The 115,343-nt window shown below is 45.4% G+C and carries 106 protein-coding genes, 1 other RNA gene, 3 pseudogenes and 1 riboswitch (1 of these 111 running past the window's edge); of the genes and pseudogenes, 55 read left to right on the plus strand and 55 right to left on the minus strand.

The features are described 5' to 3' along the window. Positions 1-203: 203 nt before the first annotated feature. Together KFE26_RS03560 and KFE26_RS03565 are read left to right on the plus strand one after the other, a co-directional pair. The gene (locus KFE26_RS03560; protein WP_105250220.1) at positions 204-953 is read left to right on the plus strand and encodes a ferredoxin--NADP reductase; all 750 of its coding nucleotides are present in this window, start codon (positions 204-206) and stop codon (positions 951-953) included. Between the two features lie 92 nt (positions 954-1,045). Next, positions 1,046-1,642, plus strand: a complete 597-nt coding sequence (locus KFE26_RS03565) for a glutathione S-transferase N-terminal domain-containing protein (RefSeq protein ID WP_131525196.1) — start codon at positions 1,046-1,048, stop codon at positions 1,640-1,642. 14 nt (positions 1,643-1,656) lie between these two features. On the opposite strand, the gene KFE26_RS03570 is transcribed toward KFE26_RS03565, so the two are convergent. After that, positions 1,657-2,058, minus strand: a complete 402-nt coding sequence (locus KFE26_RS03570; protein ID WP_212599677.1) for a hypothetical protein — start codon at positions 2,056-2,058, stop codon at positions 1,657-1,659. 220 nt (positions 2,059-2,278) lie between these two features. Here KFE26_RS03570 and KFE26_RS03575 point away from each other — a divergent pair, with 220 nt between their 5' ends. The 5 genes from KFE26_RS03575 (at position 2,279) to KFE26_RS03595 (ending at position 9,115) form a co-directional block, all read left to right on the plus strand. Further along, positions 2,279-3,286, plus strand: a complete 1,008-nt coding sequence (locus KFE26_RS03575; RefSeq protein WP_113939101.1) for a Fe(3+) ABC transporter substrate-binding protein — start codon at positions 2,279-2,281, stop codon at positions 3,284-3,286. Between the two features lie 76 nt (positions 3,287-3,362). Beyond that, complete coding sequence (locus KFE26_RS03580; protein ID WP_212599678.1) at positions 3,363-4,994, plus strand: iron ABC transporter permease; 1,632 nt, start codon at positions 3,363-3,365, stop codon at positions 4,992-4,994. Next, a complete protein-coding gene (locus tag KFE26_RS03585; RefSeq protein WP_212599679.1) occupies positions 4,994-6,073 on the plus strand; it encodes an ABC transporter ATP-binding protein in 1,080 nt (359 codons plus the stop codon). Before KFE26_RS03580 ends, KFE26_RS03585 begins: the two co-directional genes overlap by 1 nt. 145 nt (positions 6,074-6,218) lie before the next feature. After that, positions 6,219-7,931: a gamma-glutamyltransferase gene (ggt, locus tag KFE26_RS03590; protein WP_212599680.1), complete on the plus strand. Its 1,713-nt coding sequence runs from the start codon at positions 6,219-6,221 to the stop codon at positions 7,929-7,931. 248 nt (positions 7,932-8,179) lie between these two features. Then, positions 8,180-9,115, plus strand: a complete 936-nt coding sequence (locus KFE26_RS03595) for a Dyp-type peroxidase (RefSeq protein ID WP_131525202.1) — start codon at positions 8,180-8,182, stop codon at positions 9,113-9,115. Positions 9,116-9,188: 73 nt separating this feature from the next. Here KFE26_RS03595 and KFE26_RS03600 read toward each other — a convergent pair whose 3' ends face one another. Then, positions 9,189-10,091 carry a LysR family transcriptional regulator gene (locus tag KFE26_RS03600; RefSeq protein WP_212599681.1) on the minus strand — a complete coding sequence of 301 codons (903 nt, stop codon included), beginning with the start codon at positions 10,089-10,091 and terminating at the stop codon, positions 9,189-9,191. A 106-nt stretch (positions 10,092-10,197) separates the two neighbouring features. Between KFE26_RS03600 and KFE26_RS03605 the strand changes: the two genes are divergently transcribed. Next, a complete protein-coding gene (locus KFE26_RS03605; protein WP_212599682.1) occupies positions 10,198-10,830 on the plus strand; it encodes an NAD(P)-dependent oxidoreductase in 633 nt (210 codons plus the stop codon). 147 nt (positions 10,831-10,977) lie between these two features. On the opposite strand, the gene argR is transcribed toward KFE26_RS03605, so the two are convergent. Further along, entirely contained in the window at positions 10,978-11,448 is a 471-nt protein-coding gene (argR, locus tag KFE26_RS03610; protein WP_006080175.1) for a transcriptional regulator ArgR, read from the minus strand. 294 nt (positions 11,449-11,742) lie between these two features. Here argR and mdh point away from each other — a divergent pair, with 294 nt between their 5' ends. Then, positions 11,743-12,678, plus strand: a complete 936-nt coding sequence (mdh, locus tag KFE26_RS03615) for a malate dehydrogenase (RefSeq protein ID WP_105250210.1) — start codon at positions 11,743-11,745, stop codon at positions 12,676-12,678. Positions 12,679-12,774: 96 nt separating this feature from the next. Here mdh and KFE26_RS03620 read toward each other — a convergent pair whose 3' ends face one another. Further along, positions 12,775-13,173 (minus strand): thiol-disulfide oxidoreductase DCC family protein, encoded by a 399-nt coding sequence (locus KFE26_RS03620; RefSeq protein WP_212599683.1) that lies wholly within the window; start codon positions 13,171-13,173, stop codon positions 12,775-12,777. A 265-nt stretch (positions 13,174-13,438) separates the two neighbouring features. On the opposite strand from KFE26_RS03620, the gene folM reads away from it, so the two are divergent. Beyond that, complete coding sequence (gene folM / locus KFE26_RS03625) at positions 13,439-14,185, plus strand: dihydromonapterin reductase (protein WP_212599684.1); 747 nt, start codon at positions 13,439-13,441, stop codon at positions 14,183-14,185. Between the two features lie 210 nt (positions 14,186-14,395). Here the strand turns inward: folM and KFE26_RS03630 are convergent, their stop codons facing one another. The 3 genes from KFE26_RS03630 to KFE26_RS03640 all read right to left on the minus strand — a co-directional run bounded on the left by KFE26_RS03630 (position 14,396) and on the right by KFE26_RS03640 (position 15,704). After that, positions 14,396-15,094: a 5-formyltetrahydrofolate cyclo-ligase gene (locus KFE26_RS03630; RefSeq protein WP_212599685.1), complete on the minus strand. Its 699-nt coding sequence runs from the start codon at positions 15,092-15,094 to the stop codon at positions 14,396-14,398. A gap of 9 nt (positions 15,095-15,103) precedes the next feature. Further along, positions 15,104-15,284: non-coding RNA, 6S RNA (gene ssrS, locus KFE26_RS03635), on the minus strand. 117 nt (positions 15,285-15,401) lie between these two features. Next, on the minus strand, positions 15,402-15,704 hold the full coding sequence (locus tag KFE26_RS03640; RefSeq protein WP_105250206.1) for a cell division protein ZapA: 303 nt from the start codon (positions 15,702-15,704) through the stop codon (positions 15,402-15,404). A 235-nt stretch (positions 15,705-15,939) separates the two neighbouring features. Here KFE26_RS03640 and KFE26_RS03645 point away from each other — a divergent pair, with 235 nt between their 5' ends. The 6 genes from KFE26_RS03645 (at position 15,940) to gcvP (ending at position 23,976) form a co-directional block, all read left to right on the plus strand. Next, positions 15,940-16,515: a UPF0149 family protein gene (locus KFE26_RS03645; protein ID WP_105252998.1), complete on the plus strand. Its 576-nt coding sequence runs from the start codon at positions 15,940-15,942 to the stop codon at positions 16,513-16,515. 179 nt (positions 16,516-16,694) lie between these two features. Next, a complete protein-coding gene (ubiH, locus tag KFE26_RS03650) occupies positions 16,695-17,936 on the plus strand; it encodes a 2-octaprenyl-6-methoxyphenyl hydroxylase (RefSeq protein WP_212599686.1) in 1,242 nt (413 codons plus the stop codon). Positions 17,937-17,978: 42 nt separating this feature from the next. Further along, on the plus strand, positions 17,979-19,202 hold the full coding sequence (locus tag KFE26_RS03655; RefSeq protein WP_212599687.1) for an FAD-dependent monooxygenase: 1,224 nt from the start codon (positions 17,979-17,981) through the stop codon (positions 19,200-19,202). Between the two features lie 253 nt (positions 19,203-19,455). Further along, entirely contained in the window at positions 19,456-20,550 is a 1,095-nt protein-coding gene (gcvT, locus tag KFE26_RS03660) for a glycine cleavage system aminomethyltransferase GcvT (protein WP_212599688.1), read from the plus strand. A gap of 25 nt (positions 20,551-20,575) precedes the next feature. Continuing rightward, the gene (gene gcvH / locus KFE26_RS03665; protein WP_011845766.1) at positions 20,576-20,965 is read left to right on the plus strand and encodes a glycine cleavage system protein GcvH; all 390 of its coding nucleotides are present in this window, start codon (positions 20,576-20,578) and stop codon (positions 20,963-20,965) included. Positions 20,966-21,087: 122 nt separating this feature from the next. Continuing rightward, the gene (gene gcvP / locus KFE26_RS03670; RefSeq protein ID WP_212599689.1) at positions 21,088-23,976 is read left to right on the plus strand and encodes an aminomethyl-transferring glycine dehydrogenase; all 2,889 of its coding nucleotides are present in this window, start codon (positions 21,088-21,090) and stop codon (positions 23,974-23,976) included. Positions 23,977-24,391: 415 nt separating this feature from the next. On the opposite strand, the gene KFE26_RS23950 is transcribed toward gcvP, so the two are convergent. The 5 genes from KFE26_RS23950 to KFE26_RS03695 all read right to left on the minus strand — a co-directional run bounded on the left by KFE26_RS23950 (position 24,392) and on the right by KFE26_RS03695 (position 28,721). Beyond that, positions 24,392-24,622 carry an Imm26 family immunity protein gene (locus tag KFE26_RS23950; RefSeq protein ID WP_249195579.1) on the minus strand — a complete coding sequence of 77 codons (231 nt, stop codon included), beginning with the start codon at positions 24,620-24,622 and terminating at the stop codon, positions 24,392-24,394. Positions 24,623-24,972: 350 nt separating this feature from the next. Then, positions 24,973-26,295 carry a hypothetical protein gene (locus KFE26_RS03680; RefSeq protein ID WP_212599690.1) on the minus strand — a complete coding sequence of 441 codons (1,323 nt, stop codon included), beginning with the start codon at positions 26,293-26,295 and terminating at the stop codon, positions 24,973-24,975. Further along, positions 26,292-27,407, minus strand: coding sequence for a nucleoid-associated protein (locus KFE26_RS03685; RefSeq protein ID WP_212599691.1), 1,116 nt, complete (start codon positions 27,405-27,407; stop codon positions 26,292-26,294). Before KFE26_RS03685 ends, KFE26_RS03680 begins: the two co-directional genes overlap by 4 nt. Before the next feature lie 95 nt (positions 27,408-27,502). Then, on the minus strand, positions 27,503-27,733 hold the full coding sequence (locus KFE26_RS03690) for a hypothetical protein (protein ID WP_212599692.1): 231 nt from the start codon (positions 27,731-27,733) through the stop codon (positions 27,503-27,505). Positions 27,734-27,806: 73 nt separating this feature from the next. Continuing rightward, entirely contained in the window at positions 27,807-28,721 is a 915-nt protein-coding gene (locus tag KFE26_RS03695) for a nuclease-related domain-containing protein (RefSeq protein ID WP_212599693.1), read from the minus strand. Positions 28,722-29,349: 628 nt separating this feature from the next. On the opposite strand from KFE26_RS03695, the gene KFE26_RS03700 reads away from it, so the two are divergent. Next, the gene (locus KFE26_RS03700) at positions 29,350-30,669 is read left to right on the plus strand and encodes an SGNH/GDSL hydrolase family protein (protein WP_212599694.1); all 1,320 of its coding nucleotides are present in this window, start codon (positions 29,350-29,352) and stop codon (positions 30,667-30,669) included. A 494-nt stretch (positions 30,670-31,163) separates the two neighbouring features. Here the strand turns inward: KFE26_RS03700 and KFE26_RS03705 are convergent, their stop codons facing one another. After that, complete coding sequence (locus tag KFE26_RS03705; protein ID WP_212599695.1) at positions 31,164-31,724, minus strand: DUF2726 domain-containing protein; 561 nt, start codon at positions 31,722-31,724, stop codon at positions 31,164-31,166. Between the two features lie 326 nt (positions 31,725-32,050). Here KFE26_RS03705 and KFE26_RS23955 point away from each other — a divergent pair, with 326 nt between their 5' ends. Both KFE26_RS23955 and KFE26_RS23960 read left to right on the plus strand, forming a co-directional pair. Further along, complete coding sequence (locus KFE26_RS23955) at positions 32,051-32,458, plus strand: hypothetical protein (protein ID WP_249195580.1); 408 nt, start codon at positions 32,051-32,053, stop codon at positions 32,456-32,458. After that, positions 32,446-32,871, plus strand: a complete 426-nt coding sequence (locus tag KFE26_RS23960; RefSeq protein WP_409437974.1) for a substrate-binding periplasmic protein — start codon at positions 32,446-32,448, stop codon at positions 32,869-32,871. Before KFE26_RS23955 ends, KFE26_RS23960 begins: the two co-directional genes overlap by 13 nt. A 61-nt stretch (positions 32,872-32,932) precedes the next feature. Here KFE26_RS23960 and KFE26_RS03715 read toward each other — a convergent pair. Further along, positions 32,933-33,001 (minus strand): annotated as a pseudogene (locus tag KFE26_RS03715) (DUF3297 domain-containing protein); the annotation flags it as partial. 266 nt (positions 33,002-33,267) lie between these two features. On the opposite strand from KFE26_RS03715, the gene thrS reads away from it, so the two are divergent. Beyond that, positions 33,268-34,467 (plus strand): threonine--tRNA ligase, encoded by a 1,200-nt coding sequence (gene thrS / locus KFE26_RS03720; RefSeq protein WP_283090345.1) that lies wholly within the window; start codon positions 33,268-33,270, stop codon positions 34,465-34,467. A 92-nt stretch (positions 34,468-34,559) separates the two neighbouring features. Here the strand turns inward: thrS and KFE26_RS03725 are convergent. The 4 genes and pseudogenes from KFE26_RS03725 to KFE26_RS03740 all read right to left on the minus strand — a co-directional run. Then, positions 34,560-34,640 (minus strand): annotated as a pseudogene (locus KFE26_RS03725) (DUF3297 domain-containing protein); the annotation flags it as partial. 17 nt (positions 34,641-34,657) lie between these two features. Beyond that, entirely contained in the window at positions 34,658-35,188 is a 531-nt protein-coding gene (locus KFE26_RS03730; RefSeq protein WP_212599697.1) for an SMI1/KNR4 family protein, read from the minus strand. Positions 35,189-35,569: 381 nt separating this feature from the next. Further along, complete coding sequence (locus tag KFE26_RS03735) at positions 35,570-35,815, minus strand: DUF3297 family protein (protein ID WP_006080205.1); 246 nt, start codon at positions 35,813-35,815, stop codon at positions 35,570-35,572. Between the two features lie 193 nt (positions 35,816-36,008). Further along, positions 36,009-36,632 carry a short chain dehydrogenase gene (locus tag KFE26_RS03740; protein ID WP_212599698.1) on the minus strand — a complete coding sequence of 208 codons (624 nt, stop codon included), beginning with the start codon at positions 36,630-36,632 and terminating at the stop codon, positions 36,009-36,011. Positions 36,633-36,731: 99 nt separating this feature from the next. On the opposite strand from KFE26_RS03740, the gene KFE26_RS03745 reads away from it, so the two are divergent. Further along, positions 36,732-37,619, plus strand: coding sequence for a LysR family transcriptional regulator (locus KFE26_RS03745; RefSeq protein WP_212599699.1), 888 nt, complete (start codon positions 36,732-36,734; stop codon positions 37,617-37,619). A gap of 166 nt (positions 37,620-37,785) precedes the next feature. Continuing rightward, positions 37,786-38,202: a ribosome recycling factor family protein gene (locus tag KFE26_RS03750; RefSeq protein ID WP_212599700.1), complete on the plus strand. Its 417-nt coding sequence runs from the start codon at positions 37,786-37,788 to the stop codon at positions 38,200-38,202. A 31-nt stretch (positions 38,203-38,233) separates the two neighbouring features. On the opposite strand, the gene KFE26_RS03755 is transcribed toward KFE26_RS03750, so the two are convergent. Beyond that, positions 38,234-38,413 carry a DUF6435 family protein gene (locus tag KFE26_RS03755; RefSeq protein WP_028759324.1) on the minus strand — a complete coding sequence of 60 codons (180 nt, stop codon included), beginning with the start codon at positions 38,411-38,413 and terminating at the stop codon, positions 38,234-38,236. Between the two features lie 218 nt (positions 38,414-38,631). After that, positions 38,632-40,296 (minus strand): methyl-accepting chemotaxis protein, encoded by a 1,665-nt coding sequence (locus tag KFE26_RS03760; RefSeq protein ID WP_212599701.1) that lies wholly within the window; start codon positions 40,294-40,296, stop codon positions 38,632-38,634. Between the two features lie 285 nt (positions 40,297-40,581). Here KFE26_RS03760 and KFE26_RS03765 point away from each other — a divergent pair, with 285 nt between their 5' ends. Together KFE26_RS03765 and KFE26_RS03770 are read left to right on the plus strand one after the other, a co-directional pair. Continuing rightward, positions 40,582-40,812, plus strand: coding sequence for a hypothetical protein (locus KFE26_RS03765; protein ID WP_113939077.1), 231 nt, complete (start codon positions 40,582-40,584; stop codon positions 40,810-40,812). A gap of 258 nt (positions 40,813-41,070) precedes the next feature. Beyond that, the gene (locus tag KFE26_RS03770; protein WP_212599702.1) at positions 41,071-43,260 is read left to right on the plus strand and encodes an OsmC domain/YcaO domain-containing protein; all 2,190 of its coding nucleotides are present in this window, start codon (positions 41,071-41,073) and stop codon (positions 43,258-43,260) included. Between the two features lie 160 nt (positions 43,261-43,420). Here KFE26_RS03770 and KFE26_RS03775 read toward each other — a convergent pair whose 3' ends face one another. Continuing rightward, positions 43,421-44,329, minus strand: coding sequence for a GGDEF domain-containing protein (locus KFE26_RS03775; protein WP_131523762.1), 909 nt, complete (start codon positions 44,327-44,329; stop codon positions 43,421-43,423). 398 nt (positions 44,330-44,727) lie between these two features. On the opposite strand from KFE26_RS03775, the gene KFE26_RS03780 reads away from it, so the two are divergent. Together KFE26_RS03780 and lgt are read left to right on the plus strand one after the other, a co-directional pair. Continuing rightward, positions 44,728-45,198, plus strand: a complete 471-nt coding sequence (locus tag KFE26_RS03780) for a cupin domain-containing protein (protein WP_173242850.1) — start codon at positions 44,728-44,730, stop codon at positions 45,196-45,198. Positions 45,199-45,414: 216 nt separating this feature from the next. After that, positions 45,415-46,194 carry a prolipoprotein diacylglyceryl transferase gene (gene lgt, locus KFE26_RS03785; RefSeq protein WP_212599703.1) on the plus strand — a complete coding sequence of 260 codons (780 nt, stop codon included), beginning with the start codon at positions 45,415-45,417 and terminating at the stop codon, positions 46,192-46,194. A 78-nt stretch (positions 46,195-46,272) separates the two neighbouring features. Here the strand turns inward: lgt and KFE26_RS03790 are convergent, their stop codons facing one another. Continuing rightward, a complete protein-coding gene (locus tag KFE26_RS03790) occupies positions 46,273-47,190 on the minus strand; it encodes an alpha/beta hydrolase (RefSeq protein ID WP_212599704.1) in 918 nt (305 codons plus the stop codon). 412 nt (positions 47,191-47,602) lie between these two features. On the opposite strand from KFE26_RS03790, the gene KFE26_RS03795 reads away from it, so the two are divergent. Then, on the plus strand, positions 47,603-48,964 hold the full coding sequence (locus KFE26_RS03795; protein WP_212599705.1) for an MATE family efflux transporter: 1,362 nt from the start codon (positions 47,603-47,605) through the stop codon (positions 48,962-48,964). Positions 48,965-48,991: 27 nt separating this feature from the next. Here KFE26_RS03795 and KFE26_RS03800 read toward each other — a convergent pair whose 3' ends face one another. Together KFE26_RS03800 and KFE26_RS03805 are read right to left on the minus strand one after the other, a co-directional pair. Then, a complete protein-coding gene (locus KFE26_RS03800; protein WP_212599706.1) occupies positions 48,992-49,597 on the minus strand; it encodes a DUF4274 domain-containing protein in 606 nt (201 codons plus the stop codon). Between the two features lie 98 nt (positions 49,598-49,695). Then, a complete protein-coding gene (locus KFE26_RS03805) occupies positions 49,696-50,121 on the minus strand; it encodes an HPP family protein (protein WP_212599707.1) in 426 nt (141 codons plus the stop codon). 255 nt (positions 50,122-50,376) lie between these two features. Here KFE26_RS03805 and KFE26_RS03810 point away from each other — a divergent pair, with 255 nt between their 5' ends. After that, positions 50,377-52,143, plus strand: coding sequence for an alkaline phosphatase (locus tag KFE26_RS03810; protein ID WP_212599708.1), 1,767 nt, complete (start codon positions 50,377-50,379; stop codon positions 52,141-52,143). A 290-nt stretch (positions 52,144-52,433) separates the two neighbouring features. Continuing rightward, positions 52,434-53,000, plus strand: coding sequence for a phosphoribosyltransferase (locus KFE26_RS03815; protein WP_028759331.1), 567 nt, complete (start codon positions 52,434-52,436; stop codon positions 52,998-53,000). A gap of 88 nt (positions 53,001-53,088) precedes the next feature. Here KFE26_RS03815 and KFE26_RS03820 read toward each other — a convergent pair whose 3' ends face one another. Continuing rightward, the gene (locus KFE26_RS03820) at positions 53,089-54,366 is read right to left on the minus strand and encodes a glycerophosphodiester phosphodiesterase family protein (RefSeq protein ID WP_212599709.1); all 1,278 of its coding nucleotides are present in this window, start codon (positions 54,364-54,366) and stop codon (positions 53,089-53,091) included. Between the two features lie 380 nt (positions 54,367-54,746). Here KFE26_RS03820 and KFE26_RS03825 point away from each other — a divergent pair, with 380 nt between their 5' ends. Both KFE26_RS03825 and KFE26_RS03830 read left to right on the plus strand, forming a co-directional pair. Beyond that, positions 54,747-55,049 (plus strand): DUF3622 domain-containing protein, encoded by a 303-nt coding sequence (locus KFE26_RS03825; protein ID WP_105250177.1) that lies wholly within the window; start codon positions 54,747-54,749, stop codon positions 55,047-55,049. A gap of 380 nt (positions 55,050-55,429) precedes the next feature. Beyond that, positions 55,430-56,614, plus strand: coding sequence for a DUF3103 domain-containing protein (locus tag KFE26_RS03830; protein ID WP_212599710.1), 1,185 nt, complete (start codon positions 55,430-55,432; stop codon positions 56,612-56,614). An 87-nt stretch (positions 56,615-56,701) separates the two neighbouring features. On the opposite strand, the gene azu is transcribed toward KFE26_RS03830, so the two are convergent. The 3 genes from azu to rihA form a co-directional block, all read right to left on the minus strand. Next, a complete protein-coding gene (gene azu, locus KFE26_RS03835; protein ID WP_028759449.1) occupies positions 56,702-57,178 on the minus strand; it encodes an azurin in 477 nt (158 codons plus the stop codon). A 293-nt stretch (positions 57,179-57,471) separates the two neighbouring features. Beyond that, complete coding sequence (gene rbsK, locus KFE26_RS03840; protein ID WP_071940046.1) at positions 57,472-58,383, minus strand: ribokinase; 912 nt, start codon at positions 58,381-58,383, stop codon at positions 57,472-57,474. 19 nt (positions 58,384-58,402) lie between these two features. Continuing rightward, positions 58,403-59,359 (minus strand): pyrimidine-specific ribonucleoside hydrolase RihA, encoded by a 957-nt coding sequence (gene rihA, locus KFE26_RS03845; RefSeq protein WP_212599711.1) that lies wholly within the window; start codon positions 59,357-59,359, stop codon positions 58,403-58,405. A 234-nt stretch (positions 59,360-59,593) separates the two neighbouring features. Here rihA and KFE26_RS03850 point away from each other — a divergent pair, with 234 nt between their 5' ends. From KFE26_RS03850 to KFE26_RS03860, 3 genes are all read left to right on the plus strand, one after another. Continuing rightward, on the plus strand, positions 59,594-61,036 hold the full coding sequence (locus tag KFE26_RS03850; RefSeq protein ID WP_212599712.1) for a hypothetical protein: 1,443 nt from the start codon (positions 59,594-59,596) through the stop codon (positions 61,034-61,036). Positions 61,037-61,170: 134 nt separating this feature from the next. Further along, positions 61,171-61,406, plus strand: a riboswitch (cobalamin riboswitch). A 108-nt stretch (positions 61,407-61,514) separates the two neighbouring features. Continuing rightward, positions 61,515-63,476, plus strand: coding sequence for a TonB-dependent receptor (locus KFE26_RS03855; protein ID WP_212599713.1), 1,962 nt, complete (start codon positions 61,515-61,517; stop codon positions 63,474-63,476). A 279-nt stretch (positions 63,477-63,755) separates the two neighbouring features. After that, a complete protein-coding gene (locus tag KFE26_RS03860) occupies positions 63,756-64,484 on the plus strand; it encodes an HDOD domain-containing protein (protein WP_105250172.1) in 729 nt (242 codons plus the stop codon). Between the two features lie 80 nt (positions 64,485-64,564). On the opposite strand, the gene KFE26_RS03865 is transcribed toward KFE26_RS03860, so the two are convergent. Further along, positions 64,565-65,470, minus strand: a complete 906-nt coding sequence (locus KFE26_RS03865; protein ID WP_028761667.1) for a LysR family transcriptional regulator — start codon at positions 65,468-65,470, stop codon at positions 64,565-64,567. A gap of 200 nt (positions 65,471-65,670) precedes the next feature. Here KFE26_RS03865 and metE point away from each other — a divergent pair, with 200 nt between their 5' ends. Next, complete coding sequence (gene metE / locus KFE26_RS03870; protein WP_212599714.1) at positions 65,671-67,941, plus strand: 5-methyltetrahydropteroyltriglutamate--homocysteine S-methyltransferase; 2,271 nt, start codon at positions 65,671-65,673, stop codon at positions 67,939-67,941. Positions 67,942-68,037: 96 nt separating this feature from the next. Here the strand turns inward: metE and queG are convergent, their stop codons facing one another. Further along, a complete protein-coding gene (gene queG / locus KFE26_RS03875) occupies positions 68,038-69,240 on the minus strand; it encodes a tRNA epoxyqueuosine(34) reductase QueG (protein ID WP_173242868.1) in 1,203 nt (400 codons plus the stop codon). A 174-nt stretch (positions 69,241-69,414) separates the two neighbouring features. Here queG and KFE26_RS03880 point away from each other — a divergent pair, with 174 nt between their 5' ends. Next, complete coding sequence (locus tag KFE26_RS03880) at positions 69,415-70,212, plus strand: ABC transporter substrate-binding protein (protein ID WP_173242870.1); 798 nt, start codon at positions 69,415-69,417, stop codon at positions 70,210-70,212. On the opposite strand, the gene KFE26_RS03885 is transcribed toward KFE26_RS03880, so the two are convergent. Continuing rightward, positions 70,209-72,065 (minus strand): GGDEF domain-containing protein, encoded by a 1,857-nt coding sequence (locus tag KFE26_RS03885; protein ID WP_173913147.1) that lies wholly within the window; start codon positions 72,063-72,065, stop codon positions 70,209-70,211. The two genes, KFE26_RS03880 and KFE26_RS03885, sit on opposite strands and share 4 nt — an antisense overlap. Before the next feature lie 220 nt (positions 72,066-72,285). Here KFE26_RS03885 and KFE26_RS03890 point away from each other — a divergent pair, with 220 nt between their 5' ends. Then, complete coding sequence (locus tag KFE26_RS03890) at positions 72,286-72,810, plus strand: phosphatase PAP2 family protein (protein ID WP_212599716.1); 525 nt, start codon at positions 72,286-72,288, stop codon at positions 72,808-72,810. Positions 72,811-72,841: 31 nt separating this feature from the next. Continuing rightward, positions 72,842-73,276 (plus strand): DUF3069 domain-containing protein, encoded by a 435-nt coding sequence (locus KFE26_RS03895; RefSeq protein WP_105250165.1) that lies wholly within the window; start codon positions 72,842-72,844, stop codon positions 73,274-73,276. Between the two features lie 113 nt (positions 73,277-73,389). Here KFE26_RS03895 and KFE26_RS03900 read toward each other — a convergent pair whose 3' ends face one another. The 4 genes and pseudogenes from KFE26_RS03900 to KFE26_RS03915 all read right to left on the minus strand — a co-directional run bounded on the left by KFE26_RS03900 (position 73,390) and on the right by KFE26_RS03915 (position 77,900). Beyond that, on the minus strand, positions 73,390-75,078 hold the full coding sequence (locus KFE26_RS03900; protein WP_105250164.1) for an NAD-dependent malic enzyme: 1,689 nt from the start codon (positions 75,076-75,078) through the stop codon (positions 73,390-73,392). Positions 75,079-75,347: 269 nt separating this feature from the next. Then, on the minus strand, positions 75,348-75,812 hold the full coding sequence (locus tag KFE26_RS03905; protein ID WP_168824742.1) for a DUF1456 family protein: 465 nt from the start codon (positions 75,810-75,812) through the stop codon (positions 75,348-75,350). Positions 75,813-75,952: 140 nt separating this feature from the next. Then, positions 75,953-77,226, minus strand: a pseudogene (locus tag KFE26_RS03910) (Nramp family divalent metal transporter). A 134-nt stretch (positions 77,227-77,360) separates the two neighbouring features. Further along, entirely contained in the window at positions 77,361-77,900 is a 540-nt protein-coding gene (locus tag KFE26_RS03915) for a PH domain-containing protein (RefSeq protein WP_212599717.1), read from the minus strand. A gap of 242 nt (positions 77,901-78,142) precedes the next feature. Between KFE26_RS03915 and KFE26_RS03920 the strand changes: the two genes are divergently transcribed. Both KFE26_RS03920 and KFE26_RS03925 read left to right on the plus strand, forming a co-directional pair. Next, a complete protein-coding gene (locus KFE26_RS03920) occupies positions 78,143-80,701 on the plus strand; it encodes a TonB-dependent receptor (protein ID WP_212599718.1) in 2,559 nt (852 codons plus the stop codon). 159 nt (positions 80,702-80,860) lie between these two features. Then, on the plus strand, positions 80,861-81,493 hold the full coding sequence (locus tag KFE26_RS03925) for a glutathione S-transferase family protein (RefSeq protein WP_212599719.1): 633 nt from the start codon (positions 80,861-80,863) through the stop codon (positions 81,491-81,493). Positions 81,494-81,602: 109 nt separating this feature from the next. Here the strand turns inward: KFE26_RS03925 and KFE26_RS03930 are convergent, their stop codons facing one another. From KFE26_RS03930 to KFE26_RS03950, 5 genes are all read right to left on the minus strand, one after another. After that, entirely contained in the window at positions 81,603-82,103 is a 501-nt protein-coding gene (locus KFE26_RS03930; RefSeq protein WP_212599720.1) for a DUF4447 family protein, read from the minus strand. 30 nt (positions 82,104-82,133) lie between these two features. Continuing rightward, entirely contained in the window at positions 82,134-82,541 is a 408-nt protein-coding gene (locus KFE26_RS03935; protein WP_113939053.1) for an SMI1/KNR4 family protein, read from the minus strand. 170 nt (positions 82,542-82,711) lie between these two features. Further along, on the minus strand, positions 82,712-83,497 hold the full coding sequence (locus KFE26_RS03940) for a RelA/SpoT domain-containing protein (RefSeq protein WP_212599721.1): 786 nt from the start codon (positions 83,495-83,497) through the stop codon (positions 82,712-82,714). 205 nt (positions 83,498-83,702) lie between these two features. Then, positions 83,703-85,787 carry a M13 family metallopeptidase gene (locus tag KFE26_RS03945; protein ID WP_212599722.1) on the minus strand — a complete coding sequence of 695 codons (2,085 nt, stop codon included), beginning with the start codon at positions 85,785-85,787 and terminating at the stop codon, positions 83,703-83,705. A gap of 262 nt (positions 85,788-86,049) precedes the next feature. Further along, a complete protein-coding gene (locus KFE26_RS03950; RefSeq protein ID WP_212599723.1) occupies positions 86,050-86,604 on the minus strand; it encodes a sugar O-acetyltransferase in 555 nt (184 codons plus the stop codon). Between the two features lie 77 nt (positions 86,605-86,681). On the opposite strand from KFE26_RS03950, the gene rsuA reads away from it, so the two are divergent. Continuing rightward, on the plus strand, positions 86,682-87,434 hold the full coding sequence (gene rsuA / locus KFE26_RS03955; protein ID WP_212599724.1) for a 16S rRNA pseudouridine(516) synthase RsuA: 753 nt from the start codon (positions 86,682-86,684) through the stop codon (positions 87,432-87,434). Positions 87,435-87,505: 71 nt separating this feature from the next. Here rsuA and KFE26_RS03960 read toward each other — a convergent pair whose 3' ends face one another. Genes KFE26_RS03960 through KFE26_RS03970 form a run of 3 tightly spaced genes read right to left on the minus strand, consistent with a single transcriptional unit; the run spans position 87,506 to position 89,576 of the window. Beyond that, positions 87,506-88,462, minus strand: a complete 957-nt coding sequence (locus KFE26_RS03960; RefSeq protein ID WP_168824756.1) for a DUF4097 family beta strand repeat-containing protein — start codon at positions 88,460-88,462, stop codon at positions 87,506-87,508. Further along, positions 88,459-89,043, minus strand: coding sequence for an anti-sigma factor (locus KFE26_RS03965; protein ID WP_113939048.1), 585 nt, complete (start codon positions 89,041-89,043; stop codon positions 88,459-88,461). The genes KFE26_RS03960 and KFE26_RS03965 overlap by 4 nt, the downstream gene beginning before the upstream one ends. Continuing rightward, on the minus strand, positions 89,043-89,576 hold the full coding sequence (locus KFE26_RS03970) for an RNA polymerase sigma factor (protein WP_113939254.1): 534 nt from the start codon (positions 89,574-89,576) through the stop codon (positions 89,043-89,045). The genes KFE26_RS03965 and KFE26_RS03970 overlap by 1 nt, the downstream gene beginning before the upstream one ends. A gap of 439 nt (positions 89,577-90,015) precedes the next feature. Between KFE26_RS03970 and KFE26_RS03975 the strand changes: the two genes are divergently transcribed. Continuing rightward, entirely contained in the window at positions 90,016-91,878 is a 1,863-nt protein-coding gene (locus tag KFE26_RS03975; RefSeq protein ID WP_173496755.1) for a methyl-accepting chemotaxis protein, read from the plus strand. Between the two features lie 215 nt (positions 91,879-92,093). Here the strand turns inward: KFE26_RS03975 and KFE26_RS03980 are convergent, their stop codons facing one another. From KFE26_RS03980 to lolB, 3 genes are all read right to left on the minus strand, one after another. Then, positions 92,094-93,041 carry a ribose-phosphate pyrophosphokinase gene (locus tag KFE26_RS03980; protein WP_006080255.1) on the minus strand — a complete coding sequence of 316 codons (948 nt, stop codon included), beginning with the start codon at positions 93,039-93,041 and terminating at the stop codon, positions 92,094-92,096. A 112-nt stretch (positions 93,042-93,153) separates the two neighbouring features. Beyond that, positions 93,154-94,008: a 4-(cytidine 5'-diphospho)-2-C-methyl-D-erythritol kinase gene (gene ispE, locus KFE26_RS03985; RefSeq protein ID WP_212599725.1), complete on the minus strand. Its 855-nt coding sequence runs from the start codon at positions 94,006-94,008 to the stop codon at positions 93,154-93,156. Between the two features lies 1 nt (position 94,009). Beyond that, on the minus strand, positions 94,010-94,654 hold the full coding sequence (gene lolB, locus KFE26_RS03990) for a lipoprotein insertase outer membrane protein LolB (protein ID WP_173242897.1): 645 nt from the start codon (positions 94,652-94,654) through the stop codon (positions 94,010-94,012). A 253-nt stretch (positions 94,655-94,907) separates the two neighbouring features. Between lolB and hemA the strand changes: the two genes are divergently transcribed. Genes hemA through prmC form a run of 3 tightly spaced genes read left to right on the plus strand, consistent with a single transcriptional unit; the run spans position 94,908 to position 98,115 of the window. Next, positions 94,908-96,158, plus strand: coding sequence for a glutamyl-tRNA reductase (hemA, locus tag KFE26_RS03995; RefSeq protein WP_028761678.1), 1,251 nt, complete (start codon positions 94,908-94,910; stop codon positions 96,156-96,158). A 14-nt stretch (positions 96,159-96,172) separates the two neighbouring features. Next, a complete protein-coding gene (gene prfA, locus KFE26_RS04000) occupies positions 96,173-97,264 on the plus strand; it encodes a peptide chain release factor 1 (protein WP_131523734.1) in 1,092 nt (363 codons plus the stop codon). A gap of 2 nt (positions 97,265-97,266) precedes the next feature. Beyond that, positions 97,267-98,115 (plus strand): peptide chain release factor N(5)-glutamine methyltransferase, encoded by an 849-nt coding sequence (gene prmC, locus KFE26_RS04005; RefSeq protein ID WP_212599726.1) that lies wholly within the window; start codon positions 97,267-97,269, stop codon positions 98,113-98,115. Positions 98,116-98,250: 135 nt separating this feature from the next. Here the strand turns inward: prmC and KFE26_RS04010 are convergent, their stop codons facing one another. Beyond that, positions 98,251-98,664, minus strand: a complete 414-nt coding sequence (locus KFE26_RS04010) for a GNAT family N-acetyltransferase (protein WP_212599727.1) — start codon at positions 98,662-98,664, stop codon at positions 98,251-98,253. A gap of 119 nt (positions 98,665-98,783) precedes the next feature. Between KFE26_RS04010 and KFE26_RS04015 the strand changes: the two genes are divergently transcribed. From KFE26_RS04015 to KFE26_RS04040, 6 genes are all read left to right on the plus strand, one after another. Further along, entirely contained in the window at positions 98,784-99,179 is a 396-nt protein-coding gene (locus KFE26_RS04015; RefSeq protein ID WP_212599728.1) for a SirB2 family protein, read from the plus strand. Next, positions 99,179-99,967: a SirB1 family protein gene (locus KFE26_RS04020; protein WP_105250146.1), complete on the plus strand. Its 789-nt coding sequence runs from the start codon at positions 99,179-99,181 to the stop codon at positions 99,965-99,967. The genes KFE26_RS04015 and KFE26_RS04020 overlap by 1 nt, the downstream gene beginning before the upstream one ends. A 156-nt stretch (positions 99,968-100,123) precedes the next feature. Beyond that, positions 100,124-101,371 carry a DUF819 domain-containing protein gene (locus KFE26_RS04025; RefSeq protein WP_105250145.1) on the plus strand — a complete coding sequence of 416 codons (1,248 nt, stop codon included), beginning with the start codon at positions 100,124-100,126 and terminating at the stop codon, positions 101,369-101,371. 58 nt (positions 101,372-101,429) lie between these two features. Next, positions 101,430-102,278: a 3-deoxy-8-phosphooctulonate synthase gene (gene kdsA / locus KFE26_RS04030; protein ID WP_105250144.1), complete on the plus strand. Its 849-nt coding sequence runs from the start codon at positions 101,430-101,432 to the stop codon at positions 102,276-102,278. 188 nt (positions 102,279-102,466) lie between these two features. Next, positions 102,467-103,339 (plus strand): DMT family transporter, encoded by an 873-nt coding sequence (locus tag KFE26_RS04035; protein WP_212599729.1) that lies wholly within the window; start codon positions 102,467-102,469, stop codon positions 103,337-103,339. A gap of 160 nt (positions 103,340-103,499) precedes the next feature. Continuing rightward, the gene (locus KFE26_RS04040; RefSeq protein ID WP_212599730.1) at positions 103,500-105,020 is read left to right on the plus strand and encodes an EAL domain-containing protein; all 1,521 of its coding nucleotides are present in this window, start codon (positions 103,500-103,502) and stop codon (positions 105,018-105,020) included. 89 nt (positions 105,021-105,109) lie between these two features. On the opposite strand, the gene KFE26_RS04045 is transcribed toward KFE26_RS04040, so the two are convergent. The 4 genes from KFE26_RS04045 to KFE26_RS04060 form a co-directional block, all read right to left on the minus strand. Next, a complete protein-coding gene (locus KFE26_RS04045; protein ID WP_212599731.1) occupies positions 105,110-106,423 on the minus strand; it encodes an ammonium transporter in 1,314 nt (437 codons plus the stop codon). After that, complete coding sequence (locus KFE26_RS04050) at positions 106,420-106,758, minus strand: P-II family nitrogen regulator (RefSeq protein WP_105250140.1); 339 nt, start codon at positions 106,756-106,758, stop codon at positions 106,420-106,422. Before KFE26_RS04050 ends, KFE26_RS04045 begins: the two co-directional genes overlap by 4 nt. Positions 106,759-107,129: 371 nt before the next feature. Further along, complete coding sequence (locus KFE26_RS04055) at positions 107,130-108,086, minus strand: ketopantoate reductase family protein (protein ID WP_212599732.1); 957 nt, start codon at positions 108,084-108,086, stop codon at positions 107,130-107,132. Positions 108,087-108,136: 50 nt separating this feature from the next. Further along, positions 108,137-108,499 carry a VanZ family protein gene (locus tag KFE26_RS04060; protein ID WP_105250138.1) on the minus strand — a complete coding sequence of 121 codons (363 nt, stop codon included), beginning with the start codon at positions 108,497-108,499 and terminating at the stop codon, positions 108,137-108,139. Between the two features lie 155 nt (positions 108,500-108,654). On the opposite strand from KFE26_RS04060, the gene KFE26_RS04065 reads away from it, so the two are divergent. Beyond that, positions 108,655-109,140 (plus strand): YajQ family cyclic di-GMP-binding protein, encoded by a 486-nt coding sequence (locus KFE26_RS04065; protein WP_006080274.1) that lies wholly within the window; start codon positions 108,655-108,657, stop codon positions 109,138-109,140. A 121-nt stretch (positions 109,141-109,261) separates the two neighbouring features. Here the strand turns inward: KFE26_RS04065 and KFE26_RS04070 are convergent, their stop codons facing one another. The 4 genes from KFE26_RS04070 to KFE26_RS04085 all read right to left on the minus strand — a co-directional run bounded on the left by KFE26_RS04070 (position 109,262) and on the right by KFE26_RS04085 (position 112,535). Then, the gene (locus KFE26_RS04070) at positions 109,262-110,677 is read right to left on the minus strand and encodes an AmpG family muropeptide MFS transporter (protein WP_105250137.1); all 1,416 of its coding nucleotides are present in this window, start codon (positions 110,675-110,677) and stop codon (positions 109,262-109,264) included. A 283-nt stretch (positions 110,678-110,960) separates the two neighbouring features. After that, on the minus strand, positions 110,961-111,281 hold the full coding sequence (locus tag KFE26_RS04075) for a hypothetical protein (protein WP_028761869.1): 321 nt from the start codon (positions 111,279-111,281) through the stop codon (positions 110,961-110,963). A gap of 73 nt (positions 111,282-111,354) precedes the next feature. Then, a complete protein-coding gene (locus tag KFE26_RS04080) occupies positions 111,355-111,939 on the minus strand; it encodes a peptidylprolyl isomerase (RefSeq protein WP_028761870.1) in 585 nt (194 codons plus the stop codon). A gap of 29 nt (positions 111,940-111,968) precedes the next feature. Then, complete coding sequence (locus KFE26_RS04085; protein WP_105250136.1) at positions 111,969-112,535, minus strand: YajG family lipoprotein; 567 nt, start codon at positions 112,533-112,535, stop codon at positions 111,969-111,971. Between the two features lie 227 nt (positions 112,536-112,762). On the opposite strand from KFE26_RS04085, the gene KFE26_RS04090 reads away from it, so the two are divergent. The 3 genes from KFE26_RS04090 to KFE26_RS04100 all read left to right on the plus strand — a co-directional run. Continuing rightward, complete coding sequence (locus KFE26_RS04090) at positions 112,763-113,287, plus strand: porin family protein (protein ID WP_409437975.1); 525 nt, start codon at positions 112,763-112,765, stop codon at positions 113,285-113,287. Positions 113,288-113,502: 215 nt separating this feature from the next. After that, positions 113,503-114,534, plus strand: a complete 1,032-nt coding sequence (locus tag KFE26_RS04095; RefSeq protein WP_212599733.1) for a DUF2804 domain-containing protein — start codon at positions 113,503-113,505, stop codon at positions 114,532-114,534. A gap of 131 nt (positions 114,535-114,665) precedes the next feature. Further along, positions 114,666-115,343 carry the 5' portion of a sterol desaturase family protein gene (locus tag KFE26_RS04100; protein WP_212599734.1) on the plus strand. Its footprint extends 189 nt past the window's final position, so 678 of the gene's 867 nt are visible here — the first part of the coding sequence; its start codon is at positions 114,666-114,668; its stop codon lies beyond the right edge, outside the window.

The raw sequence follows: 115,343 nt of genomic DNA on the forward strand, positions 1-115,343 counted from the left end.
GTGATGGTTCACTTAAAAACATGGCATGTGGTATCTGAAACAAAAGGTCAGGATCAGATCAGGGTAATTGAAAATGGTTCAAAAAAATCCCCCGGGGCAAACTGAGGGATTTGTGTAGAAGAGACAGTTATATAAGGGGTTTTTGTTGTGCAGAAAAAAGTCTATGCTGGAAGCCTATTTAACGTTTCGCTTGAGGGCAAGTTATGTGGATTAGGGGACAAGTGATAGAACGTATTGATTGGAGTGATAAGTTATTCTCATTGCGCATTGCTGCCGAGTTAGCTCCATTTATTCCTGGTCAGTTTATCAAGTTAAGTCAAATGCAAGATGATAAGCGTGTGGCTAGAGCCTACTCCTTAGTAAATTCTCCCGATAAACCCTATGCCGAGGTGCTCGCCGTTGCGGTAGAGGATGGCCTGTTATCGCCTCAATTACACAACCTTGCAATAGGCGATGAAATTGAAATTACCTCAACCGCGACCGGTTTTATGACCTTAGCTGAAATTCCTAAGGGTGAACTCCAAGGGAAGCATTTGTGGTTTTTAGCCACAGGAACAGCAGTAGGGCCATTTTTGTCTATGCTCGACACCGATGAACCTTGGGAGCGTTTTGAAAAAGTCGTGCTTGTGTATGGCGTGCGCGAAGCACAGGATTTGGCATATCTTGATAAGCTGCGTAATTTAGAACGTAAATACCCTGAACAATTTACATTAGTCTTGAGTGTTACCCGTAAACCCTTTGCCGATGCTTTGCAGTGCCGCATTCCCGAGGGAATAGTCTCGGGTGAAATCGAAAAAAAGGCAGGATTAACCTTAAACGCAGCTGACTCTCAAGTTATGATCTGCGGCAATCCGGGTATGATTAATGGTGCGCAAGCCGCTTTACTCGATAAAGGGTTAGTGAAGAATTTACGCCGTGCTCCTGGGCAAATTACCGTTGAAAAATACTGGTAATCTCAATTTTACATAGAAGGCGAGAGTAAACTTGTTTCCGTTCTTGCCCCTAAAAAGCCATAGCGTTTAATGCAAACAAAAGGAAATTTTTGATGAAGTTGTTAAGTTCTCAAGCTTCGCCCTATGCCCGTTGTGTAAGAGCCTTAATCCAGTATCTAGGGATTAACAATATTGAAGAGCAGTTAGTTAATCCCTTTGAAAACAGCGCAGAATTACTCGATGCTAACCCGTTAGGACAGATCCCGTGTCTTATTACCAACGATGGTGTAGCACTATTCGATAGTGAAGTGATCATGCGTTACCTAGATGCAGAGCTTGGCGATCGTAAGATGTTTGGGATCTCAAATAATAACTGGGTGCTGGAGTGTCAGTATTCTTTAGTTAAAGGCTTAATCGATAGCGCGGTGAAATTACGCCAAGAGCAAATGCGTGAAGAAGAAGGCGTGAGATCAGTATTTTGGACTGCACGTTTTGAACAAGCACTGCTGCGCGGCCTTATGCAGATTGAGCTTCAAACTGTGATCACCCAAACCACGATTCAAGCACCGCAATTAGCCTTGATTTGCTTACTCGATTATGTGGATTTTAGACATCCAGAGCTAGATTGGCGTAAGGTTGCACCTGCGACAGCACTTTGGTTCAGTGAAATGCGTGATTTACCTGCATTTATTCAAACTCGTCCCCAATAATCCGCAGAGGATGCTCAACCGTCGGTTGCGCGTCTTCCTCTTGGCCTATCACGGCGATTTTGTTCACCAAAAGCGCCGAATAACTCACGAGTAACCCCATATTCTACTCTGCGATCATTGCCTAGTTGGCGCCTGTCTTCATGGTGTTGATAGCGGCATTGGCAGTTTGCCATAGTGCATTCTTCCATCGGAATTTCGGGCGCATCTTTCGATAAAAATCGTTTTCCAGAAAGCGCTTCAATCTGCTCACAGCAACTGCCGTTATTCACTATGCTCACACTGTGAAAACTGTGAGTTTTATTAATACTGGGATCTGCAGCTTGAGAAGAGTGTTTATGTCTTTTGGGACTAGTATTGAGTTTGAATAAGCCAAATAGCGCAATTGCGGCTACGCCTAGCAGCAAAACAGTTAACATAACGCCTCCTGAAAGCATTTTTATCAAATTAAGGTTCAGTTTAGTTTGATTTGAGATAATCTCAAATTTTCAGATTAATACCATTAAAAACATAAAGTTAATTAGCTGCTTGCTCTCAAGTTCTGTATCTATTACTCTTGCGAAACTGATAAGCATTATCATTAATGCGTTAGTGTTCAAATTTTGCAGAACACGTCATCACTTTGGGGAGAATTCGGTAATGAAATGGGTAACTTGCGCGGCTGTTTTTGGGTTAATGTCGGTTGGGCATTCAGCGAATGCAGATGATAAATTAACCGTTTATTCTTATCGCCAAGCTTTCTTGGTGGAGCCTATCCTGACGCGTTTCACCGAAGAAACTGGCATAGGTGTGAATTTGGTATTTGCTAAAGACGGTATTGCCGAGCGTCTCGTCCGTGAAGGCCGTTTATCCCCAGCGGATCTTGTGCTGACGTCTGATTTTTCACGTTTAGTTGAATTAGTGGATAAAGATCTAACCTCTCCAGTCAAAAATCCCCTGCTAGAGAGCAATATTCCTGCGCAGTATCGCGATCCCGATGGCCAGTGGTATGCCCTGACTATGCGGGTGCGAAATCTCTATACAGCCAAGGATCGTTTAGGCCAGCAGCAATTGACCTATGAAGAATTAGCCGATCCCAAATATAAAGGAAAGATTTGTACTCGCAGTGGTAAGCATCCATACAACATAGCGTTAGTCGCATCTATGATTGCTCATCACGGTGAAGCTGAGGCAAAAACTTGGTTACAAGGCGTGAAAACTAATTTAGCCCGCAAACCTCAGGGGAACGACAGGGGGCAAATTGCCGCAGTAAAAGAAGGTGTGTGTGAGATCGCCATTGGTAATAGCTACTATTACGGCAATATGTTGCAGGATCCTGAGCAAAAGGCGATTGCCGAAGCTGTGACGCTCAACTTCCCGAACCAAGCTGACCGCGGTGCCCATGTGAATGTGTCTGGCATGGTATTAACTCGCCATGCGCCTAATAAAGCCAATGCGATCAAATTGATGGAGTTCTTATCCGCCGATGTGGCTCAGAAGGCCTATGCCGATGTGAATATGGAATATCCAGTGAAAGCCGATGTGGCACCTTCATCTTTAGTGGCCTCATGGGGTAAGTTTAAGTCAGATCAGTTACCCATTTTTAAGTTGGCAGAATATCACCAAGCGGCGGTTAAGCTATTAGATGAAGTGCAGTTTGATCTCTAGCTCCAGTACTAGCGACAAAATGCAGATTTAGGTTATCAGCGCCAGTGATTGGCGCTGTGACTTTTTAAGGATTGACATGATTTTAGGATTAGCCAGAAGCTGGTCGCTTGCTGGTTATGCTGTGGCCGCCTTGCTGGTATTGCCACTATTTGCGTTGATATTTCAAGCTTTTCAGCCTGACGAAGCCGTGTTTGGGCACTTGATGGCAACGGTTCTGCCGACATATATCATTAATAGTTTATTGCTGATTTTCTGGGTGAGTCTGGGTGCGTTATTACTCGCGTTACCCTGCGCTTGGTTGATGGCTCGTTGTGACTTTGTAGGCAGGCGATATTTGCAATGGGCGCTATTATTGCCCCTCGCTATGCCTGCGTATATTGTTGCCTACGTCTATACCGATTTACTCGATTATGCGGGGCCAGTGCAGCGCGGTCTTCGTTCGATATTTGGTTGGAACTCACCGCAGGATTATTTCTTCCCCGATATTCGTACCTTAGGCGGCGCGGCGTGTATGTTGTCGCTGGTATTGTTTCCCTATATTTATCTCTTGGCGCGTACCGCTTTTATGGAGCAATTCTTAAGTTTGGCGCATGCTTCGCGCATTATGGGCTGTTCACCGTGGCAAAGTTTTTGGCGTTTATCTTTGCCTATGGCAAGGCCTGCGCTCGCCGTTGGGGTGGCTTTAGTGGCGATGGAGACTGCCGCTGATTTTGCAACGGTTAACTATTTTGCTGTGCCTACTTTAACGACAGCCGTGTACGACACTTGGTTGGGTTATGGCAATTTGACCGCCGCCGCTAAGTTATCGGCGATTATCTTGCTGGTGGTATTTAGTCTGATTGGATTTGAGCGTTTTGCCCGTCGTAAACAGCAGTTATTCCAAAAACAATCACGTATACAAGTCACTGACTTGTATCGACTCTCGATGACTCAAACCTTGGTCGCACTCAGCTTTTGCGGCATGCTATTGCTATTAGCCTTTCTGTTACCTTTCGGGATTTTATTATCCTATGCGATTGGTTACTTTGAACAAAGCTGGGATAAGAGTTTTTGGCAATTGAGTCTTAACAGCCTCAGTCTTGCGCTGATCACCAGTTTACTCTGTTGCTTAATCGCCTTACTGCTTATGTTCGTTCGCCGGATAAGCCCAAGACAGAGTGATGCTTTGCCCTCACGGTTAGCTTCGACGGGCTATGCCTTACCAGGCACTGTGCTGGCTATTGGGGTATTAGTGCCTTTAACTATGTTAGATTTTGCGATTAACGATCTGGCGGATCTTGTCGGCATAGCAGGCCCAGGCCTTATCCTAACAGGCAGTGTGATGGCATTGATTTTTGCTTTTTGTGTGCGTTTCGTGGCAATTGCGATTGGCAGTGTTGAAAGCAGTTATAAACGCATCTCGCCATCGCTGGATATGGTGAGCCTGACCATGGGGCAAACTCCTAGGCAACTTTTGCGGCGGGTGCATTTGCCTTTACTTGCTAAGGGATTATTTGCGGGCGCTTTATTGGTGTTTATCGAAAGCATGAAGGAACTGCCCGCTGCGTTATTGCTGCGGCCTATCGGCTTTGAGAATCTTGCAACTTATGTATTCCAGTTTGCGTCCGATGAAAAACTCGAGCACGGCGCATTAGCTGCTATTGTGATTGTACTGGTGGGTTTAGTGCCGCTTATTTATTTAAACCGTTCATTGGAGCATCACAGCTGATGACAAGTACGCTCAAGCTTAAGCAAATTCATAGCGATTATCAGGGCCAGCAAGTACTTAAAGGTTTGAGTTTAACGCTCGCCCAAGGGGAAATCCTGGCGTTGTTAGGCCCAAGCGGTTGTGGCAAGACGACCTTATTACGTGCGGTTGCTGGATTACAGGCCATAAGCCAAGGTGAAATCCAGATTAATGGCCGCATAGTGAGTGGCGATAGCCAGTTTGTACCTAGCGAGCAGCGCGGCATCGGCATGATTTTTCAAGACTATGCGCTTTTCCCTCATTTGACTGTGGCGGAAAATATCCTCTTTGGGGTGGCTAGATTGTCGGGCGCAGAACGTCAGGCACGTTTGGATGAAATGCTAGCCTTGGTCAAACTTGAAGGGTTGGCACAGCGTTATTCCCATGAATTATCTGGCGGTCAGCAGCAGCGAGTTTCGATTGCGCGGGCACTTGCCTATGAGCCGCAATTATTGCTGCTCGATGAGCCTTTTTCCAATATTGATGCCCAAGTGCGCTACGAGATGATGGCGGAAATTCGCAGCATCTTAAAACAGCGTAATGTCAGCGCGGTGTTTGTTACTCATAGCAAGGATGAAGCCTTTGTATTTGCAGATACTTTAGCCATCTTTAATCAAGGCATCATAGTGCAGCATGGTAGTGCCGAAGCCTTATATGCCTCCCCAAACAGCCGCTATGTGGCGGACTTTTTAGGTAGCGGTAATTACTTACCTGCAGCAGTGCTTGATGGGCACAGTGTTGTCACTCCTATAGGTCATTTAACCAGCCTCACGCCATTAAATTTGCCGAACGAGTTCAGTGGAACAGTATTCTTGCGACCACAGCAATTGACGCTTAGCGCCGATGAACAGGGCGTTGGTACTATCACTGAGCGACGTTTCTTAGGCGCCTTTTGTCATTATTGGGTCAAAATTGAAGCCGCTTCCCATGCTTATTATGTGGAGGTGCGTAGCCAAATGATGCAGCTAAGTATCGGTCAAAAGGTTGGGGTAACGACTGAGCCGCATTCGCTCGTGTTGTTTGAATCTTCAGCATATTCAAACTGTGGGGACCCAATCTAAGCGATGAGTATTTATTTAATGCAGATATGACATAGCCAACTAAAGTACGACATTTTTGCTTACGTTAAACTTGGGTCTATGCGGTATTGGTTGGTGATATTTTCGACCATCCTTGCTACTTTTATCCTCCGGTTTTGGAGGAATTATGATAAAAACAATAAATTCAATTTGCACCCTCGTTATTGTAGCAACGGCAATATCGTCTTCAGGAGTGATGGCCATGGATAGGATCACAGGTAAAGCCTTCGCAACGCGATCAGAAGTGTATGCAACCCAAGGGATGGCGGCGACCAGTCAGCCTTTAGCCACGCAAGTCGCTATTGATATACTCAAACAGGGCGGCAGTGCGGTCGATGCAGCGATTGCCGCTAACGCTATGTTAGGATTAGTCGAGCCAACGGGCTCGGGTGTCGGCGGGGACTTATTTGCTATCGTTTGGAGCGCAAAAGATAAACGCCTCTATGGTCTAAATGCATCGGGGCGCAGTCCCAAATCCTTAAGTTTAGAAAAGCTTAAATCCCTCGGATTAGACTATTTACCGCCGCTTGGACCTTTGCCGGTTTCTGTACCGGGCACTGTGGACGGTTGGTATGAGCTGCATAATAAGTTTGGTAAATTAGCTATGGCTGATAACCTCGCGCCTGCCATTCATTACGCCCGTGATGGTTTCCCTGTGTCAGAGTTGATTGCCTATTACCTTGATGCTAGTGGTAAAAAACTGGCTAAATTCCCCGGTTTTAAAGAAACCTATATGCCTAATGGTAAGATGCCTACCGTAGGGGAAATCTTTAAAAATCCCGCGCTTGCTAACACCTATGAGAAAATTGCCAAGGGCGGCCGCGATGCTTTCTATAAAGGTGATATTGCCAAAAGTATTGATAAGTACATGAAATCCCAAGGTGGTTATTTAAGTTATGATGACTTAGCGAGCCATACTAGCGACTGGATAGATCCCGTTTCGGTGAACTACCGTGGTTACGATGTGTGGGAACTGCCACCTAATGGTCAAGGCATTGCGGCGCTACAAATCTTAAAAACTATGGAGCCCTTTAATGTGGCTGCCATGGGCTTTAATAGTCCTGAATATGTTCATTTATTTGTCGAATCAAAGAAACTCGCCTTTGCCGACAGAGCTAAGTTTTATGCCGACATGGCCTTTAATAAAGTGCCCGTTACTGAGCTTATCTCACAGAAATATAACTATGATCGCGCTAAGTTGATTGACCCTACAAAAGCCGCCAAAAGTGTCGATGCGGGTAATCCAGCGTTGCAACATGGCGATACTGTGTACCTGACTACTGCCGACAAAGATGGCAACATGGTGTCACTCATTCAGAGTAATTACCGTGGTATGGGGTCAGGGATGACACCGCCGGATCTCGGCTTTGTGCTGCAAGACCGCGGGCAAATGTTTGATTTAACGGAAGGGCGTTTTAATACCTACGCACCGGGCAAGCGTCCATTCCATACCATTATTCCGGCTTTTGTGACCAAAGACGGTAAACCTTGGCTGAGCTTTGGGGTGATGGGCGGCGCGACTCAGCCACAAATGCACGCGCAGATTGTAATGAATCTGATTGATTTTAAAATGAACTTGCAAGAAGCGGGCGATGCCCCCAGAATTTTGCATATGGGTTCAACCGAGCCCACAGGCGAAGTGATGAAGGATGGCGGCTACGTCAGTTTGGAATCAGGTTTTCCGGTAGAAACCCGTCGTGAGTTGATTAAGAAAGGCCATGTACTGCGTGATGGACTTGGGGAGTTTGGTGGCTATCAAGCCATTGGATTTAATGCCGAAACCGGCGTATATCGTGCGGCCTCTGAGAGTCGCAAGGATGGTCACGCCGCAGGCTATTAACACTAAGATAAATGCTAAGGTAAACTCAACACTGAGTGAACCTGACGTCATGGATTCGATTTAACTGATTGGCGAGACTTTAATGGTCTCGTCAATTTTTATGTTTAAGGGTCTGGGGTGGGATAATGCTCCGCTATTGGCATTATCATAAACAGATCAGAGCAAACTGTGCGTTAGTTAATGTCATTTTTAGGTAAAGTTGCGGATAATATTGCCGAAAATGAATTTAGAAAAAGGGTGATAACCAAATGGATATTCAAAATATGCCGCGTGAACAGTTGGGTGTGTGTGCAGAGGGGAACTTACACAGTGTCTATTTGATGTTTAATGCCAATGACAATGTCGAGTCGCAATTACGTCCCTGTCTTGCCAACGTTGCGCAGTATATTTATGAGCTGACAGATCAATATTCCGACAGTGCATTCAATGGTTTTGTTGGTATTGGTGCTAATTATTGGGATAGCCTCTATCCTACTGCTCGCCCAGAACTGCTTAAACCTTTCCCTGCGATGCAAGTGGGCAGTCGTGAAGCACCTGCAATTGAATATGATTTATTCGTGCATATTCGCAGTGATCGTTACGATATTCTGCATTTAGTGGCTAATGAAATCAGCCAAATGTTTGAAGATTTAGTGGAGTTAGTTGAAGAAGAGCGTGGCTTTAGATTTATGGATAGCCGTGATTTGACTGGTTTTGTCGATGGTACCGAAAACCCTAAGGGGCGTCACCGCCAGGAAGTGGCACTTGTGGGTGATGAGGATACTGAGTTTAAGGGGGGCAGCTATATCCATGTGCAAAAATATGCCCATAACTTAAGTAAGTGGCATAGGTTACCAGTTAAAAAACAAGAAGATATTATCGGCCGTACTAAGCAAGATAATATAGAGTATGAATCTGAAGATAAGCCACTGACCAGCCATATCAAACGCGTTAATCTTAAAGATGCCGATGGTAAGTCAATGGAGATCCTGCGTCAGAGTATGCCCTATGGTTCGCTGAAGGAGCAGGGATTAATGTTTATCTCTAACTGCCGCACGCCAGAACATTTTGAAAAGATGCTGCATAGCATGATGTTTGGTGATGGTGAAGGCAATCATGATCACTTGATGCATTTTACTAAGGCGATGACAGGTTCATCTTTCTTTGCCCCCGCACTGGATTTTATGCTGCAGTTCGACGAATAAGCTTTCTATAATCAAGCCGAATTAGCATCAATCGAGACGCACTTAAGCTAACGCCTAAGTGCGTTTTTTTATGCTAATGCGCGGGAACCCATTTTTTGATATCGAGCTGCCATTGCAGGGCGGTGAAATCGATAAAGGCGCGCACTAGATTTTGCTGATAACTGCGGGACAAATACACTGCCCACAGGGTTTGGCCTGGTGTCGTAAATTCAGGTAGGACTTCTTTGAGCTGACCACTGGCAAGGTACTGGTTAGCCAAGTCACAGGGTAAACGCACTATGCCATGTCCACGTAGCGCCGCACTGACCAACACTCCCATATCGTTAGCCCTAAGATTCCCTGTAACTTTGACGTGCTCGGCTTGCAGTTCTTTTAGAAAAGGCCAGTTTTGTTGCGCTGAGTGTATCAGGCAGTTGTGGGCCAGCAGATCTATGGGTTCGAGGAGTGGCGTTGCGCTATCAAGATAGCTCGGCGCCGCGCAAAGTACCGCATCTATGGTCATCAAACGCCGAGCTATGAGATTATCATCGGGTTGCTCGGTATAACGTAGCGCCACGTCGACTCTTTCATCTACCAATTGCGCAAAACTGTCCGACATCACAAGTTGAATGTTGACCTTAGGATGAATTTTAATAAAGCGATCGACGACATCAAACAGACTGTGCTGCCCAAGGCCAATAGGCGTAGCGATACGAATACTGCCTACCAGTTCACTGTTATGGCTGTGGGCACGGCTCTCCATGGCCGCAACTTCACTTAAGATCCGCTGGCAAAATTGTAGCGCTTCCTCACCCTGCAAAGTCAAGCTGGCGCTGCGCGTGGTGCGGTGTAATAAGCGTAAACTCAACCACTGCTCCACTTCTTGAATATGACGGGAAACCTGCAGGCGGCTGAGGTCTAAATGTTCGGCAGCTTTGGTAAAGCTGCCACAGTTTGCGACTTCGACGAAACTGCGTATTGCGGCAATTTTATCCACATTAGTATCCTATATTGAAACAATCATGCTCAATTATTGATGTTTATTAGGTGAAAAACTGCAAGTAAACTGGATCCAATGTAAATCATCTGAGTGGGACAATGAAATGAAAATCGCAATTTTAGGTGCAACGGGTTGGATTGGTGGTGCAATTTTAAAAGAAGCACAGAGTCGTGGACATCAAGTGACAGCATTAGTGCGTGATCCAAGCAAGTTATCCGTGGCTGACGTGGCAGTACGTGCCGTGGATTTAGAGCAGCCATTGGTCGCCGATACCTTTGCTGGCGTAGATGTCGTGATTGCCGCCGTTGGTGGCCGTGCCCAACAAAATCATGGTCTAGTGGCGAGTACGGTTCAGCATTTACTGGATGTGCTGCCTAACGCTAACGTGTCACGTTTATTGTGGGTCGGTGGTGCTGGGAGTTTAGAAGTGGCGCCGGGTGTGACGCTGGTCTCTAGTCCAGATTTCCCTGCAGCATATAAAGATGAGGCGTTAGCTCAGGGTGAAGCCTTGAAGGTATTCCGTGCGGCGCAAACGGCAATCAATTGGACCTTTGTGAGCCCAGCGGCTGAGATTTATCCCGGTGAGAGTGAAGGCCCGTACCGTCTTGGTGGAGACAGCTTCTTTACCGATGCTAATGGTCAAAGCCGTATCTCTGTAACCGATTACGCAAAAGCCATGGTAGATGAAGCCGAAAAGGGCGCTCACCCAAACCAGCGCATCAGTGTGGCTTACTGATATCGTTATAGTTGAGTTAGAGATTGTGAGTTAGATATTGTGCTTGAATGTGTAACGTAATCGGGACAATGGCCAAATAACCAGCGCGGTATAGCACTTCAAAATGTACAGGTAAAATAGAACAGGTCAGCTCACTGACCTGTTTTTTTATTCTGCATAATTGAATAAAGATTTGATGGTTTCTAAGGTATCGGCGATATCTTGGATGCTCGATGGGCAAATAAAGATAGTGTCATCACCGGCAATCGTACCCAAAATGCCTTCTGGTTTACCGATAGAATCCAACAAGCGGGCAATAAGCTGCGCGGCACCAGGGCTAGTTCGCACGACGATCATAGCTTGGTTGTGATCGACGTCGAGTACCAAATTCTTCAGCGGGCTACCCGCGGTGGGTACGCCTAATTCGGCTGGTAAGCAATACACCATCTCTTGCTTAGCGTTGCGAGTCCGCACTGCGCCGAACTTGCTGAGCATGCGTGACACTTTCGATTGGTTAATATTACCAAAGCCTTCAGCTTGCAAGGCGGTGACGATTTCACTCTGAGAGCCAAAGCGCTCTTCTTTTAAAATCGACTTAAAAATTCTAACAAGGTCATCCTGATTCTTGGTCGTTTGCATAATATTATTATTCGTTATTCAAAAAAACAGGCCCATTTTGAATATTTTTAGAAAAATTGTCAACAAATAACCAGATTGGTTGAATAAAAATTCACTAAGTCCCAGTGGTTAAGCGTTTGCTGGGGGCGTAAAAATCCCAATTTGAGTAATTGTTCTACATTGCTTCTACATTATTCCGGAATTCTTTTGTCCCACGACTAAGGGATAATTGAAATTGTTGTGACATTCCAGTAATGTGACGCCAACGCAAATTAGATCCATGTCACACATATCCGAGAAATAACGGAGATAACTATGAAAGTTGCTGTACTTGGTGCTGCTGGTGGTATCGGCCAGGCTCTTGCCCTACTGTTAAAAACTCAATTGCCTGCGGGTTCACAATTGTCTCTATATGATATCGCACCGGTAACTCCGGGTGTTGCGGTTGACTTGAGCCACATTCCAACTGCTGTTGAAATCAAAGGTTTTGCTGGTGAAGATCCAACGCCTGCCCTAGTGGGTGCTGACGTTGTTCTAATTTCTGCTGGTGTTGCACGTAAGCCTGGTATGGATCGTTCAGATCTGTTCAATATCAATGCGGGTATCGTTCGCAACCTGATCGAAAAAGTAGCGGCAACTTGCCCTACGGCTTTGGTTGGCATTATCACTAACCCAGTCAACACGACCGTAGCTATCGCTGCAGAAGTGATGAAAAAAGCGGGTGTTTACGATAAAAACCGTCTGTTCGGTATCACGACTCTAGACGTGATCCGCTCTGAAACTTTCATCGCCGAATTAAAAGGTCTGAACGTTGCTGACGTTAAAGTCAATGTGATCGGCGGCCACAGCGGCGTGACCATTCTGCCATTACTGTCTCAAGTTGAAGGCGCGACTTTCACTGACGAAGAAGTGGCAAGTTTGACGACTCGCATCCAAAACGCGGGTACAGAAGTGGTTGAAGCTAAAGCCGGTGGCGGTAGCGCGACTCTGTCTATGGGTCAAGCGGCTTGCCGTTTCGGTCTGTCTCTGGTTCGTGGTCTGCAAGGCGAAGCTAACATCGTTGAATGCGCCTATGTTGACGGCGGCAGCGAGCATGCTGAATTCTTCGCACAACCTGTACTGTTAGGCAAAAACGGTATTGAAAAAGTACTGCCTTACGGTGAAGTGAGTGCATTCGAAGCTAACGCTCGTGATTCTATGTTAGATACGCTGAAAGGCGATATCAAACTAGGCGTTGATTTCGTTAAATAATCTTTCGGATAATCTTTTTTAGATTATGACGAATTAAAAAACGGAGCCATTGAGCTCCGTTTTTTATGCCTGCGTTTTACACTTTCTAAAGCTCATTCAGCGGCGCTTGGTGGGAATTTGGCAGTTATCATCGCAGCGGGCTTTGCCCGTCAGTAAATAAGAGATGCGATATCTGTGTTTTGCGAATCTGAGATAGCACCAATCGGCGACAGTTTTAATCACGGGCAGGCGTAATAGTTGGATCCAAGCGCGCGTCCCTGTCAGTGCCCACGCTTTACAAGTGACATCTAACCCGAGTAACACTTCGCCCGTTGCGGTTTCGCCATGGAGAATCGTATTAGCGTAGTCTCTATCGATATGGCTGAAGCGCTTACTAAAGTCTGGCGCATTTAAATCCTCAAGCGCAATCAAGTTCTTCGGATCGCGCGCTTTCAGTTGGCGCATCTCGGCGCTACATAATGGACAATTTCCATCGTAAAAAATCCGCAGTTCCATCGGTATTACCTCTGATGACTTGATCACAATACTTGGTCTAAGCTCTTGGCTTGAGTACTTAAGCTTGGTTTTCTTCTACCCTATACGCAGAAAAAAGGGTTTTAGATCGAAGCGATTGTAGAACGGATCAGCATCTCATTTGGTTTTTGTTAGGTTAAATTCAAATGAGTGCAGTAACATCTTGGTTATTCATCAGTTTAACTTGATTGCTGATTTTTAAGCGAACAAGGTAAAACCTGACCAATAACGACTCAAAAGGATAGGTATGACATCTCCCATCATAATCACAGGCGTGGGTAAACGCATAGGTTACGCCTTAGCTAAACATTTTCTCGCCCAAGGTCAGCGTGTGATTGGTACTTATCGCAGCCATTACGCTAGCATCGATGAGCTTAACGCTTTAGGTGCGACTCTGTATCCCTGTGATTTTTATGACGATGCCCAAGTGCAATCCTTAATTGCTGAGTTAGCTAAATTGCCGCAAATTCGCGCCATTATTCACAATGCCTCGGACTGGCAGCCTGATCCTGTGCTTACAAAGAATGAGCCTTTAAAGAGTACCACTTTTGCGCCGAGCGAAGTGCTGCAGCGGATGATGCAAGTGCATGTGAGCGTACCCTATCAGTTGAACTTGGCCTTAGAGGCGCAGCTACGTGCGGGTGCTGGCGATGAAATCGGCGGCAGTGATGTGATTCATATTACTGACTATGTGGCAGAGAAGGGCAGTCAGAAGCATATCGCCTATGCCGCCAGTAAAGCCGCGCTGCACAATATGACGCTATCCTTTGCCGCCAAATTTGCGCCCGAGGTCAAAGTGAATTCGATTGCGCCAGCGATGATCCTATTTAATGCGGGTGATGACGCAGCCTATCAGCAAAAAACCTTAGCCAAAGCGCTGTTGCCGAAAGAGGCGGGGAATGAGGAGATTATCGACTTAGTGGAATATCTGCTGAATAGCCACTACGTCACCGGTCGTTGCCATAATGTCGACGGCGGCCGGCATTTAAGGTAGAGATGGTTCTAGAATCTAGATTCTAGAAGGAGCGAACGACTGCATGATCTATTTTGTTTCATACCAAATATGACATTTTCACCCTCCATAGTGGTCAGATGTAGGAGGTAGAACTCTTTAATAAAAAGAGTGCAGGAGCAGTTATGGAGCGACGCTCTGCTTTTTCTAGCAGCGAAGCGCCCTAGCTTCTAGTTTCTCGATCCTTCTTTTTCAAAATGTCAGTACCCGACTTGGGGTGATGATGAACGGTAAAGGCACATCCCAATACTCGCAGGGTAAACTCGTCACTTGCTGACAGTCGTGGGCGTAACCCATAGGCAAAGGTTTACCTTTAAGCTGCCAGTTTGCCAGCGTCCTATCGTAATAGCCGCCGCCCATGCCCATGCGATTCCCCATTAAATCAAAAGCCACTAAGGGTGTGATAACAACATCTAACTCTGTCACTGGGATAATGGCGCGCACATCTAATTTAGGTTCTAAGATGCCGAATTGATTGGGTTGCATGGGGGTGTCTGCGGTGTAATGCAGGAATAATAATTGTCCGGCATTGAAGGGATGTAACCTAGGCAGATAGGTGTTTATGCCCAATTGCCACAGCGCAGCGATCAGCGGCGGCGTGGCGAGTTCGCCATCGTGGGTGAGATACAGCGCCACATGTTGCGCATTTTGAGCCTGCAATGCATCGAGCATTCGCTGGCAGGCGTTTAAACTTGCTTGGGTTTGTTCTATTTCGGAGAGAGATTTACGGGCGGTGCGAATGGCTTTGCGTAACAGATTGCGGCTTTCTTTTGTATGGAGTGCGATATTTGCCGCATAGTTTGTGACATCTACGGCATCAGCGACTTCTACGGCAAGTTGCGCCGTGTCGCTTTGGGGATTCAAATGAGAAAGTTTGGAAGATGTAGACATAGAATTAAGATGCTCCCCAGAATGCCGCTACCGGTGTAGCCCTTGAACCGTAGGTTCAAGGCGGGTAAATGATTACCTCCTAAGGCTTCTCGGTACAAGCCGAGCATGCACAATGTCAGTAAAGCATTCACCCTGAGATAAAAATTATCGGCACAGGGACATTACCAGTTGGCATGCATCCCAGGGAGCAAAACGGTATTGAATCGCTAAAGCATTGGTTTATGTTGATAATCCAGTTTAGCCATTCACTGTGCGTCAGTTGGTTTAACTCAATGAGTGTTAAATCACTAAGGTGCACAGTTTAAATCTATTTAGTTGAACGCTCAACTAAGGCACTTTCGAGGGTCGACTGCAGCAAGCTGATCCTGTCGTCCATCTGTTGCATGTAGTGTTTATTTTTTTGCTTTTCTTGGAACAACTCGTGTCCAATATTCAGCGCCGCCATAATCGCAATTTCTTCACGGCTTAGGCTATTGGTTCGGGTTTTTAACGCACTGAGTTGTTGTTCAACTCCCAACGCTACCGTACGTAAGGCATCCTCTTGACCTTTCGGGCAAGCGATAGAGTAGGTGCGCCCAAGTAGGGTAATTTCAACAGCACTGTTACTCATGTCGCGGGTGATCCTTTCGTTAGCCTCTTAGGGCGGACTATATAGGGCTGATCTTAAAAGTGCAAGGTAAGCCGCAAATGGATTGGTCTTTGACGGTTTTGTTTGCTGTTTGTGTGAGCAGTTGGATAGTTTTTTATCAGGGCGTGGCCGATTTCGCCATTATTGGGATTCAGTATTGGTTCAAGTCTTTATCTCTGCTAGCATTGCTGCTGGAAAAATCTTATTGGGATCTGATATGGCAACCCCTCCTTCGTTACGTATCGACAGCTTAAAACTCGCCTTAGATGCGGCTGAAATCGGCCAGCATCCGGTAGAAGTTCACGGTGCTTTAGTCGGTTTAATCTGCGGTGGTGTAGAGCAAACTGGCGACACTTGGATCAAGCCTTTATTCGACCTGATGAACGATGGTCAACCTTTGCCAGCGCAGTTGCACCAATTAGTGTGTGATTTGTTTAACGATTCAGTGACGCGTTTAGTGGATTTTGAATTTGGTTTCATGCCGCTGTTGCCTGAAGAAGAAGAGCCGCTCAGCCAACGTGTTGAAGCTTTGTCCCTGTGGACCCAGAGTTTTTTGACTGGCATGGCGATTATTCAGCCGAAACTGAATCAAGCCTCGGCAGAAGTACGTGAAGTGATCAAAGACTTGGCGGAAATTGCCCAAGTGGAATTTGATGTTGCCGACGATGAAGAATCCGAAGCCGCTTACACTGAATTACTCGAGTTTGTACGTATTGCAGCCATCATGTGTTACTCGGAGTTTGGTCCTGAGCTTCCCCATGGTGAGGCTGACGATACTGCGGTTGTACATTAATTTACCGCAGTTGTTTAATGTTCAATAAGTTAACACAGTAGTGGCTTCATTAGATGTCAAAGGTGGGCAAACCTGCCTTTGAGTCCATAGCACTGGTGTTTTTGAGTGCATAGCATTGATGTTTACATCTTTTATGTTTACATGCCTTAGTGTTATGCCAAAGCTTGAATGAGATCCCCATGACGGCCACAAATCACATGGATACTTCAGTTCAACACGTCGACATCGCGATTGTAGGCGGTGCGATGGCGGGGGCGACCCTAGCGTTAGCTCTCGCGCGTCTTTCTTTATCCGCAGCTCGGCCACTTTCTATCGCCTTAATCGAAGCGCACCTTCCCGATAAGCAACACCCCGGATTCGATGCCCGCTCTATTGCTATCGCCCACGGTTCTATTTTCGAATTATCCCGTTTAGGTTTATGGCAAAAGCTCGCCCATTTGGGCACGGCGATTGAAAATATCCATGTGTCGGATCGCGGCCACTTTGGCATGACAGAACTCAATGCGGCGCAGTTTCATTTAGATGCCCTAGGCCAAGTGGTTGAGCTTGAACGAGTTGGCCAAGTGCTGTTTAACGAGTTGAATAAGAGTAGTGTCAAACTCTATTGCCCCGCCAAGCTTGCCCAAGTAGAACCCGCCGTTGAAGGTCACACCTTAGTGCTCGATACGGGCGAGCGAATTCAAGCCAAACTTGTGGTTGCCGCCGATGGTTTGCAATCCAAAGTGCGCAGCAGTTTTAATTTGCCCGTGACCCAAGTGGCCTTCGAGCAAACGGCCATTATTGCCAATATTCAAACTGCCGATTTGCCAACCAATAGGCCTCACAAACATTGGGCCTATGAGCGCTTTACCCAAACAGGTCCCTTAGCGTTGTTGCCTATGGCCGATATTCAAGGTCAACCTCGCTTATCTCTCGTGTGGGCGCTCGATGATACGCGGGCTAAACAGATGCAAGCGGCGCCTAAGGCCGAGTTTTTAGCGGCGCTGCAACAGGCCTTTGGTTATCGTGCGGGCACGTTTATCGATGTCAGCGCGCGCCATGCGTATCCGCTTAATTTGTCTTATATGCCAAGGCCAATTCATCACAGATGTGTGTTTATCGGCAATGCGGCGCAGACACTGCATCCGATTGCGGGGCAAGGGTTTAACTTAGGGTTGAGGGATGTGGTGAGCTTGCTCGATGTGCTCAATACGGCGCTAGCACAGGGCGACGATATCGGCTCCGCCGCTGTGACCCATGCGTACCTTAATGCCCGCGAGCACGACAGAAACAGTACTATCCGAAATATCGAATTTTTAGTCCGTGGCTTTTCAAGCCAATATTGGCCGATGGCGCTGGGGCGTAACTTAGGATTACGGCTCTTGTCTTGGTTTCCGCCACTGAAAACCCCCGTCGCTCAAAAGGCAATGGGCTGGAAATAACTCCGCAATTTACTGGTATCGCAACGCGAAAAGGATGTACCCATGTTAAGTTCACAAGCCTATGACATTGCCATTGTGGGTGGCGGCATGGTGGGACTCGCCACCGCGATTGGATTGGCGCAGGCCGATCTGAATGTCGTCGTTATCGATGCGGGCCACACTGAGGCCGTGAGCGGCGAGCCGCGTTTACGGGTGAGCGCCATCAATAAGGCGAGCCAGCGCTTGTTAGAAAACTTAGGGGCATGGAGTTATTTAGACACTTCCCGCGCTACGCCTTATCAAAAAATGGCTGTGTGGGATAAAGACGGTTTCGGTAAAATTGCCTTTGATGCCAACAGCATCAGCGAAACCAGTCTCGGCGCGATTATCGAAAACGATGCCATTAGCTTTGCCCTCGCCAAACGCGCCAGTGAGTTTGACAATATCACCCATATTCAAAACCAACGCATAGAGCGCATTGCTTTTGGTGAGCGCGAAGCTTGGTTGACCCTTGCCAATGGCGTCGAGTCTGAAATAGAAAGTGTCAGTGCCGCACTTGTGATAGCCGCCGATGGCGCCAACTCTTGGGTGCGTGAGCAATGCAAGATCCCGCTGACCTTTTGGGATTACGGCCACCACGCAATCGTCGCAACTATTCGTACCGAAATGCCACACCTTGCCACCGCCCGCCAAGTGTTTTTGCAGGACGGCCCGCTAGCATTTTTACCTTTGTATGAAGACAATCTCTGCTCTATCGTTTGGTCGGTGCCGCCCGAGCGCGCCACTGAATTATTGGCAATGGATAAAGTGCAATTCGAGCGCAACTTAACCGCGGCTTTCGACGGACGTTTAGGGATTTGCAAGCTGGAAAGCGAGCGCCAAGCCTTCCCATTACGGATGCGTTACGCCCGCCATTTTGCCCGCCACCGTTTAGTATTAGCAGGCGATGCTGCCCATACTATTCATCCGCTGGCTGGCCAAGGGGTGAACCTCGGCTTTTTAGATGCGGCCAGCATTATCGAAGTGATCAGCGAATTACAGCAAGCGGGTAAAGATATCGGCGATTATGCGCAGCTGCGTGCACTTGAACGTTGGCGCAAAGCCGATGCAATGGAGATGATCGCGGCGATGGAGGGCTTTAAACGTCTATTCGAAGGTTCAAACCCAGTCAAAAAGGCGATTCGCGATCTGGGATTAAATCTGGTTGATAATGTCGCTGGGCTGAAAACAGTGTTCATACAACAGGCCATGGGTAATAAGTCGGCACTGCCTAAGTTGTGCCGTTAGCCTAGGTTGCGCTAATGTGATCAGAATTGCTGCTAATATCAGCATATTGACTGCAAGCTGCGCAAATCTGGCCTTCGCATGTAAAAAAATTACATGTTGAAGATGAGAAAATCTAATGACAATGGCTTCGGATTAGAAAAATCTCCTGTATACAAATTTGTGACGCAAGGTATAATTTCGCCGCATTTTAGACCCTAGTATCTACACCCTACACTAGGCAGAGACCTGAAAAAGGCCGCAAAAAGGGATAACAATGGCTAACAAAACTATTCTGTTTAACAAGCACTTAGAATCAAACGCTAAGATGGTCGACTTCCACGGTTGGGATATGCCCCTCAACTATGGTTCACAAATCGAAGAACACAACGCTGTGCGTCAAGACGCGGGTATGTTCGACGTATCCCACATGACTGTGGTTGATGTGATAGGTAGCGACGCTGGTGCATTTCTACGTAAGTTGCTGGCGAACGATGTGGCTAGACTTAAAGTGCCAGGTAAAGCCTTATACAGCGGCATGTTAGATGACAATGCTGGTATCATCGACGACCTCATCACTTACTACCTCACTGACACTAACTACCGCGTGGTAGTGAACTCAGCGACCCGCGAAAAAGATCTCGCTTGGATCGCCAAGCAATCCCAAGGTTTTGATGTCACTGTGACTGAGCGTCCTGAGCTGGCGATGATTGCCGTTCAAGGTCCTAATGCAAAAGCGAAAGCCGCTGCCGTGTTCAGTGCCGAGCAAAACGCCGCCATCGAAGGCATGAAACCTTTCTTCGGTAAGCAAGCTGGCTCACTGTTTATTGCGACTACGGGTTACACAGGCGAAGCGGGCTACGAAATTATCGTCCCAGAAGATGAAGCCCAAGCCTTGTGGCAAGCATTGTTAGATCAAGGGGTTAAACCTTGTGGTCTTGGTGCCCGTGACACGCTGCGTCTCGAAGCTGGTATGAATCTTTACGGCTTAGACATGGACGAAACCATCAACCCATTGGCCGCCAACATGGGCTGGACTATTGCATGGGAACCAAACGACCGTGACTTCATCGGCCGTAAAGCCCTCGAAACACTTCGCGATGCCGGAACCAGCAAACTTGTTGGTCTAGTGATGGAAGAAAAGGGCGTGTTACGCCATGATATGCCTGTATTTTTCACCGACTCAGCCGGTGTAGAGCAACAAGGCGTGATCACCAGCGGGACTTTCTCGCCAACATTGGGCTATTCTATTGCGATGGCACGTGTTCCTAGCTCGATTGGGGATACTGCGGAAGTCGAAATGCGTAAAAAACGTGTGGCTGTTAGAGTAGTGGCGCCAAACTTTGTGCGCAACGGTAAACAAGCATTTTAAAAAAACGGAACAAGGAACAAGAACAATGAGCAATATTCCGACAGAACTGAAATACGCCTCTTCACACGAATGGATCCGCAAGGAAGAAGACGGTAGCTACACAGTAGGTATCACTGAGCACGCCCAAGAGCTGTTAGGTGACATGGTTTTCGTTGAACTCCCAGAAGTTGGCGACACTGTGACTGCGGGTGAAGACTGTGCTGTAGCTGAATCAGTAAAAGCGGCGTCTGACATTTATGCCCCCATTTCTGGCGAAGTGATTGCCGTGAACGAAGCGCTGGAAGATTCGCCAGAACTCGTTAACAGCAGTGCTTACGGCGAAGGCTGGTTCTTCCGCGTAATGCCTTCTGACGAATCAGAAGTCGACGCTCTGCTGGATGCTGAAGGCTACCAAGCTGTCATCGACGAAGAATAATCGTCGACGCTAACGAAGCCCTAAGGGGCTTCGTTTGTTTTAGCGCAAGATTGACATAACAACAGTCCGTTAATCAGTACCCTACAGTTCTGAATTTCGGCAAATCTGGAACAAGGTTTATCATGACCAAGCAAACCCTCACTCAGTTAGAACAGCACGATTTATTCCTACGTCGTCATATCGGCCCAGATAGCAGCCAACAGCAAGCCATGCTGAACTATGTTGGTGCTGAGTCTCTGGACGATCTGACCGCGCAAATTGTGCCTGAGTCGATCCGTTTAAGCCAAGATCTGAGCATTGGTGATTCCTGCGGCGAAGCCGAAGGCATTGCTTACATTCGTGGTTTAGCGAAACAAAACCAAGTATTTAAGAGCTATATCGGTATGGGTTACTACGGCACTCAAGTGCCAAACGTGATCCTGCGTAACGTATTTGAAAACCCAGGTTGGTACACGGCTTATACGCCATATCAGCCAGAAATCGCCCAAGGCCGTTTAGAAGCCATTCTAAACTTCCAACAAGTGTCGATGGACTTAACGGGTTTAGATTTGGCTTCTGCTTCTTTGTTAGATGAAGCAACTGCTGCTGCCGAAGCGATGGCGCTGGCAAAGCGGGTTTCTAAAGCGAAAAAAGCCAATATCTTCTTCGTTGCCGATGATGTGTTCCCGCAAACCTTAGACGTAGTGAAAACCCGCGCTGAGTGTTTTGGTTTTGAAGTGGTGGTTGGCCCAGCATCTGAGGCCGTTAACCATGAGCTGTTTGGTGCTTTGTTCCAATATACTAACCGTTTTGGTCAAATCACTGACTTCAGCGAATTATTCGCAACTCTGCGTGCGAAGAATGTGGTTGTGACTGTCGCCGCCGACATTATGTCCTTGGTATTACTGAAATCACCGGGCGCTATGGGCGCCGATGTGGTATTCGGTAGTGCGCAGCGTTTTGGCGTGCCAATGGGCTTTGGTGGCCCACACGCGGCCTTCTTCGTTGCCCGTGACGAGCACAAACGTTCTATGCCTGGCCGTATCATTGGTGTGTCAAAAGACGCCCGTGGTAACCGCGCACTGCGTATGGCAATGCAAACTCGTGAGCAACATATCCGCCGCGAAAAAGCCAACTCAAACATTTGTACTGCACAAATTCTGTTAGCGAATATGGCGTCTTTCTACGCCGTATTCCACGGCCCAGATGGCCTGAAAACTATCGCATCACGCATTCACCGTTTCGCCGATATTTTAGCGGCAGGCTTAAAAGCGAAGGGCGTGAACTTAGTCAACAGCACTTGGTTTGATACTGTTAGCATCAAAGGCTTAGATGTTGCTGCCGTCAATGCACGCGCACTGGCTGCTGAAATGAATCTACGTTTCGATGCCGATGGTATTGTGGGCGTGAGCTTAGACGAAACCACGTTGCGCACAGATATCGAAGCCTTGTTCGATGTGATCTTAGGTGCTGGCCATGGTTTAGATGTTGCCGCGTTAGACGCGCAAATAGTTAGCCAAGGTAGCCAATCGATTCCGGCGGCACTCGTGCGCCAAGATGCGATTTTAAGCCACCCAACCTTCAATCGCTACCAAAGCGAAACCGAGATGATGCGTTATATCAAACGTCTCGAAAGCAAAGACTTAGCTCTTAACTACTCAATGATTTCACTGGGCTCTTGCACCATGAAGTTAAACGCAGCGGTTGAAATGCTACCCGTAAGCTGGCCAGAATTTGCCAACATGCACCCATTCAGCCCACTGGATCAAGCTAAAGGCTTTACTCAGTTGATTGAAGAGTTGTCGACTTGGTTAGTGAACATCACAGGCTACGACGCTGTGTGCATCCAGCCAAACTCAGGCGCTCAAGGTGAATACGCTGGCTTGTTAGCCATCAAGAAATACCATGAGTCACGTGGCGATGCGCACAGAAACATCTGTTTGATCCCGCAATCTGCCCACGGTACTAACCCTGCATCGGCGCAATTAGCCGGTATGCAAGTGGTGGTGACGGCCTGTGACAAGCAAGGTAACGTCGATTTAGAAGATCTGAAGACGAAAGCCGCCGAAGTGGCTGAAAACCTATCTTGCATCATGATCACTTACCCATCGACCCACGGTGTGTATGAAGAATCTATCCGCGAAATCTGCAACATAGTGCATCAGCACGGCGGTCAAGTGTATTTAGATGGCGCCAACATGAACGCTCAGGTCGGCTTAACGTCTCCTGGCTTTATCGGTGCCGACGTATCACACCTAAACCTGCACAAAACTTTCGCGATTCCACACGGCGGTGGTGGTCCAGGTATGGGCCCAATCGGCGTGAAATCACACTTAGCCCCATTTGTTGCGGGTCACGTTGTGGTTAAACCGGGCCGCGTTAGCGACAACAACGGCGCCGTATCAGCCGCACCTTACGGTAGCGCGGGCATTCTGCCGATCAGCTGGATGTACATTAAGCTGCTTGGTTCAAAGGGCCTGAAAAAGTCGACCCAAACTGCGCTGTTAAACGCTAACTACGTGATGAAGAAGCTGTCTGAACACTACCCAGTATTGTTCCGTGGCCGTAACGATCGCGTCGCGCACGAATGCATTATCGACCTACGTCCACTGAAAGAAGCGTCAGGCGTGACTGAGATGGATATCGCTAAGCGTTTGAATGACTACGGTTTCCACGCACCAACCATGAGCTTCCCTGTTGCGGGAACTCTGATGATTGAGCCTACGGAATCTGAGTCTAAGGTGGAACTCGATCGTTTCATCGACGCTATGGTGTCAATCCGTGCCGAAATCGCCAAAGTGGAATCGGGCGAATGGCCAGCGGACAACAACCCGCTGCACAACGCACCGCACACTATGGCCGATATCATGGACCCAGAGTTTGATACGCGTCCATACAGCCGCGAAGTGGCCGTGTTCCCAAGTGCAGCAGTACGCACTAACAAGTTCTGGCCAACCGTGAATCGTATCGATGATGTTTACGGCGACCGTAACCTAATGTGTTCGTGTGCACCATTATCAGACTACGAATAATTAATAATGGCTACTTGGCCTAGATAATTCGGCGTCAGCCAACACTTTTCGCTACTCATTGACACCAGTCAACTCCGTGGCGAAAAGCATCGGCTTCCTTGCCTTATCGTCGGCAGTAACGCCATTATCATTCTTCGGCTTCAGCGAATTTGAAGCATAAAAAAGCGACCGAAAGGTCGCTTTTTTTGTTGCCTGCCGCAGGATTCTGCATGCTCTTGACGCTCTTGTATGAGCTACACCTGTGACTCGCCGTGCTTATGCTTAAATAAAATAGCCCCTGTAGGCTCTACTAAAACATCATATTTTAGAAGGTCACTGGTGCAACAATGCCTGTTCTGGTGTAACGGTTTAGTACAGAGTTATGCTTGTTCTGATATATCCCAAATACGAGACGCTGGCTGATAAAATAGAGGTGTTACAGGCTTGCCAATAAGCGATTAACAAGCTCGAAACCATACACCTCCATTGAGGTATAGTTATTATACTCAGAGACAGGGATTCGTTTAATTTCTTCCTCTCCCTTATATAGCCCTCCTGCGTAATTAAAGATCCTTAACTCGTCTTTATCTTCGGTCAGGTCTGCATGTCCAATTATCTCCCAAGAACCATTTTTTACATTTTGATTCCCAGTAAATATAACTTTCATCTCTTTCCCCATATCCATGATAGGAAGAGGGCGAAGTACGTCATCACTTTTAAAAACTTTATTATCCTGTAGAAATAGGACGCAGAAACCTATGACTTGCTTAAACTTCCCTTTTGGGGCAAAACAATTTGGCAGATGGCAAATTTACCCTCTGTAGGAATAATAAAAATATCACCTTCTTGATATCTCATTTTCACAATCTTTTACCTCTTAGAATAGAAAGAGCATGACTCAGTATCTTATCACCTCAATCACAACTTTCTATTTTAGTTAAATTGTGTCACGGATCTTAAATCGTTAACGAGTAAATCGTGCCACCCACTTTAAATCGTCACATCCTTTTTAAGTATTTATGTATTGAAAATATGTTTCCTTGCCCATTCATTTTTTATTAAAATTACTATAATTGTTAACGGAATAAAGACTGAAATAAATATTTCGACATCAAATATTTTCATGAATAAATGGCTTGTAGCTATCACTGCTAAGATTGCAGGTAACCAGCTTATAATTCTGAAAAACCATAATGTAATACTTAGCTTTTTTTGATTATTTTCTAAGTTACGTGATGCAGATGAAACTAATTTTTTTAAAAAATCAGGATAGTTACTGTTTGTTGAATCTTCCGGAGGGAACATAATATTTTTTGCATGTACAACACGTTCTAGTTGGTTTTGCTGATTGAATATAACTTGTGATGAGATTATAGAGGAAATTAATAACCCAAGGCTAATTAGCAAAACTTCAACAGTAGATGTAGTGTTTAACATGGGGATAATAGCAACCATTGAGATAGGGACTCCTAGAGCCTTTCCTCCTATTTCTCCCATTATTTTAGATAATTCATTAGCAATAGATAATTCTGCATCTGCAACTTCCTTTCTTACCTTATGAAATGCAAAGCCACTAATATAAGTATCAAAATTCCTCCTAAATAGTGTTAGAAAATCATTCCAACCATGAATTAAAAAATTGAATTCGCCACCAGAATAACTAGGCTTGCTTTTTAAATATTCAATCAAAGTTGCTCTAAAAACTGATTTTTCTCTACCAATATTAGGATTGTTTTTTTCTGAGTTTGATGAGGATAACGCTTCAAATATTGATACATCTATTGGTGTAGAAAGCAACATACTTTCAGAAATCGACGTTTCAATTACAAGGGGAGATCCGTTAGAGATATCACTTTCGTTTACAAATACATAATTTGGATTATCAGTGCCAACTTTATTGTCGTGATAGTGTGCTAAATCTGCTAAGCCCCTTATAAGTGTGCAGATTGAATTAATCTTATTTTTTAGTATTTTACCATTTCCGGTAGTCGAGTCTTCGCCTGTTGCCCAAAAATAAAAATCTTCAATACAACTTCCACTACTTAGAGACAGTCGTCGGTTTAATAGTGATTTTTGGTCTTTGAATATAAGTGAACTATCTGATTCTAGTATCTTTAATGATATTAATATTTTTGAATTACAAGGTGTCAATTCTTCCAGAGAGACGTCTTTCCCATTAATATATGTTTCATCAACTCTAGAGTGTTGTGAATTATTGCAATCTTTTAATAGTTTTATGTTTTCTTCGGTGCAATCAATCTCACCTTCAAGTGAACTATTTAGAAGTAGCTGATATGGTCCAATCTGATGATGGAGTAATTTGAAACTTTTTAAACTCACTTGCTTTGGCCTTCATCGGACTCTTTGAGTTCTGCTTCTACTAGCTCAATTAATTCAAATGGAATGTTTCTAAATAACAATGTTCTCTTAGCTTTATCGTACTGAACTGTAGCATTTTTCGTCGTGCCTAAAATTCCTTTATCTAGTAATATTTGATAATTAGCCCCTGTAAACTGTAGGTGAGTATGTTTCTTAAGGGTTGATTTATTAACGGGGAATTCCACAGGAACTTGATTTGTATCATTATTTAGAATTTCGAATAAATCATCAGAAAGTTTGTCAGCCTCTTGTTCATCATTGGCTGGGAAATACTTCCTTGCTATCTTATCAACTTCACTTAATGTTGCTGATTTACCTTTGTTTTCACATATAGTTAGATACCTAACTAGGTCATCTTTGTATTCTTTTTGGTGTAGTTTTAGTTCTGGTTTATCTTTAAAAAACTGATTAGAAATTATTACTAGGGTATTTGTTGCTTTTGCTGATGCTGTTCCTTTTGCGCAACCAAGTGCTGTAACAAAATAGCCTGCAGCAGAGTTTGTTGTACGTGGACTAACAAAGCTAAGATATGATAAATCTTGCCGCTCTTCATCAGTAGATTCTTTATACAGCTTGTATCGTGTCAAATTAATTCTGGCAGCTTGGTGTAGGCTATTTAAATCAATTTCTTCAAGGGCTGTAGGTACTAAATCATCTGATAGCGTTATGCCTGCTTTTTTCTTGAGCATTGCTGCTAAGAAGAAAGTTCCTTGTTCATTTTCATAATTTGCAAATAGCATATAGCCACCTGAGCTTGGCTTATTTATTCCACCATAGTGCTTTAGTCGAGACATTGCTTCCTTTGTTAGAGTCAGAAATGAATCATCTGTACTTGGTGAAATCGATTGAAATGTCTCAAAATGTGCTGGAAAATACTTAGATTCTTCAGATGCATTAAAAATACCATAATGTGCACTATTATTTTTCTTACCATACAGCCCTGCTACGCCAGCAACTAGTTTAAGTACTATTTCATTATCACTTGGTAGAAGGTTCTCTTTTATTATCGACTTTTGAATATCTTTGTGTTGTTTTTTTACTAGTTCATGTATAACAGCTTGATTTAACTTCATTATGGTTTCCTGTTTATAAAAATAGTGTGTTTGATAAAAATTTCAAACACACTATTTATTGACTTCATCCTTGGATAATAATAGTTATTTATGCTTTACCATTTTCGGGCGAATCTTGTTTTTACTGTAGTTGATATATAGGAATTTAAGCCACGGCCTTGTTGAGCAAGTTCTTTCATCCTTTCTACTACTTGAGCGCCTGGGTTTGCATAATCATACAAGTAGAACTGAAACCTTCCAGAAGCAAACTGTACTGTAATAGATTGCTCAGTTATTTGATAAGCGATAACATTTGAATCACCACCTAGATTTCTATAATTTATCATTTTAACTCCTTGTAATAAAATACCTTGTTGTATTTTTTGAAATGATAGGGATGATTAAATTTGCATATTTTCATCATTTCCCCGCTTCACTTTTACTTAAGCATCTTTGGGCAACTTGATAGACTATGGTGTCTACTTGTTGCTGGCTGAGTGCTTGGGTTTTGAGTGTTGGGATAGTGCCGACTAATTGTTTGTGGTTGAGGATCGGAAACGGTGGTTTCGATTGGCTTGTGACATACCAGCCGGGGAATACTAGGACTGGGGTTGATGATACTGGTGTCCCTGTAGCCTTGGTTAACCATTGGCTGACCCACTTGGCTTGGCGTTCTGCTTGTTCGATTGGCTTGGTTTCTGTCCACGAGGGGAAGTTTAATCGTCCGTCTTTGTAAAATACTTGATAGCCTTTTTTACCAGAGCTTGGGCCATTTCCATTGGTTTGAAGTAGGTCTTTGTTCCGTTTATGGCGGCCTTTGGTTTCAATGGCGAATACGCCATTTTTGCCTACGACAAGATGGTCGATGTTAAAGCCGTCGGCTTGGACATCGTGAAACACTTGATAACCCAAGGCTTGTAAGCCTATGAGTTCATTGGCTGTGGCGATTTCTGCTGTATGACCGAGGCGTAATTTGATGAGCTTGGAAAAGAGTTTCCAAGTTTTAATGCCGAAGTAAATTACTCCTATTAAACCTGTTAAGGCGAACAACCAAGGGAATTTTCCGGCTGTGATATGCGCTTGGATGCTGCTGGCAGCAAATGGAAGGCAAACAATCAATAGTCCCATCATCATGCAGCCGATTAAATCTAATTGCAGATCATGGATTTGCTGTTGTAATCCATAGGCGGGGATACGGGCCAGTTGCTCACGATCAACGGGCAGCTTGACGGTTGCATCGCGATGTTTGAGCAACACATACATCACACCCACTGTGACAAGTAGGGCAGATAGAAGTATCCCGTAGGATAAAAGAATGCTGCTGAAATCGGTCATTTACGTCCCTGAAGTAATGCGAGTCAATAGTTAACCCGATGACATAACCCGCTAATCAAATGTACTTATTATTTTGGAAAGTGGTGGCAGACTTGTCTGCTTAGAGTTTGGGCGCACATTGCTGATTTGCTTCTTCTTCCCTAAATGGCGTGCTCGATGATTGAGTTCGAGTTTGCCCTGCATTTTCCTGAGTGGTCACACTTTAACCCGCTCTATACGGTTTAATCAATGCGCTTTATCACAAAAACGTATTTTAAATAACAACTTGTATACAAGTTACTCTGGGGAAAAGATCTGATAGGTATCATTTGTCGCGTCGCGTTTTTAGATTCTGATATTTTTCCTTACTAAACTTGCCGATCTACACAAGTGTTAAACAAGATTAAGCACTTCATGTAAATAACTGCCCGTAGTAAGGATATTTTATATTGCCTCATCGGACCAGTTTTAAGTGTCAACATACTAATTATAATATTTTTTTGAGTTTTTTATCATTATTCTCCCATACTTAATATTTATCTGATATTGGCTGTGAAAAAACTTATTAGTCTATTGAATTACTAGGTTTCTCAATTTTAATTTTATGGCCAATTTATATGTGTTGATTTTATTTTTGTTAAGGAAATGTATGAATAAGGCTTTATTATTTGTTTCATTAACCCTACCTTTTTCAGCTGCTTGGGCTGCTAATGAAACGTTTAGGGATGATATGGAGAGCCAAACTAGCATATTGGAAACGCTTAGATCTGCGGATATCGATGAGATAGATGATATAGATGAGACTGATGGTCCAGATAATCATTTAGAAGCTGGTCACAGTCATACTTATATTCGTTGTTGGTATAGATTAGATCAAACGCATAATAATCCTGCAACTGAACATAGATGGGCAAAGCAAAAGGACAGTGATGAATATTATTCTATTCAAGGCGCTTGGAGACATAAGCTTTCGGGTAAAAATATGTTTTATACAGAGACGTCACAAGATGAAATCATGCAACGGTGTGTCGATACATTAGGCGTTTCAAGCAACGAAGTCGCAGACATTACCTTCTTTGCTGCTAATGAAAAATTGTCATTTAATCAGACTATCTGGACGCAAGATAAGGCTGAACAAGGGAATAAAATTAACAAAATTATCGCATTTGGTGATAGTTTGTCTGATACGGGAAATCTATTTAATGGTTCTGAGTGGCGATTTCCAAATCCTAACTCTTGGTTTTTAGGTCATTTTTCTAATGGATTTGTATGGCCGGAATATTTAGCTAAATCGCAGAATATTCCTCTGTATAATTGGTCTGTTGGCGGGGCCGCAGGTATTGATGAATATAAAATTATTCCCGGTTTAGGTCATCAAATACAATCCTATTTTCATTATTTAAAAAAGGCTGAAAATTACCAGCCTGCAAATACGTTATTTACACTTGAAATTGGCCTTAATGATTTTATGAATTATGATCGTGAGGTTAAAGATGTGAGTCAGAATTTAAGTGATGGGTTAAAACGTTTAGTTGATGAAGGCGGGGCTCAGCATATTATTTTATTCACGTTGCCTGATGCTACGCGTGCACCACAGTTCAAGTATTCTACTCAAGAGAATATTGTGAAAATAAAATCAAAAATTGAAGAGTTCAATGGCTTTATTAAACAGCAGGCTCTGTTGTATCAAGCAAAAGGTATAGATCTTGTGTTGTTTGATGCTCATTCTATCTTTGATGAAATTATTCAAAATCCTAAAGAGTATGGTTTTGTTAATGTCACAGATGCTTGCTTAGATATCAATAGAGATAGTAGTAAGGATTATTTGTTGTCACACAGCTTAACAAAAGATTGCGCCTACTATGGCTCTGATAAGTATCTGTTTTGGGGGATCACTCATCCAACGACTGCCGTGCATAAAGTTTTTGCGGATAAGATTATTGAAACAGGTTTTTTTAATCGTCATTAACAGAAGAATAGTCGGCGAGTAAGATATTTTGGTTAAATATATCTCTAAATAATCAATAATATGGAGGTAAGCCAGTCAAAGCTGCTTTACCTCCATGAGTCAATTGAGTCAGTTATAATTTAAGCCAGTAAAGCCACATCTTTTGCATTTTTTAGCACCGCTGTTAAATTGCCCGAATAATGTTGATACTTTGAACAGTGGTGAAATCATGTTACTTGACGTGTTGCTCGCCGAGTAGAATGAGCTGCTAAGTAGTATTAGCTAGCTTATGCTTTGTTTTATTGAAGAAATTGCTCGCAAGGCCAATCGTGAAGACAAGTATTAAAGGTGCGTTTGGGGAAGGCCGCTTTAAATCTCAAGCGCTGTTAGACGAGTAAGCGCTGCCCGCTTACATGATGTACATGAATTCAAAAAGCAGCATAAGGGTAAAAAATCGAGTCAAGCTTAACATCCTTAAACTCAGGATGTGTAGTGTTCATGGATTTAGTTTATGTTTAGTCCGCGGTCAGTATGAGTGGCGACTCTTCAGCTGCGTGAGTTTTTGCTGGTAAGGCTGCATGTATAGTGCTGCGAATAAGCTCTAGCTGATAGCTGCGTTTGGCATCGAAGCGGATTAATGGCAGTTTGGCGCTTTCGCAGGCTTGCTCGATGAGGAGGTCGCGTTGCTGAGTACGTGTTTGCTTATGGCTTTTATCGTCGAGTTCGATGGCGGCGATAACTTCAAGTGTATTTTTGTCGCAGAGTAAGTAATCGAAGTGCTTGGCTGAAATTCTATTAAAGGCAATTTGCCAGTGTTTGCGGTTCATGCCTTTTTCTGGGGTGATAACGTCGGCGATACGCACTTTGCCCAGAACTCGGAATTGTTCGCCTACAGCTTGATCTAATATCCCGAGAAAGGATCGTTCAGCACTGGAAAATAGGGCGTCTTGTTTACGGTAGCGATAGTTATTATCTGATGATGGGATAAGCAGATTAGTGAAAATGCGTAAGAGTAGCGGCACGAAAATGATAATCGCCAAACCCAGCCCGATAAGTATTAATTGATTCGAATTCATCATTACATCCTTGTTTAGTATTGTCATTGTAACTTGCTAAGTACATATCTGTTAGCTGCTAGTACTTTTATGCCAAAAATAATGAGTCTTTGAGTGTAGTGGTCACATCTTGTTAGCCACTACATCAACAGTCGTACCGATATTATCAGTACGCATACATCTTAACGATAAAACGCTTCAACTGTGCCTTTACTGTGAGTAAAAGAGGTTGGCCGCGACGGTATAAGATTCATTATTGATGGCCATTTATTTTAATGTTTTATGCACTTTAGTTTTCGATTTTTTGAGTTATGCTAAATGCAACATATAAATTTGCGGGTATCTCTATGTATTTTAAAAGTATCCTTGTTTCATTGCCTTCTGTTTACGCAATTTTGTGTGTGCTTGGTTGTGGTTTTTTCGCGGGCATCATTGTCGCCGCTGAGGTGCAATCGGCTACTTTTTCTAACGTGTTGCGTGCCGATTTTCGGCATCGTCCTCCTGAGATGGTGCTTGATGAGCGAACTAATACTATGACGAGTCCGTTAAAGGATATTCTTGAGGAAGCGGCGGCTAAGGTCGGTTATCGCGTCGAATGGAGCGCGCGTCCTTTTGCTCGCAGCATTCATGAGTTGCGGGTAGGCACGGTCGATATTGTGCCGCGCACGATACGATACGAGACGAAGAGCGAGAGGCATTTGTACGGTTTCTTGGTCCTATCGGCACTCAGACTCGCGATATTTTGTTTCTCGTAAAAGCCGGCGAGGAAGGACGGATTAAGTCCTATGAGGATTTGTATCAGCTTACTGTAGGGGTTAAACGGGGCACAGTTTATTTTGAGCGTTTTAATACGGATCCCGCGCTACGTAAAATTGAGTCTACCGATGATGAAAACATGGCTCGCATGTTTATCATGGGGCGTTTCGACACTATGGTGGTGCTCGATCGTGCCGCCATTGAGAATGCCTTCAAGCATCTCGGTTACGATCGTTTTAGCTATGCCGATTACCGTCAGTCGAATCGGATCGAACATTATTTTGGTATGTCCCGTAACTCTACCCATGCTGCTATTTTCGATGAACTTAATCGGGCGCTGCTTGATATGGCTGCATCGGGCCGTGTAAAACAGATTTACCAGGCCTATGGTTTAGCCGCAGAAGTAGAATAGGCAAACAAAAACGGCCAATATTAATTGGCCGTTGTTATGATCCTGCTCTTTGCGCTAAAGCTTAACGATAAAAGGCTTCAACTGTGCCTTTTACTGTGAGCAAAAGAGGTTGGCCGCGACGGTCCAATAATTCATTATGGATGGCCATTTATTTTGTCTTTATTTTGTCTGCCATTTATTTTTTTTATAAACAAAATGCTTGCCGCAATATGGATGATTTGTTATTACTGACGCATGAACAAAATATACGTAAGCGCAATTAACACCACCACTACCACCACGAGAATTCTCGGGGGGTAGTTTTTTGCGTCTTTAAAAAAACCCTCTGAGCGAAATCGCCAGAGGGTTTTTTTATACCTTGGTTTTGTATTTCGCTCAGATTTCACTCAGGAGAGAATGATGAAAACACATCGCGAAATTGCAGAACAACTTGACCTATTTCACTCTGAACCACAGGCGCCGGGTATGATTTTTTGGCACCCGAATGGCTGGGCGTTATTCCGAGATATTCAAGAGCACATGAGGCGCGTGTATCGCCGAAATGGTTTTGAGGAAGTGAACACGCCTGTTTTTATGAAGAAGGATTTATGGCAAACGTCTGGGCATATGGACATGTTTGCAGAGAACATGTTTTTCGGTGGCGGAAAGGAAAACATGGATGAATATGTTTTAAAACCTATGTCTTGTCCTGCCCATATTTTGCTGTTTAAGCGCGGGGTACATAGCCATAGAGATTTGCCACTGCGACTATTTGAGTTTGGCTTGGTGCACCGTAATGAATCCTCAGGCTCGTTAAATGGTTGCCTGCGCGCACGCCAGTTCACTCAGGATGATGCCCATGTTTTTTGCTGTTGGTCTCAGGCAGAGGAGGAGATACGTGGTTTTCTTCAACGGGCAAAGCAGGTTTATGGTGATTACGGCTACCATAATTTAGACGTAAAAATATCGACTAAACCTGAGAAGGCATTAGGCTGCGATGAGCAATGGTGCCGAGCACAAAAGCTATTGGATTCAGCCTGCCAGATTGAGGGCTTTGATGCCGAGTATCAAGCTGGCGAAGGGGCTTTTTATGGTCCCAAAATTGAATTGTCACTGACAGATTCTATGGGAAGACGCTGGCAGTGTGGCACTATCCAGTTTGATTTCAATTTGCCTGAAAGATTCGATGTTCACTACACCAATGAGCAAGGTGAATTCGAACGGCCAGTGATTATGCACCAAGCTATGTATGGCTCTATCGAGCGTTGGTTGGGAATTCTCTTGGAAGTCTCACAGGGTAACCTGCCGGATTGGTTGCATCCCGTGCCTGTTGCTATCGCTTCAGTGAATGAGTCAAACAGCCAATTTGTCCGTCAGTTAGCTGCACTATGTTTAGCACGAGACATGCGAGTGTTGGTTGATATCAGTCAACACTCAGTTGCCCGCAAAATGAAACGCTTTCACAAGCAAAAAGTGCCTTATATCTTAACGGTTGGGGATAAAGAAGAGGCCGAGAAGTGTGTGTCAGTTAAGTGCCGCAAAGACGGTGTGATGACTCATATCCCTCTTGCTGAATTAGCTGACTATCTTGCGGATAAACTAGTGCGCAAACAATAACGTAAGGAAGACTGTGTTTGTTATCTAAGGCTAGCTAGGGTTCCCACGGCTAGCCTTTACTCATTTTATGATCCGGCTCTTTGCGCTAAAGCTTAACGATAAAAGGCTTCAACTGTGCCTTTTACTGTGAGTAAAAGAGGTTGGCCGCGGTGGTCCAATGATTTATTGCGGATGACCATTTATTTTTTGTTTAAATTTTTTCAAAGGTAACATTTTTAGGAGGGAAACTATTAGGTAATGATCCTGATCTTATTTTTCTTAACAATAAACCAGTCAATAGAGAGGTTATATTTTCATCAAAATATTCTACATCTGGCGATCTAGATGCGATTATTGCAGTGCCCCATGTCTCACTGTCTTTTAGATCGGAAACAACCCAAAATATGCAATCACCATTATCCGTTACGCCTATTGGTAAAAGGCCATTAATTTCTGGATAGAGGTTATATTTAAAATACTCTGGGTCTTCATTATTAAGGTAATTGAAATCCTCAATGATTGATTTCTTCTGCTCAAAAAAATCAAGGTCATAATTTGTAGTAAATGGATTGAATATCGCAATAAAATCGGCAATTCTTCCTGTGCCATAACGATTAATAAACGCAATGTAATCACTGGGAAAACTAAGACCTTCATCTATAGAAGGCCAAACGTTACCAATCCCAGATTCATTAGGGAAGTTAGGGGGAACTAAAATGCTATTTAATACAGATAGGGTCATGATCTACATTCCCGAGGATTAAGAAGAGTAATGTTTTCAAAGAAACCACCACTACCTTGAGCAGTAACTGTTATACCTGCCGGTATTCTGGAAGGACCTTTATATATTGGAGTTACCGAGACATCAACTATTTCTCCTCTCTCTAACGCTTTCTCTAGCGAATCCCCAAATAAACTTAATGATATTCAAATAAGTAGGCATGCATAATGCTATTTGATTTAATCCATTTCGCCAAAAACCGACTAGATAGCTGTTCCGAATAGTCGTTCACTGCACTGGTGCAGTTTCAGCAACTAGTATTGAATTAGTATCATTTGCTGGGCAAACAAAAACGGCCAATTAGATTGGCCGTTTTTATGATCCAGCTCTTTGCACTAAAGCTTAACGATAAAATGCTTCAACTGTGCCTTTTACTGTGAGCAAAAGAGGTTGGCCGCGACGGTCTAAGGATTTGCTTGGCACTTTTACCCAACCTTCACTGATGCAATATTCTTCGACATCAAAACGCTCTTTGCCGTTGAGCTTAATACCGATATCGTGCTCGAAAATTTCTGCCACATGGTGTGGGCTGCGTGGGTTAACGGAAAGGCGATCCGGTAAAGCAGGTAATGATGTTGTGTCGGTCATGGTCGTGATCTGTCGTTGTCTATAGTGAAAAAGCGTGCGCTATTGTAGGCAATCCCAGCGCAACGCTCAAGACTTTAACTGTGACTGATTACGCGCCTTGCGTTACAAGGTTAGGTTGTCCTGTTAGGACACCGCTGTTAGGACACTGCTGTTAAGACACTGCTGTTAGGGCACTGCTGTTAGGGCACAGCTGTTAGGACACTGTGCCGCAGCTGGAAAAGGCTTTCAGCACTCGGCCGTTTTCTCTGCCCATGACTGAGCGCAAATAAACCTTGGCTAATATGTCGGCATTGATTGCACTAAAACCGGGAAAATAGTCCTGATAGCTCGCTAATGACTCGCTTAATACCGTTGGGCTGACAATGTTTATCCGCTGCTGCGCAGGTAATTCACCCGCGACGGCGGTAACAAAATGCTCAAGTGCGCCATTGATTGTGGCGGCACTGATGCCATCTTTTACTGGGACATCGGCAATAATGCCACTGGTCAGTGTAAAACTGCCCCCAGCGTTGAGGTATTGGCTACCTATTTGCACTAACTGTATTTGCCCCAATAACTTACTTTGGAGCCCTGTATACCAGTCTGCTTGAGTCATAGCGTTAAAGGGTTTAAACACGACATCACCCATGGCCGAAATCATTGCATCGACTTTACCGATTTTTTCTAGCCCTTGATGAAGTGAATGTTCATCCCGAATGTCTATCAGGACATCCCCCGTTGTTCGCCCTACCTGAATAACTTCATGCTGAGTTGAATGAAATAAGCGGACTATGGCTTGTCCGATTGTGCCTGATGCACCCACTACGACTATTTTCATGACATGCTCCTAAATTGAATACGAATTGAGGATAATCTGGTTAATTAAATAGAAAAAGCGCATATAATCACCACATTGTTTCGTTAATAGGCTTAATTGATGAATCTCACTCATCTGCAGTCATTTATGCTGGTTGCCAAAATGCACAGTTTTAGCGCTGCGTCTGAACAACTCGGCGCATCTAAAGGCTTAGTGTCGCGCCATGTTAAATCCCTTGAAGATGAAATGGGTTGTCAATTACTCCACCGAACCACGCGGCGAGTATCAATGACCGAAGCAGGGCAAGCATTATATGGTAAAGCCTGCGAAATCGAGAGGCTGGCCAATGAAGCTGGACGTTTAGTGCAGGATTTAACGCAGGACTCCTGTGGGACTTTAAAATTCACCGCTCCAACGGAACTGGGCAAAAAATTGCTGAGTCCTATGCTGCTTCAGTTTATTGCTTCGTATCCTCAAGTGAAACTCGAACTGTGTTTTGAGCAGAGTATTCAAGATGTTGAGTTCGGTAATTTTGATCTCGCCTTAAGAACAAGCATTGCGCACAGCGATAATCTGATCGCCAGATATCTTGGCAGAATTCGCCATGTCTTAGTGGTTTCGCCCGCGCATCCCGCAGCCGCAGAAGTTCGTCACCCTGATGATTTACGCCATTATCGTCTATTGTCTTCGGGCGAAACTCAGTGGGTGTTTGAACCGCTCACAGGGGACAGTCTCACGCTCACTTTTGAGCCTGCACTGTGCAGTTCAAACTATGCCACTACACATCTTCTTACTTTGAGTGGTACAGGTATCGCTAGCCTGCCTTATTATTTGGTAGAGGAGGATATCGTTCAGCACAAACTCACTTTGCTCGTTCCCCAATGGCAATGCTATCCACATGAGTTGTATATGGTTTATGCCAAGCAGAGCCATTACCCAAAGAAGCTGCGCGATTTACAACATAAGCTACAAACTTGGTGCGAAACTCACTCAAAATATGTGGGTTAATGAGTAAAAGCATAATCGCATCAAATCTTATCCGGCAGAGGGTGGAGCTTTTAGAATAAAGTGAGGCAGAGTACACTGCCGCGCATTGAATTTTTGTATTTGAATGTAAAGTCGAGCAGGCTTTTACCCATGCAGGCATAAAAAGAGCGGCGATTAACCAAGCGTTATGAACGACGACATTAGTATCTCGCTGCCCTCGCTGATTCATCGAATTGGACGGGAGGCGGTTAAACAAGCTCAAGTGATTGCAACCCAATATGATTGCGAGCTTAAGCGTGTGCGGCGTTCAAGGAATTGGTGCATTGTTGGCGCGGCGATTAAGATCCAATCCTGCTGTGCGCATTTACAAAGTGAGCCATTGCTGGCGCAGCAGTTAACAGCTAAAGATGGCCAGTTTGGTTATCTTATCAAAAAGTTGGAGTCAGCCTTGCTGCAACATGCGGACAAACTTGAACCATTAGACGCTAAGCTGATTCGGCTTATCACAGATAACCCTGCGATTACCTTAGGTGAGTTGATGCAATTGACCCAATGCACAGTCACAGAGGCCAGATTGGCACGTTTTCAAGCCGACTCTTGGTAGTTTGTCTGCTGAGTGTTTTTGCTTTGAAGGTTTATTTATGGCTTGTTGTTTCTAACACTTTTATTTGATTTTCGATTTGCTCGGCTTCAGCGGTCAGCATTGAGTAGGATCTAATATCGCCTTTTCTCTGGGCATGCATAGCTTGTTCAAGCTTGGCGTTATATTGCTGAGTTAATTTTTTTAAGGGATTTTTCTTAAATATTGAGAACATGGCCATTTCTATTGGATTGGGTATTTGGGCTTATATACGTAGGCAATGGGATTTAGGTTTTACTTTTTGAAATTAAAAGCTGTGCCTTCAACTTCCAATCCACAATCCTTCAATTCCACTGCCATCCGGCCTCAGCAAGGCTGAGACCTTATCTTACATTTTCAGCAAACCAATGGGTTGCGATGTCTTATTTAGCTTGCAACCCATTGAAAATATTTTTAAATCTTAAACTGACCGACGAGCTTACCTAAGTTAATTCCTTCCTGCGACACGGTCTGGCTGACTCTGGCAGCATCTTCGCTGGAATGGAGTAACTCATTCACAATCTCTTGGATGGCGAACACATTACGGTTGATTTCTTCGGTTACAGAGCTTTGTTCCGTGGCAGCAGTCGCAATTTGGGTGCTCATGTCGTTAATTGCCGTGACCGCCGATGTCACTGAGCCTAGGCTTTCAGAAATTGCACGGGAAGAGTCTACCGAGCGTACGCAGCTTTGCTGACTTTCTTCCATCGTTTTCACCGCTAGCGCCACAAGCTTGTGCAGTTCAGTTAGCATCTCGTTGATTTCTAAAGTGCTTGATTGCGTTCGGCTCGCTAAGTTACGCACTTCATCGGCCACCACGGCAAAGCCTCGGCCCTGTTCTCCGGCGCGGGCAGCTTCGATGGCGGCATTTAATGCCAATAGGTTAGTTTGCTCAGCAATACCGCCAATCACTGACAGCACGTTGTTGATTTTTTTAGACTGTTCGCTCAAGGATTGAATACTGCCCGCCGCATTGTTGATTTGCGCCATGAGTGCCGAAATTTCTTCTAAAGAAGCATCGACGCAGCGCTGAGCATTGGCTACATCGCCAGTGGCAGCGTGAGTCGCTTCAGCCACTTGCGTGGTATTTTGCGCTACTTCGCTGGCGGTGGCTGACATTTCAGTAATAGCGGTAACCACTTGATCAGTTTCATTGTTATGGCTGATGAGTTGGCTCGACATGACTTTGGTTTGATCGTGAATCGCGTTGGCGGCGGTTTTAACTTTAGCCGTCGCGTTTGCCACATCGCCTATGATGGTTTGGAGTTTATCGACAAACAGGTTAAAGGATTGACCTAATTGTGCAATTTCATCTTCACCTTTCACAATAAGACGTTTGGTTAAATCGCCTTCGCCTTTAGCGATATCGTTTAAGTTATTCGCCATATTTTTAATGGGCGCGACCATACGTTGGGCAGTGATCAGAATAACAGCGACAGTAATCGCGGCGAGTAACAGCGCAATTAACAGAATGGCATAGGATTTTTCGATCATCTGCTCAGTGACCGTCGCACGATAATCCTCAACGACAGTGTCGATATCATCGATATAGACTCCCGTGCCTAGCATCCAGTCAGTGCCAGGGATCATCATGGAGTAACCGATTTTTTCAATTTGCTCATTGGTATTGGGTTTTTGAAAGTAGAACGAGAAGTTACCGTCCCCTTTTTTAGCGGCATCGAGTAAACCGACAATGATTTTAGTGCCGCGGGGATCTGTCATATCAATTTTATTTTGCCCTTCGAGGTTGGGCATGACGGCATGGAACAGGTTTTTACCTTGGGAGTCGTAAATAAAGAAGTAACCAGAACTGCCAAAACGGATATCACGTAGCGCTTGGTTTACATTGCCATTTTCTTTTAAAGACAACTGATACTGCACTATTCCTGCGGCAATTTCGGTGGCTTCTTTTATTTGTGTTTTACGTTCACCGATGAGCTTAGTTCTAAAGGTCGTCACTTCATCTGCAAGGGCGTCTTTTTCGACATAGTAAGAAACTGTCATGAGTACGAACAAAGTAAAAATTAAAGGGAATAACGACAACAGCAGTAATTTATTACGTAGGCTGAAATTAGACATGCTTGACGACTCCATGATGAACATCTCTTTTATTGCAGGGCAGTATAGCTAATTTCCCGCATTCTTAAGTGTTTAAGTTAACAAAAATGTAATGGAAATCGATAAAATGCGCGCTGTTGATTTATTCCAAAATTGTTAACTATGCTGTGAATCTAGGCCTTTCTTTTGATCTTTATCAACACTATATGGGCCCAATGAGTTCACTATATTAGCTAAAATTGATGCAAAATTAGCTAGAGCTGGTGCAGCCTGGTGTAGATAGTGGCGAACAGTAAGGGCAGGGTTGTGACGAATGAAAAGTTGATCCTAACGCTGAAAATCTGCATTACTGTAGGCATTTGTCTTATTGCGTTGGGCATCTACTTACATAACTTTAATGAAACTGTTGAGGCGATGGGCGTGCAAGGGATTATTATCAGCGCTATGTGTGTCGCCTTTGGCATGGCCTTGTCATTACCGACTAAGATGTATTTAACCTTTCTGTTGGTTAAGCGAGAAACTGAAAAACATCCATAATGTGTTTTTGCACAGAGTGTTACTCTGCGACTCATTGGTTTCCTCGCCTTCTTGAGACTCAATCTAAGTACTCGCTTAACCCTGCTATTCAAACCGTCAAGCTCAGCCGTAAATGCCCTGATTATGGTTTTTAACATAATTAACCCAAGACTAATGGGCCAAAAACACCGATAATTCACCCTTAATGACTCATTACCAATGACGCGACTTGGTCGATGGGCTGCTACAGACTCGCATATTTAGTGGAAATCATATTCAATGGAAATCAAAGTTAATTTTCTCGACAATCTTAGACTTGAAGCCAAGTTTGATGATTTTACCGTGACCGCCGATCAGCCAATCCGCTACAAAGGGGATGGTTCTGCCCCTAGTCCGTTTGACTATTTCTTAGCATCGTCAGCCCTGTGTGCGGCCTATTTCGTGAAGGTATATTGCAAAGCCCGTGATATTCCAACGGATAACATTAGACTGTCGCAGAACAATATTGTCGATCCAGAAGATCGCTACAACCAGATTTTCCAAATTCAAGTTGAGTTACCCGAAGATATTTCGGAGAAAGATCGCGAAGGTATTTTGCGCTCGATTGACCGTTGTACGGTTAAAAAAGTGGTGCAAACGGGTCCAGAATTTAAAATTGAAACCGTCGAGAACCTAGATTCAGACGCCAATGCCATGTTAATGGGCCAGCCTAATGGCGCATCGAGCACCTTTATTCTGGGTAAAGATCTGCCGCTGGAGCAAACCATTGCCAATATGACGGGCATGCTCGCCGATCTTGGAATGAAGATAGAGATCTCTTCATGGCGTAACATAGTGCCGAACGTGTGGTCACTGCACATTCGTGATGCCGCTTCGCCAATGTGTTTCACCAATGGTAAAGGCGCGACCAAAGAAAGCGCGCTGTGCTCGGCACTCGGCGAGTTTATTGAGCGTCTGAATAACAACTTTTTCTATAATGATCAATTCTTTGGGACTGAAATCGCCAATAGCGAATTTGTGCATTATCCCAATGAAAAGTGGTTTGCGTTAGAGGAAGACGATGCGCTGCCAGCGGGTATTCTCGATGACTATTGCTTAGAGATTTATAACCCAGACGACGAGCTGTGCGGCTCGCACTTGATTGATACTAACTCGGGTAATGTTAAGCGCGGCATTTGTGCGATTCCTTACACCCGTAAATCTGACGGTGAAACGGTTTACTTCCCGTCGAACCTGATTGAAAACTTATTCTTAAGCAATGGCATGAGTGCGGGTAATAACCTGCAAGAAGCCCATGTGCAGTGCTTGTCAGAGATTTTTGAGCGCGCTGTAAAACGCCAAATTATTGAGCAAGAAATTGTCCTGCCCGATGTGCCTATGTCTGTACTAGAAAAGTACCCAAGCATCCTCGCGGGCATTAACGGTTTAGAAGAGCAAGGTTTCCCAGTTGTGGTTAAAGATGCCTCACTCGGCGGCCAGTTCCCAGTGATGTGCGTCACCCTGATGAACCCGAAAACTGGCGGTGTATTCGCCTCCTTTGGCGCGCACCCAAGCTTTGAAGTGGCGTTAGAGCGCAGCCTAACTGAATTGCTGCAAGGCCGTAGTTTCGAAGGTTTAAACGATGTGCCAAAACCGACCTTTAACAGCATGGCGGTCAGCGAGCCAGAAAACTTTGTTGAGCACTTTATTGATTCAACAGGAGTGATTTCATGGCGCTTCTTTAGCAGTAAATTTGATTATGAATTTTGCGAATGGGATTTTTCTGGCACCAGCGAAGAAGAAGCCAGCGGCCTGTTTGGGATCTTAGAAGCGTTAGGTAAAGAGGTGTATATCGCCGAGTTTACCGATTTAGGCGCATCGGCGTGCCGTATTTTAGTTCCTGATTATTCGGAGATTTATCCAGTTGATGACTTGATTTGGGATAACACCAACAAGGCACTGGCGTACCGTGAAGATATCTTAAATCTGCATTCGTTAAGCACTAAGCAATTGGCTAATTTGGTCAACCGTTTAGAAGAAAGCCAACTCGATAACTACACGGATATTCGCACCTTAATCGGCATTGTATTCGATGAAAATACTGTGTGGGGAAAACTGACGATTATTGAGCTTAAGATCCTGATTTATTTGGCACTCGGTGCACACGAAGACGCGATTGAGCTGGTCGGTGAGTTCCTACAGTTTAACGACAATACCGTTAAACGTGGCCTGTTCTACCAAGCCATGAATGCTGTGCTGGAAGTGACCTTAGATGAAGAGTTAGAACTTGATGATTTTATCCATAACTTCAACCGTATGTTCGGTAAAGAAGTGATGGACAACGTCGTTGGCTCAGTCACAGGAAAAGTGCGTTTTTATGGCTTAACTAAGACCAGCATGCAGCTCGAAGGCATTGAGCCGCATTTAAGATTGATTGAAAGCTATAAGAAGTTGCATCAAGCCCGTAAAGCTGCGAAAGACCTGAATTAATTCTGTTATTTGGCATTAGCTTAATGTGTTTAAAAGCGAACCTTTTGGTTCGCTTTTTTGTTTGTTGCTCTTTTGATTCGCGCTTCTTATGAGCACTTGTGGCTATCACTTATTAAGGACGCTTGTTATTGCTATGTGTGGTTTGAAATGTTCAGTCCACTCAGGCTGTATTTGATATAACTCGATTTTTGCCGTTACGTTTAGCTTGATACAAGGCGGCATCGGCCCGCTTAAGCGTTTCTTCATAGGACTTATCCAATGGTTCGATAGAGGCGACTCCAATGCTTACGGTGGCAAACAAGCCATTGACCGCATATTTTTGCAGTTCAGTGTAAAAGCAATCGCAGAGGTATTCTGCAAATTCAACCGCTTGCGAATGCTCTACCCCAGGTAGGGCAATCACAAATTCATCGCCACCAAAACGATACGCGCTATCGGTTTTTCTAAATTGAGTTCGGCAGGTTTCGGCAACTGCGATGATGATTTGATCGCCTGCATAGTGACCCAACTGATCATTGATGGACTTTAAGTGGTCTAAATCGAGGATCAAGATTGAGGTGGGAATACGGTGGCGCTGAAATATATCGAATTGGAAGGTTAAATCACGTTCTAAGCGGCGACGGTTATACAGCCCTGTCAGCTGATCGGTATCGCTGAGCTGACGTAGTTGCAGTTCAAGCTCATGCCGCTTGGAAATATTACTGGCGACCCAAAGCACCACTGGCTCATCATCAACCAGAAAGTCTAGTGCTTGAATGCGTCCCTCAAACCAAATGGGTTGTTCAGGGCCTATATCGGGTAAGCCTTTGACATCTTTATTGCTCAATTCATATTCTTCGATCAGTAATTTTCGGCTGGTTAATGCACTTTCGATAACCTGTAAAAAGTAATTGAGTTTGTCAGCCTTTAACACATCGCTAAGATACAAGCCGATTAGGCCACTACCATCGTGGTAATAACGGTCATCTTTACCACCGAAGACGGCAATGTATTTACCACTTTTTGACAGAACAAAAGTAGGATCAGGAAGTGCATCAAGGACTAAAGCCATTTCTTCTATTTTGATCATCGATTAAAATCCCTGTGGAAAATCACCCAACCTTAAGTCCGCGTGTCCAAGTTATCATAGATAAACTACTCTTTGGCGCTTTAGCCGCGAATGCATCCTGCGAACTCATTACAATTTAGCCGCTTTTGTGGGTAACAACAAACCATAACAATATGCCGTACAATTTATTTGTCGTCGCGATTTTACCACGGCATCAGAGCGTTCGATGGCGCAGAGTTGTATCCCTGTTGAGGCTTAAAACCTAAGCCCTGCGATCGTATCGAGTCAGTCGTGATGTCTTGAACTTTAGCGTTTGTGCTTATGTTCAAAAAGCTTCATTGCAGTGCTTAGTGGACAGATGATTTTCGAGTAGAATCTAGGGCCTTAATTGTGGTTTTAATTTTACACAGGGATTTATAATGCATACTGCAGATGATTTTATTGAACATTTAGCGCTAGAGCAGCATGTTGAAGGCGGTTATTACCGCTCATCCTATCGTTCAGAAACGGCATTTGATCAGACTCGGGCATTATGGAGCAGTATCTATTTTTTGCTGCGTACGGGAGAGGTTTCCCATTTCCATCGTCTGACAGCTGATGAAATGTGGTATTTCCATGCGGGGCAATCGCTGACGATTTACATGATTGATCCTGATGGGGTGCTAACGACGGCGCAATTAGGGCTTAATTTAGCTGCGGGCGAGCGGCCACAGTTTTTAGTCCCTAAGGGCTGTATCTTTGGTTCAGCCATGAATCAAGATGGTTTTTCATTAGTGGGCTGTATGGTATCGCCCGGTTTTACCTTTGATGATTTTGAGCTGTTTAGCCAACAAACTTTGTTAGCCCAATATCCACAGCATAGTGACATCATCCAACGTCTGAGCCGTTAGGGAAGCGCCAAAGTCAGTTAAATTTAGCTAGTTGATTTGTTAAATGGTAACTTGGTTGACATTGCCTCATTCGGCTAAACCAAGGTCGCTCTGAGTCATTAAATTTGACTCAATAGTAAGATATCCCCACGACAAGGCTTGTCTATTGGCGTTTAACCACGTAAAACATGCTTTTTGGCGTACCTCTATGTACCAAGTGTTATGGAGTAATTGAATTTGGAACACTTAGTGTGGGAGCTCGATCCTGTATTAATCTCGTTTATGGGACTAAAAATACATTGGTATGGAGTCCTGTTTGCTGTTGCTATTATTGCTGGTTTTCAGGTGATGAAGCGGATTTATATCAAGGAAAATCTCGATCTTGAGTCCCTTGATAATTTACTGATTTATTGTGTGGTTGGCATTATTGTGGGTGCGCGTTTGGCCCATTGTATGTTCTACGATCCGACTTATTACTTTGCTCATCCGCTTAAGATCTTGGCGATTTGGGAAGGCGGACTTGCCAGCCACGGTGGTGGTTTAGGCGCGATTCTGGCCTTGTATTATTACCAACGTAAAGTGAAGCTACCCTTCCTGTTTTTGTTGGACAGACTCGCGATCGCCACCGCCATTTTTGGCTTTTTTGTGCGTATGGCAAACTTCGCCAACTCAGAAATTTTAGGCGATCCTACGACTCAACCTTGGGGCATTATATTTGCCCGTGTCGACATGTTGCCAAGACATCCAGCACAGCTCTATGAGGCTTTCGCTTATTTAGCTATCTTTATTGGTCTGTATGCTTTGTATCAATACACGCAGATTAAACAAAGACATGGGGCTATTTTCGGCCTGTTTCTGGTGTCGGTGTTTAGTGCGCGAATTGCGATTGAGTCGATTAAAGTTAGCCAAGCGGCTTACTCTGAAACTTTCTTAAGTGCGGGACAACTTCTGAGCTTACCGTTTTTAGCCGTAGGTATAGTCTTGTTGTTCTTAGCGTATCGAAAGAAAACCGTTTAAATCTGAATATCAAACGGTTAAAAAGGCTTTCTATCTAGATAGAAAGCCTTTTTTATGAATTAATCATCAAGTATGACGTTAGGCTGTCTTCACTATATTGGTCACCTGCACCATGGCATCCCGAGCGGAACGGCTCACGCCCGAGAGTTGGAAGAAACCATGGATGACGCCAAGATAACGACGGCAGTGGGCATTTACGCCAGCCTCTAATAGATTCCTAAATAGCTGTTCACCTTCATCGACGAGTGGATCGAATTCGGCGGTGATGATATGGGTTTCTGGTAAGCCTGCTAAGTCATCACGGCGTAGTGGACTGGCTTCTGCATCGGTTCTGGGGTGCCAATCTAAATACAGATCGAAACCTGTTAGCAAGGTATCGCGGGTGATGATGTATTTCTCGCCATTGTCGCTATAGCTTTGGCTCTTCGCGGTGGCATCGAGCATAGGATAGATAAGCACTTGTTTGTGTGGCAACCATTGCCCTTTGGCTTTTAAACGCAGGCAAGTGACTAGGGCTAAATGGCCGCCAGCGCTGTCGCCCATTAGGGTGATATTGGTGCTATCACCGCCCCATTGGTGGCAATGTTGATAGATGACTTCTGCTGCATGGCAGGCATCGTCGTGGGCAGCGGGATAAACATGTTCTGGGGCGAGGCGATAGCGAACGGCGATCACCAGTGCGCCAGAATCATTGGCGAGTTTTCGCAGTTGTTGATTGTGGGTTTCAACGCCGCCACTGACAAAACAGCCACCATGGTAGTAAATGACGATAGGTAAATTGTCTGCCGCCGAGGGTTTAAACAGAGTTAATTCTGCGCCATCGATGGAAATAGATCTAACCTCGAACACCTCTTCAGGCTCACCCGCGAGTACGGTACTGGCAATATAACCTTGCCTACGTTGCTCAATACTTTGCTCTCGCACTGATGGGCAACCCGCCGCGATAAACTCGCTAACCAATTGTTTAATTCCCTCTTCTAAATAGAGTTGGCTCATTTAATACTCCCTCAATTTTTAGTGCGCTCGGCTGTTCTGCAATGGGCTGAGTTTATCGGCAGCTTAATTGAATTGGTAGCCTAGATTCACACTCAGCCATGAGCTCTATCATGATTGCGGAAATTAACTTTGGTATTAACTTAGTAATGAATACGGTTGCAGTCGGCATCTTTTTGACTATTACAGATTGAGTTGTAGGGTATCTTGTAAGAAAATTACCAACTTAATTGACTGTCAGGCTTAATGCGGTTAAATGTCCGCCTGATTGTGCGTTCGATAGCACTTTGATGTCTATTTGTGAAAGTGGGTTTCAGTCTCTTGGCTAAAATATAGGTTGCCAAGATGCTGTTTGAGCGACACATTGAGCCAGCGACCACACTCGTTATTCGTTCTCTATTTGCAGGAATCTTTCGTGGCAAAAGCACCCAAAACATTGCAACAGCGTATGGGCATAGTTGCCCTGACGTGGCCGATTTTTATCGAGACCTTGCTGCAATCTCTGCTTGGGATCAGCGATATCTTTATGCTGAGCCATTATTCCGATAATGCGGTTGCCGCAGTGGGACTCACGACTCAGCTGATGTTCTTCATGATGGTCATGTCCATGATGGTGAGTACGGGCGCGAGTATTTTGATTAGCCAAAGCAATGGGGCAGGCCAACCGCAGCAGGCTATAGACATAGGCGTGGCGAGTGTCGTATTGAGTTTGGTATTAGCCTTGGTCATGGGTGCATCTATGTTCTTTGGTGCTAAGGGCATTATCGGCTTATTTGCGCTTGAGCACGATGTGGCTGGTTTTGGATATGACTATTTGGTGATTTGCGGCAGCTTGAGCATAGGGCTAGTGATGAACATTGCCTTCGCCGCTATTTTGCGTAGTTACGGTTTTACCCGCTCGGCCATGTTAGTCACCTCGAGCACAGGCTTAATGAACGTGATCGGTAATTATATTGCCCTGTATTCACCCTTTGGTTTACCTGTTTATGGGGTAACAGGGGTGGCGATATCGACAGTGACCAGCCAGATCATCGGTGCGTTTATCATGCTGATGGTGATCCGGCATAAGCAAATCCCGCTGCCACTACAACGACTTAAGCTTTTACCTCGCAGCACTTATTGGAGCGTGATGCGTATTGGCCTGCTCAATGCTGGCGAGATGTTGTCTTACAATGTGGCTCAGATGACCATCATCTACTTTATCAGCCAGATGGGCACTTTATCGCTCACGGCCTACACCTATGGCTTGAATATTAGCCGTTTTATCTATTGTTTTGCAGTCGCACTCGGGCAGGCGACGCAAATTCAGACCGGATACTATGTGGGTAAACAATGGTTCGATGAAATCACTACTCGGGTGCAGCGTTACTGTTTGGTGGGCTTTGTCGCTTCACTGACCATAGTATTAGTCTTCTACTGGCAGCGATTCGTTATTGTCGGCTGGTTGAGTGAAAACGAAGAAGTCATCCAACTAACAGCGTTATTGCTTGCGGGTTCTATCGCCCTTGAAACCGGACGAGTGTTTAATTTGGTGATTATCTCGGCGCTCAAGGGCGCGGGTGATGTGGCGTTCCCTGTGCGTATAGGTCTCTTTAGTATGTGGGGCATTGGCGTGTTATTGGCTTGGTTCTTTGGCTTGCATTTAGGTTATGGCGTGTTGGCTGCTTGGCTGGCCGTTGCGGCAGATGAGTGGGTGCGTGGATTGATTATGGTGCACCGTTGGCGCTCGGGTCGCTGGCAGCGTTTTACGCGTATTCCGCCAGTAACCCCAGCTTAAACCGCGCTGATATCAAAAGGTCAACGCTTATTGGTTGCCCCATTTGCCCGATTTCAGTAGTTCATTTTTAAATTGTAGATACCTTGGGTGCCCTTCATCGGTTTCGATTTCCATAGTGCTATAAGGGGCAAAAATAGCCCCTGGAATTTGGCATCCTCTAGTAAGAACGTCTTCTAATGAGGGCATAAAACATTCTTTAATCGGGTCAAAATGGATTTTATAACTGGCATAGCCGCGCGTAACAAATCTATCGGTTATGGTTTTGAATAGCTGTCCAAAAGGTGTGTCGAGCGTCTCCGGCGTGGAGTAATAAAAGCCTTGTCCGTACCAGTAAAGTAATAAGGCGGTACCCGCGTCACACAGTGGATGTTCGATAATCGCCCTGACCATGTTTGGGTCATGATCGTCCCAATTCAAGTTCCCCGCGACAAAATGCAATTCCTCCATACTTTGTAAGTCACTGATACAGGTGATTTGCGTTGCCGCTTTGCCAAAGTAGTTACTGTCTTGATGTAAAAAGTCGTAATCGGGATCGGCGAGTAATTTGGCGAGTTGTTGTTGATTGGCAAAACAGCCAAATTCTGCGCATTCATAGGCGCGAATAAATTGTTCTTGTGAGAGTAATTTAGCCAAGGGAATCCTTTCTTTTTATAGAACACACAGTTTATAAAAAAGACAGCGTCAGCCTTGCGTAGCAAAAGGCTGACATGGCAGAAAGGGAGCGTAAAACGTTACGCTTGCTGTTGCAGTAGGGTACGGCACAGCTTAATAAAGTCCGATGAAGTGACGATACCGAGTACCTTTTTATCGACATCGACGACGGGCAAGCAGCCGAGTTTGTTTTCAATAAAATATTCCACCACCACAGTTAAGGGCTCGTCGGCGGTTAGATGCTGATACTCTTTATCCATCACTGTCGTGATTGGCGTGTATCGCTCTTTACGTTCGAGCGCGCCTTGGCCGTATTTGTTTAGCATAGACATCACGCTGGCGATCATTTTTTTATGGGTGAGTACGCCAACGAGGGTGCCATCAATTTCAGAAATCACAGGTAAGTGGCGTACGCCACGGGTTTGCATCAGATGGTGGGCATCTTTCAAGCTGGCGCCATCGCTGATGCAGATGACTTGATCACTCATAATATCGCTGACTTTCATTGTTAAATTCCTTTTCTTGCCATTCTTAGGCGTGCATTTAACACGCTGCGTTAGCCTGCACCGATGTTAGCAGCTTCTCTGTAACCTACGCCAGTCCTGCACAAATAAAGTACGCTATCCAGTATAAGTGTTTGAATTGATAGATATCATAAAAGGCTGACAAAGATGTCACAAATATGTAACAGTGATATCTCACAATCGTGGTCTTATTAGACCTCATACCAGTGAAGCCTTATCTAACAAGGAATAATAATAATGAATCGTACCGTAACTCGTCGTGATTTTTTGGCTATGTCGGCCAAAGGTGTTGGTGTTGCTGTGATCTCTTACGGCTTGATGGGCTGTAGTGATAGTAATGATGATAATTCTGTACCCGCGCAATTTTTACATGGAATTGCCAGTGGCGATCCGGCAGTCGATGCCGTGATCCTCTGGACCCGTGTCACGCCTGAGTCTGAGGGCGATGTAAAAGTGAGTTGGCAAGTGGCAAGCGATGCGGCCTTTAGTCAATTAGTGACCACAGGTGAGACTGTCACTAATGCGAGCCGTGACTACACGGTTAAGATTGATGCCCGTGGTTTACGTGCCGGGCAAACCTACTTTTATCGCTTTATGACGGGTGATAAAACCTCAGTTGTGGGTAAAACCCGCACTCTGCCTGAGGGTGACGTTAGCTCAGTCAAATTAGCCGTGATGTCCTGTGCTAACTTTCCTGCCGGTTATTTTAACGTCTATGAGTTAGCGGCGGCGCAGGATGATTTAGATGCTGTGGTGCATTTAGGCGATTACATCTATGAATATGCCCGCGGTGGTTATGCCAGTGAGCATGCTGCCGAATTGGGGCGTGAAGTGTTACCCGCCAATGAGTTGCTGACGTTGAGTGATTACCGCACTCGCCATGGTCAGTACCATACCGATGCGAGTCTGCAAAAGTTACACGCGAAAGTGCCTTTTATTACAGTGTGGGATGATCATGAAGTGGCCAATGATACTTGGCGTGATAGTGCCGAGAATCACAACGAAGGCGAAGGGGATTTTGCCGTTCGTAAAGAAGCGGCACTACAAGCTTATTTCGAGTGGTTGCCGATTCGCCCATGGCGTGAAGGGAACCATGAAGAGATTTACCGCAGCTTCAGTTACGGCAATCTCATCGATCTGCATATGCTGGATACTCGCGTATTAGCCCGTGATAAACAGCTCGATTATGCCGATTATATGGATCCTACCACGGGCTCGTTTGCGGGAGATCGTTTCCTTGCTGATGTCACTTCGACCACTCGCACTATGCTGGGGCTGACGCAATTATTATGGCTACAGGGCACATTGCTACAGTCGACAGGCAAGTGGCAGGTACTGGGACAGCAGGTATTAATGGGTAAGATGTCATTGCCGGCGGCGATTGCCACTCAGCAGATGAGCATTCCCCAATTTGCCATGTTAGGGGCTTTAGCTAAGTTAGCGGCCCGTGCGGCGGCAAATGATCCCACGCTGACTGCCCAAGAGCTGCAATATCTTCAAGCCAATCAAGCTTTACTCACGCCAGAAGTTATCGCACTGCTGCAATTACCTGCAATCCCGTACAACTTAGATGCTTGGGATGGTTATGCCTATGAGCGTGAAGTGATTTTAGGTACGGCTAAATCGAAAAATCTCAATCTAGTTGTGATCGCGGGTGACACCCATAATGCATGGGCAAACGAGCTTAAAGACGTGAATGGCGATACCGTTGGGGTGGAGTTTGCGACCAGCTCAGTATCATCGCCAGGCCTTGAATATTATTTGAATCTCCCTGCGGAACAGATCCCCGCGACCGAGGCGGCAATCGTCGAGTTAGTGCCAGATCTTAAGTACGCTAACTTAAAAGACCGAGGCTTTATGACGCTCACCTTTACCGCTGATGAGGTGCGCAGCGACTGGCATTATGTGGATACCATTTTGTCGAAGGATTTCCAAGTTGCAACGGCCCGTGGTTATAGTGCTAAGACAAAAGTAGGCGAGCATGTGATTACGCCTATCGTTTAATGCGGTATTGTTCGCTTGTTTATCGGCCACCTTAGGGTGGCCTTTTTGTTGCTTTTGGCTTTAAAAGGCAAAATAAATGTCTGTTGTCACGCAAGTTCTTACTATTACTGCAGCACATCGCATTTTTTTGGTATAAAATTCGCTCCCAAAATTCGGCGGCTGCCTACACTTGCTAAGGCAAAGCTGTTCTAGTGTTTTGGGAACCTTTACCCGCCGAACAGACCTTACAGGGGTCATAAGCTTTTGCTTTAACGACCTAAGAATAAAATCAATGTGATGGGGACTGTGTCATGTCAGAAAAGTATTTTGTTACCGCGCAGCAATTGCTGGAAGATTCATTTTTATTAGCTTCGCAAGTGTATGAGAGTGGCTTTCGTCCGCAATTTATCGTGGGTATTTGGCGTGGCGGTGCTCCAATCGGGATCGCGGTACAGGAGTTTTTCGATTTTAAACAAGTTGAAACCGATCACATTGCCGTGCGTACCTCTTCTTATTATGGGATTGGCACCGACAAACAAAGCAAAGAAATCAAAGTTCATGGCCTGCATTACATCGTTGAAAATGCGAACGCGAGTGACGGTTTGTTGATTGTGGATGACGTGTTTGACTCTGGCCGTAGTATTCATGCATTAAAAGAAAAACTCAGCCAACTGATGCGCCTAAATATGCCAACCGATATCCGTATCGCTTGCCCTTATTACAAGCCAAAAAATACCGCAGTGCCTTTAAAACCCGACTATTACATTCATGCCTCTGAAGACTGGTTAGTTTTCCCGCACGAAGTTACAGGGTTAACGCCTGAAGAAATTGCCGAAGGTAAGGGCGATTTAAAGAATATCCAGCACCTGTTTAAATAGCTCGCGGCGAGATATAGATTATTTTCGTAATAAAAAAATGCGTTAACGATGAATCGTTAACGCATTTTTTGTTTTCTATATCGATGACTTATAAATCCATACAGTTAGCATAGTACGTCACTGTGGCTGGCCAGTCGGAGAACACTCCAATCACGCCGACATCTTTCGCCAGTACATCAAGTAATTCAAAGGTATCGCCTTCGTTATTTATCGCTTCGGTAATGCTTTGATAGTAAAAGCCGCCGCCATTTTTTAATAAACCAGAACGTTCTAGCGACCAAGTGATGATCTTAAGCCCTGCGCCTTTGGCGGCCTTAGCGTATTCCGAAGGAATGATCTTTTTGTCCGCATCTAAGGCGACTAATACCCAGAGTGGCGGCGCAATAATTTCGACGCCTTGGGTCTTTAAATCCGCCATTGATGGCGACCAAGTGGCAGAGTTCTGCGGATCAAAGGCGCTGTTATAATCGTATCTGTCATCGAGAAACACAGCTTGCTTCGCAAATTCAGGTGCGTTGGCGACCCAATATTTGATGTCATCCAAAATAAATGACTGGGGGAATACTTGCGAAACATCGACGCCCGCCGCCGTGTATTCATCCAACATTTTTTGCGCGTAATCCTGCTGAGTAAAACCATCGAAGGGCATAGATACGCTGGCGGCTTTTAGCTCAGGCGTCATCTTCACACCGGCTTTTTTAAACATTTCAATACTTTCAGCGTGGGTCATCAAGGTGCCATTGCCAGCATAAAGATCGGTGCGCCAGCTTGGGGTACCATTGATGAATTCGGCCGCAGTGGTCGCTTTCGGATTGTTGCCTTCCATCTTACCCTTGAGAGTTTTAAATTCGGCGAGGGTGATATCGCTAGTGCAACAGGTTGCCGATGCGCTGACGCCATTGGCGGGATCGGCAGGAGTGAATGGGCTCGAACATTTATTGGCAAGTTCGGGTATGGCTAAAATGTTGGTCGTGCTAGCAAGATCGCACTGTGAGTGGCGGCAAACTAAAGCTTTATCGGCGGTGAAGGTGACATCACATTCGACTATGCCTGCGCCCGAATCGATAGCCGCTTGGTAGGATTCCTTTGTATGCTCAGGGAATTTCATTGGCGCCCCACGGTGACCTATGGAAAATTCGCTGCGATAAAAATTGTCAGTGGTGCATTGTTCTAAGCGGGTTTTAAGTGTGCTGTCTTGCATTTGACGAACGAGGAATAAGGGTCTTTCTCCCACTTGAGCAGGAACGGGTTTGCTGGTGGGTGGCGTGACTGCGGCGTTATCATCGTCATTATTGCAACCGGCTAATAAAGCGCTCGTGGCAATTAACAGGCCGAGTGAGAGCGACGAAATAGGGCGTAGTTTCATCAGATTTACCTATGAGTAATGATGTAAATTATTAATATTAATCAGAAACTCTAAAGTGTTAATGTGACTGAAAAAGCCTACTTTTATGACATAAACAAGAATATATACCGTTTGCACGACGATTATCTAAGGCGTGTGTGTTTGCGCTAGCTCGCGATAAACATCCATAGATAGAGGATGAGCGGGATATATGCGCAGTGTTGTTTTAGACTTGAGCATTGACTCCACTGAGCGAGTCGATGAAACTGGCATGAATATTTTCATCTCGGCGATCTTTCTGGGCCGAAATCAAGTACACTGCGCTCCTTTTGTTTTATGATGAGCGTTTGGTTCGCTTGATAAGACAAACGTGACAAGCATCATTTAGGAAATAGAGCAGAATGAGCAAGGGCAAAAAATACGATTTTCGCGTGACACAGGGCGACAACGGTTGGAAAACTGAAATCACTCGTCGCATGACATCAACTAAAACAGTTGTGTCTAAGAGCCATGATGGCTTTGCGACTGAAGCCGAAGCGCAAGCTTGGGGCTTAACTGAATTACAAGTGTTTTTAGGCACGTTAACTGAGCGCAATAAACGTCGCTCAGAGAAACAAGCTAAAGCAAAATTAGCCGCAGCATTAGCGGCTGAAGCGGCTACTGATGCCGAAGATCTTGATGAAGATGATTTCGACGAAGAGTAACACTCATTCGTTTAACCTTGTCTTATCAAGCCAGTGTGATCGTAAGGGAGCGCATAACGGGTTCTGAAACGTTACTCTGGCGATGAACAGCAAAAGGCAGATCTTAAGATCTGCCTTTTGTGTTTTTGTCGCTCGCGAAACTGTGCATATCAATTCATTTCATTCTATTTCCTCGTTTATCTTCATACACACTGTTCGGCTGGACTGATCTGTTGATGCTGTCATTAGCTTGTTTTTATCGTATTTAGCCGGGATTACGTACTCTATACCATTAATAATTAACGATAACTATTATCATTTGATTTACTTAGATGCTGCTCTGTGCTCATATGTAAGGAATTCGAACGCACGTTTAACTTTATCAAGGTAAGGGAACTCCTATGAAACTACTTCAATCCAGTTTATTGCTGTGTTTGTCGGCTTCGGCAACCCTGAGTTATGGCCAAGCCTTAGATGGAGAGGCGTTACGCTTACTACAAGCGTCGCTAAAGGATTCGACTTTGGATGCACAAGCGCAGTTAACCAATACTAAGCGGGCATTGGCGTTAGATTTAAGCCATCAATATGCGCAGCTTGCGCCTATCTTACAGACTGAAATAAACCAGTATCAGTTAGCAGTGAATGCCGATGAGATTCTGTCCCAACATAGGCTCAATGATCATGTGATCACCCAAGCCGATGCATCAATTCGCCGAGTGAAGGGCTTAAGTGCCAAAGCAGATTCTCTGGTGCAAGTGCGTCTGGCGGATGAAACCATGTTAACCCCATGGCAGCAAGGTGAGTCTCCTTTATTTGCCTATGAGCCCGATGGTGACGAGAGTCAGTGGGATTATATTGAAGCCTTTGATATTCATGGGCAAGTGCATCAATTAGACGTGTATAACCTGCCGCAGCAGCCAGTGTTTGTGGTCGGTATCGATAGTAAAAAAGCCTTTGTGGCTGGCTTAGAGGTGATGCGGGCGACATTTGCCGAGGCGCAGTCAGCGAAAAAAGAGGGCGCGCTACTGAGCCGTGCGCAAACACAGGCGGTGGTAGATAAGCCGATTTCAACCACAGTGATCAAACAAATATCCTTGAAGGATGACCATGAGCCGTGGATTTCTGGTCGTGCCGAAATTTACGGCATAGTGACTGGGGTTGATCCAAGCCGTGAAGAGCCTGTGCTCGATATCGTCGAAATGCCCTATTTAGATTATGCGGATACGACCTATTATCCGAATCAAATCATCATACATTGGGAGCGTTATCGTTGGGCTGCTGCGGACATGATCTTAATGGAGCATGACGATGGTACTAACTATAAAGTGTTGGCCACTAAGCTGTTGGAAGCGGCGGAGCAGATCTTAAAGTCGATCCCCGATCCTGAAGCTCAGGGTTATGCGCTGATCCCGCAAATCACCAATGGTATTTTAAGTGTGATGCCGGATGCTTGGTTCACCAATGACGATGACTTTGTCGACGTGTATTACACCTTACAGGAAGGGGTTGAATATCCTAACTTGAACGGAGCTAACGGTAATGCGATGACGAGCTTTGCGCCATTAGTCATCCAACCAAGACCATGATGGATTAGTGCAATGGCTGAAATGTAAAAGCGGATCCTAAGATCCGCTTTTTTATTGGCTAACTTAAGGTGAGGCTAAGCCATTCCTTTAAGCTTTTAACTTGAAACTGCCTTGCATAATCGCCCAGTGACCTGGGAAGCTGCAGAAGAATTGGTAGGCTTCGGTGGCGCTCATACCGGCAGTGCTAAAGGTGATCGACGTTGATTCGCCACCGCCCACTAAATCTGTGTGTGCGATAACGCGCGTATCACCGGCTTTGACATAGGCTGCATCAGGACCGGCGCTCATGCCTTCAGTTGCTACTGCTGACATATCGGCTGCCTTAGTTAATACCCAGTTATGGCCCATGGCTGCTTTTGGCAAGGTGCCTGAGTGGGTTAAGGTTAAGGTCACTTCTTTACAGCTTGCAGGTACAGACAGCTCTTTAGTGTCAAATTGCATTGCATCAGTGGCGGCAATTTTCAGTTCACATTCGTTGGCACTCGCTTGGCTAGCGAATAATAATCCTAGGCCGATTAGGCTAGTGCTGGTCACGTTACGTAAAGCTGTGCTTTTTGCTTTCATCTGGTACTTCCTTATTTGAACAAGGGTAGCCGAGCCGTTTTGACTCGGACATGCACCTGCTAGCATAAGCAATCTTCATTAAATGGGAATGAAATCAGCGTGTAAATTATGTATATGCAACTTTAGGTTGAAAGCTTGCATCGTTATTGGCGGCAAAATTGTTAGCGGTAAACATAGGTGAGTACTTAGTTGGAGTGAACTAAGTACTCAGGAACTATTATTTATGTGTTTGATTTATAAATTATAATTTTTTGTTCTAACGCAGGGCGACTAACTTCGAACGTCTTACGTTTTTAGTACGAAAGCTCCTGTCGATAGGGAATCGCACGTTGTGCGCCTGGGCGAGTGACAGTAATGGCACTGGCTGCATTGGCAAATCCCACGGCTGCAGCAATCGACATGCCCTCGCTTAAGCCCACAACTAAGGCGCCATTGAAGGTATCCCCTGCGGCGACAGTGTCTATGGCCTGCACTTCAAACGCAGGTATTAGCCCATTAAAACCTGGGCTGCTGATAAATGCGCCACGGCTACCTAAGGTAATGACCACAATCTTTACTCCCTGCTGGTGGAGAAGTTGCGCTGCCATGTGTGCATCATCAATATGGTTGATCTCAACTCCCGTTAAGGCTTCTGCTTCGGTTTCATTGGGGGTAATAATATCTACCCACTTGAGTACATCTTGGCCAAGTGCCGTCGCTGGAGCAGGATTTAGTACAGTCGTCACGCCAAGATTCTTGGCTATTTGCAGCGCCTTTGCCACTGTGGCAGCGGGCGTTTCCAATTGTGTTAACAAGTACTCCGCATTAGCAAACAGAGCGTAATGAGCTTCTAAGTCATCGGGTGAAAGGCTGGCGTTGGCACCTGCGGCAACGCCAATCGTATTCTCACCGTTATCACCGATAAAAATCATGGCAGTGCCTGTGCTCAGTCCGGCTATTTGGCGGATCCCTTCCGCACTGATGCCATCTTTCATCCAGCTTTGACGCATATCATCGCCGATACTGTCTTGGCCGAGATGGCAGATAAAATCAGTGCGTGAACCTGATTTGGCTAAGCGCGCGCAGGCGACGGCTTGATTGGCCCCTTTACCGCCCTGTTCGAGGCGATAATCTCGGCTCATTAAGGTTTGCCCTGCAGCGGGCAGGTACTCAAATTTCATCACATGATCGGCATTTGCACTGCCGATAACGAGTATCTGGCTCATAGAAGACTCACTGTCATTTTTATCTGCGATTGAGATAAGTTGCATCATAGACGCGTAAACTGTCTACCAGTAAATCGACAAAGCCTTGCCTATCGATCCCAAACAGCACAGTCGCATTGGCGGCTTTACCTGTTAGCTGATAGCGATCGACCACTGTCATGCCTAAGGTCAACTCACTTTGGGTTTCAATACTTACCCAGCAATCTTGCGCCTCAAATAGCTCAGGTTTAAGCAACCAAGCGATAGTGCAGGGGTCGTGCAATGGCGCACCAATAAAGCCCCATTTAGGATCTCTGTGGTAAATCATAAAGAAATCCAATAATTCGGCGACGCACTGAGCAATTGGATTTTGAATCGCGCGAATGCGTTCTATGTCTTCATCCATGATTTGTGCCTGATGAGTCACATCGAGCCCACACATAGTGATGGGAATACCGGATTTAAAGACAATATCGGCGGCTTCGGGGTCGACAAAAATATTAAACTCGGCGGCTGGGGTCCAATTACCGACACCGGCTGCACCGCCCATTAGCACTATGCGTTCGATCTTGGCGTGTAATTCGCTATGACTCGCCAGTAAAAGGGCGATGTTAGTCAGCGGCCCTGTGGGAATTAAGGTTACTGGCTGATGACTTTGGCGAATTTGCTGCGCCATTAATTCAACTGCGGTAATGGCTTGAGGACTAAAACTTGGATTAGGCAATGCAGGGCCGTCGAGTCCGGTTTCACCATGGACATTGTCGGCAATGATTAATTCGCGGGCTAATGGCTTGGCGGCGCCGCCAGCGACAGGAATATCACTGCGATTTAATAAGGTTAAGATCCGCAGGGCATTATTGAGCGTTTTATCCGGCGTTTGGTTGCCGGCACTAGTGGTGACGGCCAGTGGAACCAGCTCTGGATGGGCGAGAGCTAAAATGAGCGCAATGGCGTCGTCATGGCCGGGATCGCAATCCAGAATAATAGGGCGAGTCATACTGTTACTCCTTTAAACAGCGGTGATGGGGGCTTAGAATAGCATGCCATCAGTTAGGCGCTAGCCTGTGTAGGGGACTTGCAGAGTAAACTGTGAGCATTTTCGTCTTTTTATCAACAAGCTGCTAGAATTCTGCCCATTTTTGACATTAGGCGATGTTAGGTCAATCCATTCTCGCTCTGTCCGCTGCACAACATTGAATGACATCTCCAAGCAAATATAAGGAAATAAGTAATGCTCACTCATCGAATCACTTGGCCTAAGGTTTTACTCGTGGGCATGGTTGCCATGCAGATCTCTGGCTGTAGCGATCCTCAACCTATGGCCGTTGTGGAAAGTAATAACGAGTCATTGCTACAGTTTGATAACGGTAAACTCATCCAATTTAAGGAAAATCCGAGTCCACAGTATCGCCATATTCCTTGTGATTTACCCGCAGTCGAGACTGTGGTCACCAACAGTTCGGCCTTTGCGGCGTTAACAAAATCCGGTGAGGTGATCATTTGGGGTGACAGTTATGCTGGCGGTGATAGCCGCGAGGTGACGGAGCAGCTTAAGCGAGTTAAGCAAATCGTCCCAGTTAAGGACGGGTTTGCCGCGCTACGTCAAGATGGCACTGTGGTGTACTGGGGCAATGCGGGGAAATATAGCCTCGACAAAGCCCTACAAAACCGCATGACCAATATTACCAAGTTGTTCGCCAATCAAGAGGCCATTGCCGCCCTTGATGCCAATGGCAAGGTGCATACTTGGGGTTATGGCCCCTACGGCGGCAATAGCTTACATGTGCAGGATCAATTAGTTGATGTTGTCGATATCTTTGCCAGAGGACGCAGTTTTGTCGCCCTCAAAAAAGAAGGTAGCGCGGTGATTTGGGGGCAGGTTGAAGAGTCGACCAACATGAAAAAGTTACTCCCGCAGCTTACGGATGTGGCGAAGATCGAATATTTTCAACACACCTATGCCGCCTTGAAAAAGGACGGCACTGTGGTGAGTTGGGGTTGGCGCAGTGATGCTTACTCGATCCGCAGCGCCTTAAAGGATGTGGCGAGTATGACGGCAAACAATTGTGCCTTTGCGATTTTAAGTCCTACGGGGGATGCGCATTTTTGGGGCGATGGGATTAACTGTGGTGTCGATTGGATTAAAAAAACCGATATCACAGGGGTAAAAGAGATTATTAGCATTGGCTCAGGCTTTTTATTACTGCGGGATAAGGCCGTGCCGCAAATAGTGGCCGACGATACTGATTACGCTCATATGTTTGGGTTTCACTATGCCCAAGAGATTCTTGATAAATATTGGCAGGAAGGCAGCATCATTACCCAAGGGCCTGCCTCCTTTCTGTTTACGCGTCCCGATGGCAAAGTGGTGCCTGTTGGTTATCGCGCCAACCGTGAAAATGTGGAGAAGTTGATTGCACGTATTCCGCGCCTTACTTGGTTAGATGGCGCAAATGACGGTTATGTTGGCATCAGCGAAAAGGGGGAGATGGTCTCTTGGTCGATGAATTTGCCCATGTTCGACAAGTCGCCAGTGCAACCTGCTGACTCGTTAGTGATTAAACCGCTGGATTTTACCCCCGTTGCCCAATGTGAAACCCCTGAGCAGCGTCAGGCGATTTTGAGCAAAGATAGACCAAAACCTGCGGCAAAAAACTGGGATGGCGTTTTCTAGCTCATGTGAGTTTTCTCGCTAATCTGAGATTAATGGACTTTCATCCGTATAGACGTCTATAATGCGCGCGCTCAGGTCTGATATGCCCTGAGCCTTGTTGGGCGTTAACAGGTTGTACGCCCTTTGAACCTAATTTTGAGTCAACCTTCTGTGGTGCTTGCGATGATAGTGTCGTGAGATAATCGGGAAGCCAGTGAAATTCTGGCACTGCCCCCGCAACGGTAAAAGGTGAGAGAAGACCGCGTTTGATTGGTGTGTTCAAGACTGAACCCGAAAGTCAGAATGTGAAAGGTCAGTCTCGCGTTAATCTAACTTTTAATGGATTAACATAGCCTAAGTCCGGAGACCGGCCCTAAAGGTGTTTTTGAGATTTCGGTGGGCAGATCTCAAAATGCGATAATCACCGTCAGTATTTACGACTGAATTAACGGTATCGTGGCGTCAATGCCCCGTTTTCCTTGCAGGAGTTAAAGGTAAAATGGGAACAAATCCAACAAAAATCGCGCTGCTGATCGGCAGCCTTTGCAGTTTTTCAATTATCGCGCCCGTTATGGCGGCTGACGATACCAGCACAGCTAAAGTCGACGAGCATCTTGTCGTGATCGGCCGCTCTGATAAGACCCCGTTAAATATTGCCGCCAATGTGAATGTGATTGATGCCGCTGCGATTGAAATGAGCGGCGCGACTAATTTGACCGACGTCTTACGTGGTCAAAGCGGTATTCAAATTTCGGATAACAATATTGGAACTAGCTTTGCGATGCGCGGTTTTAGCGCCAGCACTGCCGTTAATAACACGCTGATTTTACTTGATGGTCGTCGTCTCAATAATATCGATATCGCCGCACCTAGCCTTAATGCCATTCCGCTTAATCAAGTGGATCGTATTGAAATTTTATCGGGTAGTGCAGGTGTACTTTATGGCGATCAAGCCGTGGGCGGGGTGATTAATATTGTCACTAAGTCCCCTGAAAATACTGGCGGCAGCGTGCAGTTATCTGGTGGTAGCTTTGATACCTATGAAGGTCGTGGTGATGTGTCTGGCGCGATCAACAAAGATTGGCGTTACTTTTTCACCGGTAGTTACAACCAAGGTGACAACTATCGCCAGCATAATGCCAACGAAACCGGCTCTATTCTTGGCCGCATTCAATATAAAACAGCCACAGACTCGTTCTTTGTTGAAACCAGCTACTACGATAACGATCGTGAAAATCCGGGCTCGCTTACTGAAAAGCAATTTAAAGACGATCCCCGTGCTTCATCAAATAAGGTAGAGTATGCCCACGAGATGACCACTGCGGCGCGAACGGGTTACCAGCATCAGCTTAATCAAAACTGGGCGCTGGCGGCGGATTTAGATTACAGCGATACCTTAGTGTCTTCTCTTAATTGGGGGGCGAACAGCCATAACACACGCTCACTGTTAATGTTTAGCCCTAAAGCGTTAGCGAATTACAGTACGCGTCAAGGCGAGCTAAACCTAGTGACTGGCTTAGATATCAGCCGTGGTAAGGCTGATTTTGACACTATGGCGCGCAGTAATGTGCAGCAAATGCAAAGCGCCTATCTACAAGCTACAGTGCCTTTAAGCCATACTTTAAGTTACGTTGTGGGTGGCCGTTATGCGCGTGTGACCGACGAGTTAGTCGATGGCAATGTCTATCCTAATGGCATGGATTTAGACGAAAATGCCCACGTATTCGAACTGGGTTTAAATTACCGCCCAACTGCGGAGCACAGACTCTATGTGCGCGCTGATGATAACTTCCGTTTTGCCAAAGTGGATGAGCAAGCTTATACATCGCCGGGCGTATTTGGCTTAAAGCCGCAAACAGGCCGTTCCTATGAGGCGGGTTGGGATTGGGCTGTCGCTAGTCAAACCCTACGAGTCAGCCTATATCGTCTCGATTTAGAGGATGAAATTGTTTATGACTCGAGTGCAGTTAAACCCATAGGTGGAAATTTCAACGGTGCAAACGTCAATGCCGACGCTTCTCGTCGTTATGGCGCGGGTGCCGATTGGGATTGGCAGATCACTAAAGCGCTGCAGTTAGGGCTGGAATATAACTATACCGACGCCGAATTTACCGATGGTGCTAACGATGGCAAAGAGCTGTCTTGGGTGGCAAAACACACGGGACGCGGTTATGTCAGCATGGATTTTGCTGAGCATTTCCAAGTATTTGCCGAAGCTATCTACACGGGTGATCGTTTTATCGAAGGCGATAACGCTAATCAAGGTGATAAGCTAGCAAGTTACGTGCTTGGTAATTTAGCCTTGAATTATAATCGTGATGCTTGGCTTGCCAGTCTGCGTATCGATAATGTATTCGATAAAGATTATGTTAGCGCAGGCTATTATGGTGGTGGAACATATAATGGTTATTACTCAGGTCGAGGCCGTGATATTCGTTTCACTGTGGGCTACCGCTTCTAAATATTAATGAGCTATCTAATAACAAAGCCAGACTCAGTCTGGCTTTTTAGTTTTTACGCTGAGTTCAAAGAATAAATCTTAAAATAGGTATAGTCTTGAATATCGTTTTAGTAGAGTGGTTTAATTGTCGTTATCTATAGTGTTAGCGGGCAGTCATCACTAAATAGGAGTAATTTATATTTTACTCTGCTGTTTATGGCTGAAATTCTTAGTATTTTAGGTATGATGTGAGCTGTAACCGAATCATCTTATTGTTAATAAACAGGTGTAAAGTGTCTTATGACTGATCTTGAGCAACAGGTTTTTACTCAAGTTAGAGCTATCATAGCGAACGAAGAGCAAGTGATTGGCCGCCGAGGGATTCTAATTCCACTCAAAAAAGCGATCCTTGCTGAAGGCGACATTCGTAATGTGATTGACATTATCTCGAGCGATCCCGCATTGGCAGCGCACATGCTTATGCGCAGTAATTCCGCACAGGCTGCTGTAGTGGAAAATCACAAAACTCGTTCGTTGAAAGAAGCTTTGATCCGCTTAGGTCAAGTTAATATCTATCGCTACGCCTTTACGTTCTATTTAAAAGAACGCCTCGATGAACTGCCACAGCCCTATAAAAAGTTGGTCCAAGGTTATTGGAAGCTGACTGAAGATATTGCAACGGATGCGGTAGATAGCTTAGCGGATATGGAAGGTGTGGAGGTTGATGCTGACGAAGTACAAACCTTAGCTCTGTTCAGTGTGTTCGGCCAAATTATCGCACTGACCGCATTTGCCTATTTAAATGCTAATGCCGAACAGTCATTTCCTTTAAGTGTGATTAAGTCATTGATTGATAATCAACAACAGACCTTAACCATCGAAGCGTTCGAGGCGTTAGATCTCGATCAGGATCTGCGTCAAGAGTTTATGATCGCCCATAATTTGCGTCAGACCCGTAATCCTAATTCATCAGGGTTGATACTGCGCCGTGTCTTGTCTATGCGTGGATTGTTGATGAATCCGCTGTAATTTGTCGATGCTATGAAATAGTCATTTGACTCAATAAACAAGCCTGCATTCGCAGGCTTTTTTACTCAATGTCACCCGCATTAATTCGTCTTCTGCTGGCGGGATAAACCTTCCCTCGCCACCAGTTGTAACCAATTTTGGATCAATGCAGAGTTAGCACTGTGGCGGCGATAGGCACCAAATAGCGGTCGTTTCAGACCTTCTTGGCCGAGTTTTACCGTAGCGAGACTCAGTCCATGTCCTTCATTAATCGACCAACTTGGCAGTGCGGCTATGCCGTCTTTACAGGCGATGCGTTGCAATAACATCATGGTTAAATCACAGGTTTTTTGCTCGCCCGCCTCTATGCCCGCAGGCTCTAAAAAGTGGCGATAAATGTCTAAACGCGTCAACGGCACTGGATAACTGATAATAGGCAAGTGTGCTAATTGCTTAGGGGTGACATAGGCTTCTTTCGCTAAAGGATGATCCTTAGCAACCACTAACTTCACTTCAAAATCAAACAAATGCTGGTAGGCGAGTGAATGCCCAGGCACAGGATCTGAGGTTAATACAATATCCAGTTCACCCATTTCTAAGGCATTGAGCGAGTCGAACAAGTGGCGGCTCGACAAGTCTAACTCGGCTGTCGGATGATCTTGTCTAAATTGCTCCATTACAGGCATTAACCAGCGAAAACAGCTATGGCACTCAATGCCGACACGCAACTGATTGGTTTCGGTTTCCAGCCCATTCTTCAAATCTGTCTCGGTTTCTAACACCTTAGGCAAAATTTCTTCGGCCAGATGCAGCAGGCGTGCACCTTCTTGGGTGAATGACAGTGGCTTACTCTTACGCACAAAAATGGGCGAGTTAATCCTTTGCTCCAACTCCTTAATCTGGTGGGAGAGGGCGGATTGAGTGACAAAACGTTTTTTGGCTGCGCCCGCCAAACTGCCGCTTTCTTTCAGGGCCATTAAGGTTCGCAGGTGTCTTAGTTCGATCATGTTCACTCCAAGTGAATTTCGCTCATGTTGTGCTTGAAATCAATTCGGTTGCTGGCATAGAGACTAACACAATAAACTTCTAGACGTCCAGACGCCCATTGTTATTTATCAAGGCTGAAGTGCTGAAAAGTGCCAAGAGAAAACAATCTGGTGGGTGCAAGTGCCGAATGTGGCTTATCTCAAATAAAGGAAGATAGAGTATGCAATTAAATAGTCTTGGGTTTCCCCGTATTGGGCGTCGTCGTGAATTGAAATTTGCCTTAGAAAAATACTGGCGTGGTGAGAGCACTCAGGCGCAATTGCGTGAAGTGGCGAGCGAACTTCGCCGCACCCATTGGCAGTGGCAAACGGCTGCTGGCATTGAGCAAGTTCCCGTGGGTGATTTTGCCTTTTATGATCAAGTACTGACCTTAAGCGCGACCTTAAATGCTATTCCTGAACGTCACCGTGGTGAAGGGGGCATCGATCTCGATACTTTATTCCGTGTTGCCCGCGGCAGAGCGCCAACGGGCCAAGATGCGCCAGCCTCTGAAATGACCAAGTATTTCAATACTAACTATCACTATCTAGTACCTGAACTCACGCAAAACCAAGTGTTTTCGATTGCCTATGAGCAGTTTTTTGAGGAAGTCAGCGAAGCGCAAGCGCTAGGCTATAAAGCCAAACCTGTGCTACTCGGCCCTGTTAGCTACTTGTTCCTTGCTAAAACTGTGGGCCAAGAGTTTGATAAGTTAAGCTTATTACCCAATTTATTAGCTGCTTATGCTGACATTTTGGCGCGTTTTGCTACTCAGGGAGTGCAATGGGTACAGCTCGATGAGCCCATGCTCGCATTGGAATTGGATGGCGAATGGCAAGCAGCGATCACTGAGGCGTATCAAGCCCTCAGCACTGCGAAGGTGAAGATCCTTCTTACCAGTTATTACGGCGGTATCGCACACCATCAAGCGCTGGTATCGGCCTTGCCGGTCGCGGGGTTGCATATCGATTTAGTCACAGCGCCGGATCAATTGGCAGTCTTTGCCAATGCGCTTGGTCAAGATCAAATTCTGTCGGCGGGTGTGGTCAATGGCCGCAACGTGTGGGCGGCAGAGGCGGATTTGATTGCCGAACGCATAGGCGCGGTTGCCCGTGATCTCGGAGATCGCTTGTGGATCGGTACCTCTTGCTCACTCCTGCACAGCCCTGTGGATTTAGAGGTGGAAGCCACGCTTGAGCCCGCGCTGCGTCAACAACTCGCGTTTGCGAAGCAGAAATTACTCGAACTGGCCAATGTGCGCCAATTGCTACTGGCACCTGAATCTATCGCGGCAAAAGAGATTGTGCAAACCTGTTTGGCACGCCGTGAGGCGAAAGCGCAGGCCGCCGACAGTCAAGTGATTGCCCGCGTTGCCGCGTTGACATCTGCCGATTATGAGCGTGTCAGTGATTTTAGCGTACGCCAAGCTGTGCAGCAGCAGAAGTATCGTTTACCTCTGTTGCCGACCACTACCATTGGTTCCTTCCCACAAACACCGGCAATCCGTGGACTACGCAGTCGCTGGCGCAAGGGCGAGCTAAGTGATGCACAATATACCGAACAATTGCAGCAAGTCACCCGCGATACTATCGACCGCCAGCTTAAACTCGGTATCGATGTGCTGGTTCATGGTGAGGCCGAGCGCAACGATATGGTGGAATACTTTGGTGAGCAGCTTGCGGGCGTTGGTTTTACTAAAAATGGTTGGGTGCAAAGTTATGGCTCACGCTGTGTTAAGCCGCCATTGATTTATGGCGATGTTAGTCGTCCAAAGGCGATGACGGTCGATTGGGCCGAGTTTGCCCAGAGCCTAACAGACAAGCCTGTAAAAGGCATGTTAACTGGCCCTGTGACGATTCTGCATTGGTCATTCGCCCGTGAAGATATCGGCCGCGATGTGATTGCGACTCAGCTGGCGCTGGCGATCCGTGATGAAGTGGTGGATTTACAAAATGCAGGTATTGGCATTATACAAATTGATGAGCCAGCCTTCCGTGAAGGTCTGCCATTGAAACAAAGTGAGTGGCAAGCCTATTTAGATTGGGCGGTGAATGCCTTTAAACTCAGCGCTGCAGGGGTTATTGATGAGACTCAAATCCACACCCACATGTGTTACAGCGAGTTCAATGATACGATTACCGCGATTGCCGCCATGGATGCCGATGTGATCACTATCGAGACTTCGCGTTCACGGATGGAGTTACTCAATGCCTTCGAAGATTTTGAATATCCCAATGAAATCGGTCCCGGTGTGTACGACATTCACTCGCCAAACACTCCAAGTGTGGAGGCCATGGTGCACTTAATCGAGAAAGCGGCGCAAAAAGTGCCCGTACGTCAGCTGTGGGTCAACCCAGATTGTGGCCTAAAAACCCGTACTTGGGATGAAGTCGAACCCGCACTGAAAAACATGGTCGATGCCACGCGAGAACTACGTCACCGCCTTGGTTAATATTATGCTTGAGTGAAATATTTTTTTACTGAGTTTATTGAGTTAGTAACAGCGGATGCTTATGCATCCGTTGTTGTTTATTGCTTGCCGACTAACTTAAGCATCTCGCGGTAAGCCTTTTTCGATAATGCGCACCATGCGCTCGGTTTTGCGGCGGGCTTTTTGTTGTTCAGTTGCTGCGCTTTCAGCAAGGCGCGATTGCTGGGCATTAAGCGCCCATTCAATATGCTCACGCACTATCTCATCGATATCTTCGCTGTGATTGCGGGCGTTAAGTGCGGCAATAATGCTTGGGCTCGCGGGAGCGTTACCCAGTGCTACTGCAATATTACGTAGCCAACGTTTATGTCCAATGCGACGAATGGCGCTGCCTTCAGTTTGTTTAAGAAACTCGGCCTCGCTCCAAGCAAAAAGGCTGAGAAGGTCAGGTTGCTTTAACTGCGGACGAATATGAAAGTCAGTTTCTTCAGTCAGCGGCGCTTGGCGATTGATGGGACACGCGAGTTGGCAATCATCGCAGCCATAGATGCGATTGCCCATGAGTGGCCTAAATTCTTCGGGAATAGCGCCCTGCAACTCAATGGTGAGATAGGAAATACAGCGTCTGCCATCGACCACATAAGGTTCTACGATTGCACCCGTTGGACAGGAGGTAATGCAGGCGACACAAGTGTTACAGCCTTCTTGAATGGGAATATCCACAGGTAGAGGCAAATTGATCAGTAGCTCACCTAAAAAGAACCAACTGCCAGCCTCATGGTTGAGTATGAGTGAGTGTTTACCTGTCCAGCCTATACCGGCTTTTTCGGCTAGGGGGCGCTCAAGTACAGGGGCTGAGTCAACAAAGGGGCGAAAGTCAGCGGCATCGAAACCGAGAGCAACTAACTCTGCACTGATTTGATCTCCGAGCTTTTTAAGTCGAGCGCGGATCAACTTGTGATAGTCGCGACCTCCGGCATAACGGGAAATATAACCTAAGTTGGGATCGGTGAGATTCGTTGCAAAGCCAGCTTCGGGTGGCAAATAGTCCATCCGTACGGAGATCACCCGCACTGTGCCCGGATGCAGTTCTTGCGGGCGAGCGCGCATCATGCCATGGGTAGCCATATAGGCCATTTCGCCATGAAAACCTTTGTCTAGCCATGCTTGGAGTTTGGCTTCTTCAGCGGTTAAATCCGTATCGCAAATGCCAACCTGCGCAAATCCGAGTGCTTTTCCCCACGTTTTAATTTGCAGAGCGAGCCGCGACAGCATGCTGGCATAGGATTGGCTTGGGGTTTGATTGACTAAAGTTGACATGAATTGATTGCAGCGAGGCTCTTGGCTAGGTGGCAATATGATAGCAGTTTTCACTTATTGAGGACGAGTTTACTCAGAAGGGGGCGTGAGGCGATATTTTCTTTGGGGTATTTGTTTATTTGCTGTTGGGATTGAGTCTATGATTAGGTCTACTGTTTATCGTTTGGTATTCGTATGCTGAGTGCGATTCCCCTTAGGGCGTGTTTTCTTGCGATGAGCTTATTAGGCCTGATGCCTAATCTTGTTTTTGCGGCGCCTGACAAGTTGAAATTGGTGACCGAAGCTTGGCCTCCCATGAGTTACGAGCAAAATGGTGTGCCGCAAGGTTTTGCGGTGGACTTAGTCAATACCTTGCAATCAAGACTGGGTCAGAGTGAAAAAATCGATGTGTTACCTTGGGCTCGGGCGTATTCGATTGCTAATACCTCTGCGAACGTTTTACTTTTTGCTACGTCAATTAATGATGAACGAGCTGAGCAGTTTGATTTTATCGGTCCTATTGCGACCAGCAAAATTGCATTGTACGCAAGGGCGGCAGATCCTATCGCTCTCGATCAACTTGCTGAACTTCAATCGACAGATATTGTGGGGGTTTATCGGGAATCGGCGGGTGCGCAGTTGCTACAACAAGCGGGCGTGGATAATTTGCTGGTGGCGAGTTTTCCACAGCAATCGGCGAAACAGTTGCTGTTTTCTCGAATTCGTTTTTGGTGCCAAGCGGATCTTGCGGTAAAGCAGATACTCGAAGAGGTTGGCGCGAGTGAGACAGATATCCGCCAAGTGTTTGTGGTATCGGAGATTAATCTCTATTTAGCTTTTTCTAAAGGGACGTCGGCGGAAACCGTTATCAGTTGGCAAACAGAGCTTGAGAAAATGAAAGACTCGGGTGAATTTAGTCGTCTGTATCAGACATGGTTTGGCACTTTGCCACCGCCATTACAACATCAAGTGTTTTGGCATAAGGCCGTTTAATTCTCTCTTAAAGCCTCATTCTTGGCTGATTTCACACAATTTCTGCCCGCATTTTTAGCCTCATAAAGAGCATTGTCGGCCCGCTTTAGCAAGGTGGCAAAATCTTTATCTTGATATGCATCTTCAGTATTATTTTGTGGTTCTAAAGTGGCGACACCAGCGCTAACGGTTAATTTGAGTTCTGCTGGTAAATTCTGTGCGCTAAGGCGGCTAATATGGTTCTGCAATTGATGCGCCAGCGCTAACGCACCTGTGGCGTCAGTGTTAGGCAATAGGATTAAAAACTCTTCACCACCGATGCGGCCAACGAGGTCTTTATTACCTGATAAGGCTCGGCCTGCATTTGCAATGGTCATAAGGGCGCGATCGCCTAATTCATGGCCGAAGTTATCGTTGATTTTTTTGAAGTGATCCGCATCAAAAATAATCACTGAAAAAGGGCTTTGATGTTTTAAGGCTTGCTGAAAATATTTCGCGGCTTGGGCATAAATATGCCGACGATTAGGGAGTTTGGTAAGGTAATCCGTGAGGGCAATAACTTGCAGTTGGCGATTTCTATGTACTTGTTTATAAGCGAATATAGACACTATCGTCAGGATAAAGCCCGCTAGTAATAGGATAATGTGTTGCAGTGATTTGTTCTTTTCGAGTAGCGCGAGCTCTTGTTCTTTAAGGTTTTGGTTTTCAATCAAGCGTTGATTTTCAGATTCAATCCGACTGGTATCAAACTTGACCTTTAATTCTGTCGTATGATGGGAGAGAGAATTGCCATCGACTTTTTTTGTTAGGGTAACAAATTCTTGCAGCGCTCCGTAGGCGGCAGATAAATCATTCATAGCCACATATATGTTACTTTTAAGCTGCAGCAGTTGAGTGAGTCCCCGATTATTCTGCAGAGTGCGAAAGGCTTTTTCCCCTTGCTCAAGTTCGGTAAGCGCCTCTTTATAGCGAGCTTGTTGAAACTTTATATCGGCCATAAAAAGCTTCATGAAGCTGTAATCGGTCAGATCTTTTTCATTAATAACAGTATCGGCTTCGATTAAATACTTTTCGGCTTCGTTTAGACGATTGAGTTTGATTAAGCTGTAGGCAATATTCGTTGCCATAGTTGCTGCCACTTTTTCCTGCTGATGTTCCTTGAAGTATTGATAACTTACTAAGAAATTATCTACGGCCTGTTGATGTTCACCGAGTTCATCTAAGGCAAGGCCAATGTCCGAGTTGACATACATTGCCTGTTCTTGGTTATTGTTTTTTAGATAGAGAGCTTTGAGTTTGGTGTAATAGCGGATTGCACTTTGGGGATCGCCATAACGTCTAAAACTGGTAGCAACATCGGCAAGGTTAATGTTAGCCCAACCGCTTAAATTGAGTGATTCATAGAGATCTTGCGCTGTGACGAGATCGTCTAATGCCGCAGAAAAATCGCCAATATAAGAGTAAAGTGCGCCGCGAATGCTGCGCGAGTCGGCGATTAGCTTAAGGTCTTCATGCTCATAGGCACGTTTAACACTGAGATTATAGCCTTCCATCGCGCCATCCATATCACCACTTAATTGCAGAAACCAAGAGCGGCAGAGAGTGAGGTCGGTAATGAAATGGGGGGAGGCGGTTGGCGGAATATTGCTCAGTGCTTGGTTAGTATTTTTAAGTGCCAGTGCAATAGCGGTGTCGTTTTCTGTATTCTGATCCCAGCATTTAAGCAGTTGCAGCTTTTCATGACGGGTGACATCGTCAGTCGAAATTAGTTTGCTTAATAACACTAGATTGCTTTCGATTTCTTCACGGGTCATAGGGACGCCGCTTTCAAATCTTGCAAATATTTTATCAACCTGAGTCTTTTCTTCTGCCATAGCGTTGCTGAGCGGCAGTAGAAGCAGCAATAAGGAGAATGATAAATACCTAAGTTGATGTAGCAAAAAAGATTCCTGTTCGAATTAAAATCAATAGCTAATTATTAGCTTAGCATAACTTGTTTGCTCATTTTTAATATAGATGTATAGCAATTTTGCATTCGGTTAATGATCAAGGTATAAACTCCGCCTTGGTTATTATCCCACAAAGGAATCACCCTTGAAGAAATTACTCTGTGCTGCATTATTCATTATGAGTGGCACTAGCTGGGCAGGCTCAGATTTAGAAACCTCTGGCGATGTATTGCATTTATTATTACCCGCTACTGCGATGGGCGCGACCTTGTTTTATGAAGAGGGTTATGACGGTAGTTGGCAGTTAATTCAGGCAGCGGTGTCGAGTCGGTTAATTGTTGAAGGTCTTAAGTATAGTGTGAGTAAAGACAGGCCAGACGATAGTGGCGATGATTCGTTTCCATCGGGTCATACCTCAGACAGCTTTATGGCGGCGACGTTTATTCAGCAGCGCTATGGTTGGCAATATGGTTTACCTGCCTATGTTGCCGCATCTTATGTGGGTTACACACGAGTGGCGAGCGACCAACATTACCTCGAGGATGTGTTAGCTGGCGCGGCGATTGGAGCGCTGGCGGGTTGGTATTTTACTCAACCCTATGAGGGGATTACAGTTACGCCGATTGCGGGTAACGGCGTTTATGGTTTATATGTGAGTGGCCAGTTTTGAGTCTATTTTTGGGATGCGAATCGAGATTTTTATGAGTGAATTATCAGCTGTTTACCGTGAAACTGCCGAGCAGATTTCTTACAATGTTGCGAATAAAGTGTTACCAATGGCGAAATTACCGGGTGACTTATTAGCAGCGTACCAAGGTTTGTGTGCCGAACTGTTGGAAGACAGGGAAGGTAAATTTAGCCAAGCTTGGGCATCTTTACCTGCCAGTGCGCGTAATCTAATGGAACAAGCCGCATTCCACGGTTTCTATATCGCGAATGCTTGGTTGCAATTGAGTCGTGTCGCCCAAGAAATTTCTGAGCAAGCCGATACCGATAGTGCAATCCAAGAGCAAGAATATAATGGCATTTTTACGCGCTTAGCCGATGAATCGCTCAAAGAAAGCCTACGTAAGTTGAAGAAAGCGCGTACCGATCGTGCTTTGCTCAATAGCTTTAAACAGGTGATGGCACCTTAGTGTTCTATTGAAATGAAAAAGCCCGTTACTGCAAAGTAACGGGCTTTTTGCTGGCTAGCACAAACGCTCAACTAAGCTGCTTTACTGCGACTTGGGTCGCGGCAACGCTATGCTTAGAACGAAGTGCGTTTGTAGCGGCGATATTCTGGACTCCAGAAATTGCCTTCAATCGACTGCTGTAAGATCTCATCGCTCATTGGCAGTGTTAACCCTTGTTCAACTGCTACTTTACCTACTGCGAAAGCAATATGCTTACTCACAGCATGGATATCTTCGAGTTTAGGCAGTAGTGGACCAGTACCATCGATTGCCAGTGGCGAACATTCGGCAAGTGCGCGACTTGAAGCCATCAACATGGCATCGGATACATGACGTGCGCCCGAAGCTAATACGCCTAAGCCAATACCTGGGAAGATAAAGCTGTTGTTGCACTGGGCAATTTCATAGGTTTCACCATCGACAACCACAGGCTCGAATGGGCTGCCCGTAGCGACGAGTGCTTGACCTGAGGTCCAATGCAAAATGTCCTTCGGTGTCGCTTCTACGCGGCTGGTGGGGTTCGACATAGGGAAAATAATCGGCCGAGCACAATGGCTGTGCATAGCGCGAATAATTTCTTCGGTGAAGAGACCCGGAACGCCAGATACCCCAATCAGCACTGTCGGCTTGGCGTTGTTAACCACATCGAGCAGTGAAATATTGTCGCTGAAATTGCTCCAATTTTGGATGTTGGTGCATTTCTGCGCCAATTTTTGCTGGAATGGCAACAGGTTAGGCATGTTGTCGAGCAATAAGCCCCAACGGTCAACCATACACACTTGAGTGCGAGCTTGCTCGTCGCTGATCCCTTCAGACACCATTTGTGCCACGATAGCTTCGGCAATTCCGCAACCGGCACTACCAGCACCGAGGAAGGCGATACGTTGTTGATTCAATTCAGTGCCCGCAGCCTTACACGCGGCGAGCAAGCAACCAACGGCAACCGCAGCAGTACCTTGAATATCATCGTTAAAGCAGCAATAGCGATCCTTATACCGCTCTAGGATTGGCATGGCATTCTTTTGGGCAAAGTCTTCGAACTGGATCAAAGTATCCGGCCAACGCACGTGGACGGCTTGCATAAAGGCTTCGATAAACTCGGCATATTCTTCGCCACCGATGCGTGGATGGCGCCAACCCATATACATAGGATCTTCTAACAACTGCGGATTATCTGTGCCTACGTCTAAGGTAATAGGCAGGGTATAAGCTGGACTGATACCGCCACAGCTAGTGTAGAGTGACAGCTTACCGATAGGGATCCCCATGCCGCCAATACCTTGATCGCCAAGGCCTAAAATACGTTCACCATCAGTGACTACGATAATTTTAACTTTTTGACGAGTCGAGTTATTGAGGATGTCATCGATCCTATCTTTGTTCGGATAGGAGATAAACAAACCACGGTTGCGGCGATAGTTTTTCGAGAAACGTTCACAAGCTAAACCTACCGTCGGCGTATAGATGATGGGCATCATCTCGCTGATGTTATTTTGCACTAAACGATAAAATAAGGTCTCGTTTGTGTCTTGGATATTACGTAGGTAAATGTGCTTGTCTAAGTCGTTATTGAAACTTCTAAATTGATCGTAGGCGCGAGAAGCCTGCTCCTCAATCGTTTCAATGGCATAGGGGACTAAGCCTTCGAGGTTAAAGAAAATACGCTCTTCTTCAGAAAATGCACTGCCCTTGTTAATCAGTGGGGCTTCAAGAATGGCAGGTCCTGCAAACGGAAGATAGAGGGGGCGTTTATTATCGTCCATGGGTAACCTTTTGAGTTATTGTTTAAGTGGTCAATACGTGCTGTAAGTCACGTAAGGTTATCATGAAATGTGATCTTTGTTGTCCGTGGAACGAGGTATTTGTGGTTTTTTTTGCAGCAGTAAAAAAGTCAGCTGTTTTAAACAGGATTTCTGAGGTTGTTGAGATGGAATTGTTAAGGTCTTGTTTATATCCAAACAAGCTCAGGTGTAGATAAAAACGGATATAAAAAAACGCAGCCTAAGCTGCGTTTTATGTCATAAGTTTAGCGTTATACGCCGCGATACTTAAGTGATAAGCCGCGGATAAAGTTACGCAGTATTTGATCGCCACACTCTTTAAAATTCTTGTGGTCTGGATTGCGGAACAGGGCGCTTAGCTCTGATTTTGACATTTGCACTTCGGCTAAAGCCAAAGCTGCTACTATGTCTTCTTCACGCATTTCGAGGGCAACTCTCAGCTTTTTAAAGATGAGGTTGTTGTTTAAACGTGAAACGGGCGCTGGAATTTCTGCACCTTCACGTAGACCGCGCTTCTCTATGATAAGACCATCTAAAAACTGACATAAGGTCGTGTCGTTACAAGCTTTATAACCTTCTTCCTCTTCTTTACGTAGAAGATCAATCATCTCTTCGACAGGCACTTCTCTTCCAGCTTTAGCAAAAATTTTAATCATTTTTGCATTGCTAAAATCAAACACGAAGCGCAAACGGCGCAAAATATCATTATTAATCATGGTCATCTCTTGGCGCGGCTGCGCTGTCTGGTTTAAGAGGCGGTATTATATACCCAAACCACCTTAATTGCAGAATTCAGCGGGAATTTAATGGCAGTTAGTTAAGGCCATTTATTACTCCGGCATAAACATTCTGGCAATTAACCTTTAATTATGTTGTACCAATAGATAAACAGTGCCGCGAAAATCAGTAGATAAATCAGGCCAAACCAAGAGAGTAGTTTCATCTTAGTCCCATATCTGTCTGTCTCGGGAAGCTGCTTGCTGGTCATTAAGCGGTAATTTAACCAAGCAAAAATGACTGTGGTCATAAAGGCCAAGATCATCACAAACTCGAGTAACGGTAAGAGTGCACCTTTAAAGAAGAGGATCAGCAATAAGCCAAAGGCACTGATGGCGAGCATGATCCCTGTGAGGCGTTTGTCTGAACTGGTCTTTGCGGTGAGTAACTGCCAGCCCATATCTAAGGTACGGCTATAGCCATCAATCACTGTTACTGTTGTGCTGAAAATACACAGAAATGCCACAATACCAATAAGATAACGACTCTCGCCGCCCATCACTTGGCTGTAAAGATTAATCAATTGATTAGCAAACTGTGCGCCGGAATCTGAAAAGTGTTCGCCACTGCCGTGCATCACTAAAGCGCCCAAGGACAAAAACACGATCGCGAGGATCGCAGTGATGATGTAGCCTAAGTTAAAGTCGAGCAGTGCCTGCGCTTTCGTGACCGTCTGGCTTTTCTGTTTTTCGAGCAACCAGAGAGAATTCCAAGCGCTGACTTCAATCGGTGCTGGCATCCAACCCATCATGGCGACCAAAAATCCCACATGGGCCATTGCCAAGGTGAAGGAGATACAAAATTGCTCGCTAATGGTTGAGCGTGATCCCAAGCTAAGGCCACGGCAATTAAGGTGGTTAAGGTTAGGGCGAACATGATGATCTTAGTGAGTCTATCAAGGAGTTGATAATGGCCTAAAATCAGTAAAGCCAAAGAACTCAGCAATACCAGCAGGGCTAACCAATCGATGGGCAGCGGAATAAATTGGGTCAACATAGCGGCGGTTAACATGCACACCCCTGCTGTACTGGCAATGGCGGCGATAACATTGAGCCCAGTAAACAGCAGTAAGTAACCTCGGCCCTGTTTTTGGTAGCCGTGCAGTAGACTCTCCCCTGTGGCAGCTGTGTAGCGTGCGCCAGCTGCAAAGAAGGGATACTTAAGTAAATTCACCCCAAGAATTACCCAAGCCAGTTGCCAACCAAATTCGGCGCCCGCCCGAGTCGAGGCGACTAAATGGGATGCGCCAATCGCCGCTGCGGCCATAAGTACACCTGGGCCCATGGCTTTAATGCCGAGAGTTAGGTGTGTCATCCAAGAAGATGAAGGAGAAGTTACTGAAGATTCTGTCATGTCGTTATTAAAAATGCCTGTTGAAAATTAATCTGGGGAATCGAACACTCCCTCATGCTAAGGCTGCGCTAACGCTAAGTGAGTGGCTCAACATTAAAGGTAAAGTGATTGAACTAAAAGTTGTTTTATTCAATTTATCCGTTTAATTTTTGGCTGAGTAAAGTTTCAATGCGTTTTAAGCTTGCAGCCATTTCGGCTACGATTTGTAACAGCGTATTATCTGGCTGTGCCGATGGGATTGTTGGGTGCAAGGGTTGGGTAAGCCGTTCTTTTTGTTCTAATACACGGGTTCTAAATTGAGGCGCATCGACTATGCCGACTAAGCTTATCAATGCGCCTGCGCCCGATTGCCCTGCGGTTTCTACCGTGAGTTTATGCAGACCAAATAGGCGCATAATTGGGCCTTGGATCAATGCCATATCGGTAATTTTGTCCAAAGGCACTGTGTTTTCAGTACGAGTTAATATGCCCCTCCTGACAATAAGTTTATTGCTGGTGAGCTCGGCACTCATATTGCGAATATAGCGGCGAGTCCCCCACAGCCCGATTGGAAACCAAAGCAATAACAAGGGAATACCTATTATGCTTAGACTGAAATAGGCGGCTCCTGAGAGTAACCAATACAGACCTAAATGGGTTTCAAACTCTGCTTGATAAATAATCTTGTCTTCCATCTTTCTTCCTTAAATTTTGATATTCAAATACTGCGACTTGTCTTGTAGGTTGAATCTTTAGTGCCTAGACCTACTTTGATTCTCGTATGAGGAAAATACACCGTCTCAAATGTAACAAAATTTTAACTTTTATTTCTCTGCCATTGACTTTGGTTTGTAACTCATTACCTTGTATGTTGTTAATTTAGGGTTTTCTTATTGTTAAAATAATTTTAATGAGATAAATAAAACAAGGGAAATGTATGAACAGACCTCAGATTCTACCCAGTGCTTGTGCAATCGCAATTGCTATGGCATGTACGCCAACAGTGGCCCATGCTGCCGATAAAGGTGCAGAAAAAGTTGAACGTATTGAAGTAACGGGTTCCCGTATTAAACGTACCGATATTGAAGGCCCTTCCCCTATTCAATCGATCAGTAAAGACGATATTGCCAATATGGGATTTGATAACCTGCAGCAATTACTTGAACGCATGCCTGCCAATGGTGCTGGCGCGTTTTCTACCCGAGGTAACAGCCAAGATTCAACCGCCAACGGCGGCGCATCTATCAGTCTACGTGGTTTAGGCCCAGACGCGACCTTAGTGTTAATTAATGGTCGTCGTGTTGCGGCGAGTGCTTTTGCCGAAGGTATCACTAATTCCTTTGTTGATATCAATAATATTCCGGTATCAGCTATTGAACGTATCGACATACTGAAGGACGGTGCATCGGCTATTTATGGTTCTGATGCGATCGCGGGTGTGGTTAACATAGTTCTGAAAAAAGACATTGAAGGCATTGAGGTCAATCTTGGCTACGGTGATGCTTCAGGCACTGGCTACGATGAAACTACTGCGAATATGGTGTGGGGGATGAAGTCCGATAAGGGCAGTGCCTCTATCATTCTCGACTATTTTAAAAATGATACTTTAGCGGCAACGGATTTAGGCCGTTTTGGAACTGCAGATCAGAGTCCTTACGGCGGTGAAGATTCGCGTTCTTCCCGTGGTTTTCCTGGGTATTTTTATGTGGATGGGGTGCCGACAGTTGACCCAGCTTGCCCTGCCGATCGCAATATAGACGGTGAAGTTTGTGTCTTTGATTATGGTCCGTATAACCTTGTTGTGCCTGCTGCTGAACGTGTGGGTGCTATTGGTCAATTCGAATATCACTTTAATGATGATTTAACCGCTTTCCTCGAGTTAGCTGCCCAGCACAACACATCGGAAGCGGGCGGTGCGCCGACGCCACTTGATGAGAAAGCTGGCTTAACCGTACCTGGAACTCATCCAAATAACCCGTGGGGGAAAGATATTGAAATCGGTCGTTTCCGCACCGTTGATGCGGGTGCGCGTCGTTGGGATATTGAATCTGATACTCTACGTTTAGTCGCAGGTTTACGCGGTGTAGTTAAAGACTGGGACTGGGAAGCTACGGTGCAAAAGGGGCGCAGTGAGTCAACTCAAACTGGTGACCGCAGCCAAGGTTGGGTAAGAACAGATTATTTGCAACGTGAAATTGATGCGGGTCGTTACAATCCTTTCGGTGGCACCATGAACTCCCAAGATGTCATTGATGATATTACCACCAGTCTAGTGCGCCAAGGTCTGTCAACCATGACTTCCTATGCGGCGAATATCTCAGGTCAAGCATTTACCCTTGCTGATCGCGATATCATGATGGCGGCTGGAGTTGAATATCGTGAAGAAGCCATCAGCGACGAGCCGGATGAGCAATTTCAACGTGGATTGATTTTTGGTACCGAAGCTGTGTCAGCTAAGGGCGATCGCGATCAATGGGCGGCGTATACTGAATTTTCCATCCCTGTAACGGATAACTTCGAGCTGCAACTTGCGGGTCGATATGATCACTACAGTGATTTTGGTTCAACCACTAATCCTAAGATTGCTTTCCAATGGGGTATTAGTGATGAGATAACGGCGCGTGCCTCTTGGTCTACTGGGTTCCGTGCGCCTTCATTAGCGCAAATTGGTTTGGGTCCATCTGAAGAAAGTAGCTTCCTAATTGATAAATATCGCTGCGCAGCCGACGGTCAAGGTTGTACCTTGTCTGATGAAACGACTGAGTTTGCAGGTAACCCAAAGTTAAAGGCTGAGGAGTCAGAGACTTGGAATATCGGCATGATATGGGCGCCAAGCCAGAAGTTCGATATTGGTTTCGATATCTACAGCATCACTCAAGATAATAAGATTGATAAGTTGTTACTGCAGGATATTTATGACGCTAATTGTAACGATCAGAACAGCACTGTGTGTGTGCGCCTAGCACCTCAAGCTGGTCAAACATTTGGCGCACTAGATGTGATCCGCTCAAGCTTTGTTAACTTAGGTTCGCAAGAAGTTCAGGGTATGGATGTGTCGACCCATTATGGATTCGAACTCGATAGTTATGGCGACCTTAAGTTCGGTCTTGAATGGAGTTATCTGCATAACTTTGAAAAAGATGATACTCATCAAGTGGTCGATTATACCGGAGAGTATAAGTATCCGAAGAATCGTTGGTTAGCGACAACCAACTGGACTATGGATAACTTTGCCGCCAATTTAAATTTGAGTTATATCGGTGAGTTTGAAGATTTCAACAAAACTCGTACAATTGATGCTCAAATTTTAGTCGACATGTCAGGTACTTATCGCTTCAATGAGATGTTCAAGCTGACACTAGGCGTGAACAACGTATTTGACGAAGAACCACCATTCGCTATCGGTGATGGTGATACCGACCTCTACGGTTATGTGACATCAGTACATAATCCAATGGGTCGCTACATTTACACTAAACTCTCAATGAACTTCTAATATTAAGCCTACGAGTTTTATAGCTCAGTGCTTTATATCAAAGTGTAGTGAAATCGAAACGGCGCATTAAGCGCCGTTTTTTATGGGCAGATTTGCACTAACGCAAACTCAGTGTATCTTCGTTAGGACACGAATTAACCGGACTAAAAGGGCGTTGCAATGATCACTTTATATGGCACACCGCGCAGTCGCGCATTACGAGTTGCTTGGGTGTTGGAAGAGTTGTGGGTTGATTGGGATTTTTCCTTTGTGGATATGACTAAAGGTGAGCATCGCAGCGCGGCATTTTTAGCGATAAATCCCTGTGGTAAAGTGCCTGTGCTAACGGATGCTGAGCTAGTGTTATCTGAATCAGCGGCGATTTGCCTTTATCTCGCAGAAAAGTATGGCGAGGGTAAGTTGTTGCCACCAGTGGGGAGTAACGCTTCTGGTTTGCACCATCAATGGGTAAGCTTCATCATTACTGAGCTTGAGCAGCCGCTTTGGACTTTGGGTAAACATAAGTTTGCCTTGCCTGAGGCGCAGCGTCATCCGCAGATCATGCCTTGTGCGGTATGGGAGTTTGATAAGGCGGCGGCATTGGCCGCAGCCATGTTGCCTGAAAGTGATTTTTTGCTCGGTGATGACGTTTCGGTGGCGGATATTTTGCTAGCCCATACCTTAATGTGGGGCACATTGTTCGAACAAGCCATTCCACCTAAACTCGCCGCTTATCGCGATAGGTTGTCTGCGCTGCCGTCGCGTCAATCAGCTTTACAGAAGATGGATGCTGTGGTGGCCGCTAAGGGCTAATCATTCTAAGTCGCTGATTATCTGAAATCATTATGAGAATATAAAAAGGGCAGATAGTGATATCTGCCCTTACTGTTAACGCGAGTACTAAGCTTCTGGATTTGCACGCTTATAGCTGAGTCGCAGCCCACTTTGCGCGACTTTCGCGGCTTTCACTCATTTTGGTTGGTTCACGGAAGGCTTTGTAGGCCTCCACGTCGAGAGCCACTAGGCTGACGTCGACTTCTAGGACCAGTTTGCACTCTTTCTTAATGCGCCAAGCGGCCGTGTTGTACAGCTCAGTAAAAGGCAGTGAACTTAAGAATTCGGGGTTGTATTGTGTGTAAACCGCTTGAGTGGGGTAGACCACGAAGGCTAAGTGACGTTTAGGTTCTTTCTTAAATAGTTCTTCGATACCATCGCAGGTGTTGAGCACTTGCATCTCAATGATGTCATCAATATCAAGCAGTTTCTTTTGTGCCAGCTCAGGTGCCAGTTGTTCACCGCTTTCCCAGGCGAATACATCGGCTTCGCTATGGTTAGTCAGAGCACCAACTTGAGCCGCGCTTAAGCTGAGTGACTGGCGTAAGTAGCTCATTTCGATGGCATTCAAGCCAATGTTCTTAGACATAATCGTGTTCTCAATGCAATAAAAGTAAAATTAGTATTTGATCTTTAACCAGATTTCTTCAACCCATTCCCAAAACGACTCCCAATAGATATCGGTAAAGTCGCCGTTTTTCCAGAAATGTACTTGACCATCTTGGTCGATACAGTAAAAAGCATCACCCTGCTGACATATGGCAATCATGTCCCTTGGCATACCGATGGACCACGCATAGCAAGTCACTTCGGGCAGGTAGGTGTGCGAGTAGGGATCCGATGCTGTTACTGGCTCTATCGTGCCGTAAATTACATCACTGGCATACAACAGGTATTCTTTTAGCTCCCTTGGCAATGAAATCAGGATTTGCTCTTCGACTTCGACGAGCTGCTCAAATGTGGGTAATTCGAGTGGTACAGGAACAGTTTCGCTGCGTTCTTGGAGTTGCTCAATAATGTCGTGCATGGCATTTCCTGCTGATAGGGCTATGGCGCGGGATTATATACTCAAATGGCACTTTGATGCGAGAGAGTGCTTTTTTACACCTTATTAAGATGATGTTTCAGGCGCTGTAAAATATAAAAAAGGCGCTGGTACCTTTACAGATAACCAGCACAAGAGTGGAAGATTTTTAGTTAAGCGACTGAGGCTCTTAATAAACTGGCTTCATCAACCCGTTTATAGTTAAGCCATGCCTTGTGGTACAACTTATGTGATTCTTGACGTAATTGGGCAATCTGCGCGAGTTCAAACTCACTTAGTGAACGTTGTTGTTTACGAGCATTGGCCTCAATCCTCTGTACTTTTTCATATACCTTGTGTTCAGGACCATTTTTGATATCAGCGATATCCTGTAGGTGCAATTGCACTTCAGCAATCATGCCTGATTGGGGTAAGCGTACCAGTAGATTGAGATCGCGATAGCCGGAGGCTTTAGGTTCAGCAAAGCGGTTTTTTTGTTTCACAACTTGGGTGTGCTCATTCAAAGTTTGGTAGGCCTGCATCAGATCTTGAATGCTGTTGGTCACAATACTTGCCCTTGCAAGGTCGGTAATTTGGCTGGCATCACCGTTAAATTTTGTGGCCACTTTATCGGCTGCTCTTTGGTAACTCTTTACTGGCGGAACAATCACTTGTACCTGTGAATAATGGGCAATCTTGGTGAGTAATTGGGCGAGCTCAGCTTGTGCATCATAGGCTTGGTGATGGAGCACGGATAAGTCATTCGAGGATTGATGAGGCGCATCGAAGGTCTGACTGCTGAGTGCATATAGACCTTGTAGGTCATGGCTTGATGCCTGTCTTGCACTGTAATTACCACGTTCTGCTTTACTGTCACTGATGTCGAGAGGATTTGCTACACCAGCGCGGCTCGATAATAAGAGTAGAAAAATAAAAAAGGTACGAAATAACTTAGTCATGCGGCCTACTTCCTTATGGGTGAGTTATTCAGGTCACGCATCCACCATAGGCTTCTATTGCTTAATTAAAGCTGAACCAACCATGAAGACTTGTTCATCTTGCGCATGGGGCTCAGTGGTTTAAGGAAATAAAAATGGCGCCACCTGTAACAGTGAGCGCCATTGTTGGCCAGCTTATGCCGCTGAACAGTGATTTAAATTTGGCTTACCAAATTTTTACGCGTTTCTCTGGTGCGATATACATGGCATCGCCAGGTTTTACATCATACGTAGTGTAGAACTCAGGCATGTTAGATAGTGCACCCAGTGCGCGGAATTCCGCTGGTGAGTGTGGATCGGTCGCTACGCGGTTACGCATGGCTTCTTCTTTAGCTTTTGCGCGCCAAATTTGCGTGAAGCCGATGAAGAAACGTTGATCGCCCGTTAAGCCATCGATAACGGGTGCATCTTTACCGTTAAGCGATTTCTTATAAGCACGATAAGCGATAGTCACACCTGACAAGTCACCAATGTTTTCGCCTAAGGTTAAGCTGCCGTTGACATGCAGATCATCAAACACTGCGTAACCATCGTACTGTGCGATTAGCGCTTTGCCGCGAGCAGAGAACTCTTTCAAGTCTTGCTCTGTCCACCAATCACGCATATTGCCTTCGCCATCGAATTTAGCGCCTTGGTCGTCAAAACCATGGCCCATTTCGTGGCCGATTACCGCACCAATACCACCGTAGTTGACTGCATCGTCAGCTGCCAAATTGAAGAATGGTGGTTGCAGAATGGCAGCAGGGAATACGATTTCATTCATGGTTGGGTTGTAGTAAGCGTTAACCGTTTGTGGCGTCATGTGCCATTCGTCTTTATCGATTGGCGCGCCCAGTTTGGCTAATGATTTAGCATGTTCAACTTCGCTGGCACGCATAGCGTTACCGATTAAGTCGTCTGCCTTGATGGTCAGCTTACTGTAATCTTCCCATTTGTTCGGGTAACCGATTTTCGGGTTGAATTTTGCTAATTTATCTGCCGCAGCCACTTTAGTGCTGTCGCTCATCCAAGTTAATTCTTTGATGCTGTCGCCGTAAGCACCACGCAGGTTTTCAACCAGTGCTTGCATACGGTCTTTGGCTTCTGGAGTGAAGTGACGTTTGACATACACTTTACCCACAACTTCACCAAGAACGCCATTGACGGCTGCAACGCCACGCTTCCAACGAGGTTCTTGTTCTTCTTGACCATTCAAGGTCTTAGAGAAGAAAGCGAAGTTTTCATTGTCTAACGCTTCACTCAGATTGCTCGCCGCGTGCGTCAGCACTTGCCATTGCATATAGGTTTTCCAAGTGGCTAACTCAGTCGTTTTTAAAACTTCGTTTAACCCTTGGATATAGCTAGGTTGGTTAACTATGATATCGGTTTGCTTGTCAGCGCCAAGAGCGGCTAAGTAGCCTGCCCAATCGATATCTGGTGCCAGTGTTGGCAGATCTTTGACTTGATATAGATTGTAGGTTTTAGTGCTGTCGCGATTTTCAACCACATCCCAATGCTTAGCAGCAATCGCCGTTTCTAAGGCTAAAATAGCTTCAGCACTTGCTTTAGGGTTAGCAAGCCCCGCAAGGGTAAACATTTTTTCGATATGAGCGACATATGCCTTACGGATATTAACGAAGCGTTCTGATTCGTTAAAGTAGTAGTCTTTCTCTGGCAGGCTTAGGCCATATTGATAGAGATGCGTTGCGTAACGGCTAGAGTTTTTTGCATCGATATCGATATAAAATGCTATTGGGGTACCCGCGCCAGCGATTTGGCTGTGGGCGAAGTACTTCACTAATTCATTCTTGTCTTTTAAGGCATTAATAGCATCGAATTCGCCTTGGATTGGTGTGACACCCAGTTTGTTGAGTGTCTCAGTATCCATAAATGAACGATATAAATCGGCCACTTTTTGCTCGTCTGTACCAACGGCGAGATTGGGCGTTGCAGCCACTTCTTCGATAATGGCTTTTACGTCGTCACGTGATTTTTCACGTAAATCGTAGAAAGCGCCAATGCTAGTGCGATCGGCTGGGATCTCAGTGTTTTTTAGCCAAGTGCCGTTAACGTATTTATAGAAATCGTCTTGTGGACGAATCGCTTTATCAAAATTAGCAAATTCAATTCCAGAACCTAGTGCTTGAGTCACTGCCGCTGCGGTGGCAGTTTTAGCCGTTTCAGGTGCTTTAACTTCGGCAGCCTTGTCATTACAGGCAGTCAGGCCTGCGATAAGTGAGGCACACAGTCCCCCAATGAGTACTTTTCTCATGTTGTTTCCTTCGAGTTTATTATTCTGCCCATTATTTGGGGCTGTTATTTTGGCAAAATGGGATTGCTTCAGGCGCAATGAACTATGTTAATGCCTTACTAGGAATCGAAACAAGGTCATTACAGTGTTTATCGTGGATTTATCTTGAGTGATATGTAACTAAAGGTTACCAGTTAGCATATTTAAGTCAGTAGCTGCAAAGTTACCGTATGCAAGCCTTTTCAGGTAAGCGAGCACTTCGATTTATCATTTTAAAATAGGGTTAACTCAGTTGCCTAATTCGTTTTGCAGGGTTGCCTGCAACCACTGTTTTGGCTGCGACATTTTTAGTTACTACGGCGCCAGCACCAATGACGGCATCATCACCAATATTGATTCCTGGCATTATGATTGCGCTGCCGCCAATCCATACCCGTTTACCGATGTGAATCGCTTTAGCGGTTTCCAAACCTGAGCAACGTAGCTCGGCATCAAGTGGGTGACTTGAGGTATAAAACTGTACATTGGGACCAATCATAGTCTGTTCATCAATAAAAATGGGGGCATTATCCTGCAAGGTGACATTGACATTGATGAACACTCTGTCAGCAAGAGTGAGATTGATGCCATAACTGATAAAAATTGGCGTGGAGATAGTTGCGACTGGCGATTTAAGGGGCAGAAGTTGTTGGCAGAGTTGGACGTACTCAGTGCTATTTTGAGCAATCGTTTGATTTAATTGTCGATTCAGTCGCTGCTGTTGTGTTCTTAAACTTAAGAGTTCGCTGTCAAGACAATCATATTCTTGGCCTGTGATCATCTTTTGGAATTCAGTCATAGCATCTTTCCCTATGGTGATTGCTGTCAATGCGTAAGGGCTAAATAGAAACACAGCTCGCGTTGAGCAGCAATTCTTTGCCCTTTGAACTGGTCGGCTTCATAATACGGCAGTTTTCTTTATTGAAGTTGAGTATTAACGTGCGTTTAGACAAATTTATCTGTGAGAGTACCTCGCTGACTCGCTCATTAGCGAAAAAAGCCCTGCACCGCGGTGATATTACTTGTGATGGCTTAGTCGTTAAAGACTCGGGTTTTAAAGTGACTGAAGGTATGTGTGTTTGCCTTGAAGGCGAGCCGATTGTCTTAGTGGGCGAGCGTTATTTAATGCTTAACAAACCGGTAGACACTATTTGCTCGACGATAGATGAAACCTACCCTTCGGTATTGAGCTTAGTGGATGTGCCTAAGCCAGAAACTTTGCACATTGCTGGTCGTTTAGATGCCGATACTACAGGTCTCGTGTTGATTACCAGTGATGGCCAATGGTCGCATAAGATCACCTCACCGAAGAAAGAATGTGGCAAACGCTATTTAGTGCAACTCGCTGAGCCTGTGGATGCTAGTTTGATTGCGGTATTTGCCGCTGGCGTTGAATTGCGCGGTGAAGATGGTCTAACTAAGCCAGCGTTACTGGAGGTTATTGATCCACAATTAGTGCGATTAACCATCACCGAAGGTAAGTATCATCAAGTGAAGCGTATGTTTGCCGCTGTGGGCAATCATGTGCAAGGGTTGCATCGTGAAAGTGTAGGGCAAATTGAATTAGACCCCACCTTAGCACTGGGTGAATGGCGATATTTGACGGCTGAAGAGATAGCTTCAGTCTGATGAGTTTGATATAAAAAATGCCGCCCGAGTTTTACTTTGGCGGCATTTTTATTTGTGCTAAATAGCTTTTATTACTGTTTCTTTAAAATCAGATGACCGCTGATGGTATTCATCTTCACGTTGGCTGCACCAGAGCCTGTTTGGAATGATAACTCTGTGCTTGGTACATATTTTTGTTTTTGCGGTACATCTTGGGTTAAACCGTTGTTGATTTTTCCACCAGGACCACCATCTAAGTTGAAGCTTGCATCGGGAACATCATTAAAGATCACGGTAATATCGCCACTCACACTTTCTAAATTCGCTTTGTTGAAGTTTTTAGCGAGTGACACTTGTGAATCTCCGCTGACGGTTCTGAGCTCGATTTCCTTGGTGACACTAAAGTTAGCATTCACTTCACCTGAGACTTGTTCAATCGTGACTTTTTCTGCCTGAGTGTGGCTTTTTAAGTCACCGCTAACGAGGCGATAATTCATTTCTCCTTTACTGTCAGTGTCCTGAATCGTGCCGGATACGGTTTCTAATTTGATTTTTCCATCAAGTGCTTTGGTCGTGATATCGCCAGAGACTGTATGTAACTCAGGTTTACCACTTAAGTTGTTGGCGTTGATATTGCCACTTACCGTATTCAAATCTAGTTCACCTTGAGTTTCGGCAACTTGTAGATTGGCAGATATGGTATCTGCACTGAGTTTAACCGTTTTTGGGACTTTAATGGTGAGCTGTGATCCTTTGTCATTATTGCCATTATAGTGGCGAGGCATCTTGTCTTCGATATTGAGACTATTTCCCTGTTGCTCAAACACAAAGCCTTCGCTCAATTCATCTAATGTGCCAGTGACACTCACTTCACTCTTATCCCATGTTTGAATGGTCACATCACCGCGTTGGACTTTGATCTGCAGTTGAGTGTCGCTGCTGACACTTAACTGTTTATCAACGCTTTGTGCTGCTAACACATTGCCCATTAAGCCTAAACAGAGTGTCGAAACCAATAGGCTAGCTTTAGTGAGATTGAGGTTACTCATAGGGTGTTTCCTTGTGTCGAGTTTCTAATGGGTAATTTTTGGCCCTGTTGTAATAGGTCGAGCTCACGCTGTTGCACCCAAAGCCACAGTTGCCAAAGTTGTTTATCGGTTGGATTTGCTTGTAAAGCTTGGTAAATCTGTGTTGCCGCGAGCCTTAGCTCAGTTAAACCTTGCTCAACGGGTGCGCTGAAGCTGCTCGTTTGCCACATTAGCGCATTTGGCGCCTGTTCTAGGTTGTCCACTTGCGCTTGGTGTGATGTTGCAATTTGGGTGAGTAATAAATGTAAGGCCGCATCCCCTGGTTGCTCTGGCATAGCTTGGTTCTGGGCAAGCTCTGTCTGCTGCATTATGAATGAGTTGAAATAGGGCAATTGGGTATATCCCAATGCCGCTAGAATAATAAACGAAGCCGCTATCGCCCAAGCGTGACTCTTCTGGGATTTGTACGTTTGGGGTATCAGCGTTTTATCCATGCGTTTTTCAATGCCTTGCCACAGATCATGTGTAGGCGACATCTCTTTGGGCGCGCTATTGATCAATTGCTCAAGCTGTTGTTCACGGGAAAGCGGCGTTAACGTCATTACAGCATCTCCTGTAGTAGTTGCTTAGCTCTATGGTATTGGGTCTTACTGGTGCCGACGGCAATGCCAAGTAAGTCAGCGATTTCATCATGTTGATAACCTTCGATTGCACAGAGTACGAAAACCATGCGAGCGCGTTCTGGCAGTTTGAAAATTAACTTATCTAATCCGCTATAGCTGCTATCAGAGCTTAAGGGTTCAGTTTCTTGTTCCAGCGGAATAAATCGTGACCAAAAGGACTTTTGTTTACGAATGCTGCTCAATGCTTGATTGACACAAATACTGTGTAACCAAGTGGAAAACTGACTCTCACCTCGAAATTGTGGCAACTTCTGCCACACTAAAATAAAACACTCTTGGGTTATTTCTTCAGCCATAGCGCTATGGCCGCAAAGGCGCAGTGATAGGGCGTAAATACGTTGGTAATGGCTTTGATACAGCAACTTGAAGGCAGTTCTGTCTCCTTGGCTCGCTAAGGTGACCAGTTCAAAGTCAGACATTGAGCCATTGAGTGGGAGGATCCCTGCTGTCACTGTAATTTCCTGCCATAATGATTGAGTGTTGTAGTTTTGACGCAGTGGGCGCTACAAAAGGTTTGGAACCTTAAAAAATATATTTTATTTAGATCAATTATCCAGCGTAACATTTTTGTAATTTGTAGTAGAATTCGCCCGAAAAAGTACTGCTAAGCTAATGAAGTAATTCATTTTATATCAATTGATATTATGACACTTACATCTGCTTTGAGACGGTATATTTAACGTAATTAAAACGAAATACTTTGTAGTAACGGTAGGGTATCACCCTGAAGAACTAAGTTAAAAATAATGCGGTACTCACAGTATGGGAGCTTAAATCGACAAGCTATCAAAGTATTTGATGTGAACTTTTAATGTATTGCTATGTTTGCGCTGTTAAAGGCTTAATTTCCAGCTATCTTTTTAAGATAGATTATATATTCGGGGACTTTCTATGCTAATCCGCTCAAAGTTGTTACTCAGTGCTGCAGTGTCTATTTCGGCACTAATTGCCATGTTTGGATTACAACTCTATTCAAATTCGGTGAAATCGGAACTTTCTAACGCGGCTCAAAGTGTGCTTGATTTAGAGCGCGACGTCTTAATTTTGCGTAAAAATGAAAAGGACTTTTTCGCTCGCAAGGATTTGAAATATGTCGAGCTGCATAAGCAAAGCCACATGGCAATCGACAGTATTGTCCCTGAGTTAGAGAAAGTCTTTAAAGAATATGGGGTATCGACTGCCTCACTTGAAAGTTTTGACCGTAATTTAAATCAGTATCAAGCCGCTTTTTCTGAAGTGGTGCAGCTACAACAAGAGATTGGCTTAACACCTAAAACAGGTTTGTACGGTACGTTACGAGCTGCGGTGCATAACGTTGAAACGCTACTCAAAGAATTTGATCAGCCCGCACTCGAAGCCGCAATGCTGCAACTTAGGCGTAACGAAAAGGATTTTATGCTGCGTCGTGAGCTAAGTTATGTCGAAACCTTCGATACTAATATTAGTAAGTTTAATGACAAGCTTCATGCCTCGAGTATCGATATTGATACTCAACGAAAAATTGAAGAGCTTATTACTCAATATCAAAAGGATTTCAAAAGCTTAATTAATAAGGAACAGCAGCTTGGTTTGACCGAAAATGACGGTACTATGGCGCGAGTTTTAGCTGCAAACCAGCAAACTGAGAGCAGTACGAGTGACTTGAAAAATTTGGCTCTTAAGGCCATTGATGATGCTGAGAGTAGTAGTGTTAATGTCGGTATTACTGTGTTTATCTTTATTGCGTTACTACTATCAATCATTACCTACTTGATTATCCGCAGTATTATCGCGCCTGTTGAGCGTATCACGCAGATCATTTCTCGCATCGAGGTGAGTAAAGATCTGACATTGAGGTGCGATGCCTCCACCCAAGACGAACTTGGTGAAATTGCACAGCATTTCAATAGCATGGTGAGTAGCTTCCAACAGCTGATTGAGCAAGTGATTGAGTCGGTCGCAACGATTAACACTTCCTGTAAACGTGTTTCAGAAAATGCCATGCTCGCCTCCGAAGGTGTGGGCCAACAACTTAATGAGACCGACATGGTCGCAACAGCAATCACTGAGATGGGCGCAACGATTGAGGAAATCGCTAAAACAACCGAATTAGCGGCATCAAAAGCGGGTCAGACCCACGATAATGCCCAAAGTGGTCAATTAGAGGTTGAGCAAACGATACATAAAATCCAGTCACTTGCTGAGCAGTTGAATAGCTCAGCAGCGGTCGTTAACGAATTGGAACGTGACAGCGAGACTATCGGTAGCGTGTTAGATGTGATCCGCGGCATTGCTGAGCAGACTAACCTTTTAGCCTTGAACGCTGCGATTGAAGCGGCGCGTGCGGGTGAGCAGGGCCGTGGTTTTGCTGTGGTTGCCGATGAAGTGCGTAACTTAGCGATGCGGACGCAATCGTCAACCCAAGAGATTGCTAACATCATTCAAACCCTGCAGACGCGTACCCGATCGATTGTGCAATTGATGGAATCTAGCCAAAAACAAGGCGTTGAAAGCGCTGAACAAGCGGCAAGTGCTGGCGCTTTATTGAAGCTTATCAATAACGACGTGCGTAATATTATGGACATGAGCACTCAAATTGCGGCGGCTATTGAAGAGCAAAGTATGGTGGCGGCCGAAGTGAACAAGAACGTGGTGGTGATCCGCGATATCGCTGAGGAGTCATCCCATGCGGCAGATGCGAATGCGTCCGCATCGGATGAGCTGAAGGCGCAGGCTGAGTTCTTATTCCGTGCGGTGAGTAATTTTAAAATCTAATGCGTAGAAGCCAGTTTACATCTGATGATCAGAAGCTGGCTTAAAAAATACACTAACAAAAACGCACTCCGAGGAGTGCGCTTTTATGTCTGAGTGATTAGCTCTGCAAGCTTAGTGATTCGTTAAAACAGTAAGCTGTGCATTGGAACCACTCAGATTAGTCAGAACGTTCAGCGACCGAACTATTAGCGACGTAACTATTAGTGACGGAACTATTAGTGACGGAACATGGCAGAAATAGACTCTTCGTTGCTTACGCGACGAATTGCCTCAGCCAGTACCGCAGACATAGTTAACTGAGTTACTTTAGCCACTTTCAACATTTCTGGGCTTAAAGGAACAGTGTCAGTCACAATCACTTCATCAATCACTGAGTTAGCGATATTTTCAGCCGCTTTGCCAGAGAACACTGGGTGAGTTGCGTAAGCAAATACGCGGTTCGCACCATGTTCTTTTAAGGCTTCAGCCGCTTTACACAGAGTGCCGCCTGTGTCGATCATATCGTCAACGATAATGCAGTCACGACCTTGAACATCACCAATGATGTGCATAACTTGCGCAACGTTCGCTTGTGGGCGACGTTTATCAATGATCGCTAAATCAGAATCATCCAACAGTTTTGCTACTGCGCGAGCGCGAACAACACCACCGATGTCTGGAGAAACAACGACTGGATTATCTAAGTTCTTCGCTAACATATCTTCTAGTAGCACTGGGCTACCAAATACGTTATCAACAGGAACGTCGAAGAAACCTTGGATTTGCTCAGCGTGCAGGTCACAGGTCAGAACGCGGTCAACACCCACGCTAGACAGGAAATCGGCAACCACTTTTGCAGTAATAGGTACACGGGCGCTACGAACGCGACGGTCTTGACGAGCATAACCAAAGTAAGGAATAACAGCTGTGATACGGCCAGCAGATGCACGGCGCAACGCGTCAACCATAACGATGAGTTCCATCAGGTTGTCGTTTGTCGGCGCACAAGTGGATTGGATGATGAACACATCGGCCCCACGTACATTTTCGTTAATTTGGACACTGATTTCACCATCGCTGAAACGACCAACCACTGCGTCTCCGAGTTTGCAAAATAGACGATCGGCTATCTTTTTAGCGAGACTGGGGGTGGCGTTCCCAGCAAAGAGCTTGATGTCGGGCACTGTATGAACCTCAGGCGTTTGCTTTATATTTTAGTGGCTAGAGTAACGACGATGTAGGGACGGGAGGAACCCGAGGCGTTATCGTTAAGTGGTTACTCTAGAAGAAAGTAGTTTAAGGGTGACTGAGTCGCGTGATGAGCGGCGAAAGATTCATCCCTTGTGCAACAAATCCTTGCATTTCAGACGGTAATTTCGCCAAGGCTGCGAGAGCTTGTTGCTTTTGTGTGAATTCCCCGAACACGCATGCGCCTGTTCCTGTCATTCTCGACGGCGCATATTCTAGCAGCCAGCCTAATGCCTTGGCAACTTGAGGGTATTTAGAAACGACTAGTTTTTGACAATCATTTGCCCAAGGTTGGTTCATTAAGGTATCTATGGCCAGTTTCGGGGTATCACGTGGTAAAAGTGGATCTTGGAATACTTCAGCGGTGGAAACATGGGCATCGGGTGCGATGATTAAGTACCAAGGCTCACTCGGATTTACCGCTTGTAAGCGTTCACCTACACCTTCGGCAAAAGCGGCGAAACCATGAATAAAAACAGGAATATCGGCACCAAGTTTAAGGCCGATTTTAGCCAGTTCTTCGGTCGATAATTGGGTGTTCCATAACGTGTTCAGTGCCACTAAGGTGGTGGCAGCATCTGACGAGCCGCCACCTAAACCTCCGCCCATGGGTAGATGTTTATCCAACCAGATTTCGGCGCCGCCAGTAAAGCCTGTGGTTTGTTGTAATGATTTTGCGGCTCGCAGAATTAAGTTATCGCTATCGGCGACAACATTAGAGATATTGGAGTGCAAAATCAGTTCTGCGGTTTCAGTGACCTTAAAATCGAGCATGTCACAGTAATCAATAAACTGAAACAAGGTTTGCAGTTCATGATAACCATCTGCGCGGCGACCATTCACGTGTAAGAATAAGTTAAGCTTTGCTGGTGCTGGCCAATGGCGTGAAATTGCTGCTTGCATGCTAAGGTTTCTCTTCGAGTATGATTGCAGGCTTGCCGAGGGCTTGCCATTGATTCAATTGCAATTTGAGTTGTAAGTCACCACGCTCAAGCTTTAATTGATGGGGCACGTTGGCGCCGCTCTGGGATTGCCAACTTAAAAATGTGACCTGCCAAGGCGGTGGGGTTTGAGTGTTTGTGAGCTGTTTAGGTTTGCCTTGGCTATCGCTTTCAAGTACTTGATCATTCAGGCCAACTTGACCAGTGATCCACAAAGGTAAATCGGCCAAGGGGATGGACCAACCGCTGACGCGCTCGAGTAAACGCTGGGCATTATCGTCGCGAAAATCTTTGCCATCGATATGTAAATGGGCAGAGTTCGAGGTTGAATTAAGCGTCAACACAGTTGTGCCTAGCATAGTCGTGAGTGTGAGTTCATCGCGATCTTCACTGTGGCGCCAGTAGATATTGGCACTGAGTTTATCGTCGGGAGTTTTTATCGCGAGTTTTCCCTGTAATTCCCAAGCTTTGGCTTGGCGCGCATCATTGACTGTGATTGGGCTTAAGTCAGTCATCGGCGGCAAGGTTTCACACCCCGCCAGCAAGAGTAGGGCGCTTAAGGTAAAACAAGAGAAAATGGTTTTTGTGAGGCGCTTCAAATTATTCATCTATGACTGATATACCAAAGTCCTTATGATACGAGGGCTTGGAAAGAATACCAATGCCAAACGTAAAATTTCCATCGGCGGTCACTTAGATTTGCTCCCTTGGGGCAAATTTTGCCTTACCTATTATTGATAGAAAATTTAGGTAAGAAGTTAGACCTTTATTCGGTTTTGTTAAGCGTATTCTGTTTTTAGTTGGGCCGATTCAGTAGAATGCCCTTATTAAGAGAGTCGCCAAGAATCTAGAAAGAGTCAGATGAGCCTTGTAGCAATCGGTATTAACCATAAAACAGCCACGGTAGACCTGCGTGAGAAAGTTGCCTTCTCTCCGGACAAAATTCATGACGCTATGAAGAGTCTGGCCAGTCGTACACGCTCGGGTGAAGCCGTTATTGTCTCGACCTGTAATCGCACTGAGTTGTATTGCAACAACGGCGATGAGGCCGACATTATTGCGTGGCTTGAAGAATATCACGGCCTAGATCATGAGGATGTAGCACCTTGTCTCTATAACTATCACGGTCAAGATGCCGTAAGGCATTTGATGCGCGTAGCCTCCGGGCTCGATTCTTTGATCCTTGGTGAGCCGCAGATTCTCGGTCAAGTAAAGCAAGCGTTTGTTAAGGCCAAAGAGGCTGGTACGGTTGCGCTAACCATAGATAGACTCTTTCAGAATACTTTTTCAGTCGCTAAGAAAGTCCGCACTGACACTGAAATTGGCGCCGCCGCAGTTTCAGTGGCATTTGCCGCGGTAAGCATGGCGAAACATATTTTCTCATCGATATCGACCACTAAAGTACTGTTGATTGGCGCAGGTGAAACCATAGAACTGGTTGCAAAGCATCTTAAAGACAACGGCGTGGCTTCAATGGTCGTAGCAAATCGGACGTTAGAACGTGCCCAAGGCATGTGTGAGGAGTTTGGCGCAACAGCAATTACACTGGCGCAGATACCAGATTATCTCCCAAAAGCCGATATCGTGATATCCTCTACCGCCAGCCCTCTGCCTATCCTAGGTAAAGGCATGGTCGAAAAAGCGCTAAAGCAGCGTCGCCATCAACCTATGTTATTGGTTGATATAGCAGTTCCCCGGGATATTGAGCCGGAAGTCGCCGATTTGGATGACGCGTTTCTGTATACAGTGGACGACCTGCATAGCATTATTGAACAGAATATGGCTTCTCGAAAAGAAGCCGCCGAGCAAGCTGAAGTAATTACTGAAGAACAATCTTTCCTATTTATGGATTGGATCCGTTCTTTAGAGTCGGTCGACAGTATTCGCGAGTATCGCAGCCAGAGCATGGCGGTAAAAGATGAGTTAGTGGAACGCGCCTTGAATAAATTAGCCCAGGGCTCAGACACTGAGCAGGTATTGATTGAACTAGCCAATCGCCTGACCAACAAACTTATCCACGCACCGACACAGGCCCTCACGGCAGCGAGTCGTCAGGGCGATTTGAATACTCTCGGTCAGTTAAGATCAGCGCTTGGATTAGATAAAAACTAAGGTTAGCGAGTTAAATGAAGGAATCCGTTATCCGCAAGCTGGAAGGCTTGCTCGAGCGCAATGAAGAAGTCATGGCTTTGCTGGGTGATGCTAGCGTCATTTCTGATCAAGACAGGTTTCGTGCGTTATCGAAAGAATATGCCCAGTTAGAAGACGTTGTTGCTGGCTTTAAAGCCTATCAGCAAGCGCAGGCCGATCTCGATTCTGCCAAAGAAATGCTGGAAGAAGACGATGCTGAAATGCGTGAAATGGCGCAGGAAGAGATGAAGGCCGCTAAGGCCAAACTCGAGCAGCTCGAAGACGAATTGCAAATTCTATTATTGCCAAAAGATCCTGACGACGATAAAAACGCCTTCGTTGAGATCCGCGCTGGTGCTGGCGGCGATGAAGCGGCTATTTTCGCCGGTGATTTATTCCGCATGTACAGCCGTTATGCTGAAGCAAATCGCTGGCAGATCGAAATCATGAGCTGTAACGAAGGCGAACATGGGGGCTTCAAAGAAGTGATCATGAAGGTCAGTGGTGACGGCGTATACGGCAAACTTAAGTTTGAATCCGGCGGACACCGTGTACAGCGTGTGCCAGAAACCGAATCCCAAGGACGTGTGCATACTTCTGCGGTTACTGTTGTGGTACTCCACGAAGTGCCTGAAGCGGAAGCGATTTCAATCAATCCAGCCGATCTGAAAGTCGATACTTATCGTTCATCAGGTGCGGGTGGTCAGCACGTTAACAAAACTGACTCAGCTATTCGAATCACCCATATTCCTACTGGGATCGTGGTGGAATGCCAAGATCAACGTTCGCAACACAAGAACCGTGCCCAAGCCATGAGTGTACTGGCCGCACGTATTCAAGCTGTTGAAGACGAAAAACGCCGTAGCGCCGAAGAATCGACCCGTCGTAGTCTGGTTGCCAGTGGCGATCGCTCCGAACGTGTACGTACTTACAACTTCCCGCAAGGCCGCGTGAGCGAACACCGCATCAACTTGACCTTATATCGCTTGAACGAAGTAATGGAAGGCGATCTCGATGCTATTTTATTGCCTCTGATGCAAGAGCATCAAGCCGATCAGTTAGCCGCACTGGCTGACGAGCAGGGGTAATTTTGTCAGATCAATCTAGCATAGCCGAAGCCCTGCAATGGGCTTATGTGCAGTTAGCATCAACCTCTGAATCCGCTCATTTGGATGCAGAGGTTTTGTTGTTATATTGCCTCAATAAAAGCCGCAGCTATTTGTATACTTGGCCTGAAAAATCCCTAACGGTTGAACAGTGGAAACGCTTCCAGCAAATGGTACAGAAACGCCAAAAAGGCGTACCTGTGGCACATATTGTCGGTGAGCGCGAATTTTGGTCGTTGCCTTTTATCGTCAACGACACCACTTTGATCCCGCGTCCTGACACGGAAATTTTGGTCGAAACTGCCTTGAACCTGCCGCTTTCCACCTACGCCAAAGTGCTCGATTTAGGAACTGGTACTGGGGCAATTGCGCTGGCGTTGGCGTCTGAGCGTGAGTCATGGCAAATCACCGCGGTCGATAAAGTCGATGATGCCGTGGCTTTGGCTATCGCGAACCGCGAGAACTTAAAGCTGCCACAGGTCGAAATTCTCCAGAGTGACTGGTTCAGTGCCGTAAAGTCGCGGGACTTTGATTTAATCGTCTCAAATCCGCCCTATATTGATGAAGCTGACGAACACTTGCACCAAGGTGACGTGCGTTTCGAGCCCCAAAGCGCGTTAACCGCCGCCGAGGAAGGCTTTGCCGATCTTTACTATATTGCCAACACAGCTCGAGATTACTTAAAGCCTAACGGCTATATCCTGCTCGAACATGGCTTTGAGCAGGCTGTAAAACTCAGAGCTAAGCTTATCGAACTGGGCTACGAGAATGTCGCCACAGTGCGAGACTTTGGCAGTAATGACAGATGCACTATGGGTAAATGGGCGGAGTAATAACTCTGCTTTAAGTGAAGATATTTACCTAGTTATGCCGATTTATCGAACGCCATTGGTTATTGCCAATGGCGTTTTTGTCTTCTATAGGGCGACCTTAAGTTGGTGTAAGGTGAAGATCCCAAACCTTAAACATCACAACACTTTTACCATAAAAAATTTACTGCCGGTTTCTGGGTAGGCTTGTTGTACCCATTGCACGCGATAGTCGTGGCGCTCATAAAAAGGCTTAGCTTGAAAATCTAAGGTATCGAGTAGGGCAAATTGGCAGCCGCGCTCCTTTGCTTGGCTTTCTGCGGCTAATAATAAGCGCGTGCCGATACTTTGGTGTCTTAAAGAATCATTGACCCACAGATAGTCGATTAACAACCAATTGCCGAAGGTTTTACCGCTGATCCCTGCTAACAGTTTACCTTCGGAGTCCTGTAGTTTGAGTCCGAGATTTTTACGGCTAAGCCCCTGCCATTTGACTTGGTTGAACTCGACAATTTTTTGTTTTACAGCGTCGGCGAACTCGGTTGATTCATCGTTAATTAAGCTTAAATTCATCGTCACTTCTCGTTTGATTTTTTATGATGTTAGCTCTGAATATCTAGGCTGATAGGCATTGGTATGCCGTCAAGGATTAGGGTAAACTAGCGCCTTTGTCACTGGCCATAAGTATCGTAATGGAAACTTTTTACAGTCTATATCCTGCGGTTAAACATCTGCATTTTACCTTTATCGCGTTGAGCGTGTTACTGCTTACCGTTCGCTTTGTCCTGCATTTTCGCCAATCGGCTCTGATGGAGAAGAAACTGCTCAAGATAGCGCCCCATGTTATCGACACTTTCCTACTGCTGTCGGGCTTAACTTTGTGTTTTATGATCCAGCAATTTCCTTTTGTGGATCCTTGGATGACCGAAAAAATCGGTGCTGTAGTTGCTTACATTGTCCTAGGCGCCATTGCCATAAAAGCGAATAGAAACAAATTGTTCAAAGTGTTTGCTTACTTAGGCGCGATAGGTTGGTTGGTTTATGCTGCTAAATTGGCTCATTTTAAACAAGCGGTATTATTGGGTTAATGGGTAACTACACTCTGCAAGATGGCATTTCATTGCCCGAGTCGGCATTGGATGTAGGTGCGCACCTTGGATTTTCTAAACTTGAAGCCGCTAAATGGGCTTGGTTTGAAATGGCGGGAGCCGTATTAAGTCATTACTTGGTTGATCAACAACAGCGTTTTAATGCGCTGTTGCATTGGTTTTACGAGGATTTAGGTTTTTGTGTTCGTGAGAACTACTTTAGTACAGAGGCGGCAGATTTAGGTACTTGCTTAATTAGTCGCCAAGGTAATAGTACAACGCTGGCGACGGTATTGATGTTGCTGGCGAAGCAGTTAGATCTTGAACTCGAACCCATATTGCTACCTGGCAATACGGTTCTGCGTTGTAAGATTGGCGGTGAAGTGAGTTATTTGGATCCTTTAACGGGCAAGGAACTCACCCGTCACCAGTTGCACGTGTTAGTGCGCGGCGAGTTAGGTAATGCTGCTGAACTTAAGGCGAGTTACTTAAAGCCTGCAACGGTGAAAAAACTGCTGACGCGTATGCTGCATGAGCTTAAGGCGGGTTGCATAGTGTCGCATCAATTTGAGGCAGCGATGGAGTGTTGCAGTCTGCTGTTGCAATGGCATGTTGACGATGTGCATTTGAATCGTGAGCGGGCGTTTATTGCACAGCAGTTGGGTTGTATTAATGTGGCCGCCGCCGATCTGCAGCATTTTGTTGATAATAGTCCTCACGATCCCGTGATCGAGATAGTGAAGATGCAGCTCAAAGAATTAAACGAACACGCCGAGGTTTATCACTAAAGCAGAGCCTTTCGGGGCTCTTCTTATTTATTCAACTTTTATTAACGAATTCAATCCGCAAAAATAATAACACTGGGCAGATGGAAGTTTGACCCAGGGACTTAAAAGTTAAGTCTCTAATAAAAATAATAACTGTATCAACAGGGAGAAATTAGCATGACAAGCACGGCTTTAGTGACGAATGATGCCACGGCGTTAGGAATACTCGCGACAATTCTAGGTTTTGTATTTTATACCAGTAGCAGTAGTCATCCTTTTTGGCAGAAGTTTTATCGTTTTATTCCCGCCCTTTTATTGTGCTATTTCTTGCCATCGTTATTGAATACCTTTGGGGTAATCGATGGTAATACCTCACAACTGTATTTTGTGGCATCCCGTTATTTGCTGCCAGCTTGTTTAGTCTTATTGATTTTAAGCGTTGATTTAAAAGCTATTTTAAGTTTAGGGCCGAAAGCTTTGATCATGTTTTTAACCGGCACTGTCGGTATCGTTATCGGCGGCCCTATCGCCTTGTTGCTGGTGTCGGTTATTGAACCTTCTTTAATTGGGGTCGATGGCCCCGATGCGGTATGGCGTGGTATGACGACCTTAGCGGGGAGCTGGATTGGTGGCGGTGCAAACCAAGCTGCAATGAAAGAAATTTATGATGTGGGCGGTAATATTTTCTCTGTGATGGTGACAGTCGATGTGATAGTCGCCAATATTTGGATGGCAGTGCTGCTGTTCCTAGCCTCAAAAGCGAAAGAGATCGATGCTAAAACCGGTGCGGATACTTCTGCAATTGAAGCGTTAAAAGATAAAGTTGAAAAGTATCACGCTGAAAATGCGCGTATTCCTAATCTGCGCGATCTTATGCTGATTGTCGCTGTAGGCTTTGGTATCACAGGTATTGCTCATATCGCCGCTGATTTTCTGGGGCCATTTTTTGAAGTGAACTATCCTTGGACCGCAGATTACAGTTTAACCTCTAAATTCTTCTGGCTAGTGGTGATAGTCACAACGATTGGTTTGGCGATGTCATTCAGCCCAGTGCGTCATTTAGAGGCGGCGGGGGCATCAAAAGTGGCTTCAGCCTTCCTTTACATCTTAGTTGCGACCATTGGTCTACATATGGATGTGAGTAAGGTGCTCGATACGCCATTGTACTTTTTAATTGGTATTGTGTGGATGATCGTTCACGCAAGCTTTATGTTACTGGTGGCTAAGCTGATTAAAGCCCCGTTATTTTATATGGCCGTAGGCAGCCAAGCGAATGTGGGTGGCGCTGCGTCAGCCCCTGTAGTTGCGGCGGCATTTCACCCCGCTTTAGCACCCGTGGGCGTACTGTTAGCCGTATTAGGTTATGCGTTAGGAACCTATATGGCATGGATTTGTGGTCAAATTTTACAGTTAGTTGCGGTATAACCGCCTTAGCTCCTATTCACCGCTGGGAAAGGTTCCAGCATTTTAGAGAGAAGTTGCGATGAGTAATAAAATCATAAACCTAGGTTCAATCGAGATTGCCAACGATAAACCTTTCGTGTTGTTTGGTGGCATGAACGTGCTTGAGTCTCGCGATCTCGCTATGTCGATTGCTGAAACCTACGCCGAAGTGACTCAAAAGCTGGGGATCCCTTATATATTTAAGGCGTCTTTTGATAAGGCGAATCGTTCTTCGATCAACTCTTACCGCGGTCCAGGTATGGAGGAAGGCTTAAAGATTTTTGAAGAGATTAAAAAGACCTTTAATTTACCTTTGATCACCGATGTGCATGAAGTGCATCAGTGTGCGCCAGTGGCAGAAGTAGTTGATATTATTCAGTTACCTGCATTTCTAGCACGCCAGACTGATTTGGTTGTCGCGATGGCAAAAACTGGCGCTATCATCAATGTGAAAAAGCCACAGTTTTTAGCACCACATGAAATGCGCCATATCATCACTAAGTTTAACGAAGCGGGTAATGACGAGATCATCCTGTGTGAACGTGGTTCAAGCTTTGGATATAACAACTTAGTCGTTGATATGTTGGGTATGGACGAGATGAAGCAATCTGGCTATCCGGTGATTTTCGATGCGACCCATGCGCTGCAACGCCCTGGTGGTCGTGCAGATTCAGCGGGTGGACGTCGCGCACAGGCGACCGAGTTAGCGCGCAGTGGTATGGCGCTGGGTTTAGCGGGTCTATTCATTGAGGCGCACCCTGATCCTGATAACGCTAAGTGTGATGGCCCATGTGCGCTGCCTTTGCATCAGTTAGAAAATTATCTGAAGCAAATGAAAGCGATCGACGATTTGGTTAAATCCTTCGAGCCAATCGATACCAGTAAGTAATCGCAAGCTAAGACTTAATGAATTAGTGACTTAATCCTAAAGCCTCGACTCGTTCGGGGCTTTTGTTTTTCAGTCGAGGAATGTGATTGGTATAGCCCCGTAGCTATCTGAAACATTAATGTTTTATGATGGGCTTTGCCTAACAATCTTGTTTTTATAGCCGACCAGATTCTTTACGGAATACCTTTATGTGGATCTTACTCACTTTGCTGGCGGCATTTATGCAGGCTTGGCGTAATGCGTTTCAAAGCCAGCTGAGTAAAGAAGTGAGTGTTGCGGGCGTGACCTTAGCGCGTTTTATTTGGGCTGGGCCGATTGCCGCCGTGTATCTGGCGAGCTTATATCTTTGGCAGGATGTCGGAATCCCCGATTTTAGCGATCGTTTTATCGGTTTTATTCTCGGAGCATCGGCGATGCAAATCCTCGCGACGGGCTTGATGGTGAAATTGTTCAAGCAACAGAACTTTGCCGTTGGTGCTGGGCTAGCCAAGAGTGAAGCTGTGGTCGCGGCTGTGTTAGGCACAGTGTTTTTTGGGACGCATTTATCCCTTTTAGGTTGGTCGGGAGTGTTGTTGGGTGGTGTGGCAATTTTTCTCATGAGTGCCAAACAAGGCCTGCGAAGTCTGTCGCTCAATACGGTATTGATTGGTTTAGCCTGTGGTACTTCGTTTGCGCTGACATCGCTTTGGGTACGAGAAGCGAGTTTATGTTTGAATATTGGTTTCCCCCATAGCGCAGCTTGGGTGTTGCTATTTGTGATAGGCCTACAAACTTTGCTGTTAGTCAGTTATTTGTTGCTTAAGGATAAATTTACGCTGATAGCATTATGGCAACGACCTAAGTTGACTTTACTGACAAGCATCGCCAGTTGTTTAGGTTCTATCGGTTGGTTTAGTGCTATGTCGTTGCAGGCTGTGCCCTATGTTAAAACTTTAGGTCAAGTTGAAGTTTTCTTTATGATCTTGATTGCCACCTTTTGGCTGAAGGAAAAAGTAAAGATAAAAGATATGCTAGGGTTAGTCTTAATCGCTATCGCCGCCATTTTGGTGATGTGGGAATAGACTAAATTAATAGAAGGTATGCTGGTTTTTTAGACTAAAATAGAACTCGATTCAGTGTGTTTATATCAAGCAAACATTCGCTGAGATACAAATATACACACGTCTTGCTCCATAGATTTTGATACCATTTTTAACCGAGCGCAGTGCGAGTTAAGGATATATGCGAAAAAAGTTAGCAAAATTAAATCTGCCATTATGGCAATGGCTGGCAGTCATATTGTTTCCTATTGGGGTTGCTGCTGTCGCAAGTTATCTCTCTGCACAGTATTTTGTTGAAGATAAAGTCAAAGGAGTGGGGGCTATTTATGTGAGTCATATTGATACTTTGGTGTCCCATGCTAATGAAATCAGCCATTATGCATTGGCATTGAAGCATTCTGAGTGTCAAGAGTTATACAACTATATGTTGTTCCAACCTTACTTTCGCTCGGCTTTAATATATGATTCACAACATGTTTATTGCTCATCTAAAACCGGTGATATTGATACTCCCCTGAGCATTGTTAGTGCTACCGAAAATCTTGAAATATCTAACCAGTTTATTATTACGGGCACGCCTTTTATGCCTGAGGTGCCCGCGATAGTGTCATCTAAATGGGACCCTAAATCTAAACACGGCGCCGCTGTGATTATTGAAGGAAAATATTTAGTCGATTCCTTTGTACAGCCCGATGTGTTTCCCAGCGCAGTTATCAATGTCGCTTTATCAATCAATGGTAAAACGATTCCTGAATCACTCGGATTTATCAAAAATGAGGTAATGACTTTAGATTCTGATGAGCACAATTTTTCAGTGTTACTAGAAATGTCACCTGCTTTTTTTAGGCATTTTTTTTGGATATTTTTTGCCATCTCACTACCCTTTAGCATTATTTTGATTACGGGTTCTATCTTGTTTGTGCTCTATTCACGGTTATCTCGTCACTCCCTTGCTGATGATATTCGTAGCGGGATAGAGAACGAAGAGTTCTTTTTGGTTTATCAACCTGTGATCTGTGCTGAGGACGGTAAGGCCAAAGGAGTCGAGGCATTAGTGCGTTGGCAGCACCCACAAATGGGCTTAGTGCGGCCTGATTTGTTTATTCCTATCGCCGAAGAGAGCAAGCTGATTGTTCCATTGACCAATTATATCTTCGAAAAGGCATTAAAAGATTTTGCTAATATGAAGGTTGAAGCGGGCTTTAGAGTCGCGTTTAACGTGGCGCCAGAGCATTTTACCCAAGATGATATCGAGTCGAAATTTATTCATCTGCGGGATTCTTTGGATCGTATTGGCGTTAAGCCTTTAATCGAAATCACCGAACGGCAATTATTAACGCCGGATATTTGCCAGCGCATTGAAAGCTTACGCCAGTTGGGGATTTTAGTGGCTATCGATGACTTTGGTACTGGGCAAACAACCTTATCTTTGTTACAAACCATGCCATTAGATTACTTGAAAATCGATAAATGCTTCATCGATACCATAGGGCAGGATTCCGTGACTTCCCACGTGCTCGATACCATTATTGAGCTCTCTCATAAGATGAATTATGTGGTGGTGGCTGAAGGGGTTGAAACCCAGGAGCAGGCAGATTATTTGACCAGTCGCCAAGTCCATTTTTTACAAGGTTATCTCTTTGCTAAGCCGATGAAGTTGGGGGATTTAAAGTTATGGTTAGTCGAACATTTCAAAAAGTAGCATCATGATGTAAGTCAGCCATAAGGGCGCCTTGGTACCCTTATGGCTATTCAACTGTCTTAACTAAAGGTTCTGGCTAGAGGTTCTGATTAAAGGCTATAACCCGTTTCTTCGTGTTCCGATAAATCTAAGCCGTTAACTTCTTGTTCTGTGCTGACGCGAAGGCCGCCAAGTAGCTTACGGATGATCACAAACAGCAACCAAGTGACCACCGCAGTATAAGTGAATGTCGCCGCAACCCCGATAATCTGTACCCCAAGTTGGTCTATCATAGTGTTATTCATAGTCGCAAAACCGTAGCCGCTAAAAACGCCTAATTGGGTCGAGCTAAAGACTCCTGCCAAAAGAGTACCAAGAATACCGCCGACACCGTGCACGGGGAAAACGTCTAAGGAGTCATCGATTTTAAGTTTCTGTTTGATATAAACCGTTGAGTAAAAACACACGATTCCACCGAGTAAACCTATGACTAAGGCGCCTGCTGGGCCAACATAACCTGAGGCGGGAGTGATAGTGCCTAAGCCCGCTACCATGCCTGTGACTATGCCAAGGGCGCTGGGTTTACCAAACTTAATCCACTCAATTGCCGCCCATGTCATCGCGCCCATAGAAGCGGCGAGATGAGTGGCTAGAATCGCCATGGCTGCGGTGCCGTTAGCGCCTAGCGCACTGCCGCCGTTAAAACCGAACCAACCCACCCACAGCATGCCCGCACCTGTGACAGTCATCGTCAGGTTGTGCGGCATAATGGCCGAGTTTAAAAATCCTTTGCGTGGACCTAGCACTTTAGCGGCCACGAGCGCAGCAACCCCTGCGGTGATATGCACCACGGTTCCGCCTGCGAAATCATACAGTCCTAGCTGTGCTAACCAGCCACCGCCCCAAACCCAGTGGGTGATCGGCGCATAAACCAGTAATAACCAAGCACCTGAAAAGATAAGCACAGCTGAAAACTTCATTCGCTCGGCAAAACCACCGATGATTAAAGCTGGCGTTATGATGGCAAAGGTCATTTGAAATAGCATAAACAGCGGCTCGGGAATATCCCCGCTAAGACTATCGCGACCAATACCTGACAGTAGTGCTTTGTCTAAGCCACCGATGAAACTGTTACCTGTGTCGAATGCGAGTGAATAACCTAGCCCGAACCATAAAACTGACACTAGGGCGGCAATAGAGAAGCATTGCATCAATATTGAAAGCACGTTTTTACTGCGAACTAAACCGCCGTAAAACAAGGCTAATCCTGGCAGGGTCATCAATAACACTAATGCGGATGAGCTTAAGGTCCACGCCGTATTTGCAGCGCTAAATTGACCATCATCGGCGACGGCATTCGTCGCCAATATACTGAATAATATCAATAGGTATTTAATACTGAGTCTGAAGCTCACTAGCATCATAGGGCATCAACTCCTTCTTCCGAAGTGCGAATGCGCACCACTTGTTCTAACGAAGTCACAAAGATTTTGCCATCACCCACTTTGCCCGTATGGGCTGCAGCAATAATGGCATCAATAACGGCATCTTCTTGATCGGAATGAATGGCAACTTCGAGTTTAATCTTAGGTAAAAAGTCCACTGCATATTCAGCACCACGATACAATTCCGTATGGCCCTTTTGGCGGCCAAAACCGCGTACTTCAGTGACTGTCATGCCATGGACGCTGAGCTGGGTTAAAGCTTCACGTACATCGTCTAATTTGAATGGTTTAATGATTGCGGTGACCAGTTTCAATTTTCTCTCCAACAAGCTGCAGACTCAATTTATTGGAATAAAGCAGGAATTAGGCCATATAGATAAAGCATTTATTATCATTGTGTTAACATTAAAACGCACCGAAATAGCTTAAAATTTTGGTGCAAAACAGTGCAAAACAGTGCAAAACAGTGCAAAGCAAAGTTAATCTGCCCTGATTTGGTGCGTATTGTTGGTGCAAGGTAAATTTGCTTGACTAGCATGAGTGCAGCAAAAGCCGAGTGAGTATGGCGCTAGGGTAATTCGCGTTTTAATGTGGTAAATAAAAAGTGAGGATTCAGCAAAAAAATTAAAAATTATTTAAATTAAACATACTGTTATATTTAGTTTTGTTATGTGAGTTTTCTTGCTTAAGCTTCTAGCTGTTTGACGCGCGCCCAGAGGTCAGCATTAACTGGCGCACTTAAACCGTGCGCTCGTGCACGCTCACAGATATAACCATTAATTTGGTCTATTTCAGTTCGTCTTTGGTGTGCAATATCTTGGTGCATCGATGAGAAATTCCCCGCAGTGAGGCGGATCACCTGATAGACCCTGTCGTGTAACAATTGTTTATCTAGAGGCACGCCCTCGAGTGTGGCAACCGTGACTAACTCGTCGAGAATGCCTTTAATCATGTCACTAAAACCTGGCTCGGCGAGTGTGCCATTAGGACATTGATATAGTGCTGTAAGCGGATTAATTGCTGCATTAACGGCGAGTTTCTGCCATAGACAAGGCACAATGGCATTCACCCATTCACTGTTGGGGATAGCCGTCAGTAAAGCATTGCGATAATGCTCAGTGAGCTCTGTACCTGTAAAATGCCCAAATTGAGTTAGCCCTTGTCCAGTTTGCCTAATTTGCCAACTGGCTTGACGTAACACCCCTTGGGAAGTTGTCCCTAGGCTTAGCCCTCTGCCATCAGCTTGCGCATCAATTAGCGGCGCTAGGGCTAAATGAGGTCCCATGCCATTGTGTAATAACAAAATATGGCATTGTCTGGGCAGTTGGTTAAGTAAGGGCAAAAGTGCATCGAGCACTTGATAGGCTTTGACGCAGACAATCACGAGGCAGATATTATCGAGCGCATTGGCCGCTAAGATAGGCACAGAATACTGGAGTGCGTGTGTTTTCTGTTGATTATCATTGGCCGGCGCTAATGGAGTGACGCTAAGTGTCTGCTGTATAGATGCAATTGAATCGCGGCCGATAAGACCAACACCCATGCCCGCTGTAGTCAGTTGGTGGCAAATAAGCTGCCCAACGGCACCAGCACCTAAAATCGCAATATCTTCCACGCGATTTATGTTCACAGCATGAGTCATATGTGTAGCCTTAAGGTATCGGTCATCAGTACCAGTTTGAAGCACCTGAGTTAATCTTCTCGTAATTGCGCTGCGCGGAAGTATTTGCCATAGGCCCAATTGCAAAAGTAAAACAGTGCAATACCCGAAAAGTCGGCAATAACATCACCCACAGAAGCGCTACGGTAGGGCAAACGTGATTGCACTAACTCAATTAAAATGGCGTAGCTTGCCAGTGTGAGAGATAACCAATACCACTTAGGTTTGAAAGCAAGATAGGTGAGATAGGAGAGGCAAAAAAAGCTCCCAAGATGGCCTACCTTGTCGATATTCGGAATACTTTGCGAATAGGTTGGTCTGGAAAATACCAGATAACTGATCACGACAAAGGCTACGGCTAAAGCCAGCTTAAATAGGGTATTTTTAGTTATCACAAATATGTTTGTATTAGCTTAGAGTGGGGCAATGATAGGAAAATGTGTGGCTAAAGTCACCCATGATTACGCTTTTATTCTAGGCTTTACCTTCAACTTAGGCCTGTGTGTGGGTAAACTAGCTGCATATTAATTTGATATGGGACATAAAAACTATGCCTTCAATGGATATTGTGTCAGAAGTGAATGAAGTTGAACTGCGTAATGCGGTTGATAATACTAAGCGTGAGCTGGCGACACGTTTCGATTTTCGAGGTAAAACGGCTGACGTGGAATATAAGGACCATGTGGTCACGTTAACCGCTGAAGATGACTTCCAATGCCAACAATTAGTGGACATTTTACGTATGCAACTGAGCAAACGTAATGTGGATCCGTCTTCGATGGAAGTCGATGAGAAAGCCATCCACAGCGGTAAAACCTTCTCCCTAAAAGTGAAGTTTAAAGAAGGTATAGAAACCTTAATTGCTAAAAAACTGGTCAAGCTAATTAAAGACAGCAAACTTAAAGTGCAAGCGTCTATTCAGGGCGAGAAAGTACGAGTTACAGGTAAAAAACGTGACGATTTACAAGCTGTCATGGCGTTGGCACGTGAGTCTGAGTTAGGCCAGCCTTTCCAATTTGATAACTTTAAAGATTAATCGAGCAGAATTGGTTTAACGTGATGCAGTATCGCGTTTGCCATTTCGTCTTTAAATGTAAAAGCCCTCACACTAAGGTGTGAGGGCTTTTTTATATTGATGACATAAGTGCTATGAGACCTTAATCCGATTTTGTTGGTGCACTTTTTGACGAATCATCCATTAATGATGTGCTTGGATGCGGCGCATACTTGTTGACTAAGACAACCAAAAACAACACCGGAAAGCCAATAACACTGGCGGCGACAAAGAAGTTCACATAACCAAATGCGTCGACATAAGCGCCCGAGAAGCCCGCGATAAATTTAGGGAAAAGCAACATAATCGAAGACAGTAAGGCATATTGCGTTGCACTGTAGCCGTTGCTAGTGAGACTCGAGAGATAGGCAATAAATGCCGCCGTAGCTATCCCAGCGCTGAAGTTATCCACGGAAATAGCAAAGGTTAAAAAGGGCACGTTGTAGCCAATCACTGCCTGCCACGCGAATAGCAGATTGGTTACGGCAACCAGTAAGGCACCGAGGAAAAGGATTTTCATAGTTCCGAAGCGAGCTAACAGAACGCCGCCAAAGGCTGCGCCGACTAAGGTCATGATCAGCCCATAGATTTTACTTAAATAGGCAATTTCTTCCTTAGTGAATCCCATGTCCACATAAAAGACGTTCGCCATAATCCCCATCACAATATCCGAGATCCGGTAGCAAGAAATCAGTAATAAGATGAGGATAGCGCTGCGGCCATAGCGTTTGAAAAAGTCGATAAAGGGTAAAATACTGGCCGTATATACCCAAGATATGCCCGCTGCGATAATTCTAGGATAACGGGCACTTAAGCGTTGTTTTAGCGCTAATTCAGTGGCATCGGCGGCGCGGGTATCGACTTCGGGTTCGCGGCTAAAAAGCGTGGTCAAAATCCCAACAGACATCAATCCTGCCATAATCAGGTAAGAAGTTTGCCATGCCACTAAGTTGTATGCCGTGTTTCCGGGTTCAACCCAAGCCGCTATGGTGAGAGCACCTGCGGTGGCGATAATCATGGCACTGCGATAACCCACTTGATAGGCCGCTGCTAGTGCAGCTTGCATCTTTTCTGGGGCTGATTCAATCCGAAATGCATCAATAACAATATCTTGGGTGGCTGAGGCAAAGGCGACCATTAACGCGAACAGTGCCAAGCGCTCGAGATCTTTGAGAGGGTCACTAAAAGACATGCCTAAGATGGCACCAACCAATAACAACTGAGCGAACAGCATCCAGCTACGGCGGCGGCCTAGAAATCGAGTTAGCAGTGGCAATGAAAGCCGATCGACTAAGGGTGACCAAGCCCATTTAAACGCATAAGCTAAGGCTATCCAGCTGAAATAACCGATTGAAGTGCGATCAACACCGGCTTCACGCAACCAAAATGATAACGTTGAAAATACCAGCATTAATGGTAAACCAGCAGAAAAACCCAGTAATAACAGGATCAAAACCCGCTTGTGATAATAGACACTGAGGGCATCGAGTGTGCGTTGAATAAAACCTGTTGCGGACATAGGCATGAGTCTAAGTGTTTAATCCGCTTAGCTTACGGGTAAGGTGCCATAGGGTTCAAGGGCTAATGGTATTCCTTTTACTTTGGAGTCCCGTTTAGCACAATAAGATGGTTGAATATGGCGCGAGAGTTAACTTTTTGTAGCTAAAAGTTTATCGCTTATCTTTATCGCCAGCATTGATCTTGATAGTAAGGAGAGCGTAATAATGTACACACGAGGAATTGGTTTACGAAATAAAAAGGCCCTATTACAGGGCCATTTTTTATCGATAGGAATGCTGAACTTAAGGTCTTATCCCGATGCATCCCTGCGGCACTCGGCCGCCTAAACTCAGGTAGTCACAGCAATCATTTACTTGCTTACGCAGATATTGATTACCGCGGATCACACAGTCAGGCCACCTGTTAAAGCTGTGGAGCAAGTGCCAAAACACTTTTTCAGTTTCCGTTTGCGCTTCGCCAGTCGAATTCAGTTGCTGCCATTCTTCTAACGTGTCCCATAAGTAAAGTTGCACTTCATGGAAGTCGAGTTCTTCACTCAAAAACGCTTTTCCATAGAAGGCGAGTTGGGGCGCTTTATTATCGATGAACTCAGTTGCCGTCATCGTTTGCCTCCTTTCTGTTTACTATCACAGTATAGATGCAAAATTAGCGCTTTTGCTCGAAATTATATTTTGATTACTGTTTTGGTAATAACTTGGCTTTTTTCAATATGATAGGGGTAACAGGAACATCGGGCCAATTGAGCTTAGTGTTAGTCCCTGTCTCAACGACAGCCATAGCTTCGAGGACGGTTTTACCTTCAATCACTTCACCAAATACGGCATAACCCCAACGACGTTTAGAGGGATCGAGCTTAGTGTTGTCGGCTACGTTAAAGTAGAACTGACGAGTGGCTGAATGCGGCTCGTTTTCACGTGCCATGGCGATCGTGCCCATGCTATTTGTTAGGCCATTTCCTGATTCGTTGACTATCGGCTTACCCTCAGGCAGCTCTTCATACTTGGGGGTGAGTCCGCCGCCTTGCACCACAAAGTCACTGATCACGCGGTGAAATATTGTGTTGTCGTATTCGCCTTTAACGACATGAGTTAAAAAGTTATCGACAGTGATTGGTGCACGAGTTCTATCTAGCTCGACCACGATTTTGCCTAAGCTAGTATCAAATTCGACTCTGGGATACAAGGTATCGGCCTGAATGTCGAGTGCGAGGCTATGATGACTCATAAAGATGAGTAAGAGGGCTGATATCCAACGGAGCATATTGATTTCCTTATAATAAACTGACGCTGTTATTTTTGTAGAAACTGATTAAGCTCAGGATCGTTTAGAATCTCGCCGGTAAGTTGGCCGAGCAATTTGTTCATATCCAGTTCTAAGGTTGCAAAATCGGGCGTTAAAGGACCTTTTAAAGTGCCTTTGGCTTTATAGCGTTTTACCAGCTCTTGGGTGGAATTTTTGGCTTGAACTGCGATTAACACACTGTGTTTTGCCTCATAGCCAAAGGTCTTTTTAGTGATATCCATTTGCAATTCTTCTAATTGAATTTGCACTGAATTAGTTGCGCTTGGGTCGATTTGGTAGCCCGCTTGAGCAAAACCTGCGCGGAATACTTCATCGAGTAACAGTTTAGGCGGTTCGCTCGGGCCAACTAAACGTGTTTTTGTCCCTTCTTCAATAAAACGAGCAACATAATCGACTGTGCGTGTATCTACCGTTTCAAGAGCGATAGGTACAAGTTGCGCCGTTTGTTGGCTGATATTGGGCACTTGAGGGCTGAAAGCCATATGAGTCGGATTTTGGCTGGCACAGCCCGCGAACAGCAGGGGGAAAGTCAAGGTCAGTAATAGCCGTTTCATGGGATCTCTCGTACAAGTAAAAGTGGCTACAGCATACCAGAAATCACTTTTGATGCCACAGAACACCGTGATTCAGTTGAGGTACAGCTTTTATTGCTAATATCTTGTGCTCATTATTCACATCCGTGTTTTCTGTGCATTCACATCATTTATTCGCATAGTTACAAGGCATGGAAGGCAGGTTAAATATGGAAAAAATATCATTCACTTCGTTATTTGTTGGCCTGATGCTGGCGTCAGGCCTGATGAGCTCCAATGCGCTCGCGGGCGATTCTGCCCATATACTGGGTGGTAGTTTAGGTTACGGTACCCAAGAATTTGAAACTAAGAACGGTAAATATGATGCGGGTGACACCTTAACTAGCGACTTATATTACCGCTATATGCTCAACGAGCATTTTGGGTTTGAGGCGGGTTATTTAGCGGGTTCAGGTGGGGTGGCGAGTGCGCTTGTTAGCGTCATCAGTGAGATAAAAGATTTACGTTACCAAGGTGTTAGAACCGCCGCTTACGGTGAGTATGCTTTGTCTCGTGGTAACAGCCTGTATGCCAAATTAGGCGCTGCTTACACTCAAGTCAGCTATGAGATAGATAAACAAGATATGGACTCGGATGATGTCGGTTTTTATGGCGCTGCAGGCTGGCAATATCGATTTAAGTCAGGATTCGGTTTGAATTTGGAATACCAATATATCCCGATGAAAGAGCTTGAATTACAGGGGATCAACTTTGGTATTAGCTACCGATTCTAATCTTTCCTTATCCAACGATTAAAGCGCCTTTAGGCGCTTTAATCGTTTTACAAACAAGGAATTTAAAACATTAAACCGAATACTGACTGGCAACAAAATGACAACATTTTGTCCTTGCACTCTTTTAATGCAATGGGGGACAGGTTAGAGTAAAAATTCGATGTTTAGAATGAGAGAGCATAGATGCTCCCGCGTCTTTTTTGTAAGGCTTAGTCATGTTAACGATAGCAACGCAAATCGCCCCAGATAACCTGATCAATCAGAAGGGGTTACCCCATTTCGGTCATTTCGATGGCATAGTCAAAACCTTAGGTTTAGCGGACTTTGCCTATTTTGATACCATGGATAAACCTGCTTCAGCGTGGGCTAAGCATTTCGATTATAAACAATTTCAGTTTGTCTCTTTGGTCACGCCGCGTTATGTCCTAGGCATCGCGCTTGCCGATATTGCCTACGTCGGCAGTGCTTTTTGTTATTTATACGACATAAAAACCAACACACTCACCCAGCTTGATTGGCTAAAACCTTTGAGGTTTGGCTATCAAATGACACCATCGCCAGCCGAGGGCCGAAGTAGTATTGGCCGTAAAGGGGCGCAGTTAAGCTTTGAGATTGTAGAGGGCGGTTGGCGGTTAATGATTGATACTAAAAACATTCAAGCCGATGTGACTTTACACTCAGCCCCCTTAAGTTTGCCTATGGCTATGTGTAGTCCTACTGGATACAACGGCTGGACTTACACACAAAAGCATAATGGTTTGACCGTTAAAGGTAGTTTGACTGTGGGTCATGAGCCGCAGCCGCTGAATCAAGCTTTAGCAGGCTATGACTTTTCGGCGGGTTACATGCGCCGTGATACCAGTTGGCGCTGGGCGTCAATTAACGCGCGGATCCAAGAGGGCATTATGGGACTTAATTTAGCGGCGGGTGTCAATGAAACTGGGGCTACTGAAAATGTCTTTTGGATTAATGGTGAGCGTCATTTACTCGGGCCAGTGCAATTTGAGTTTGATCGCCATGCCACGCTCGGCGCCGAGGTTTGGCGAGTCCACAGTCAAAATGGCCAAGTGGATTTGCAGTTTGCGGCGCGCAATTGTCGCAGTGAAAAGCGTAATTTGCTCTTGCTTAAGAGTAATTTCCGCCAATTCATCGGTCATTTCAGTGGCACGATTACCGATAATCAAGGGCACAGTTACCAGTTAAATAATGTTCTGGGACTCGCCGAAGATCATTATGCCCGCTGGTAGCTAACGGCGACTAACGGACCGCAGCTGCCTGCGTTGTGGCGTTGAATGCGGTTTATAGAATGCAGTCAGAATTTTTATAAAAGTAACAATAAAAATAACCATAAAATAAAAATAGAACAGGATGATCTTATATGGATATCTCCTCGCTGATCCAGCACCCAGAGCTGTTACTGCTAGTGCTCGCACCTTTGTTTTTCGCGTGTATTTTGCTGGAATGGTACTTTGGCGATAAAAGACAAAGGCTACCGTTAAGTGCACGTTATCGCGGCCAAGAAGTGCTGTGTAATTTCAGCCTCGCGGCCATGCATCAAGGTGCTGATTTACTCACTGGTTTGCTGATCGCTAAGCTGTATCTGGCGATGTTTGGTTGGAAGTTATTCGATATTGAAATGGGCCCATTGAGCTTTATTGCCTTGATGGTCGCGCAGGACTTTTGTTATTACTGGTTCCACAGGGCGAGCCACAGAGTCCGCTGGATGTGGGCGGCTCACGTGGTGCACCATAGCTCTGAGAATATGAATTTTAGCACTGCGTTTCGTCAGAGTTTAATGTATCCCTTTGCAGGCATGTGGGTATTTTGGCTACCGCTGGTGGTTATAGGTTTCGATCCAAACTGGGTGGTGTTTGTGGTATTACTCAATCTGGGATTACAATTTTTTGTGCATACCCAAGCGATTAAATCACTCGGACCGCTGGAATGGGTCTTCAATACTCCATCACATCACAGGGTGCACCACGGTCGTAATCCCCAATATATAGATAAAAACTATGCGGGTGTGCTGATTATTTGGGACAAGCTGTTTGGCACT

Origin of the sequence: Shewanella sp. M16 (assembly GCF_018224605.1) — a bacterium.
Lineage (GTDB): Bacteria > Pseudomonadota > Gammaproteobacteria > Enterobacterales > Shewanellaceae > Shewanella > Shewanella oncorhynchi.

What these genes read in the sequence shown, in the direction of transcription:
- KFE26_RS03560 (WP_105250220.1), top strand. Translation starts at nt 204, where the DNA reads ATGTGGATTAGGGGACAAGTGATAGAACGTATTGATTGGAGTGATAAG.
- KFE26_RS03565 (WP_131525196.1), top strand. Translation starts at nt 1,046, where the DNA reads ATGAAGTTGTTAAGTTCTCAAGCTTCGCCCTATGCCCGTTGTGTAAGA.
- KFE26_RS03570 (WP_212599677.1), bottom strand. Translation starts at nt 2,058, where the DNA reads ATGTTAACTGTTTTGCTGCTAGGCGTAGCCGCAATTGCGCTATTTGGC.
- KFE26_RS03575 (WP_113939101.1), top strand. Translation starts at nt 2,279, where the DNA reads ATGAAATGGGTAACTTGCGCGGCTGTTTTTGGGTTAATGTCGGTTGGG.
- KFE26_RS03580 (WP_212599678.1), top strand. Translation starts at nt 3,363, where the DNA reads ATGATTTTAGGATTAGCCAGAAGCTGGTCGCTTGCTGGTTATGCTGTG.
- KFE26_RS03585 (WP_212599679.1), top strand. Translation starts at nt 4,994, where the DNA reads ATGACAAGTACGCTCAAGCTTAAGCAAATTCATAGCGATTATCAGGGC.
- ggt (WP_212599680.1), top strand. Translation starts at nt 6,219, where the DNA reads ATGATAAAAACAATAAATTCAATTTGCACCCTCGTTATTGTAGCAACG.
- KFE26_RS03595 (WP_131525202.1), top strand. Translation starts at nt 8,180, where the DNA reads ATGGATATTCAAAATATGCCGCGTGAACAGTTGGGTGTGTGTGCAGAG.
- KFE26_RS03605 (WP_212599682.1), top strand. Translation starts at nt 10,198, where the DNA reads ATGAAAATCGCAATTTTAGGTGCAACGGGTTGGATTGGTGGTGCAATT.
- argR (WP_006080175.1), bottom strand. Translation starts at nt 11,448, where the DNA reads ATGCAAACGACCAAGAATCAGGATGACCTTGTTAGAATTTTTAAGTCG.
- mdh (WP_105250210.1), top strand. Translation starts at nt 11,743, where the DNA reads ATGAAAGTTGCTGTACTTGGTGCTGCTGGTGGTATCGGCCAGGCTCTT.
- KFE26_RS03620 (WP_212599683.1), bottom strand. Translation starts at nt 13,173, where the DNA reads ATGGAACTGCGGATTTTTTACGATGGAAATTGTCCATTATGTAGCGCC.
- folM (WP_212599684.1), top strand. Translation starts at nt 13,439, where the DNA reads ATGACATCTCCCATCATAATCACAGGCGTGGGTAAACGCATAGGTTAC.
- KFE26_RS03630 (WP_212599685.1), bottom strand. Translation starts at nt 15,094, where the DNA reads ATGTCTACATCTTCCAAACTTTCTCATTTGAATCCCCAAAGCGACACG.
- KFE26_RS03640 (WP_105250206.1), bottom strand. Translation starts at nt 15,704, where the DNA reads ATGAGTAACAGTGCTGTTGAAATTACCCTACTTGGGCGCACCTACTCT.
- KFE26_RS03645 (WP_105252998.1), top strand. Translation starts at nt 15,940, where the DNA reads ATGGCAACCCCTCCTTCGTTACGTATCGACAGCTTAAAACTCGCCTTA.
- ubiH (WP_212599686.1), top strand. Translation starts at nt 16,695, where the DNA reads ATGACGGCCACAAATCACATGGATACTTCAGTTCAACACGTCGACATC.
- KFE26_RS03655 (WP_212599687.1), top strand. Translation starts at nt 17,979, where the DNA reads ATGTTAAGTTCACAAGCCTATGACATTGCCATTGTGGGTGGCGGCATG.
- gcvT (WP_212599688.1), top strand. Translation starts at nt 19,456, where the DNA reads ATGGCTAACAAAACTATTCTGTTTAACAAGCACTTAGAATCAAACGCT.
- gcvH (WP_011845766.1), top strand. Translation starts at nt 20,576, where the DNA reads ATGAGCAATATTCCGACAGAACTGAAATACGCCTCTTCACACGAATGG.
- gcvP (WP_212599689.1), top strand. Translation starts at nt 21,088, where the DNA reads ATGACCAAGCAAACCCTCACTCAGTTAGAACAGCACGATTTATTCCTA.
- KFE26_RS23950 (WP_249195579.1), bottom strand. Translation starts at nt 24,622, where the DNA reads ATGAAAGTTATATTTACTGGGAATCAAAATGTAAAAAATGGTTCTTGG.
- KFE26_RS03685 (WP_212599691.1), bottom strand. Translation starts at nt 27,407, where the DNA reads ATGAAGTTAAATCAAGCTGTTATACATGAACTAGTAAAAAAACAACAC.
- KFE26_RS03690 (WP_212599692.1), bottom strand. Translation starts at nt 27,733, where the DNA reads ATGATAAATTATAGAAATCTAGGTGGTGATTCAAATGTTATCGCTTAT.
- KFE26_RS03695 (WP_212599693.1), bottom strand. Translation starts at nt 28,721, where the DNA reads ATGACCGATTTCAGCAGCATTCTTTTATCCTACGGGATACTTCTATCT.
- KFE26_RS03700 (WP_212599694.1), top strand. Translation starts at nt 29,350, where the DNA reads ATGAATAAGGCTTTATTATTTGTTTCATTAACCCTACCTTTTTCAGCT.
- KFE26_RS03705 (WP_212599695.1), bottom strand. Translation starts at nt 31,724, where the DNA reads ATGAATTCGAATCAATTAATACTTATCGGGCTGGGTTTGGCGATTATC.
- KFE26_RS23955 (WP_249195580.1), top strand. Translation starts at nt 32,051, where the DNA reads ATGTATTTTAAAAGTATCCTTGTTTCATTGCCTTCTGTTTACGCAATT.
- thrS (WP_283090345.1), top strand. Translation starts at nt 33,268, where the DNA reads ATGATGAAAACACATCGCGAAATTGCAGAACAACTTGACCTATTTCAC.
- KFE26_RS03730 (WP_212599697.1), bottom strand. Translation starts at nt 35,188, where the DNA reads ATGACCCTATCTGTATTAAATAGCATTTTAGTTCCCCCTAACTTCCCT.
- KFE26_RS03735 (WP_006080205.1), bottom strand. Translation starts at nt 35,815, where the DNA reads ATGACCGACACAACATCATTACCTGCTTTACCGGATCGCCTTTCCGTT.
- KFE26_RS03740 (WP_212599698.1), bottom strand. Translation starts at nt 36,632, where the DNA reads ATGAAAATAGTCGTAGTGGGTGCATCAGGCACAATCGGACAAGCCATA.
- KFE26_RS03745 (WP_212599699.1), top strand. Translation starts at nt 36,732, where the DNA reads ATGAATCTCACTCATCTGCAGTCATTTATGCTGGTTGCCAAAATGCAC.
- KFE26_RS03750 (WP_212599700.1), top strand. Translation starts at nt 37,786, where the DNA reads ATGAACGACGACATTAGTATCTCGCTGCCCTCGCTGATTCATCGAATT.
- KFE26_RS03755 (WP_028759324.1), bottom strand. Translation starts at nt 38,413, where the DNA reads ATGTTCTCAATATTTAAGAAAAATCCCTTAAAAAAATTAACTCAGCAA.
- KFE26_RS03760 (WP_212599701.1), bottom strand. Translation starts at nt 40,296, where the DNA reads ATGTCTAATTTCAGCCTACGTAATAAATTACTGCTGTTGTCGTTATTC.
- KFE26_RS03770 (WP_212599702.1), top strand. Translation starts at nt 41,071, where the DNA reads ATGGAAATCAAAGTTAATTTTCTCGACAATCTTAGACTTGAAGCCAAG.
- KFE26_RS03775 (WP_131523762.1), bottom strand. Translation starts at nt 44,329, where the DNA reads ATGATCAAAATAGAAGAAATGGCTTTAGTCCTTGATGCACTTCCTGAT.
- KFE26_RS03780 (WP_173242850.1), top strand. Translation starts at nt 44,728, where the DNA reads ATGCATACTGCAGATGATTTTATTGAACATTTAGCGCTAGAGCAGCAT.
- KFE26_RS03790 (WP_212599704.1), bottom strand. Translation starts at nt 47,190, where the DNA reads ATGAGCCAACTCTATTTAGAAGAGGGAATTAAACAATTGGTTAGCGAG.
- KFE26_RS03805 (WP_212599707.1), bottom strand. Translation starts at nt 50,121, where the DNA reads ATGAAAGTCAGCGATATTATGAGTGATCAAGTCATCTGCATCAGCGAT.
- KFE26_RS03810 (WP_212599708.1), top strand. Translation starts at nt 50,377, where the DNA reads ATGAATCGTACCGTAACTCGTCGTGATTTTTTGGCTATGTCGGCCAAA.
- KFE26_RS03815 (WP_028759331.1), top strand. Translation starts at nt 52,434, where the DNA reads ATGTCAGAAAAGTATTTTGTTACCGCGCAGCAATTGCTGGAAGATTCA.
- KFE26_RS03820 (WP_212599709.1), bottom strand. Translation starts at nt 54,366, where the DNA reads ATGAAACTACGCCCTATTTCGTCGCTCTCACTCGGCCTGTTAATTGCC.
- KFE26_RS03825 (WP_105250177.1), top strand. Translation starts at nt 54,747, where the DNA reads ATGAGCAAGGGCAAAAAATACGATTTTCGCGTGACACAGGGCGACAAC.
- KFE26_RS03830 (WP_212599710.1), top strand. Translation starts at nt 55,430, where the DNA reads ATGAAACTACTTCAATCCAGTTTATTGCTGTGTTTGTCGGCTTCGGCA.
- azu (WP_028759449.1), bottom strand. Translation starts at nt 57,178, where the DNA reads ATGAAAGCAAAAAGCACAGCTTTACGTAACGTGACCAGCACTAGCCTA.
- rbsK (WP_071940046.1), bottom strand. Translation starts at nt 58,383, where the DNA reads ATGAGCCAGATACTCGTTATCGGCAGTGCAAATGCCGATCATGTGATG.
- rihA (WP_212599711.1), bottom strand. Translation starts at nt 59,359, where the DNA reads ATGACTCGCCCTATTATTCTGGATTGCGATCCCGGCCATGACGACGCC.
- KFE26_RS03850 (WP_212599712.1), top strand. Translation starts at nt 59,594, where the DNA reads ATGCTCACTCATCGAATCACTTGGCCTAAGGTTTTACTCGTGGGCATG.
- KFE26_RS03855 (WP_212599713.1), top strand. Translation starts at nt 61,515, where the DNA reads ATGGGAACAAATCCAACAAAAATCGCGCTGCTGATCGGCAGCCTTTGC.
- KFE26_RS03860 (WP_105250172.1), top strand. Translation starts at nt 63,756, where the DNA reads ATGACTGATCTTGAGCAACAGGTTTTTACTCAAGTTAGAGCTATCATA.
- KFE26_RS03865 (WP_028761667.1), bottom strand. Translation starts at nt 65,470, where the DNA reads ATGATCGAACTAAGACACCTGCGAACCTTAATGGCCCTGAAAGAAAGC.
- metE (WP_212599714.1), top strand. Translation starts at nt 65,671, where the DNA reads ATGCAATTAAATAGTCTTGGGTTTCCCCGTATTGGGCGTCGTCGTGAA.
- queG (WP_173242868.1), bottom strand. Translation starts at nt 69,240, where the DNA reads ATGTCAACTTTAGTCAATCAAACCCCAAGCCAATCCTATGCCAGCATG.
- KFE26_RS03880 (WP_173242870.1), top strand. Translation starts at nt 69,415, where the DNA reads ATGCTGAGTGCGATTCCCCTTAGGGCGTGTTTTCTTGCGATGAGCTTA.
- KFE26_RS03885 (WP_173913147.1), bottom strand. Translation starts at nt 72,065, where the DNA reads ATGGCAGAAGAAAAGACTCAGGTTGATAAAATATTTGCAAGATTTGAA.
- KFE26_RS03895 (WP_105250165.1), top strand. Translation starts at nt 72,842, where the DNA reads ATGAGTGAATTATCAGCTGTTTACCGTGAAACTGCCGAGCAGATTTCT.
- KFE26_RS03900 (WP_105250164.1), bottom strand. Translation starts at nt 75,078, where the DNA reads ATGGACGATAATAAACGCCCCCTCTATCTTCCGTTTGCAGGACCTGCC.
- KFE26_RS03905 (WP_168824742.1), bottom strand. Translation starts at nt 75,812, where the DNA reads ATGATTAATAATGATATTTTGCGCCGTTTGCGCTTCGTGTTTGATTTT.
- KFE26_RS03915 (WP_212599717.1), bottom strand. Translation starts at nt 77,900, where the DNA reads ATGGAAGACAAGATTATTTATCAAGCAGAGTTTGAAACCCATTTAGGT.
- KFE26_RS03920 (WP_212599718.1), top strand. Translation starts at nt 78,143, where the DNA reads ATGAACAGACCTCAGATTCTACCCAGTGCTTGTGCAATCGCAATTGCT.
- KFE26_RS03925 (WP_212599719.1), top strand. Translation starts at nt 80,861, where the DNA reads ATGATCACTTTATATGGCACACCGCGCAGTCGCGCATTACGAGTTGCT.
- KFE26_RS03930 (WP_212599720.1), bottom strand. Translation starts at nt 82,103, where the DNA reads ATGTCTAAGAACATTGGCTTGAATGCCATCGAAATGAGCTACTTACGC.
- KFE26_RS03935 (WP_113939053.1), bottom strand. Translation starts at nt 82,541, where the DNA reads ATGCACGACATTATTGAGCAACTCCAAGAACGCAGCGAAACTGTTCCT.
- KFE26_RS03940 (WP_212599721.1), bottom strand. Translation starts at nt 83,497, where the DNA reads ATGACTAAGTTATTTCGTACCTTTTTTATTTTTCTACTCTTATTATCG.
- KFE26_RS03945 (WP_212599722.1), bottom strand. Translation starts at nt 85,787, where the DNA reads ATGAGAAAAGTACTCATTGGGGGACTGTGTGCCTCACTTATCGCAGGC.
- KFE26_RS03950 (WP_212599723.1), bottom strand. Translation starts at nt 86,604, where the DNA reads ATGACTGAATTCCAAAAGATGATCACAGGCCAAGAATATGATTGTCTT.
- KFE26_RS03960 (WP_168824756.1), bottom strand. Translation starts at nt 88,462, where the DNA reads ATGAGTAACCTCAATCTCACTAAAGCTAGCCTATTGGTTTCGACACTC.
- KFE26_RS03965 (WP_113939048.1), bottom strand. Translation starts at nt 89,043, where the DNA reads ATGACGTTAACGCCGCTTTCCCGTGAACAACAGCTTGAGCAATTGATC.
- KFE26_RS03975 (WP_173496755.1), top strand. Translation starts at nt 90,016, where the DNA reads ATGCTAATCCGCTCAAAGTTGTTACTCAGTGCTGCAGTGTCTATTTCG.
- ispE (WP_212599725.1), bottom strand. Translation starts at nt 94,008, where the DNA reads ATGCAAGCAGCAATTTCACGCCATTGGCCAGCACCAGCAAAGCTTAAC.
- lolB (WP_173242897.1), bottom strand. Translation starts at nt 94,654, where the DNA reads ATGAATAATTTGAAGCGCCTCACAAAAACCATTTTCTCTTGTTTTACC.
- hemA (WP_028761678.1), top strand. Translation starts at nt 94,908, where the DNA reads ATGAGCCTTGTAGCAATCGGTATTAACCATAAAACAGCCACGGTAGAC.
- prfA (WP_131523734.1), top strand. Translation starts at nt 96,173, where the DNA reads ATGAAGGAATCCGTTATCCGCAAGCTGGAAGGCTTGCTCGAGCGCAAT.
- KFE26_RS04010 (WP_212599727.1), bottom strand. Translation starts at nt 98,664, where the DNA reads ATGAATTTAAGCTTAATTAACGATGAATCAACCGAGTTCGCCGACGCT.
- KFE26_RS04015 (WP_212599728.1), top strand. Translation starts at nt 98,784, where the DNA reads ATGGAAACTTTTTACAGTCTATATCCTGCGGTTAAACATCTGCATTTT.
- KFE26_RS04020 (WP_105250146.1), top strand. Translation starts at nt 99,179, where the DNA reads ATGGGTAACTACACTCTGCAAGATGGCATTTCATTGCCCGAGTCGGCA.
- KFE26_RS04025 (WP_105250145.1), top strand. Translation starts at nt 100,124, where the DNA reads ATGACAAGCACGGCTTTAGTGACGAATGATGCCACGGCGTTAGGAATA.
- kdsA (WP_105250144.1), top strand. Translation starts at nt 101,430, where the DNA reads ATGAGTAATAAAATCATAAACCTAGGTTCAATCGAGATTGCCAACGAT.
- KFE26_RS04035 (WP_212599729.1), top strand. Translation starts at nt 102,467, where the DNA reads ATGTGGATCTTACTCACTTTGCTGGCGGCATTTATGCAGGCTTGGCGT.
- KFE26_RS04040 (WP_212599730.1), top strand. Translation starts at nt 103,500, where the DNA reads ATGCGAAAAAAGTTAGCAAAATTAAATCTGCCATTATGGCAATGGCTG.
- KFE26_RS04045 (WP_212599731.1), bottom strand. Translation starts at nt 106,423, where the DNA reads ATGATGCTAGTGAGCTTCAGACTCAGTATTAAATACCTATTGATATTA.
- KFE26_RS04055 (WP_212599732.1), bottom strand. Translation starts at nt 108,086, where the DNA reads ATGACTCATGCTGTGAACATAAATCGCGTGGAAGATATTGCGATTTTA.
- KFE26_RS04065 (WP_006080274.1), top strand. Translation starts at nt 108,655, where the DNA reads ATGCCTTCAATGGATATTGTGTCAGAAGTGAATGAAGTTGAACTGCGT.
- KFE26_RS04070 (WP_105250137.1), bottom strand. Translation starts at nt 110,677, where the DNA reads ATGTCCGCAACAGGTTTTATTCAACGCACACTCGATGCCCTCAGTGTC.
- KFE26_RS04075 (WP_028761869.1), bottom strand. Translation starts at nt 111,281, where the DNA reads ATGACGGCAACTGAGTTCATCGATAATAAAGCGCCCCAACTCGCCTTC.
- KFE26_RS04080 (WP_028761870.1), bottom strand. Translation starts at nt 111,939, where the DNA reads ATGCTCCGTTGGATATCAGCCCTCTTACTCATCTTTATGAGTCATCAT.
- KFE26_RS04085 (WP_105250136.1), bottom strand. Translation starts at nt 112,535, where the DNA reads ATGAAACGGCTATTACTGACCTTGACTTTCCCCCTGCTGTTCGCGGGC.
- KFE26_RS04090 (WP_409437975.1), top strand. Translation starts at nt 112,763, where the DNA reads ATGCTGGCGTCAGGCCTGATGAGCTCCAATGCGCTCGCGGGCGATTCT.
- KFE26_RS04095 (WP_212599733.1), top strand. Translation starts at nt 113,503, where the DNA reads ATGTTAACGATAGCAACGCAAATCGCCCCAGATAACCTGATCAATCAG.